General features: G+C 59.8%; 108 protein-coding genes, 2 tRNA genes and 1 pseudogene (2 of these 111 cut by a window edge). 59 read left to right on the forward strand and 52 right to left on the reverse strand.

Annotation, left to right across the window (positions count from 1 at the left end):
• Both clcA and HCK86_RS07850 read left to right on the forward strand, forming a co-directional pair.
• A protein-coding gene (clcA, locus tag HCK86_RS07845; RefSeq protein ID WP_176083920.1) for a H(+)/Cl(-) exchange transporter ClcA crosses the window boundary here: on the forward strand, window positions 1–471 show its 3' portion. The gene continues 885 nt to the left of window position 1, outside the view; only the last 471 of its 1,356 coding nucleotides appear in the window; the start codon falls outside the window, past its left edge; the stop codon is at window positions 469–471.
• A gap of 198 nt (window positions 472–669) precedes the next feature.
• Window positions 670–2,238 carry a serine hydrolase gene (locus tag HCK86_RS07850; RefSeq protein ID WP_176083921.1) on the forward strand — a complete coding sequence of 523 codons (1,569 nt, stop codon included), beginning with the start codon at window positions 670–672 and terminating at the stop codon, window positions 2,236–2,238.
• Window positions 2,239–2,331: 93 nt separating this feature from the next.
• On the opposite strand, the gene HCK86_RS07855 is transcribed toward HCK86_RS07850, so the two are convergent.
• On the reverse strand, window positions 2,332–2,724 hold the full coding sequence (locus tag HCK86_RS07855; RefSeq protein ID WP_176083922.1) for a VOC family protein: 393 nt from the start codon (window positions 2,722–2,724) through the stop codon (window positions 2,332–2,334).
• Window positions 2,725–2,836: 112 nt separating this feature from the next.
• On the opposite strand from HCK86_RS07855, the gene HCK86_RS07860 reads away from it, so the two are divergent.
• Window positions 2,837–3,265, forward strand: a complete 429-nt coding sequence (locus HCK86_RS07860) for a MarR family transcriptional regulator (protein WP_176083923.1) — start codon at window positions 2,837–2,839, stop codon at window positions 3,263–3,265.
• A 4-nt stretch (window positions 3,266–3,269) separates the two neighbouring features.
• Here the strand turns inward: HCK86_RS07860 and HCK86_RS07865 are convergent, their stop codons facing one another.
• Window positions 3,270–3,503 (reverse strand): hypothetical protein, encoded by a 234-nt coding sequence (locus HCK86_RS07865; protein WP_176083924.1) that lies wholly within the window; start codon window positions 3,501–3,503, stop codon window positions 3,270–3,272.
• A 265-nt stretch (window positions 3,504–3,768) separates the two neighbouring features.
• Between HCK86_RS07865 and HCK86_RS07870 the strand changes: the two genes are divergently transcribed.
• Window positions 3,769–4,293 carry an AAA family ATPase gene (locus HCK86_RS07870; protein WP_176083925.1) on the forward strand — a complete coding sequence of 175 codons (525 nt, stop codon included), beginning with the start codon at window positions 3,769–3,771 and terminating at the stop codon, window positions 4,291–4,293.
• Between the two features lie 120 nt (window positions 4,294–4,413).
• Here the strand turns inward: HCK86_RS07870 and HCK86_RS07875 are convergent, their stop codons facing one another.
• The 3 genes from HCK86_RS07875 to HCK86_RS07885 are packed head-to-tail and all read right to left on the reverse strand — an operon-like array spanning window position 4,414 to window position 8,038.
• On the reverse strand, window positions 4,414–5,373 hold the full coding sequence (locus HCK86_RS07875; RefSeq protein ID WP_246739507.1) for an FAD:protein FMN transferase: 960 nt from the start codon (window positions 5,371–5,373) through the stop codon (window positions 4,414–4,416).
• Entirely contained in the window at window positions 5,354–7,549 is a 2,196-nt protein-coding gene (locus tag HCK86_RS07880; RefSeq protein ID WP_176083926.1) for a PepSY domain-containing protein, read from the reverse strand. Before HCK86_RS07880 ends, HCK86_RS07875 begins: the two co-directional genes overlap by 20 nt.
• 18 nt (window positions 7,550–7,567) lie before the next feature.
• Window positions 7,568–8,038, reverse strand: a complete 471-nt coding sequence (locus HCK86_RS07885; RefSeq protein ID WP_176083927.1) for a DUF2271 domain-containing protein — start codon at window positions 8,036–8,038, stop codon at window positions 7,568–7,570.
• A 166-nt stretch (window positions 8,039–8,204) separates the two neighbouring features.
• On the opposite strand from HCK86_RS07885, the gene HCK86_RS07890 reads away from it, so the two are divergent.
• Window positions 8,205–8,864 carry a response regulator transcription factor gene (locus HCK86_RS07890; protein ID WP_176083928.1) on the forward strand — a complete coding sequence of 220 codons (660 nt, stop codon included), beginning with the start codon at window positions 8,205–8,207 and terminating at the stop codon, window positions 8,862–8,864.
• Window positions 8,861–10,213 (forward strand): ATP-binding protein, encoded by a 1,353-nt coding sequence (locus HCK86_RS07895; protein ID WP_176083929.1) that lies wholly within the window; start codon window positions 8,861–8,863, stop codon window positions 10,211–10,213. Before HCK86_RS07890 ends, HCK86_RS07895 begins: the two co-directional genes overlap by 4 nt.
• A gap of 20 nt (window positions 10,214–10,233) precedes the next feature.
• On the opposite strand, the gene HCK86_RS07900 is transcribed toward HCK86_RS07895, so the two are convergent.
• The 4 genes from HCK86_RS07900 to HCK86_RS07915 form a co-directional block, all read right to left on the reverse strand.
• Window positions 10,234–12,522, reverse strand: a complete 2,289-nt coding sequence (locus HCK86_RS07900) for an EAL domain-containing protein (RefSeq protein WP_246739508.1) — start codon at window positions 12,520–12,522, stop codon at window positions 10,234–10,236.
• Between the two features lie 251 nt (window positions 12,523–12,773).
• Complete coding sequence (locus HCK86_RS07905) at window positions 12,774–14,294, reverse strand: DHA2 family efflux MFS transporter permease subunit (protein WP_246739509.1); 1,521 nt, start codon at window positions 14,292–14,294, stop codon at window positions 12,774–12,776.
• A 28-nt stretch (window positions 14,295–14,322) separates the two neighbouring features.
• Window positions 14,323–15,465 carry an HlyD family efflux transporter periplasmic adaptor subunit gene (locus HCK86_RS07910; protein ID WP_176083931.1) on the reverse strand — a complete coding sequence of 381 codons (1,143 nt, stop codon included), beginning with the start codon at window positions 15,463–15,465 and terminating at the stop codon, window positions 14,323–14,325.
• On the reverse strand, window positions 15,462–16,904 hold the full coding sequence (locus tag HCK86_RS07915) for an efflux transporter outer membrane subunit (protein WP_176083932.1): 1,443 nt from the start codon (window positions 16,902–16,904) through the stop codon (window positions 15,462–15,464). The genes HCK86_RS07910 and HCK86_RS07915 overlap by 4 nt, the downstream gene beginning before the upstream one ends.
• A gap of 102 nt (window positions 16,905–17,006) precedes the next feature.
• Here HCK86_RS07915 and HCK86_RS07920 point away from each other — a divergent pair, with 102 nt between their 5' ends.
• The 3 genes from HCK86_RS07920 to HCK86_RS07930 all read left to right on the forward strand — a co-directional run bounded on the left by HCK86_RS07920 (window position 17,007) and on the right by HCK86_RS07930 (window position 18,412).
• A complete protein-coding gene (locus HCK86_RS07920) occupies window positions 17,007–17,600 on the forward strand; it encodes a TetR/AcrR family transcriptional regulator (RefSeq protein WP_176083933.1) in 594 nt (197 codons plus the stop codon).
• A 193-nt stretch (window positions 17,601–17,793) separates the two neighbouring features.
• A tRNA-Asn gene (locus HCK86_RS07925) sits at window positions 17,794–17,868 on the forward strand.
• Between the two features lie 118 nt (window positions 17,869–17,986).
• Complete coding sequence (locus HCK86_RS07930) at window positions 17,987–18,412, forward strand: GNAT family N-acetyltransferase (protein ID WP_176083934.1); 426 nt, start codon at window positions 17,987–17,989, stop codon at window positions 18,410–18,412.
• Window positions 18,413–18,482: 70 nt separating this feature from the next.
• On the opposite strand, the gene HCK86_RS07935 is transcribed toward HCK86_RS07930, so the two are convergent.
• From HCK86_RS07935 to murQ, 7 genes are all read right to left on the reverse strand, one after another.
• Window positions 18,483–19,610 (reverse strand): anhydro-N-acetylmuramic acid kinase, encoded by a 1,128-nt coding sequence (locus HCK86_RS07935; RefSeq protein WP_176083935.1) that lies wholly within the window; start codon window positions 19,608–19,610, stop codon window positions 18,483–18,485.
• A 1-nt stretch (window position 19,611) separates the two neighbouring features.
• The gene (locus HCK86_RS07940; protein ID WP_176083936.1) at window positions 19,612–20,619 is read right to left on the reverse strand and encodes a serine hydrolase domain-containing protein; all 1,008 of its coding nucleotides are present in this window, start codon (window positions 20,617–20,619) and stop codon (window positions 19,612–19,614) included.
• Entirely contained in the window at window positions 20,620–22,359 is a 1,740-nt protein-coding gene (locus HCK86_RS07945; protein WP_176083937.1) for an ABC transporter ATP-binding protein, read from the reverse strand.
• Entirely contained in the window at window positions 22,356–23,195 is an 840-nt protein-coding gene (locus HCK86_RS07950) for an ABC transporter permease (RefSeq protein ID WP_176083938.1), read from the reverse strand. Before HCK86_RS07950 ends, HCK86_RS07945 begins: the two co-directional genes overlap by 4 nt.
• Entirely contained in the window at window positions 23,195–24,154 is a 960-nt protein-coding gene (locus HCK86_RS07955; RefSeq protein WP_141147321.1) for an ABC transporter permease, read from the reverse strand. Before HCK86_RS07955 ends, HCK86_RS07950 begins: the two co-directional genes overlap by 1 nt.
• A gap of 103 nt (window positions 24,155–24,257) precedes the next feature.
• On the reverse strand, window positions 24,258–25,775 hold the full coding sequence (locus HCK86_RS07960; protein WP_176083939.1) for an ABC transporter substrate-binding protein: 1,518 nt from the start codon (window positions 25,773–25,775) through the stop codon (window positions 24,258–24,260).
• 85 nt (window positions 25,776–25,860) lie between these two features.
• Window positions 25,861–26,784, reverse strand: coding sequence for an N-acetylmuramic acid 6-phosphate etherase (gene murQ / locus HCK86_RS07965; RefSeq protein ID WP_176083940.1), 924 nt, complete (start codon window positions 26,782–26,784; stop codon window positions 25,861–25,863).
• A 243-nt stretch (window positions 26,785–27,027) separates the two neighbouring features.
• Between murQ and HCK86_RS07970 the strand changes: the two genes are divergently transcribed.
• Entirely contained in the window at window positions 27,028–27,879 is an 852-nt protein-coding gene (locus HCK86_RS07970) for a MurR/RpiR family transcriptional regulator (RefSeq protein WP_176083941.1), read from the forward strand.
• Window positions 27,880–28,095: 216 nt separating this feature from the next.
• Window positions 28,096–28,872 carry a hypothetical protein gene (locus HCK86_RS07975; RefSeq protein WP_176083942.1) on the forward strand — a complete coding sequence of 259 codons (777 nt, stop codon included), beginning with the start codon at window positions 28,096–28,098 and terminating at the stop codon, window positions 28,870–28,872.
• Between the two features lie 24 nt (window positions 28,873–28,896).
• On the opposite strand, the gene metH is transcribed toward HCK86_RS07975, so the two are convergent.
• Entirely contained in the window at window positions 28,897–32,667 is a 3,771-nt protein-coding gene (gene metH / locus HCK86_RS07980; protein WP_176083943.1) for a methionine synthase, read from the reverse strand.
• Window positions 32,668–33,038: 371 nt separating this feature from the next.
• Here metH and HCK86_RS07985 point away from each other — a divergent pair, with 371 nt between their 5' ends.
• From HCK86_RS07985 to HCK86_RS08010, 6 genes and pseudogenes are all read left to right on the forward strand, one after another.
• Complete coding sequence (locus HCK86_RS07985) at window positions 33,039–34,295, forward strand: AGE family epimerase/isomerase (protein WP_176083944.1); 1,257 nt, start codon at window positions 33,039–33,041, stop codon at window positions 34,293–34,295.
• Window positions 34,296–34,472: 177 nt separating this feature from the next.
• Window positions 34,473–35,048, forward strand: coding sequence for a TetR/AcrR family transcriptional regulator (locus tag HCK86_RS07990; RefSeq protein WP_176083945.1), 576 nt, complete (start codon window positions 34,473–34,475; stop codon window positions 35,046–35,048).
• Window positions 35,049–35,068: 20 nt separating this feature from the next.
• A complete protein-coding gene (locus tag HCK86_RS07995; RefSeq protein ID WP_176083946.1) occupies window positions 35,069–35,362 on the forward strand; it encodes a hypothetical protein in 294 nt (97 codons plus the stop codon).
• Window positions 35,363–35,429: 67 nt separating this feature from the next.
• Window positions 35,430–35,630, forward strand: a pseudogene (locus HCK86_RS08000) (DNA-3-methyladenine glycosylase I); the annotation flags it as partial.
• Window positions 35,631–35,740: 110 nt separating this feature from the next.
• On the forward strand, window positions 35,741–36,673 hold the full coding sequence (argC, locus tag HCK86_RS08005; protein ID WP_176083947.1) for an N-acetyl-gamma-glutamyl-phosphate reductase: 933 nt from the start codon (window positions 35,741–35,743) through the stop codon (window positions 36,671–36,673).
• Between the two features lie 98 nt (window positions 36,674–36,771).
• Window positions 36,772–37,602 (forward strand): class III extradiol ring-cleavage dioxygenase, encoded by an 831-nt coding sequence (locus tag HCK86_RS08010; protein WP_176083948.1) that lies wholly within the window; start codon window positions 36,772–36,774, stop codon window positions 37,600–37,602.
• Between the two features lie 56 nt (window positions 37,603–37,658).
• Here HCK86_RS08010 and HCK86_RS08015 read toward each other — a convergent pair whose 3' ends face one another.
• Window positions 37,659–38,750 (reverse strand): COX15/CtaA family protein, encoded by a 1,092-nt coding sequence (locus HCK86_RS08015; protein WP_176083949.1) that lies wholly within the window; start codon window positions 38,748–38,750, stop codon window positions 37,659–37,661.
• A gap of 107 nt (window positions 38,751–38,857) precedes the next feature.
• Between HCK86_RS08015 and HCK86_RS08020 the strand changes: the two genes are divergently transcribed.
• Window positions 38,858–39,094 (forward strand): DUF2842 domain-containing protein, encoded by a 237-nt coding sequence (locus tag HCK86_RS08020; protein ID WP_176083950.1) that lies wholly within the window; start codon window positions 38,858–38,860, stop codon window positions 39,092–39,094.
• A 158-nt stretch (window positions 39,095–39,252) separates the two neighbouring features.
• On the forward strand, window positions 39,253–39,537 hold the full coding sequence (locus tag HCK86_RS08025) for a DNA-binding protein (RefSeq protein WP_176083951.1): 285 nt from the start codon (window positions 39,253–39,255) through the stop codon (window positions 39,535–39,537).
• A gap of 326 nt (window positions 39,538–39,863) precedes the next feature.
• Here the strand turns inward: HCK86_RS08025 and HCK86_RS08030 are convergent, their stop codons facing one another.
• Window positions 39,864–40,313: a DNA polymerase III subunit chi gene (locus tag HCK86_RS08030; protein ID WP_176083952.1), complete on the reverse strand. Its 450-nt coding sequence runs from the start codon at window positions 40,311–40,313 to the stop codon at window positions 39,864–39,866.
• A gap of 202 nt (window positions 40,314–40,515) precedes the next feature.
• Between HCK86_RS08030 and HCK86_RS08035 the strand changes: the two genes are divergently transcribed.
• From HCK86_RS08035 to rsmA, 7 genes are all read left to right on the forward strand, one after another.
• On the forward strand, window positions 40,516–41,397 hold the full coding sequence (locus HCK86_RS08035; RefSeq protein ID WP_246739510.1) for a phosphatase PAP2 family protein: 882 nt from the start codon (window positions 40,516–40,518) through the stop codon (window positions 41,395–41,397).
• Between the two features lie 50 nt (window positions 41,398–41,447).
• Complete coding sequence (locus tag HCK86_RS08040) at window positions 41,448–42,599, forward strand: LptF/LptG family permease (RefSeq protein WP_176083953.1); 1,152 nt, start codon at window positions 41,448–41,450, stop codon at window positions 42,597–42,599.
• Window positions 42,599–43,681: an LPS export ABC transporter permease LptG gene (lptG, locus tag HCK86_RS08045; RefSeq protein ID WP_176083954.1), complete on the forward strand. Its 1,083-nt coding sequence runs from the start codon at window positions 42,599–42,601 to the stop codon at window positions 43,679–43,681. The genes HCK86_RS08040 and lptG overlap by 1 nt, the downstream gene beginning before the upstream one ends.
• Before the next feature lie 2 nt (window positions 43,682–43,683).
• Window positions 43,684–46,041, forward strand: a complete 2,358-nt coding sequence (locus HCK86_RS08050; protein WP_348641054.1) for an LPS-assembly protein LptD — start codon at window positions 43,684–43,686, stop codon at window positions 46,039–46,041.
• Window positions 46,042–46,216: 175 nt separating this feature from the next.
• Window positions 46,217–47,164 (forward strand): peptidylprolyl isomerase, encoded by a 948-nt coding sequence (locus HCK86_RS08055; protein WP_176083955.1) that lies wholly within the window; start codon window positions 46,217–46,219, stop codon window positions 47,162–47,164.
• A gap of 13 nt (window positions 47,165–47,177) precedes the next feature.
• Window positions 47,178–48,188, forward strand: coding sequence for a 4-hydroxythreonine-4-phosphate dehydrogenase PdxA (gene pdxA / locus HCK86_RS08060; RefSeq protein WP_176083956.1), 1,011 nt, complete (start codon window positions 47,178–47,180; stop codon window positions 48,186–48,188).
• Complete coding sequence (gene rsmA, locus HCK86_RS08065) at window positions 48,185–49,018, forward strand: 16S rRNA (adenine(1518)-N(6)/adenine(1519)-N(6))-dimethyltransferase RsmA (protein ID WP_176083957.1); 834 nt, start codon at window positions 48,185–48,187, stop codon at window positions 49,016–49,018. Before pdxA ends, rsmA begins: the two co-directional genes overlap by 4 nt.
• Window positions 49,019–49,164: 146 nt before the next feature.
• Here the strand turns inward: rsmA and gmk are convergent, their stop codons facing one another.
• From gmk to fabD, 7 genes are all read right to left on the reverse strand, one after another.
• Window positions 49,165–49,809, reverse strand: a complete 645-nt coding sequence (gene gmk / locus HCK86_RS08070; protein WP_176083958.1) for a guanylate kinase — start codon at window positions 49,807–49,809, stop codon at window positions 49,165–49,167.
• A 13-nt stretch (window positions 49,810–49,822) separates the two neighbouring features.
• Complete coding sequence (locus HCK86_RS08075; RefSeq protein WP_176083959.1) at window positions 49,823–50,710, reverse strand: YicC/YloC family endoribonuclease; 888 nt, start codon at window positions 50,708–50,710, stop codon at window positions 49,823–49,825.
• 145 nt (window positions 50,711–50,855) lie between these two features.
• On the reverse strand, window positions 50,856–52,052 hold the full coding sequence (gene mltG, locus HCK86_RS08080) for an endolytic transglycosylase MltG (RefSeq protein WP_176083960.1): 1,197 nt from the start codon (window positions 52,050–52,052) through the stop codon (window positions 50,856–50,858).
• A gap of 92 nt (window positions 52,053–52,144) precedes the next feature.
• On the reverse strand, window positions 52,145–53,407 hold the full coding sequence (gene fabF / locus HCK86_RS08085) for a beta-ketoacyl-ACP synthase II (protein WP_176083961.1): 1,263 nt from the start codon (window positions 53,405–53,407) through the stop codon (window positions 52,145–52,147).
• Window positions 53,408–53,613: 206 nt separating this feature from the next.
• Complete coding sequence (locus tag HCK86_RS08090; protein ID WP_141147342.1) at window positions 53,614–53,850, reverse strand: acyl carrier protein; 237 nt, start codon at window positions 53,848–53,850, stop codon at window positions 53,614–53,616.
• A gap of 278 nt (window positions 53,851–54,128) precedes the next feature.
• Window positions 54,129–54,866, reverse strand: coding sequence for a 3-oxoacyl-[acyl-carrier-protein] reductase (fabG, locus tag HCK86_RS08095; RefSeq protein ID WP_176083962.1), 738 nt, complete (start codon window positions 54,864–54,866; stop codon window positions 54,129–54,131).
• A 51-nt stretch (window positions 54,867–54,917) separates the two neighbouring features.
• Window positions 54,918–55,862, reverse strand: a complete 945-nt coding sequence (gene fabD / locus HCK86_RS08100; protein ID WP_176083963.1) for an ACP S-malonyltransferase — start codon at window positions 55,860–55,862, stop codon at window positions 54,918–54,920.
• A gap of 191 nt (window positions 55,863–56,053) precedes the next feature.
• On the opposite strand from fabD, the gene HCK86_RS08105 reads away from it, so the two are divergent.
• The 12 genes from HCK86_RS08105 to HCK86_RS08160 all read left to right on the forward strand — a co-directional run bounded on the left by HCK86_RS08105 (window position 56,054) and on the right by HCK86_RS08160 (window position 68,335).
• On the forward strand, window positions 56,054–57,097 hold the full coding sequence (locus HCK86_RS08105) for an aldo/keto reductase (protein ID WP_176083964.1): 1,044 nt from the start codon (window positions 56,054–56,056) through the stop codon (window positions 57,095–57,097).
• Between the two features lie 170 nt (window positions 57,098–57,267).
• Window positions 57,268–58,188 (forward strand): calcium/sodium antiporter, encoded by a 921-nt coding sequence (locus HCK86_RS08110; RefSeq protein ID WP_176083965.1) that lies wholly within the window; start codon window positions 57,268–57,270, stop codon window positions 58,186–58,188.
• Window positions 58,189–58,481: 293 nt separating this feature from the next.
• Window positions 58,482–58,895 carry a 30S ribosomal protein S6 gene (rpsF, locus tag HCK86_RS08115; RefSeq protein WP_176083966.1) on the forward strand — a complete coding sequence of 138 codons (414 nt, stop codon included), beginning with the start codon at window positions 58,482–58,484 and terminating at the stop codon, window positions 58,893–58,895.
• A gap of 26 nt (window positions 58,896–58,921) precedes the next feature.
• The gene (rpsR, locus tag HCK86_RS08120; protein WP_141147348.1) at window positions 58,922–59,170 is read left to right on the forward strand and encodes a 30S ribosomal protein S18; all 249 of its coding nucleotides are present in this window, start codon (window positions 58,922–58,924) and stop codon (window positions 59,168–59,170) included.
• 153 nt (window positions 59,171–59,323) lie between these two features.
• Complete coding sequence (locus tag HCK86_RS08125) at window positions 59,324–60,292, forward strand: DUF2232 domain-containing protein (RefSeq protein WP_176083967.1); 969 nt, start codon at window positions 59,324–59,326, stop codon at window positions 60,290–60,292.
• A gap of 33 nt (window positions 60,293–60,325) precedes the next feature.
• Window positions 60,326–60,940, forward strand: coding sequence for a 50S ribosomal protein L9 (rplI, locus tag HCK86_RS08130; RefSeq protein ID WP_176083968.1), 615 nt, complete (start codon window positions 60,326–60,328; stop codon window positions 60,938–60,940).
• A gap of 264 nt (window positions 60,941–61,204) precedes the next feature.
• Entirely contained in the window at window positions 61,205–62,701 is a 1,497-nt protein-coding gene (locus tag HCK86_RS08135) for a replicative DNA helicase (RefSeq protein ID WP_176083969.1), read from the forward strand.
• 60 nt (window positions 62,702–62,761) lie between these two features.
• Window positions 62,762–63,937 (forward strand): alanine racemase, encoded by a 1,176-nt coding sequence (gene alr / locus HCK86_RS08140; RefSeq protein WP_176083970.1) that lies wholly within the window; start codon window positions 62,762–62,764, stop codon window positions 63,935–63,937.
• 21 nt (window positions 63,938–63,958) lie between these two features.
• A complete protein-coding gene (gene radA / locus HCK86_RS08145; protein WP_176083971.1) occupies window positions 63,959–65,365 on the forward strand; it encodes a DNA repair protein RadA in 1,407 nt (468 codons plus the stop codon).
• 93 nt (window positions 65,366–65,458) lie between these two features.
• The gene (locus tag HCK86_RS08150; RefSeq protein ID WP_176083972.1) at window positions 65,459–66,028 is read left to right on the forward strand and encodes a CvpA family protein; all 570 of its coding nucleotides are present in this window, start codon (window positions 65,459–65,461) and stop codon (window positions 66,026–66,028) included.
• Between the two features lie 61 nt (window positions 66,029–66,089).
• A complete protein-coding gene (gene purF, locus HCK86_RS08155; RefSeq protein WP_176083973.1) occupies window positions 66,090–67,580 on the forward strand; it encodes an amidophosphoribosyltransferase in 1,491 nt (496 codons plus the stop codon).
• A complete protein-coding gene (locus HCK86_RS08160; RefSeq protein WP_176083974.1) occupies window positions 67,580–68,335 on the forward strand; it encodes an SDR family NAD(P)-dependent oxidoreductase in 756 nt (251 codons plus the stop codon). The genes purF and HCK86_RS08160 overlap by 1 nt, the downstream gene beginning before the upstream one ends.
• A 258-nt stretch (window positions 68,336–68,593) precedes the next feature.
• On the opposite strand, the gene HCK86_RS08165 is transcribed toward HCK86_RS08160, so the two are convergent.
• A complete protein-coding gene (locus HCK86_RS08165) occupies window positions 68,594–69,256 on the reverse strand; it encodes an outer membrane protein (RefSeq protein ID WP_176083975.1) in 663 nt (220 codons plus the stop codon).
• A 295-nt stretch (window positions 69,257–69,551) separates the two neighbouring features.
• On the opposite strand from HCK86_RS08165, the gene HCK86_RS08170 reads away from it, so the two are divergent.
• The gene (locus HCK86_RS08170) at window positions 69,552–70,115 is read left to right on the forward strand and encodes a DUF1349 domain-containing protein (RefSeq protein ID WP_176083976.1); all 564 of its coding nucleotides are present in this window, start codon (window positions 69,552–69,554) and stop codon (window positions 70,113–70,115) included.
• Between the two features lie 48 nt (window positions 70,116–70,163).
• Here the strand turns inward: HCK86_RS08170 and HCK86_RS08175 are convergent, their stop codons facing one another.
• A complete protein-coding gene (locus HCK86_RS08175) occupies window positions 70,164–71,339 on the reverse strand; it encodes an MFS transporter (RefSeq protein WP_176083977.1) in 1,176 nt (391 codons plus the stop codon).
• A gap of 300 nt (window positions 71,340–71,639) precedes the next feature.
• Here HCK86_RS08175 and cysS point away from each other — a divergent pair, with 300 nt between their 5' ends.
• From cysS to rarD, 5 genes are all read left to right on the forward strand, one after another.
• The gene (gene cysS, locus HCK86_RS08180; RefSeq protein ID WP_176083978.1) at window positions 71,640–73,061 is read left to right on the forward strand and encodes a cysteine--tRNA ligase; all 1,422 of its coding nucleotides are present in this window, start codon (window positions 71,640–71,642) and stop codon (window positions 73,059–73,061) included.
• A 9-nt stretch (window positions 73,062–73,070) separates the two neighbouring features.
• On the forward strand, window positions 73,071–73,565 hold the full coding sequence (locus HCK86_RS08185) for a GFA family protein (protein WP_176083979.1): 495 nt from the start codon (window positions 73,071–73,073) through the stop codon (window positions 73,563–73,565).
• Window positions 73,562–74,026 carry a GFA family protein gene (locus tag HCK86_RS08190; protein WP_176083980.1) on the forward strand — a complete coding sequence of 155 codons (465 nt, stop codon included), beginning with the start codon at window positions 73,562–73,564 and terminating at the stop codon, window positions 74,024–74,026. The genes HCK86_RS08185 and HCK86_RS08190 overlap by 4 nt, the downstream gene beginning before the upstream one ends.
• A gap of 53 nt (window positions 74,027–74,079) precedes the next feature.
• On the forward strand, window positions 74,080–75,699 hold the full coding sequence (gene cimA, locus HCK86_RS08195; protein ID WP_176083981.1) for a citramalate synthase: 1,620 nt from the start codon (window positions 74,080–74,082) through the stop codon (window positions 75,697–75,699).
• 240 nt (window positions 75,700–75,939) lie between these two features.
• On the forward strand, window positions 75,940–76,902 hold the full coding sequence (rarD, locus tag HCK86_RS08200) for an EamA family transporter RarD (RefSeq protein ID WP_176083982.1): 963 nt from the start codon (window positions 75,940–75,942) through the stop codon (window positions 76,900–76,902).
• Between the two features lie 154 nt (window positions 76,903–77,056).
• Here the strand turns inward: rarD and HCK86_RS08205 are convergent, their stop codons facing one another.
• Entirely contained in the window at window positions 77,057–77,677 is a 621-nt protein-coding gene (locus tag HCK86_RS08205; protein ID WP_176083983.1) for a TIGR00730 family Rossman fold protein, read from the reverse strand.
• A gap of 180 nt (window positions 77,678–77,857) precedes the next feature.
• Between HCK86_RS08205 and HCK86_RS08210 the strand changes: the two genes are divergently transcribed.
• From HCK86_RS08210 to pssA, 4 genes are all read left to right on the forward strand, one after another.
• Entirely contained in the window at window positions 77,858–79,138 is a 1,281-nt protein-coding gene (locus HCK86_RS08210) for a LysM peptidoglycan-binding domain-containing protein (RefSeq protein WP_176083984.1), read from the forward strand.
• A gap of 172 nt (window positions 79,139–79,310) precedes the next feature.
• A complete protein-coding gene (locus HCK86_RS08215; RefSeq protein WP_176083985.1) occupies window positions 79,311–81,194 on the forward strand; it encodes an ABC transporter ATP-binding protein/permease in 1,884 nt (627 codons plus the stop codon).
• Window positions 81,195–81,337: 143 nt separating this feature from the next.
• On the forward strand, window positions 81,338–82,069 hold the full coding sequence (locus tag HCK86_RS08220; protein WP_281409593.1) for a phosphatidylserine decarboxylase: 732 nt from the start codon (window positions 81,338–81,340) through the stop codon (window positions 82,067–82,069).
• 1 nt (window position 82,070) lies between these two features.
• A complete protein-coding gene (gene pssA, locus HCK86_RS08225) occupies window positions 82,071–82,940 on the forward strand; it encodes a CDP-diacylglycerol--serine O-phosphatidyltransferase (RefSeq protein WP_176083987.1) in 870 nt (289 codons plus the stop codon).
• Window positions 82,941–82,952: 12 nt separating this feature from the next.
• On the opposite strand, the gene HCK86_RS08230 is transcribed toward pssA, so the two are convergent.
• On the reverse strand, window positions 82,953–83,696 hold the full coding sequence (locus HCK86_RS08230) for an SOS response-associated peptidase (protein WP_176083988.1): 744 nt from the start codon (window positions 83,694–83,696) through the stop codon (window positions 82,953–82,955).
• A 102-nt stretch (window positions 83,697–83,798) separates the two neighbouring features.
• Here HCK86_RS08230 and HCK86_RS08235 point away from each other — a divergent pair, with 102 nt between their 5' ends.
• From HCK86_RS08235 to HCK86_RS08265, 7 genes are all read left to right on the forward strand, one after another.
• On the forward strand, window positions 83,799–84,239 hold the full coding sequence (locus HCK86_RS08235) for an NUDIX domain-containing protein (protein WP_176083989.1): 441 nt from the start codon (window positions 83,799–83,801) through the stop codon (window positions 84,237–84,239).
• Window positions 84,240–84,398: 159 nt separating this feature from the next.
• Window positions 84,399–84,656, forward strand: a complete 258-nt coding sequence (locus tag HCK86_RS08240; protein ID WP_176083990.1) for a hypothetical protein — start codon at window positions 84,399–84,401, stop codon at window positions 84,654–84,656.
• A 224-nt stretch (window positions 84,657–84,880) separates the two neighbouring features.
• On the forward strand, window positions 84,881–85,717 hold the full coding sequence (locus HCK86_RS08245; protein WP_176083991.1) for a folate-binding protein YgfZ: 837 nt from the start codon (window positions 84,881–84,883) through the stop codon (window positions 85,715–85,717).
• Window positions 85,718–85,757: 40 nt separating this feature from the next.
• A complete protein-coding gene (locus tag HCK86_RS08250; protein ID WP_176084198.1) occupies window positions 85,758–86,354 on the forward strand; it encodes an HD family hydrolase in 597 nt (198 codons plus the stop codon).
• A gap of 41 nt (window positions 86,355–86,395) precedes the next feature.
• Window positions 86,396–86,899 carry a protein tyrosine phosphatase gene (locus HCK86_RS08255; RefSeq protein ID WP_176084199.1) on the forward strand — a complete coding sequence of 168 codons (504 nt, stop codon included), beginning with the start codon at window positions 86,396–86,398 and terminating at the stop codon, window positions 86,897–86,899.
• Window positions 86,900–86,989: 90 nt separating this feature from the next.
• Window positions 86,990–87,877, forward strand: a complete 888-nt coding sequence (locus tag HCK86_RS08260) for a mechanosensitive ion channel domain-containing protein (protein ID WP_176083992.1) — start codon at window positions 86,990–86,992, stop codon at window positions 87,875–87,877.
• A 141-nt stretch (window positions 87,878–88,018) separates the two neighbouring features.
• On the forward strand, window positions 88,019–88,864 hold the full coding sequence (locus HCK86_RS08265) for an MOSC domain-containing protein (protein ID WP_176083993.1): 846 nt from the start codon (window positions 88,019–88,021) through the stop codon (window positions 88,862–88,864).
• Here the strand turns inward: HCK86_RS08265 and recO are convergent.
• The 9 genes from recO to rpoZ all read right to left on the reverse strand — a co-directional run bounded on the left by recO (window position 88,861) and on the right by rpoZ (window position 96,401).
• Window positions 88,861–89,619, reverse strand: a complete 759-nt coding sequence (gene recO, locus HCK86_RS08270) for a DNA repair protein RecO (protein ID WP_176083994.1) — start codon at window positions 89,617–89,619, stop codon at window positions 88,861–88,863. The genes HCK86_RS08265 and recO overlap by 4 nt on opposite strands.
• A gap of 34 nt (window positions 89,620–89,653) precedes the next feature.
• Window positions 89,654–90,589, reverse strand: a complete 936-nt coding sequence (gene era, locus HCK86_RS08275; protein WP_176083995.1) for a GTPase Era — start codon at window positions 90,587–90,589, stop codon at window positions 89,654–89,656.
• 98 nt (window positions 90,590–90,687) lie between these two features.
• Window positions 90,688–91,395, reverse strand: a complete 708-nt coding sequence (gene rnc, locus HCK86_RS08280; RefSeq protein WP_176083996.1) for a ribonuclease III — start codon at window positions 91,393–91,395, stop codon at window positions 90,688–90,690.
• Entirely contained in the window at window positions 91,395–92,141 is a 747-nt protein-coding gene (gene lepB / locus HCK86_RS08285) for a signal peptidase I (protein ID WP_176083997.1), read from the reverse strand. The genes rnc and lepB overlap by 1 nt, the downstream gene beginning before the upstream one ends.
• Window positions 92,142–92,224: 83 nt before the next feature.
• Complete coding sequence (gene acpS / locus HCK86_RS08290) at window positions 92,225–92,623, reverse strand: holo-ACP synthase (RefSeq protein WP_176083998.1); 399 nt, start codon at window positions 92,621–92,623, stop codon at window positions 92,225–92,227.
• A 48-nt stretch (window positions 92,624–92,671) separates the two neighbouring features.
• Window positions 92,672–93,259 carry a DUF2062 domain-containing protein gene (locus HCK86_RS08295; RefSeq protein ID WP_176083999.1) on the reverse strand — a complete coding sequence of 196 codons (588 nt, stop codon included), beginning with the start codon at window positions 93,257–93,259 and terminating at the stop codon, window positions 92,672–92,674.
• Between the two features lie 73 nt (window positions 93,260–93,332).
• Window positions 93,333–93,542, reverse strand: coding sequence for a hypothetical protein (locus HCK86_RS08300; protein ID WP_176084000.1), 210 nt, complete (start codon window positions 93,540–93,542; stop codon window positions 93,333–93,335).
• Between the two features lie 124 nt (window positions 93,543–93,666).
• Window positions 93,667–95,892, reverse strand: coding sequence for a bifunctional (p)ppGpp synthetase/guanosine-3',5'-bis(diphosphate) 3'-pyrophosphohydrolase (locus HCK86_RS08305; RefSeq protein WP_176084001.1), 2,226 nt, complete (start codon window positions 95,890–95,892; stop codon window positions 93,667–93,669).
• A gap of 104 nt (window positions 95,893–95,996) precedes the next feature.
• Window positions 95,997–96,401 (reverse strand): DNA-directed RNA polymerase subunit omega, encoded by a 405-nt coding sequence (gene rpoZ, locus HCK86_RS08310; protein WP_176084002.1) that lies wholly within the window; start codon window positions 96,399–96,401, stop codon window positions 95,997–95,999.
• Window positions 96,402–96,693: 292 nt separating this feature from the next.
• On the opposite strand from rpoZ, the gene HCK86_RS08315 reads away from it, so the two are divergent.
• Complete coding sequence (locus tag HCK86_RS08315; RefSeq protein ID WP_176084003.1) at window positions 96,694–97,272, forward strand: NYN domain-containing protein; 579 nt, start codon at window positions 96,694–96,696, stop codon at window positions 97,270–97,272.
• An 85-nt stretch (window positions 97,273–97,357) separates the two neighbouring features.
• Here HCK86_RS08315 and smpB read toward each other — a convergent pair whose 3' ends face one another.
• Window positions 97,358–97,837, reverse strand: a complete 480-nt coding sequence (smpB, locus tag HCK86_RS08320) for an SsrA-binding protein SmpB (RefSeq protein WP_141147386.1) — start codon at window positions 97,835–97,837, stop codon at window positions 97,358–97,360.
• A gap of 69 nt (window positions 97,838–97,906) precedes the next feature.
• Complete coding sequence (gene dapA, locus HCK86_RS08325) at window positions 97,907–98,788, reverse strand: 4-hydroxy-tetrahydrodipicolinate synthase (protein ID WP_176084004.1); 882 nt, start codon at window positions 98,786–98,788, stop codon at window positions 97,907–97,909.
• A gap of 215 nt (window positions 98,789–99,003) precedes the next feature.
• On the opposite strand from dapA, the gene HCK86_RS08330 reads away from it, so the two are divergent.
• Window positions 99,004–101,073, forward strand: a complete 2,070-nt coding sequence (locus tag HCK86_RS08330; protein WP_176084005.1) for a lytic transglycosylase domain-containing protein — start codon at window positions 99,004–99,006, stop codon at window positions 101,071–101,073.
• 343 nt (window positions 101,074–101,416) lie between these two features.
• Here HCK86_RS08330 and pflA read toward each other — a convergent pair whose 3' ends face one another.
• Both pflA and pflB read right to left on the reverse strand, forming a co-directional pair.
• On the reverse strand, window positions 101,417–102,199 hold the full coding sequence (gene pflA / locus HCK86_RS08335) for a pyruvate formate-lyase-activating protein (protein ID WP_176084006.1): 783 nt from the start codon (window positions 102,197–102,199) through the stop codon (window positions 101,417–101,419).
• A 14-nt stretch (window positions 102,200–102,213) separates the two neighbouring features.
• Window positions 102,214–104,478 (reverse strand): formate C-acetyltransferase, encoded by a 2,265-nt coding sequence (gene pflB, locus HCK86_RS08340; RefSeq protein WP_176084200.1) that lies wholly within the window; start codon window positions 104,476–104,478, stop codon window positions 102,214–102,216.
• A gap of 791 nt (window positions 104,479–105,269) precedes the next feature.
• Here pflB and HCK86_RS08345 point away from each other — a divergent pair.
• Together HCK86_RS08345 and HCK86_RS08350 are read left to right on the forward strand one after the other, a co-directional pair.
• Window positions 105,270–105,359, forward strand: a tRNA-Ser gene (locus HCK86_RS08345).
• Between the two features lie 499 nt (window positions 105,360–105,858).
• The gene (locus tag HCK86_RS08350; RefSeq protein WP_246739512.1) at window positions 105,859–106,485 is read left to right on the forward strand and encodes a metalloregulator ArsR/SmtB family transcription factor; all 627 of its coding nucleotides are present in this window, start codon (window positions 105,859–105,861) and stop codon (window positions 106,483–106,485) included.
• 84 nt (window positions 106,486–106,569) lie between these two features.
• Here HCK86_RS08350 and HCK86_RS08355 read toward each other — a convergent pair whose 3' ends face one another.
• The 9 genes from HCK86_RS08355 to HCK86_RS08395 form a co-directional block, all read right to left on the reverse strand.
• The gene (locus HCK86_RS08355) at window positions 106,570–107,145 is read right to left on the reverse strand and encodes a flavin reductase family protein (protein WP_176084007.1); all 576 of its coding nucleotides are present in this window, start codon (window positions 107,143–107,145) and stop codon (window positions 106,570–106,572) included.
• Between the two features lie 85 nt (window positions 107,146–107,230).
• Complete coding sequence (locus HCK86_RS08360; RefSeq protein WP_176084008.1) at window positions 107,231–107,833, reverse strand: superoxide dismutase; 603 nt, start codon at window positions 107,831–107,833, stop codon at window positions 107,231–107,233.
• A gap of 377 nt (window positions 107,834–108,210) precedes the next feature.
• A complete protein-coding gene (locus HCK86_RS08365; RefSeq protein WP_176084009.1) occupies window positions 108,211–110,271 on the reverse strand; it encodes a glycosyl hydrolase 115 family protein in 2,061 nt (686 codons plus the stop codon).
• The gene (locus HCK86_RS08370) at window positions 110,261–110,545 is read right to left on the reverse strand and encodes a hypothetical protein (protein ID WP_176084010.1); all 285 of its coding nucleotides are present in this window, start codon (window positions 110,543–110,545) and stop codon (window positions 110,261–110,263) included. The genes HCK86_RS08365 and HCK86_RS08370 overlap by 11 nt, the downstream gene beginning before the upstream one ends.
• 37 nt (window positions 110,546–110,582) lie before the next feature.
• Window positions 110,583–111,623: a zinc-dependent alcohol dehydrogenase family protein gene (locus tag HCK86_RS08375; protein ID WP_176084011.1), complete on the reverse strand. Its 1,041-nt coding sequence runs from the start codon at window positions 111,621–111,623 to the stop codon at window positions 110,583–110,585.
• A gap of 124 nt (window positions 111,624–111,747) precedes the next feature.
• A complete protein-coding gene (locus HCK86_RS08380; protein ID WP_176084012.1) occupies window positions 111,748–112,185 on the reverse strand; it encodes a YqaA family protein in 438 nt (145 codons plus the stop codon).
• A 306-nt stretch (window positions 112,186–112,491) separates the two neighbouring features.
• Window positions 112,492–112,878 carry a RidA family protein gene (locus HCK86_RS08385; protein ID WP_176084202.1) on the reverse strand — a complete coding sequence of 129 codons (387 nt, stop codon included), beginning with the start codon at window positions 112,876–112,878 and terminating at the stop codon, window positions 112,492–112,494.
• Window positions 112,879–112,880: 2 nt separating this feature from the next.
• Window positions 112,881–115,286 (reverse strand): acetamidase/formamidase family protein, encoded by a 2,406-nt coding sequence (locus HCK86_RS08390; protein WP_348641055.1) that lies wholly within the window; start codon window positions 115,284–115,286, stop codon window positions 112,881–112,883.
• Window positions 115,277–115,343 carry the 3' end of an acetamidase/formamidase family protein gene (locus tag HCK86_RS08395; protein ID WP_176084013.1) on the reverse strand. Its footprint extends 1,175 nt past the window's final position, so only the last 67 of its 1,242 coding nucleotides appear in the window; its start codon lies off the right edge, out of view; the stop codon is at window positions 115,277–115,279. The genes HCK86_RS08390 and HCK86_RS08395 overlap by 10 nt, the downstream gene beginning before the upstream one ends.

A 115,343-nucleotide genomic window follows, 5' to 3' on the forward strand; every position in this document is an offset into this window, starting at 1 on the left:
GAAACGCTGATCATGCAGCTTTCAATGCATCGCCCGGCACTGCTGCTGCTGCTGGTGCTGGCGGTGATGCGTTACTTCACCATGGTCGCCAGTTACTCGACCGGCACGCCCGGCGGCATCTTCGCGCCGATGCTGGCGCTCGCCATCTGCATCGGCTTGAGTTTCGGCTCAGTCCTGGAGATGGTCTTTCCGACCGTCGGCATCAGTGCGCTGGCTTTCGGCATGGCAGCCATGGGCGGACTGTTCGCCGCTTCGGTCCGTGCACCCGTGGTCGGCGTCGCCCTGACACTGGAGCTGACCGGGTCCTACACCATGACCTTGCCGCTGATTGCCACCTGCGTCACCGCCAATCTGGTGGCCCAGTGGATCGGCGGCCAGCCGATCTATGAACAGCTGCTCAAGCGAACCCTTGAACAGGCCGGGATTGATCCAGCCAGAACTGCCGAGCGCCCCTATAGCGGCCTCGGCTAGAGCGCCGTGCATCCATTCGGATGCACAAAGGACGCTCTAACCTGTGGAATCTACGCATCATCCCGCAATGAAGAATAGCTGCCGTCCTCGCGAGACGATGTCAGCTTTTGTCAATTTTCGCGGTTGATTAATCATGCAGTTACATTGAAAACATATCCACCTGTATTTCCAAGCGAACAGAGTGGAGGATTTTCAAACTTGGCCGATCAGATTTCCCGTCGAAAGTTTCTTGCGTCTTCAGCGATCACCTCCGTAGCGCTTGCGCTTTCCCCGCTCCCGCTTTCTGCCCAGGCGCTGCCGCCTTCGCGCACACCGGGCGTTCCGGTGCCTGACGGTCAGATCGATGCAGCAATCGCCAGGCTTGATGAGATCGTCTCCAAGATCAGGCAGGACAGCGGCGTTCCCGGTATCGCCGTTGCTGTCGTGCATGGCGGCGAAACGGTCTACGCCAAGGGGTTTGGCCTGCGCGCACTGGACAAGCCGGATGCGATCACACCCGATACGGTGTTCCAGCTCGCCTCGCTGTCAAAGCCGATTGGTGCCACCGTCGTTGCCCGGCAGGTCACCCGCGGTGTCGTTTCATGGGACAGCCGCATGAAGGACCTCCTGCCCTGGTTTGCCCTGTCTGATCCGGCGATCACCGAAAAGCTCACCGTTGGCGATCTCTACAGCCATCGCTCGGGCCTGCCGGATCATGCCGGTGACGATCTGGAAGATCTGGGCTTTGATCGCCAGACTATTCTGGAGCGCATCCGCCTCCAGCCACTCGCCCCCTTCCGCACCAGCTATGCCTATACCAATTTCGGCCTGACAGCGGCTGCCGTCGGCGTCGCCGAAGCCTCCGGCATGTCCTGGGAGGATCTGACCGATGAGGCGCTCCTCGAGCCGCTCGGCATGACGATGAGCAGCGCCCGTTTTGCCGACTTCATGGCGAGGGAAAACCGTGCCATTCCCCATGCGCTGGAGGGCGACGGCTTTGCCGCCCGCTATCAGCGTGATCCCGATGCCCAGTCGCCGGCGGGCGGCATGAGTGCCTCAGCCAGCGATATGGCAACCTGGATGAAGATGGTGCTGGCCGATGGCGGCGATCTGATCGCGCCCGATGCGCTGCAGCCGGCGATCAGCCCGCAGAGCTTCTCGAGCCGCCCGCACAGCCCGGACGAGCGGGCAAGCTTCTATGGTTTTGGCTTCGGGGTTGGAACCGATCCGACCGGCCGTGTGGTTCTCAGCCATTCCGGCGCCTTCATTCTGGGGGCGGGAACGCATTTCAGCCTGATCCCGTCGCTTGATCTCGGCATTGTCGTGCTGACCAATGCAGCACCCGTCGGTGCCGCCGAAGCCATCGGCTCGGCCTTTGTCGAACTGGCACTGAGCGGCGATATCACCCGAGACTGGTTCGGAGCCTATAACCAGATGTTCAGGGCCTTCTACGAGCCGATCGGCCACACGGCGGGAGAGCCCTTCCCCGCAGCCGCAGCCCCGGCGCCCGGCGCCGACTATTGTGCCGGACGCTATGCACATCCCTATTTCGGCACGATCGAGATCGCTGCCGACGGCGAAGGACTTGCGCTTCTGGCAGGGCCGAAACCGATGCATTTCCCGCTTCATGCCTGGGATGGATCGATCATGGTCTTTGCGATGGATGCGGAAAACGCGCCGATCGGCTCCCGCTCGACGATGACATTCGCGGGCAACGGCGCGCAGGCGGAAACGGTCGAAATCGAACTCTTCGTCGAAAACGGCCCGGCCGTCTTCACCCGGATATAGGCTCTTCAGGCGGATCTCCTTGTTGCCAGAAAGGTCCGCCTTCTTCTTTATGATCGACAGCCGTGAGGCAGTGGCGCGTTTCCAGGACCGCCTTTACTCGGGCCGATGGATCGCGCAGAGCTTGTTCCCGTCTGGGTCCCGCACATAGCTGAGATAAACCCTTCCCATTCCGCTGTTGCGCAGTCCTGGGGGATCCTCGATCGAGGTTCCCCCGTGAGCAACAGCAACATCGTGAAACAGCATTACCTGCTCGGCGGAGCTGCACTTGAACGCGAAGGTGCTGCCGTTGCCGGCTGTCGCCAATGCATCGTTGATCGGCTGGCCGACACAGAATGTGCTGCCACCCTGCTGGTAGAACAGTCGGATATGACCGCTTTCGGCTACATTCTCCCTTGCCGCATCGACACCCAAAACAGCAAGAACAGCGTCGTAAAATTGTTTTGAGCGATCAATATCATTAGACCCGACCATGATGTGATTGAACATTTGGCTATCCCGACCGAGACAGTGCCCGTGGCCTGACCGCAAGCGGCCGGCAGTTTACCGCGCACGAAATTAAGACTATGTTAGGATCCTAATATCGTATTAGGGTCCTAACATGTCAAGTGAGCTGGTTCATTCGGTCGGAGCGCTCTTGAAGAGAGCGCAACACGCTTATCGCCTGAGGGTCGATCGTGATTTGCGGGAACTTGGTCTGACTGCGCCACAATATGCGGTTTTGGCGGCGGTTCAAAAGGAGCACGGCTTGTCAAATGCCGAGCTCTCCCGCATCGCATTTGTAAAACCCTCTACGATGCTGGGTCTTATTTCAAACCTGGAGCGTGCCGGCCTTATCCTTCGTTCACCACATCCGCAGAACGCGCGCGTTCTCCAAACCACACTGACCGAGTCTGGAATGCGGGTCTTTGAGCAAGCACAAGAAGTTGTCGAATCCATCGAGCGCGTTTTATGCGACGCGGTGGGAGTAGCGAATGTGTCTGAATTCAAGAAGCTGCTCTCCTGGTCCGCTGATTGCCTCGAGGATTGAACTTTCACGTTTCCTCTGACGCGGCTGAAACCAATAATCGACTGGTATTCTTTCTTTCGATCTCGCCTAAGCTGCTCTTTTCCCGTTTGAGTCTTTCACAGAAATTCTGCCAGCCCGACGGATCCGGTTTCAGGATCGATCTTGGGAAGATTGTTGTCGATTGCTGAACCAATGCGACTTGTCTCGGCTCCTCGAAATCCGTTTCGGCCGCGCCGTAGCCTGAAATCCCCCCAAGCATGTGCTTGCTTCCATACAGCGTGAGAAGTGCAGAGGCGCCAGGATTGAAGAGATATGGATCGCGAAACCAGCCTGGTCCTTGCGTCGTGAGCGGTGAGTGATCGTGGTCCCCTTGCACGACCAGAGCCGGCCTGTCGTATCCTGCAAAAGCGCTGCGCTGCGACAGTCTTCGAAAAATCGGCCCGCTCGGTGAGAGCCGATCCGATTGTCAGCGCGGGCATAAGCGATCTATAGAACATTCATCGATCGCATTCCGGGAGGTTGACTTGGCTGTTCTGATCGCTTTTGCAGGCCTACCGGGAACAGGAAAGTCGACGATCTGCCGCGCACTTTCCGTTTCAGCAGGTGCCGTTTATCTGCGTGTCGACGAAATAGAGACGGCGATCTGGTCGCATGCGCCAGACCGGGACCTCGGACCGGAAGGCTATCTGATTGCCGCTGCGCTCGCCGCTTCAAATCTGGAACTTGGACACACCACGATCATAGACTGCGTCAATCCATGGCCACTGACGCGCGCGATCTTTGCCGCGGCGGCGCTGAGAGCGCGGGTACCACTTCTCGGCATCGAAACCTGTTGCACGGATCAGGACGTGCATCGCCAGCGTGTTGAAGCGCGTGACATCGACATTCCCGGCCAGAAAAAGCTGGATTGGGAGAGCGTAATGAAACGCGACTATATCGCTTGGAAAGATGCTGCTCTGCACATCGACACGGCCAAGACTGACGTGGCGCAGGCCGTATCACAGATCGTTCAGCAGCTTGAAAACTTCCGCACGCCGGAAATGCGCTAGAGCGCCGCGCGTCCTTTTGGACGCACCAGGACGAACTAACTTATTGAATCTACGCATCGTTCTTTTCCAAAATCGTTTCCGATTTTCGAGCCGCTGCGCTAGGCCGACATTCCAGCTGGCTCAGGCAAGCTCGTCCATCGTTTCGAACGAGCCGGTTGCGCCGATCCTTGTGCCCGTTCGATCGAGAAACAGCACGGAAAGCCCCATCTGCCGGGCGAGCACGCTTCCCGCCTCACAGCCAAGCACCATCATCGCCGTCGCCCAGGCATCGGCCTCCATGCAGGACCTCTCCGAAATCACCGTCACGGAGGCCGGTGACGTGACCAGCGGCATGCCCGTTGCCGGGTTCATCGTGTGGCTGAGGCGGTGCTCGCCAAGGCTGATCCAGTGCCGGTAGTCCCCGGAGGTGGCAATTGCCGCATCGGTGAGCTCGACCACGGAATGGGCCGAGCGTTTGCTGATGTCCGGCGCCTCGATCGCAACCACCCAAGGCTGACCGTCGGGCAGATGTCCCCGGGCGCGCAACTCGCCATCAATCGAAAAGAGACCGTTGAAAATGCCGTATTGCGCCGCAACCTCGGCGAGACGGTCCACCCCGAAGCCCTTGGCAATGCCATTGAGATCGAAGCGGGCATCGTCGTGGCGGCAGGCGCGTCGGTTCTGCCAGTCCAGTTCGAGACTATCCGCAACGGGCCTGCGCTGCCGCGCCCGGGCTTTTCTGATCTCCTCAGGATCAGCCTCAGCTGCCGAAAATCCCCAGGCCGAGACGGCATCGCCCATGGCAATATCGAAAGCACCGCCCGAGGCCCGGCCGATCACCAGTGCCGCGCCCAGCACCGTCATGAGACCGGTCGGCAATGGAACCCAATTGCCGGGCTCAGACAGGTTCAGCCGGTTGAGGTCACTGTCGGGCTTGTAGGTCGACATCTCGGCATCGACCTCATCGACGGCCGCCTGCAATGCTGCGGTCAGCCCCCCCGCATTGAAGCGCGCAGGCGCATGGAACAGCGCCGACCAGCGCGTGCCCATCGTCGCTCCGTTCAGCGCGTGGCGCTGCAGATCAGAATATGTCTTCGCCATAACGTCCATCCTTCTTCAGGCTCGCCAGCGTAAGGCCGTGCGGGCGCAGTATGTCGGCCAGAGCGGCAGCAACGCCGCGCGCCATATCGCGGCCGCCACAGACCAGAATCTGGCCGCCTTCCTTGATCAGCGCGGCAATCTTCGGTCCGTCTCTGAGCAGAGCGTCCTGCACATAGGCAGGCTCGGCACCGCGCGAATAGGCTTCCGTCAGCGATGCGAGCTTGCCGTCACGCTGCCAGCTGGCAAATTCCTCGGCATAGAAAGCATCGCTTTTCGGATGGCGCGCGCCGACATAGACATGCATCGGCCGCCGCCTGCGATTGGTGCGCACGAAACCGGCCAGCGGCGCAACGCCCGAACCCGCGCCGATCAACAGAACCGGCGCGCGGCCGCGGCCCGGACGGAAGGCCGGATTCGGCCGGACAAAGGCCTGAACCGTCTCTCCCGGCTCAAGTGCGGTCAGCTGCCCCGAGCAGAGACCGCCATTCTGGCGCCGGACGCAGATCTCGACAAAGCCATCGCCGCTGGATGAGGCCAGCGAATAGAAGCGCGGCAGATCTGAGCCGGCCGGCAGAATGCCGATCAGGTCGCCGGCCTCGAATTTCGCAAAGCCGGTGCCATTCAGCCGCTGCCACAATCCCCGCCGCGGCAGCGCCAGCCGGATGAGCGAGGCAGGTGCCTGCACCTCCCTGCCGAAATCCCGCCGCGAGATGACGGAAAGCCTTGAGGTTGCAGGCGGATCGGGCTGGTGGTTGAGTTCGAAATCCATGCCGAGCGACGCCGCAAGCGCCCGGCCCCAGCGGGCGAAATCCTGCTGCGACTGCCGGTCAACACTGTGCGGAGCGACGAAGACCGGCCAGTTCCTGATCTTCAGCGCCTTGTGAACGCGCGCCGCATAACCGCAGAAATGCGGGAAGCTGCGGTCACCGAAGCCAACCAGCGCCACGGGTATTTTCGCCGCATCGGTGTAACCGTCAAGCCGTTCCAGAAAGCTCTTCGCCGTATCCGGTGCGTCGCCATCGCCATAGGTGGCGGCCAGCAGAATGAGGCGCTCGGCCTTCGACCATTTTTGCGGCGCAAAGCCATTCATCGCGGCCACATGAACCTTCAGCCCCGCAGCCTGCAGCGTCGTCTGCAATGTCGTTGCAAAGCCCCAGGTCGAACCGCCCTCGCTGCCGACGAGAACGATGGTATCGGCTTCATGCGCGCCGTTCCCGCCCCTCTGCCGCCGTCTGCCGGACAGCCAGAGCCGGATGCCGGAAACGCCCATCAGCGGCACGCCAAGTGCGGAAAGACCGAGCACCAGCCCGACAATCGACGCCCCCTGACCGGTATGCAGCATCAGGATCGTCGATGAAGCCTGCTGCCATGGCCCGTTATCGGCCCAGGACAGCATGTCGCCAGTGCCCTGATCGATATAGCCCATGCCATCGTCGGTCGTCAGCGTGAAGACGTCGGTCGGATCACCGGCACGCGGAAATACCAGCGACTGAAGTTCGCTGACCTGCATGTTCTCAAGGCTTGTGATCGCTGCAGGCGCTATGCCGGTCTTTCCGCTGACACTGGCGGGAAAGGCGGGAAAGGCCTGATCATCAGGGATAAAACCAAAGGTTGAAAGCGTCATCCACAAGGCGGTCAGCGACGAGAAAGCCAGCCCGAAGACGGCCATGCGCGCGATCGAGGTATGCAGATAGCCGTCGCCCATGCCGCGCGGTCTGGCAAACAGATAGCGCCAGCCACCGGCGCGGCGCGCCATCAGCGAGAGCCCCGTCATGCACAGCGCCAGCAGAAACAGGGCTGTAACGGCAGCGATATAGCTGCCCCAGTCTCCCAAGAACAGCGAGCGGTGCAGCTCCGTCAGCCACAGAACCAGACCACTGGGTCTGGACGCTGCGATGACGGAACCATTTGCGGGATCGACAAGACTGGACACATACTGGCCGCCATCCATATAGGAGGCGGTGATCTGACCGGAGGCCGCGCGGTCGATTTCGGTAATGCCGGGATGCGCGGCCGCGATATTGCCGGCCAGCGTGGCGACACTCATCTTTCCGGCCGATGGGCTGTTCCAGGCATTGAGTGCCGGAAAAATCGACAATGCCGCTCCGCTCAGGGCAACAACGATCAGCAGACCCGTAGCAATCAGCCCCGGCCAACGGTGAAGCAGACGCATCATGACGCAATCCCCTTTCCGCTACTTCGAATAGGAGAAATCGGCGATAAATTGCCGTCCCGGCACGGACTGGCCCGATCCGGCGCTGGTCAGCGGCACGACGATTTCATTGGGGCTGCTCGGCATGTGTTCAACGGCGGCATCGACATGAAGCTGATAGCCGGCATCGAACAGTGCATCGGCGATATCGACGGTGACGCTCATGCTGCGGCCCGCGCCGACGCTCGCGCCGGTGATCCCATTGACTTCCGACAGGTCTCCGCGCGTCGCCCGCGCCCAGCCGGTCAGCGCGCCGTAATAGCGTGCCTTTCGTCCCGACAGCCACAGGCTGCCGGCATAGTTGCCGTTCTGATCCGTCAGATAATAGGCAAGATAGGCTTCCGGGCCGTAATAGCTATTCATCGTGGTCGTCATCGTCACACTGGCAGCATGGGCAAAACCGGGCGCCGTCAGGGCCGTGGAAACGGCAAGTGCGGCAAGAAGCATTTTCATCTGTGTCATCCTCATCGGTGAGATGCATGGAGAACCGCGCTGAACCGCGATCCTGATCCGCCTTTTCACCGGCCAAGCTGAAGACTGCCTGACGCGCCGGAAAAGCCAGCTTCAGCTTCCCGTAAGCTTGGCGATGGATTACATCTGACGTCGGAGGGACGTGAAAATGCGGGTATTGCTGGTAGAAGACGATACGGTGCTGGGGGCGGCAGTGCGCGACCAGATCGCTGCCGATGGTCATTCGGTCGACTGGGTGATGCGGCTCGATGCCGCCGCGGCTGCACTTGACGTCAGCGGGTTTGATCTCGTCCTGCTCGATCTGATGCTGCCAGACGGGCGTGGTCTCGTGTTCCTGAAAGGCCTGCGCGGGCGCGGCAGCGTCACGCCGGTGATTATCCTGACCGCCCTTGATCAGGTCTCGGACCGGATCGAGGGGCTGAACGCCGGTGCCGACGACTATCTCGTCAAACCTTTCGATCTCGCCGAGCTTTCCGCCCGGATAGGTTCCGTCGCGCGGCGTTACGCCGGCAATCCCAATCCGATCATCAGCCATGGGGCGCTGGACATCGATCTTGCCGCCCGCCTCATTCAGCGGGACGGACATCCCGTTTCGCTGACGGCGCGGGAATGGGCCCTGTTCGAAACCCTGCTGCAGCGGCCGGGGCAGCTTTTGTCGAAAGCCCAGCTTGAGGAGCGGCTTTATTCCTTCAACACAGAGATCGAGAGCAACACGATCGAGGTTCATGTCAGCCGGCTGCGCAAGAAGCTTGGCGCCAACATCATCGAAACCGAGCGCGGCCTCGGCTACAGGCTGGGTCGCCCATGAAACGGCCGATGTCACTGCAGCTCAGACTGGCGCTGGTGATCGGAGCCGCCGTCACGGTCTTGTGGCTGATTGCCGCGGCCTATACGGCCCACAGGCTTGGCCATGAGCTGGAAGAGGCCTTTGATGACAATCTGCAGCTGACAGCATGGCGCATGCTGCCGCTTGCCGCCCATGCGCTCAGAGAACGTGAAGGTCGCAACGGCAATCGTGATTCCGATATCAGCCGGTTCCGAGATGACGATGAAAGCGTCGCCTATATCGTGCGCAACCGCTCCGGCGATATCGTGCTGCATTCCGGTGATGTCGGGCGCAGTCTTTTTCCGCCCCTTACCACGACCGGCTTCAGCGAGGACAAGAGCTACCGCTTCTATACCGATGTCTCGCTCAACAGCGCCTATTCGATCACTGTCGCCGAGCCGCTCAGACATCGCGATACCACCAAACGCGTCATGCTGCTTGGCCTGCTCTTTCCGCTGCTGATCGTGATCCCCTTCAGCCTTGCCGCGATTGCCCTTGCGCTGCGCGGCGGCTTCAGGCCGGTGCGCGGCCTGCAACAGGCGCTTTCCCATCGCAATGCGCGCGATCTGTCGCCGCTGCCCGAAACGGATCTGCCGGCAGAACTGAGGCCGGTGACGACCGCGATGAACCAGCTCTTCGAACGGTTGAAGGCTGCCTTCGAGGCTGAGCGCGCTTTTACGGCCAATGCCGCCCACGAACTGCGAACACCTGTGGCAGGCGCGATTGCCCAGGCACAGCGCCTGCAGGCAGAATCGGCGGAAAACCGCAGCATCGAGCGCGCTCGCGAGATCGAGACGACCCTGAAGCGGCTGATGCGCATGTCTGAAAAGCTGATGCAGCTGGCCCGGGCCGAAGGCGGCCGGTTGCGGCTGGAGACACAGTCCGACCTGGCACCGGTCCTGAAAATCATTGTCAGTGATTTCGAACGCGCCGGAGATGATCGGATTGCGCTGCAACTGCCGGAAACAGGCGTCAGATCGGATCTTGATCCCGACATTTTCGCCATTTTGAGCCGCAACCTGATCGAAAATGCCGAGCGCTACGGAACCGAAGGCCGGACGATCACCGTCGCGCTCTCGGAGGACGGCACCCTCGTTGTCGCCAATGAGGGGCCGAGCCTTTCAGCCGAAGACACCGAACGCCTGACGCATCGCTTCGAGCGCGGGGTGATGGATGCCAAGGGCAGCGGACTCGGCCTTGCCATCGTCCGATCGATCACCGATCGCGCAGGCGGCGCCATCACGATCATCTCGCCGCGCCCGGACGGAAAATCCGGGGTGGAGATCAGCGTGTGCCTGCCCGTGAGCGAACCGCAGAAGCCTCCAGGCTGAACAGGTCGCCCTGCCTGCCTTCATGGCAGCCGGCTGACCGTCGCCCGGTCGCCTGCTGTTGGCTGCGGCCGGCCGTAGAGATAGCCCTGAACATCCATGCAGCCCTCGCGCCGGACGAGATCAAGCTGTTCCGGGGTCTCCACGCCTTCGGCCACCGTGCGCGCCCCGAGCCGCTTGCCAAGATCGGCGATCGCCCGGATCACGGCTGCACTCTCATGCCGCTCCACGGCATTCTTCACGAAGGATCCATCAATCTTGATCTTGTCGAAGGGGAACATCTGCAGGTTCGACAGCGAGGAATAGCCCGTGCCGAAATCATCAAGGGCGATCTTTACCCCAAGCGCTCGCAACCGGGAAAGATTGTCGATGCCGGCTGCTTCTGCGGTCAGCAGCGCCGTCTCGGTGATCTCAAGCTCAAGCCGCTCCACCGGCAAACCACTTTGCTGAAGCGCGGCGATGACGGCGGGCACAAGCCGGTCACCGCCAAGCTGAGTGGCCGAAACATTGACGGCAACCGGGGCCTCGTCCGGAAAGCTCAGCGCTTCGCGGCAGGCGGCCTGAAGCACGAAACTGCCAAGCTGCTCGATCAGTCCGCTCTGTTCCGCAATCGGTATGAATTCGCCCGGCCCTACCCAGGAGCGCGCGCCGTCATGCCAGCGCAGCAGCGCCTCACGCGCCGTTATCTGCCCGGTTTCGATATTCACGATCGGCTGGTAGAAAACGAACAGCCCGTCATATGTGTCAAGCACCGCCCTTAACCGCGCCTCGAGCGCAACCCGCTCCTGAACCAAAGCCTCCATCTCTGGCTGAAACAGCTGCACGCGCCCCTTGCCGGCCGCCTTGGCCGCGTAAAGCGCCATGTCAGCGCGGGCGAGCAGCGTATCAAGATCGCGACCATGCGCAGGCGCCAGAGCAACACCGATGGACGCGCCGATATGGACATTGATGTCGCTGGTCAGAGTGAAGGGCTCACACAGTGCCTCGATGATGGCCCTTGCAACGGAGTCAGCCTGGACTTCACATTCGCTCTGAATGACCGCCGCAAATTCATCGCCGCCAAGCCGGCCGACTTCGGTTGCCTTTCCCTCGCAGACATCGCTCAGCCTCCGGGCAACCTGCTCCAGCAGGATGTCGCCGATCCGATGCCCGCGCGTATCATTGATGAGCTTGAAGCCATCCAGATCGATGTAGAGCAGCGCCAGATGACAGTCATCCGCCAGGAGCTGTTCCTTCAAGTCCTCGCTGAAGGCGAAACGGTTGGCAAGTCCCGTCAGCATATCGGTATGGGCGAGCTGATGAATGCGCTCCTCCGTCTCGACCTCCTTGGTGACGATCGCCCATCTGAGCATCGGCCCAAGATAGCTGCCATCATCGTCGGTAACAGCCGACACCTTCAGATCGAGCACTTCCGGGCCGAGGGTGATGCGGGCGCTATGCGGCAATCTGGCCGGATCCGACAGAAGCTGCCGCTGATACTCGGGATGTCGGTGGAACACGTCAATGGACGCGCCAAGCAGCGTGTCGGCGGTGACCGGCAGCAGATGCTCGATCCGGCGGATCAGCAGCCGCGATGTCTCATTGACATAATTGATCCGGAAACCATCAAGATCGACCGTCATCACGGCAACGGGCAGGTCATCAATCATGCGCAGCAGCCGCCTTTGATCCTCCTCCCGCCGGCGCGCACGGGTCTGCGCATTCACCATGCTGACAAAATCGCGGTAATTGACCATCAGCACAACGATCATGCCGATGGAAACGAGGATAATCGTGGCCGCACTGGCGATTAGCGCCGGTTCGCCAGTGGCGAGAAAAAAGACGGCGAAGACGCTGTTGACGATCAGCGTCACCGTCATGGCAGCGGAACGCAAATGCATCAGACAGAAGATGCAGGTGATGACCGTGATGGCCATATAGAAGGCAAGATGCGATTTTTCGTAGGCGTCGCCATAGGGAAACAGCATCAGCGCCCAGGCGGTGAAAAAGATCGCGATAAATGGCGCCAGACGATTGGTTCGCTGCAGCGCGTGCAGCGCCACCGCGGCCGTCGGAACCTTGTTGCGCGATGTCCACCAGAAATACACCCTCACCGCGCAGGCCAGGGTAAACAGCACAGGCACGCCGGTCGCGAGCCAGAAGGGGGCATAGCGCATATGGGTGGCGGCCACGGCCCATGTACTGCTCATCAAGATGAGATACATCATCGGCAACTGGCGGGAGAAGGCACTGTACTGGGCTTTCAGCAGTTCAGGATTGTCACGCGGCACCGCCATGAAGGCCTGGATCCGAGACAAGCGCCACCACTTCATTGAAAAGCTCCAGTTTACATCCGGCCATATCGGCCGGACCGTCTCTGCCAGATTATGCAGCACGCATCACGGCGTCCAGCATGACTGTTCATCGCATGTCGCCCATGGACTGGCCAATCCCAGCACGCATTATGATGACCGCGCTGTCAAGACAAGCTTGACCCGCTGTGCATGCAGGATCGCGCAACACAACCAAAACCCGCCCCTGCAGCAGCAAGGGCGGTTTTTTTTGATGGTCTGCGGCAAGCGGGTCAATGTCCCGCTGTGGTATCAATCGGCCCCTTGGGCTTCGGTATCAGCCAGGGCAGCATGGCGGCCACCGCGAAAACGATCGTGATGACCCCGAACATGTTGAGCGTCGACAGCAGCACGCTCTGGTGCTCGACCATCCGCGTCAGCGAGGCCACGGCTGCATCGTAGGGCGTGCCGGAGGCAACCATGCCGGCGATCACCTCATTGGCATGCGGCATGGCGTTGACGAGCTCTGTCTGGTTCACCCGCGCCTGATTCGCCCAGCCGGTCTGCACCAGCGATGTGGCAAAGGCACCGGCAAGCGTGCGCATGAAATTCGACAGCCCGGCCGCATTGGCCTGTTCCTCCGGACCGACGCAGGAGATGGCAAGTCCCGTGACGGGCACGAAGAACATCACCATGAAAGGACCGGTGAAGAGCGTCGGCCAGGCCATCTGCATGAAGGTGACATCGGAGTTGAAGGTCATCCGCCAGGCCGTCATCGCACCAAGCCCGATAATGCCGACGCTGAGGATCAGCCGCGGATCGATCGTCTCGGTCGCCTTGCCGACAATCGGGGCGGAAATCAGTGCCAATATGCCCATGATCCCCGTGGCATAGCCCGCCCAGGTCGCCGTGTAGCCCATATTCTGCTGCAGCCAGAGCGGCAAGATCACAATCGCGGCAAAGAAGGCCCCGAACCCGCCGGCAAAGGTAACCGCGGCTGCCGAAAAGCCGCGATAGCGGAAGATCTTCAGATCGACGATCGGATTGTCATCGGTCAGCTCCCAGATCAGGAAGCTGGCAAAGCCGATAGCGGCAATAATGGCGAGAATGACGATTTCGCGCGAGGCGAACCAGTCGTGGTTGCGCCCCTCATCCAGCACGATCTGCAATGCAGCGACCCAGACGACGAGAAGGGCAAGCCCGACCTTGTCGATCCGCGCCGGTCCGCGCGGATCCGGCAGCCCCCGCGTCAGCGAGAAGACCAGGACACCGCCGAGAAAGGCAATCGGCACCTTGATGAAGAAGATCCACTGCCAGCCGAAGCTGTCGCAGATGATGCCGCCGAGAATGGGACCGGCAATCGGACCAATCAGCGTCGTCATCGCCCACAGAACCGCTGCGCCCGTGGCCTGTTTCGGCGGAAAGATCCGCATCAGCAGCATTTGCGACAGCGGCATGATCGGTCCGCCGAACAGACCGAGCATGACACGCCCCGCGATCAGCATGCCGAGCGACTGCGACATGCCACAGAAGATCGAAACCAGGCCGAAGGCGAGATAGCAGAAAATGAAAACCCGCAGCGCACCGAATTTACGCGTCAGCCAGCCGGTCAACGGCACGGTGATCGCCTCGGCAACGGCATAGGAGGTAATGACCCATGAGCCCTGCGACACCGAAACGCCAACCGAGCCCGCTATTGTCGGCACCGAGACATTGGCGATCGTGCTGTCCAGCACCACCATGAAGTTGCCGGTACCGATCGCCAGCGCCGCTGCGACCAGCGCAAAGCCGGAGAGCGGCCTTACATCCGTCATTGCTTGTTCTGACATGATCGCGCCGGGCTCAGAGGTGAATATCGACGTTCATCGACAGCCCGACAGCCAGCGGATGCTCCGCCAGTTGCGCCGGCTGAAGTGCGATACGCACGGGCAGACGCTGCACCACCTTGATCCAGTTGCCGGTGGCATTCTGCGCGGGCACGACCGAGAAGGCCGAACCGGTTCCGCCCGTGAAGCCGACCACGGTCCCGTCATAGACGACATCGGAGCCATAGAGATCGGCATGAAGCGTGACCTGCTGACCCGGCTTGACGTTCCGCAGCTGGATCTCTTTGAAATTGGCATCGACATAGACATCATTGACCGGCACCACGACCATGATGCGCTGGCCCGGCTGAACCCGTTCGCCGATCTGCACCGACCTTTCGGAAACGATACCGTCAACCGGCGCCGCAATGACGGTGCGGTCGAGATTGACCTTGGCCTGATCACGGGCGGCCCTGGCGGCCAGGACTTCCGGATTATCGTCGACGCCGGTCCCTTCGATCAGCGTTGCATTGACCTTCTCGTTGCCGACTGACGCATCAATCGAAGCTGCGGCAACGGCGAGACCGGCTTTGGCTGCCGCAAGATCGGCTTTGGCCGTCTTCATGGCTGTCTCACTCGCCGTCAGTTCATCGCCGGAAACCGAGCCGCGCTCCACCAGATCCTTGCGGCGTTCGTAATCGATCCGGGCCTTTTCGTAACCGGCCTCAGCAGCCTCCAGACTGGCCTTTGCCCGGTCCAGTCCCGCTTCCTGCGCGGCTGTTTGCGCCTGAAGCGCCTTGTCGCGCGCCTGATAGCCCTGAACCCTGCGGATGGCACTCTGGTAATTGGCCTCAGCCATGGCAAGCTGAAGCTTCGCATCGGTATCATCAAGACGGACAAGCACGTCGCCCTTTTTGACGTGTTCCGCATCACTCACCAGAACCTCGGCCACCGGCGCTGCGATCAGCGGCGTGATCTCGGCGGTTTCAGCGCCAACATAAGCGTTGTCGGTGCTGACATGTTCAGAAGCGTAGAACTTGTCATAGGCAGCGAACCCGCCGGCGCATGCGACGATAACGACCAGCAGGCCGGCAAAGGCCGGTCCCCGGCGGGAACGCTTGCCGGCAGGTGCTTCCATTGCAGGTGCTTCGGAAAGATGGGGGTCTTCGGTCTGGTTCATTTCGTCGTCTCCGTTGCGCTGTAGCCACCGCCAAGCGCGCGTATCATGTCGATGTCGAGTGCAAAGCTGCGGGTAACAAGCGCTGCTTCGGCCGCTTCGGCATCAATCAGCTGGTCCTGTGCCGTCAGCACTTCGAGATAATTGGCAAGTCCGCCCTCATAGCGGTCCTTGGTGACCTGCCAGGCTTTGCTGGCAGCCGTCACGGCGCGCGTCGTATCGGCAATGCGCAGGCGAAGCTGCCGCTTGCTGACAACGGCATCGGCCACTTCCTTCAGCGCCTCGGAAAGCGTCGCGTCATAATTGGCAACGGCCAGATCACGATTGGCGACCGCCCTGCCCTTGGCCGCCTCAAGCCGGCCGCCCTCGAAGATCGGCAGCGAGATTGCAGGCCCCGCCGAACCAAAGGTCGAATCGGGATTGCCGAACAGATCAAGCCCCAGCGCCTGGCGGCCAATCACCGCGGCAAGATTGATGTTGGGATAGAAGTCAGCCTGGGCGACCTTGACCCGCTCACCGCCGGCCTCCACGCGCATGCGGGCAGCTATGATATCCGGACGGCGGCCGACAAGCTCGAGCGGCAGATTGGCCGGCACGCCGCTCCAGCTCTTGCCCGAGACTTTCGGAGCCGTGATCGAAAGACCGCGATCCGGCCCGGCACCGACCATGGCGGCGAGCTGGTTGCGGGTCAGGGCAATCTGCTCGTCGATGGCATCGAGATGCGCCTTGGTCGAGGCTTCAGCGGCGCGAACACGCTCAAGCGCCGAATCATTTTCAAGGCTCTGCTGTGTCCGGTCGGCAATCAGCGTCACCGTTTGATGCCGCACATTCAGCGCCCGGCTGGTGGTGTTGCGTTCGGCATAGAGCGCATCAAGCTTGGCATAGACACCGGCAATGCCGGTGGAAAGCGCCAGCCTTGCCGCTGCGGCTTCGGCTTCTGATGCTGCGGCATCGCCCCTTGCTGCGGCCAGGGCGGCACGGTTACGGCCCCAGAAATCGATCTGCCAGTTGAAGCTGATGGCGGCAAGCCCGCCGTCGTTCCAGCCCTTGGGCACGAAATCCGAGCCGATCAGATAATTGTAGCTCTGGCGTTCGGTATCGACCGAAGCATTGGCATTGAGGCTCGGCAGGAGCGCGCTTTTGGCCGTGCCGATACCCGAATCGGCAATCGCCAGCCGGGCCGCGGCGGCACGCATGTCAGGTGCATCGCGAAGCCCCTCCTCAATCAGCGCGGAAAGCTGCGGATCGCCATATTGCGTCCACCAGTCCTCGGCCGGCCAGCTGGCGGTTCCAGCCTTCAGCGACTGCGCCGTCTGATAGCTCGAAACGGGTTTTACTGTAGCGGCAGGAGGCTCGCCGCTGGTGGCACATCCGCCAACAAACCCGGCGACAGCCACAAAAAAGGCGGCCCTGCCCAGAGCCGCATAATGACAATCAAGCATTGGCATTCCTATAACTAAACTGTACGGTTTAGTTATCGCACGAATCCATTTGCGTCAATCCTGATTCAGATGCTAGAGCCAGTGCGTTTCAGGGAGGCTGCCATGCGCGTGCGGACGGACGAGAAGAAGCATGAGATCCTGCATGCAGCGGGTGAGCTTTTCCGTGAGCTTGGCCTCACGGGGGTCAGCATGACCGCCATTGCCAGCCATCTCGGCATCTCCAAGGCGACGCTTTACGGCTATTTCAGCTCCAAGGAGGAACTCTTTGCCGAGGCGATGGTTTTCATTGTTCGCGATCGTGGAGAGGAAATGCTGTCGACCCTGAACAGCGACGAGGATTCGCGGCTTGTGCTTAATCGCTTTGCCCGCGCCTACCTGCCCTTCGCCACCCAGCCGGATATTATCGCCCATGCGCGGGTCGCAATCGGCGACGGACCGCGTTCGGAACTTGGACCGATGCTCTATCGGCTGGGCCAGCGCCGCTCACTTGTTGCCCTCGAGAACTATCTCGCCAGGGCAACAGCTGCCGGAATGCTCGACTGCCCCGATGTGGCGATTGCCGCGCAGCACCTGAAGGGCATGCTTGAGGCCGGGACGGTCATCCCCATGCTTTATGGGACTAGCCCGCAATACCCCTTCGACACGCTCGCCGATGCTGCCGTCGAGGCGTTCATCAAGATCTACGGAAAGAGCTGAGCGCGCCCACGCCATCGCACCGCGATATCGTCGCATCGCATCGGGCTTTGCGATGAAGAAAATCAATGAATTTAATAAATTAGCCCTGCTGCCTGTGGATGATTTCAAACTTCGTGACATTTTTTTTGAAAAGGGGCTTGGCAAATCGCCAAAGCATTTGTATTAACCCGCTCACACCGCGCAACACGGTTGTTCCCTGGTAGCTCAGCGGTAGAGCACTCGACTGTTAATCGATAGGTCGTCGGTTCGAATCCGACCCGGGGAGCCATTTCTTTCTGATTACCGCATCTCCAGAAAGAACGTTTCAGCCCTAAACCATCTGTACATCTTGATCAGATATGAATGCTTCCGACACGACGTCGCATAAGCATTGGGCAATCCAGAAAATGACGCTTTCCCTCTCCGTAACAGACAATCCCGACAGCCGCGATCAGGACTTCATCGCCGAATCGCTGACGGCCTTCAACGATGCCGATGTCGGCAATTCCGACCGGCGCGAGATCGCCGTTTTCGCCCGTGACGAAACGCAGTCCATCATCGCCGGTCTGACCGGCTACACCGCCTGGGGCTGGCTGTTTGTGCAGCGCCTGTTTGTCAGCGAGGCGGCCCGCGGCCAGGATCTCGCCGGGCGCATGCTGCGGCAGGCCGAGGAAGAAGCGCTGCGCCGCGGCTGCAAGGGGGCCTTCATCGACACATTCAGCCCGACGGCTGAAAAAGCCTATACCCGCCAGGGCTACCGCCCTTTCGGCGCCATGGAGGATTTCCCGATCGGTTCCGGCCGCCGCCGCGTCTATCTGCAGAAGCGGCTGTGACGCAAGGAGGCGCAGACCTTAGCCAGCCTGCGCCTGCCTATTGTGAAAGACCGGTTGTTCTCAGAAGGACCTAGCGTACCACCTTGCCGCCGGTCATCGCCGCCGGCACCCCGGTGGTCGTCGGATAGCTGATCGGCAGGCCGCGCAGGCTTCTGACGGCGAGGAAGGCGAAGCATTCTGCCTCGATCGCATCACCCCGCCAGCCGACCGCCTCTGCCGCGACGGCTTCGACACCGGCTCTTTCGCCCAGCATCTTCATGATCGCCGGATTGCGGCGGCCGCCGCCGCAGACGATCAGCCGTTCGGGCCGCGCCGGCAAGAGATCGAGCGCCTTGCCGACCGCACTTGCGGTGAAGGCCGTCAGCGTCGCAACGCCTTCCTCGACCCCAAGCCCATCCGCCATGGCAGCGAGGAAATCGAAACGGTCGAGTGATTTCGGATAGGGTGCCGTCAGATAGGGATGTTCGAGCAGTTCTGTCAGCCGCGCCTCGTTCACCTTCGCCGAAAGCGCAATCTTGCCGTCGCGATCCATTTCGCCCAGTCCATGGGCTTTGACGAAATCATTGATCGGCGCATTGGCCGGGCCGGTATCGAAAGCGATCAGCCCGTCTGAACCATCCCACCAGGTGACGTTGGCAACGCCGCCGAGATTGAGCACCGCCGTCCTGCCGCTCTTGTCCAGTCCCTTCAGCAGCGCACGGTGATAGACCGCCGAAAGCGGTGCGCCCTGCCCGCCGGCACGCACATCGGCAGTGCGGAAATCGTAGACGACCGGGCAGCCGAGAATGTCATGCATCAATTGCCCGTCGCCGAGCTGGCGGGTATCGCCGATCCGCAGTTTCGTCGGCGCGCGATGCAGGACCGACTGGCCGTGAAAGCCGACGGCGCCGATATCGGCCATCTGCAGCCCCTCGCCCTCCACCAGCGCCCGCACGGCTTCCGATTGCGCTCTGGTCAGCACCGCTTCGGCTTCAGCGAAGATGTCCGGTTCCGGGCCATCGAAATTCCACTTGCGTGCGAGCGCAAGCGTTTCTTCGAGCAGCGCGCGGGTCGAAGCCGGATAGGGTGCAAGCGTATAGGTGCCGAAGCGCTCGATCGTCTCGCCGTCGGTCTTCAGCAGTGCAACGTCGATATTGCCATCCAGCACGGTTCCCGTCATCAGGCCGACGGCCCAGACAGGTGCGAAATCTTCTGTCATCTTAAGCTCCGTTGATGGCGTCGCTGACGCCGCGCCGCAGGGCCATGATGCCGCTGTCGAAATGCCGTGTGGGATGCACCCGGTTGGTCAGCAGCGTCCAGCCATAGCCATTGTCGAAATCAATCCAGAGGGCCGTACCGGTAAAGCCCGTATGGCCGATTGTGCCGGGCGAACAATGCCCGCCGCCGGACCACATTTCGAAAGGCCGCTCCCAGCCATGGGTGCGGTGCCCCTCAATCGGCGTCCGCATCAGTTCGACCACCTGGTCGCCCGCTTTGTCACGCGCCAGCATATCGGCGGCGAAATCGAGCACCGCACCGACCGTGCCGAACAGGCCGGCATGACCGGAACCCTGCAGCGCATAGCAGTTCTCGTCATGGACCTCGCCGGAGAGCACACGATGGCGGAAGGCGCAGTCTTCCGTTGCAGCCGCCCTGTCCGGATCTGCGGAGAAGGCAAAGCCTGGTCCCGGATCCATCGCGCGGATCCATTTGCCCGCAAGCCGCTCCAGCGCGATGCCGAGCAGGATATAGTTGATATCGGAATAGACCGGCGGATCCTGATAGCGCCAGTCGCGCTGCAGCACGAATGTCCGCAAGAGATCGGGATCGCTGCCATAGGTGTAGATCGGCTCGACAGCGGGAAAATGCGTCTGATGGCCGAGGCACTGGCGGAAGGTCACCTTGCGCTGCCAGGCATTCGGATCATATTGATTGAAATCCGGAATGACCGAGGTCACCGGCGCATCAAGATCGATCACACCATCGACGGCGAGCTGAAGAATGCGGGTCGTGGTGAAGATCACCTTGGAGACGGATGCAAGGTCAAACCAGGTGTCCTCCCGCATCGGCCGCGGTTCAGGCTTCAAGGCCGCCTGCCCCGATGCCCGTGTGATGCGGCTGCCATCGGCCATGGTCAGCCCCAGCACGCCGCCGGGAATGCGCTTTTCATCGATCGCCAACTGCAGCAGCGCGAATGCACGATCGAACCGTGCGGAAAAATCCGTCATTCAAGCCTCCTCACGCACCAGATGATCAGCGCTGAAACGGGTAAAGCGCGCCGGTTCCGGTTCAAAGCCCAAGGGACGAACCAGCGAGGGCACATCAGTCGTATCCACCCGGTAGTCAAGCCGCCGCCGGTCGATATTCGGCACCGCCTCGATCAGCCGCTTGGTATAGGGATGCTGCGGCGCTGACAGGATCGATGCCGCATCGCCGATCTCGACGATCTGCCCGGCATAGACCACCGCGATACGGTGGGCAATCCGCTCCACCACCGCCATGTCATGGGTGACGAACAGATAGGAGAGGTTCATCTCCCGCTGCAACTCGACCAGAAGATCGAGCACCATGGCCTGAACCGAAACATCAAGTGCCGACACCGCCTCGTCCAGCACGACGATGGAGGGATGCAGCATCAGCGCCCGGGCAATGCACAGACGCTGGCGCTGGCCGCCGGAGAACTGATGCGGGTAGCGCAGCAGCGCCTCTTCCGGCAGACCGACGCGCTTCATGAGCTGCACCATCCGCTCCCGTGTCTCCGCATTGAGCCGCCCACCGGCGGCAATCACAGGCTCGGCCAGGATGGCGTCAACGCGCAGGCGCGGATTGAGCGAGGCATAAGGGTTCTGAAACACCATCTGCACCGGATCGGCGGCAGCCCCGAGACTTGCACCATCGATAAGCGAGAACGCTCCGCGCGTCGGCTTTACCAGGCCCATCACCGCGCGCGCGGTGGTGGATTTGCCCGAGCCGCTCTCGCCGACAATGCCCAGCGTTTCCCCCGGCATAAGATCGAAATCGATCCCGTCAACCGCGTGAACCGCGCCGGTGCGCCGCTTGAAGAAACCGGCCGTGACCGGAAAGCGGACCGTCAGATCCTTCACCGCAAGCGCTGGCTTTTCCGTGCCATTTCGGCGATGGTCTTCGCGAACCGCGCGCCCCGCCGAAAACAGCGGGACAGCACTCAACAGGTGTTGCGTATACGGGTGCTGCGGATGATCGAGGACGTCATCCGTCGCCCCCTGCTCCACCACTTCGCCATTCTGCATCACCATCACCTTGTCAGCGATGCCGGCAACAAGGCCGATATCATGGGTGATGAAGATCAGCCCCATGCCGGTCTCGCGTTTCAGCTCTGTCAGCAGCGCCAGGATCTGCGCCTGAACCGTGACGTCCAGCGCCGTGGTCGGCTCATCGGCGATCAGCAGGCGCGGATTACAGGACAGCGCCATGGCGATCATCACGCGCTGCAGCATGCCGCCGGAAAGCTGGTGCGGATGTGAGGCAAGCCGGCGCGCGGCATCGGGGATACGCACCCGTTCCAGCGCCGCACGCGCCGCCTCCATCGCCGCTTTGCCCTTCAGCCCGTGATGCAGGCGAAAGCTCTCGGCGATCTGCTCACCGACCGTCAGCACCGGATTGAGCGAGGTCATCGGCTCCTGAAAGATCATGCCGATTTCCCGGCCCCGGATCTTTTCAAGCCGCGTTTCCCCGGTCGCGGCCAGATCGATGGTCTCACCGGAACCAAGCGTGAATTCGATACGGCCGGAGGTCACCCTGCCACCGCCGAAATCAACGAGGCGGTTGACCGAAAGCGAGGTGACCGATTTGCCGGATCCGCTTTCGCCGACGATCGCCAGGGTTTCGCCGGGCGCAAGATCGAAGCTCACGCCATGCACAACCTCGTTTTTGACCGGATCCTTGCCGAAGCCGACATGCAGGTCAGTGACTGAAAGAAGTCCGCTCATGCTGTCACCTTCCGTGTGCGGGGGTCGAGGATATCACGCAGCGCATCGCCCAGAAGATTGAAGCCGAGAATGCCGATCATGATGGCGAAGGCCGGAAACACCAGCAGCCACGGCGCCATTTCCATCAGGTTGCGGCTGTCCGACAGCATCAGCCCGAGCGAAGCCTTGGGCGGCTGGGTGCCAAGCCCGAGGAAGGAAAGCCCCGCCTCGGTCAACAGCGCCCAGGCGAGCGCCAGCGTGATCTGCACCGTCAGCGGCGCAACGAGGTTCAGCATCAGGTGGCGCGTCAGAATATAGGAGCGACGGGAATGGAAGGTTCGCGCCGCATCGACGAAATCACGCGTCTTGATCGACAGCGCCGGGCCGCGCACCACGCGGGTGAAGATCGGCGTGTAGACGATGGCAATCGCCATGACGCTGGTCCAGGTTCCCGGACCGACAATGGCGATGATCAAAAGCGCCAGCAGGATCGCCGGAAAGGCCAGCAGCACATCCATGAAGCGCATCACCACGCCATCCCACCAGCCGCCGAACCAGGCCGCTGTGAGCCCCAGCAGGATGCCGATCACCGCAGCAATGGCGACGGAGGAAAAGGCGACGATGAAGGATTGTGCCACGCCGATCATCAGCCGGCTGGCGACATCGCGGCCGAGCAGATCGGTGCCCATCCAGTAGGTCATCGAAGGTGCATGAAGCCGGTCGACACGGAACTGCATCAGCGGATCATGCGGCGTGACCCCGACAAGACCCAGAACGGCAATGACAAGATAAACGAGGACGATCGTGCCGCCGATGCGGCCGCTCGAATGCGAGAAGATGGAGCGGATGAGCGACATCAGTTGCCTCCGAGCCGGATGCGCGGATCAAGCGCGGCATAGGCGAGATCCACCAGAAGATTGACGATCATGAAATTGAGCGCAATGAACAGGACACTGCCCTGCACCAGCGCATAATCGCGCTGCAGGATCGCATCCAGAACCGTGCGGCCAAGCCCTGGCAGGGCGAATATCTGCTCGACAATTACCGCTCCGCCGAGAAGATAGCCGAATTCGACGCCCGAGAGCGTGACCACCGGGATCAGCGCATTGGGCAGCGCATGGTGCCAGATCACCTTGCGGGCGGGCACGCCCTTGGAACGCGCCGTGCGGATATAGTCGTCGGAGAGGATATCGAGCATGGCCGAACGCGAGATCCGGGTGACGGCTGCGGCAAAGGCAAAGCCGAGCGTGATCGCCGGCAGGATCAGCTGCCCCAGATTTTCGAGCGGATTTTCCCAGATCGGCGTGAATGCGCCCATGGTCGGCAGAACGCCGAAACCAACAGACAGAACATAGATCATCAACAATGCAACGACGAAGCTTGGGGTCGACTGGCCGATCATGGCGATGATGCGGACGCCGAGGTCCTGCGGCCGCTCATTGCGGGTTGCAGCATAGATGCCGAGCGGCAGCCCGACGGCAATCGCGATGATCATCGACAGGATCGCCAGCTCCAGCGTCAACGGGAAGACCTTGAGGATCACGGCAAGCACCGGCTTGCCATATATGACGGAAACACCGAGATCGCCGTGCAGCGCATCGGTCAGCCAGCTCCAGTATTGGGCAAGCCAGCCCTTGTCGATACCGAAATAGGCTTCCAGCGATGCCCGCTGGGCCGGTGTTAGCAGCCCGGCCTCGGTCCCCAGCATCGCCGTGATGGCGTCACCGGGAATAAGGCGGATCGAGATAAAAACGAGGATGGAGACGCCGAGCATGACCAGGGGAAAGGTCAGCAGTCTCCGAGCGAGATAATTCATGGGCGTTCCATCCCCGGAATATCAGCCCCGGCCGGAAGCCGGGATGCATCGAGAGGGAAATGGCGGCATCCCGGTTCTTGACGGACCGGAATGCCGCGGGATGTTATTCCGAAACCGTAACCTTGGTCAGGCCGAACAGCGAACCGGTCGGATCGGCCACAAAGCCTTCGACACTGTTCTGCTGGGCGGTGTAGCTGTAGCCGGTATAGAGCCAGATCCACGGCGACACTTCGGTGATGTGCTTGGAGAATTCGGCAAAGATTGCCTTGCGCTTCACCGGATCGGTTTCAACGCGGCCCTCCTGCATCAGATTGTCGAGATCATCATCGATGTAATGCGCGACCTTCTGCAGATTGCCTGCCTTGGTCCAGTAGCGGTTATACATGGTGTAGGGGTCGGTGCGGCCGCCATTCAGCGCCACCGCCATGTCGAAATCACCCTTCAGCCAGCGGTCGACATAGACGTTGAGCTCCATGGATTCGATATCGAGCTTGATGCCGATCTTGGCCAGCTGCGACTGCAGCACCTGAGCCTCGGCGATTGCCGTCGGCGGCTCGCCGGTGGCAACGATCACCTTGGCGTCAAACCCATCAGGCGAAGAGGATTCGGCCATCAGCTGCTTGGCCTTGTCGAGGTCGGGCGTGTAGCAGAACAGCGTCGACGGATCGGAGGCATAGGCCGGCATGGTCAGCGGGCCCGTGACCTTGCCCTCGCCCAGAAGCGCTGCATCAAGCACGTCCTGACGGTCGACGGCGCAGGAAATTGCCTGACGGACCTTCACATCCTGCATCGCGCCGCGATCGGCATTGAGCTGCAGAACATGGTAGGACAGAACCGGTTCGCGGTTCAGCGTCAGGTTCTTTTCCTTCGGCACCAGCGTTGCCACAAGCGGGTCGTTGATCAGCGCGAAATCGACCTGATCGGTGCGCAGAGCAGCGAGGATCGCGGTTTCGTCCGGCAGAACGGAAATGTCGATTTCGTCGACACCTGTCTTGCCGCCGGCCCAGTTCGGGTTTTCAACCAGCACTTCCTTGGCATTCGGTTCCCAGTCCTTCAGCTCGAACGGACCCGAGCCAAGCGCTGTGGTGCCGATCGAGCCATCCTCGATGGCCTTGGCCGGAACGATGGCGGCATTGATCGAAGCCATGGCCGTCAGAAGCGGCACATCCGGCTGCGACAGGTTGAAGACGACGGTCTCGTCATCCGGTGTATCGATGCTCTCGATCGACAGGAAGTTCGAACGCGCCGAGGCGCCTGTGGCTTCGTCAAGAATACGGGTGAACGAGGCCTTGACGTCAGCCGGCGTCACCGGGGTTCCGTCGGAGAACTTGGCATTGGGATCAAGCTTGAAGGTCAGCGTCTTGCCGTCATCGGAGAAGGACCAGCTCTTGGCAATCGCCGGCGCCAGGTTGAGATCGCTGTCGGTGCGCAGCAAAGGCTCGTAGACGAGCTCGAGAAGGCGGATCGACGAAAAAGCCGTCTGCTTGTGCGGATCAAGGCCCGTCGCATCCTGCGACCAGGCCATACGCAGCGTGGCCGCAGAGGCCGGAAGCGTTGCCGCACCCAGCGCGATGGTAATCGCCAGAGCGGAAACAATATTATGTTTCAGGAATTTACCCATGTTCTTTCCCTCAAGAGATGAAAGCGCCTCTGATGACATTTCATCGCCGCAGCGCCGGTTTTGAATTTGCGTCTTCTGTGCGGCTTCACGCCGTCTTGTTGCTCAGTGCCAACCGCAGGAAGCCATTGGCGCGTTCAAGCGCCTGACGGGCCTCCTCCAGTTCCATGCCAGTCAGTGCGATCAGGATCGCAAGCTTTACATTATTGCCGGTTTCATTCAGCAGCGCTTCGGCTTCGCCGGCGGAAATGCCCGTCGCCTCGGTGACAATCCGCACGGCGCGGATGAAGAGCTTCTCGTTGCTCACAGAAACATCGACCATCAGATTCTGGTAGACCTTGCCGGAGCGCACCATGCTGGCGGTCGACAGCATGTTCAAAACGAGTTTCTGTGCCGTGCCGGATTTCATCCGCGTTGATCCGGTCAAAACCTCCGGGCCGACAACCGGCGAAATGGCGATATCGGCCATGGCGGCGATCGCCGAACCAGGATTGCAGGAAAGTGCCACCGTCGTCGCGCCGACGCCGAGCGCATAATCCAGTGCGCCAATCACGAAGGGTGTGCGCCCGGAAACGGCAATGCCGACCACGACATCCCTGTCGCTTAAGCCGATCTGTTCCAGCATTGCCCTGCCCTCGGCGCGATTATCCTCCACGCCTTCGACGGCATTGGTCAGCGCATGCTCGCCGCCGGCCATCAGGCCGATGACCATGCCTTCGGGCACGGAAAAGGTCGGCGGGCATTCGGATGCATCCAGCACACCGAGCCGGCCGGATGTGCCGGCGCCGATATAGACAAGGCGCCCGCCGCGGGCAAAGGCGTCGACAATGCTGTCGACGGCTCTGGCGATCGCCGGCAGCTCGGTTTCGACCGCCAGCGCGACCTTCTTGTCTTCACTGTTGATCAGGGAAAGGATGTTGGGGGTCGACAGAAGATCGAGATCGGAAGATCCCGCATTGCGGCCTTCGGAGACAAGCCCATTCAATTCAGCCATCAAAGTCTGTTCTGTCATACCCCTCACACCTTCTTCAAGACAGCCATCTGGGCTGTCTGGCGCACCGCCGGTTATCCGGTCATTTGCACGGAGCGTAAAATTGAAAATTCCAACTGTCAATTAATTTTCAGAATAAATTATTCCATATTCACTTTTCCCCACCCGTCTCACGCTGGAAAAGAAAGCGTTCGATTTTCTCGAAATTCCATTGTATTCCTTGAAACGGAATAGATTATTCCATCCCTGGAGAAAAGGAATGCCATGTCGGTCCTGAAAGTCATCGAAGCCCAGCTTGACGGCATGGCCCCTGCTGACCGGCAGATCGGCTCTTTCATCCTGGAAAATCCCGGCAGCGTCGTCCGGCTGTCCTCGGCCGAGCTTGCGACCCAGACCGGGCGCAGCCAGTCGAGTGTGGTGAAGTTCTCACAGAAGCTTGGCTTTGCCGGCTATCAGGATCTGAAAATCGCCATCAGCAAGGCCGAAGCGCGCGAATGGCACACGCCGCCGGGCATGATCCATGCGACGATCCAGCGCGGCGACGGCCCGGCAACGATTGCCCAGAAGCTGCTGGCCAGCAAGATCCAGTCGATGCAGCAGACGATTGCCGCCAATGACGAGCGCGAAATCACCCGCGCGCTGGACCTGATTGATGCGGCGGCACGGATTTCGATTGCCGGCGTCGGCGCATCATCGCTGGTGGCGCGGGACTTTTCCTACAAGCTGCAAAAGCTCGGCCGTTTCGCCCTGCATGACAGTGACAGCCATGTGCAAATGGCCAATGTTTCGGCCTCGCGCGCGGGCGACCTGCTGTTCGCCCTGTCGCAATCCGGCACCAGCATCGAGACCGTGCGCATTGCCGAACTGGCAAAGGAGCGCGGTGCCACCGTGATCGCCGTGACCGGTCCGCAACAGAGCCTTCTGTCGCGGATTGCCGATTTCTGCCTCTATACCATTGCCGACGAAGACCGGGTGCGCTCCTCCGCCATCACTGCCCGCGATGCCCAGCTGACCCTGCTCGATTTCCTGTTCATCCTGCTGCTGCAGCGCCAGAATGATGCCAATCGTTATGTCAGCAACAGTGAAGCGGCCGTCGCAGCGCTGAAATTCAGCTGACTTCTGATGAGCTTTGATCCTGCTTCGGGGCCAGCCAAGCTATTTGGTCGAAAAATCGCAATACTAGTAATACATATATTGCAATATACCTAAATTACGCCACAGATCCGCGTTTAATACCTGTATCTACAGGATGTTATCTGTGGATATCAAAACGTGGAATCTACGCGCACCAATATCGGCCCAAGGGTTGCCTTCACCCAAACGCATCAGGATATGCAGGTCGTTCCGAACATCCGTCGGACACCGGAAGGCGACTCGCCGCGAAGCTCAACAAGCGACGAAACGAACAAAGTCAGCCCCACTGCAGACGACGCCTCCCTGCGCGATATCATTCCGACCCGCCCTGCACCGCACGGTAACGATCGGTACGGCGCGCAAAATGACTGGCGGAGGAACCCGGACCATCGGCATCTGCTGCGCCTTGGCGCGACGGATAGTGATACATTTCGCGGTATAGCGCTGCGCTATCGCGATGAATATCAGGTTCCAGCGCGCAACATCCATTCCGATGGCGCTCAGGAAGTTGACTACAACAAACGGGACGACTGGCGCACGAACCCCGTGGAAAGGGCCGCCGTCGAAGGCATGATGAAGCTGATGCCGACGGCCAAAGCCGATACCTATGCGCACCTGACCAGCAAGGATCGGCTTGATATCACCGCGCACGGCAGCAAACAGGGCCCCACCAGCTACAGTGCCGACAGGCTTGCCGAAAAGCTCGCCGCGCTCGGGCTGAGGGAAATCGGCATCATCAAGCTTCAGTCCTGCCATGTCGGCGCCGCCGACTACCCGAAAAAACTCTGCGGCGCCCTTACTGCCCGCGGCATCAAGGTCGGCTATATTTCAGCGCCAAAAGCCTATCTTATGGGCGCCGCATCCAATCACCGCCTGGTCGTCAACGGCGCCTTGATCCCCAGGATCGGTGACAGCCGTTTCAAGGTGGTGAAAGGCAATCTCAATGTCCGTTTCGCTGGTACGCGCTACACGTAACCCTACAGCAGAGCAGACACAGCCTCACGCTGCGTCGCTCGTTTCCGTCTTGTTGCCCGGCACATAGTTCAGCACCGGCCCGAGCCAGCGCTCGACCTCTTCGACGCTCATTCCCTTGCGGGCCGCATAGTCTTCGACCTGGTCGCGCTCGACCTTGGCGACACCGAAATAATAGCTGTCGGGATGGCCGATATAGATACCGGAGACCGATGAACCCGGCCACATGGCATAGCTTTCCGTCAGCGTCACGCCCGTGGCATTTTCCGCATCCAGCAGCTCGAACAGCGTCTTCTTTTCGGTGTGATCGGGTTGCGCCGGATAGCCGGGTGCGGGACGGATGCCATCATAGGCCTCACCGATCAGCTCGTGATTGGCGAAACTTTCATCCGGTGCATAGGCCCAGAATTCCCGGCGCACGCGCTGATGCATGCGTTCGGCAAAGGCCTCGGCAAAGCGGTCAGCCAGAGCCTTGACCATGATCGAGGAGTAGTCGTCATTAGCCCGCTCGAAGCGTTCGGCAATGGCGATTTCCTCAAAGCCTGCCGTGACGACGAAGCCGCCGACATAATCCGGCTTGCCGCTCTCAACGGGCGCGACGAAATCCGACAGCGCCACATTGGGCCGGTCGCCACGCTTGGACAGTTGCTGGCGCAGCGTGAAGAACGTGGCAAGCTCTTCCGAGCGGCTTTCATCCGTGAACAGGCGGATATCATCCCCAACAGCATTGGCCGGCCAGAAGCCGATGACCGCGCGCGGACGGAACCACTTTTCCGCAACGATCTTCTGCAGCATCGCTTTTGCATCAGCGAAGAGCTGACGCGCGGTCTCGCCCTGTTTCTCATCCTGAAGAATATCAGGATAGCGCCCCTTCAGTTCCCAGGTCTGGAAAAAGGGTGTCCAGTCGAAATATTCGACAAGTTCGGCCAGATCATAATCGTCAAACACTTTGGTGCCGAAAAAGGTCGGCGCGACGGGCTTGAAGCCGTCCCAGTCCACCTTCACGTGATTGGCCCGTGCTGCAGCCAATGGCAGGCGCAGCTTGGCAGCCTCGGCGCGGGCATGGGCGTCAGCGACCTTGGCATATTCCTCGCGGATGCCGGTGACGTAATTGCCCTTCAGCTCCGGTGTCAGCAGATTGTTGACCACGCCGACAGCACGGCTTGCATCCGTCACATAGATCGCCTGCCCCTTGTCATAGGCGGGATGGATCTTGACGGCCGTATGCACCCGGCTGGTGGTCGCCCCACCGATCAGAAGCGGCAGGTGGAAATCCTGGCGCTCCATTTCGGCAGCGACATGCACCATCTCGTCGAGCGAGGGTGTGATCAGGCCGGAAAGACCGATGATATCGGCCTTGTGCTCCTTCGCGGCAGCAAGGATCTTTTCCGCCGGCACCATGACGCCGAGATCAATGATCTCGTAATTGTTGCAGGCAAGCACGACGCCGACGATGTTCTTGCCGATGTCATGGACGTCGCCCTTGACGGTCGCCATGATCACCTTGCCGGCCGATTGCGCACCTTCAGCCCCGCTCAGGCGCTTTTCCTCTTCCATGTAGGGCAGCAGAACGGCAACCGCCTGCTTCATCACGCGGGCGGATTTCACCACCTGCGGCAGGAACATCTTGCCGGCGCCGAACAGATCGCCGACCACATTCATGCCGGCCATCAGCGGCCCTTCGATGACATGCAGCGGCCGCTCGGCGGCCAGACGCGCCTCTTCGGTGTCGGCCTCGATGAATTCGGTAATGCCGTTGACCAGCGCATGTTCCAGCCGCTTTGCAACCGGAAATTCGCGCCAGGCCAGATCCTGCTTGCGCTCCTCGGTCTTGCCCGTGCCGCGGTAGCGCTCGGCGATGGCCAGCAGCCGCTCGGTGGAATCCGAACGCCGGTTCAGCACCACGTCCTCGCAGGCTTCGCGCAGCTCGGGCTCGATGCTTTCATAGACGATCAGCTGGCCGGCATTGACGATGCCCATATCCATTCCCGCCTGAATGGCGTGATAGAGGAACACCGCATGCATCGCCTGACGGACCGGCTCATTGCCGCGGAAGGAGAAGGACAGGTTCGACACGCCACCGGAAATATGCGCGTGCGGCAGTGTCTCGCGGATCTTCTTCGTTGCCTCGATGAAGTCGACACCGTAGTTGTCATGCTCCTCGATACCCGTTGCAACAGCAAAGATATTCGGATCAAAAACAATATCTTCCGGCGGAAACCCAACCTTCTTTGTGAGGACGTTATAGGCCCGCGTGCAGATCTCGACCTTACGTTCAAACGTATCGGCCTGACCCTGCTCGTCAAAGGCCATCACCACGGTTGCCGCACCGTAATTGCGGATCAGCCTTGCCTTTTCGATAAACTGTTCCTCGCCTTCCTTCAGCGAGATCGAGTTGACCAGCGCCTTGCCCTGAGTGCATTTGAGACCAGCCTCGATGATCTCGAACTTGGAGGAGTCGATCATCAGCGGAACGCGGGCAATGTCCGGTTCGGCAGCGATCAGGTTGAGGAATTCGACCATCGCCTTTTCGCTGTCAATCAGGCCCTCATCCATATTGATATCGATGACCTGGGCGCCGGCTTCCACCTGATCACGGGCGACATCGAGCGCGGTCGCGTAATCGGCATTGGTGATCAGCTTGCGGAATTTCGCCGAGCCGGTGACATTGGTACGCTCACCGACATTGACGAAGGGGATATCGCTGGTCAGCACGAAGGGTTCGAGGCCCGACAGCGCCAGGAAGGGCCTGTGCTCCGGCACCTGGCGCGGTTTGTACTGGCCGACGGCATCAGCAACGGCGGCAATATGTTCCGGCGTCGAGCCACAGCAGCCGCCGACGATGTTGACCAGCCCCTGGCGGGCGAAGTTGCCGACCTGACGCGCCATATCCTCCGGACCCTGATCGTAAAGACCGAATTCATTCGGCAGACCGGCATTGGGATAGGCGCAGATGAAGGTGTCAGCGACGCCGGAAAGCTCCTGAAGATGCGGCAGCATGGCGTCCGCGCCAAGCGCGCAGTTGAGCCCGATCGTGAAGGGCTCGGAATGGCGCAGCGAATACCAGAAGGCCGATGGCGTCTGACCGGACAGGGTGCGGCCGGAAAGATCGGTGATCGTGCCGGAAATCATCAGCGGCAGTTCGATGCCCTTTTCCGCAAAGGCCTCACGCGCGGCGAAAACCGCAGCCTTGGCATTCAGCGTGTCGAAGATGGTTTCGATCAGGATCAGATCGGAGCCGCCATCGATCAGACCGTTGATCTGCTGACGATAGGCAATACGCAAATCATCAAAGGAAACAGCACGAAAGCCTGGATTGTTCACGTCCGGTGAGATCGACGCCGTGCGGTTGGTCGGACCAACGGCACCGGCAACGAAACGCCGGCGGCCATCTTCCTTCTCGGCTCTCAGCGCCGCACGACGGGCAACACGGGCGCCATCGCGGTTCAGCTCATAGACGATATCTTCCATCTGGTAATCAGCCTGGGCGATCGTCGTTCCGGAGAAGGTATTGGTCTCGATGATATCCGCACCGGCGATGGCATAGCGGTAGTGAATTTCTTCCACCGCCTTCGGCTGCGACAGGATCAGAAGGTCGTTATTGCCCTTCAGCTGGCAGGAACAGCCACCGAAGCGATCACCGCGGAAATGATCTTCGTCAAATCCAAGCCCCTGGATCTGCGTTCCCATGGCGCCGTCGAGAATGAGGATGCGCTCACGCGCAGCCTTTTCCAGCGCCGCACGGATTTCGGCACCATCACGCTTCGGCGCAACGTCCCCGAACAATTCATCCAACATCAGACAGACTCCCGAATTTCTTCGCCAATGCAAATCACATAAAGATATCTTTATGTCAACATATGGCTTTGATTTGCTGCGCGATGGTAGCCAGAAATCGACAAAGGCCGAACCGGGCTCCCCACTCTGACGCCACGCGACATGCCTTGCGGCAAAATCCATTTTTTACAGTCAACTGACTTGACCAGCATCAACAAAGTCTCACTCTAGGCCGATATGATGGCAATCGGTTCGCAAGGCAAGATGTTCCGCCAACAGCGCTTGCCGAAAGGATGTTTTCGCGAGAAAAACCGTGAGCATTTCATTTCAGAATCGGCGCAGGCAATAAAAATACCGGGACGCCGTCGGATTCGCAAAATTGGAGGAGTTTCATGCAGCCGAAAGTCAACACAATGATCGCGCCGCCCCGCTGGATCCGTCGCCCCTACCATCGCGACTGGCTGATGAGCCAGGCCAATGATCTGTTCGATTTTTTCCAGTATCGCTCGATCAACCCCAAAGGCGGCTTCTTCGAGTTTGACGCCGATGGCAATCCGCTGGGCGGTGACAACCCGGTGCGCGGCATTCATACCGCAGCCCGCATGGTACACTGCATGTCCATCGGCCACATGCTCGGCCGCCCGGGCTGCGATGACCTTCTCGATCATGGGATGAAATTCCTGTGGGAGCGTCATCGCGACAGTGAACGCGGCGGCTATTTCTGGCAGGTCGACAATGACGGCCCGCTCGGAGAACCGACCAAGCAGGCCTATGGCCACGCCTTCGTGCTTCTGGCCGCCTCATCGGCGAAGTTTGCCGGCCATCCGCAGGCCGACCAGATGATCGCAGACGTGACCGAGGTGATCGAAAAGCACTTCTGGGAAGAGCGATATGGCGCTGTTGCCGAGGAATTTGAGACCGACTGGACGCCCGTTCCCGGCTATCGCGGCCAGAACTGCAACATGCATATGACCGAGGCGCTGATGGCGGCCTATGAGGTCACCGGTAAGGTTGACTATATCACCAAGGCAAAGCAGATCGCCGAGCTGATCATTAACAAGCATGCGCGGTCCTGCAATTTCCGCGTTGCCGAGCATTTCACCGAAAACTGGGAAATCGACTATAATTATTCGGGCAACGAGATGTTCCGCCCCTCCGGCACCACGCCAGGCCACTGGCTGGAATGGTCGCGCCTGCTGCTGCAGCTTTTCGCGCTGACCGGCCGCGCCCATGACTGGATGCCCAAGGCTGCCCAGGAACTCTTCATCTCGTCGTTCAAATATGGCTGGGATCACGAAAAGAAGGGCATGTATTACACGCTCGACTGGAACAACAAGCCGCTCAACCGGTCGAAACTGTGGTGGCCGCATTGCGAAGCAATTGGCGCCACCCATTGCCTGTCTGAACATTTCGGCGGCGATTTCCACATGCTGGCCTATCGCCGGCTCTGGAGCTTCATCACCAATCACCTGATCGACCACGAAAAGGGCGGCTGGCACGAGGAGCTGACCGAGGACCTCGTCCCGGCAAACAGCCTCTTCGCCGGCAAGGGCGACATCTATCACGCGCTTCAGGCCTGCCTGATCCCGCTCTACCCGACCACCGGCTCGATCGTGCAGATGATCTATAACGAGATCAAGCATTACTGATCGCCCTCCGGCGCCACTGATCCACGCGAAAAAGACGGGCGGATTTTCCGCCCGTTTTGTTTGCGCAGGACAGAAACCCGACGATCCCGGAAGGTTCGGGAAACGGAAAACCTGCGCCATTGACTCACTAGGACATTCGTCCTAGTTTTATTGTGCGACCAATGAACCGGTGAGAAAATGGCGACGCCGTCAACCCGAGACCTGATCATCGAGAAAGCCGATACGCTGTTTTACGAGCGCGGTTTCGAGGCGACCTCCTTTGCGGACATTGCTGCATCGGTCGGCATTTCACGCGGTAATTTCTATCATCATTTCAAGACGAAAGATGAGATTCTTGATGCAGTGATTGATCGCCGCATTGAAAATACCAGTGCCATGCTCGATGCGTTTGCGGCTGATGCATCAACGCCGCGCGACGGGATCATCGCCTTCATTCACATCGTCATCACCAATCGGACGAAGATCATGGCCTTTGGCTGCCCGGTCGGCACGCTCTGCGCCGAACTTGCCAAGCTCGACCACGCCCTCAAGCCGCGTGCCGCAGCCCTTTTCACGCTGTTTGGAGACTGGCTGACCCGGCAGTTTGCCGCCCTTGGCATGGCAGACCATGCCGGGCGCTATGCGCTTCATGTGCTGGCATGGTCACAAGGTGTGGCCGCGCTTGCGGCAGCCTTTCACGATGAAACCTTCATCCGCCGCGAGGTCGATGACATCACCGCATGGCTGGACAGCCTGCCGGCCGTCCTTGCCTGAACCGCGCCTCAGGAGTTCACATGTTCATCACCTTTCTCACATTCGCGGAAAACCGCTCCCGCGCCGCAGATTTCATCGCGGCGCATAATGAATGGATTGCCCGCGGCTTTGCCGACGGCGCCTTCCTGTGCGCCGGCACGCTCGATGGTGCCAGCGGCGGCGCGATCCTGGCCCATGGCGAGACCCGCGAGGATCACGACAGACGGATCGCCGCCGATCCCTTCGTCATTCACGGCATCGTCACGGCAGAAACTCACAGCATCGATCCGAAACGCACCAGCGATGCCCTTTCCTTCGTGAGGCAGACAGAATGAGCGCCACCATTGCCGGGCCGGATGGCCTGCCGCCTTCTTCTGGCGCAATGCCGAAGTTGAGCCTGATGCTGCGCCACAGAGCCGATCGGCGTCACCGCTCTCGACCGCGCTGTCAAAAGAATTGCGCCGGCGCGGCTGGAAATTTGTCGGCCCGACAACGATCTATGCCATCATGCAGGCCGTCGGGCTCATCAATGGCCATGCGCTTTCCTGCGTCACCCGGCCGCTCGTCGCCGAGGCGATCAATGCATTTGACCGGCCTGTCTGAAGAAAGCGACAAAACGGCCGATTTCGCGCCTGCATCATTATTGTGAGTGACGGCACAAAGCCTTATAAGAAAGCAAAATCCGCCCCTTGAGACGAAACGGGACAATGAAAATGGCAGCAAAGATCTTCATCGATGGCGAACACGGAACCACGGGCCTGCAGATCCGCACGCGCATGGCCGCGCGCCGTGATGTCGAGCTGCTGTCGATCCCGGCGGCGGAGCGCCGCAACCCGAAAATGCGCGAAGACCTGCTCAACAGCGCCGATATCGCCATTCTCTGCCTGCCGGACGAAGCCTCGCGCGAGGCGGTCTCGATGCTTTCCGGCAATAACAGCGTCCGGGTGATCGATACATCGACGGCCTACCGGGTCAATCCGGATTGGGTTTACGGTTTTGCCGAAATGGACAAGGCGCAGGGCGACAAGATCCGCGCCGCGCGCTATGTCGCCAATCCTGGCTGCTACCCGACCGGCGCCATCGCACTTTTGCGCCCGCTGCGGTGCGCCGGGCTGATCCCGGACAGCTACCCGGTCACGGTCAATGCGGTTTCCGGCTATACCGGCGGCGGCAAGAACCTGATCGCCCAGATGGAAGACGAAAGCCGTGACGACCATATCGACACGCCGCATTTCCTTTACGGCCTCAACCTTTCGCACAAGCATGTTCCGGAAATGACGACGCATGGAATGCTTGCCCGCGCACCGATCTTCTCACCGTCGGTCGGCCGTTTTCCGCAGGGCATGATCGTGCAGGTGCCGCTCTATCTTGATGATCTTGCCGGCAGTCAGACGCTGGAGAGCATTCACGCGCTGCTTGCCGATTATTATGCCGGCCAGGAGATTGTCAGCGTCGTGCCGCTTTCACAAAGCGCCGCACTTCCCCGCGTCAATGCAGTAGAGCTTGCCGGTCAGGACACGATGAAGCTGTTCGTTTTCGGCAAGCCCGGCGGCGCGCATGTCAATCTTGTCGCGCTGCTTGACAATCTGGGCAAGGGCGCCTCCGGCGCTGCCGTTCAGAACATGGATCTGATGCTGTCGGCCTGAGACGCATTCAGTGAACAATCCGTCGCCGATGGGCCGGTCGCTAAACGGCCGGCCCATCGCTATATTGCTGTCAACACACGATTTTATCGAGGTTTGACATGAGCAATACCCGTTTTCCCGTCTATTTCATCCCCCATGGTGGCGGTCCGTGGCCGTTCATGGAAAATCTTTCAGGCGTTCTGCGCGATGATGACCCGTGGAAGCCACTCGAGGTTTTCCTGCGCGGCATGGACAAAGAGATCGGCCGTCGCCCGAAGGCTGTCCTGGTCATTTCCGCCCATTGGCCGAATGTGCCGAAGCTCACCGTCTCGACTGCCGCCCATCCCGGCATGTATTTCGATTATGGCGGCTTTCCGGCCCATACCTATCAGCTGAAATACCCTGCCCCCGGCGCGCCCGCGATTGCCGAGCATGTGCGCGATGTGCTGAAGGCGAAGGGCATCGAGACGGAAACCAATGACAGCCGTGGCTATGACCATGGCGTTTTCATTCCCTTCATGCTGATCTATCCCAAGGCCGATGTGCCGATCATCATGATGTCGCTCGACCCGGATCTTTCCGCCGAAACCCATTTCAGGATCGGTCAGGCGCTGGAGAGCCTGCGCGATGAGGATATTCTGATCGTCGGATCGGGACTTTCTTATCACAACATGCGCATGTTCTTCCGCCGCAATGGCGAACATGAGGCGCAATCGGCCCGGTTTGACGACTGGCTTGCTGACGCAGTCTCGATAGCAGATCCCGAGGCGCGGCTGGCAAAGCTTGCGACCTGGACCGACAATCCCGACGCCATCGCCAGCCATTTCCCGGAACACGACCATCTCGTCCCGGTCTTTGCTGCAGCGGGTGCGGCAGGCAGCGATACGGGTGTGCCGGTGCTGAAGACCGACTTCCTCAACAAACGCTATTCAGCCTATCGCTTCGGCTGAACCGCCAGACCAAAAAAGGCCCGCTTCGCGCGGGCCTTTTGCCTGCTGCGCCCTGCTCAGGACAGCACGAACATCGGCTGGCGATAGCCGCGCGCATGGGCAACAACGGCCGCCAGAACGATCAGCGCCATGCCCTGATGGCAAAGCGCCAGCGGCAGCGGCACCTGAAACAGCAGCGTGAAGATGCCGAGACAAGCCTGAACCAGCACCAGAATGAAGATCAGAAGCGCACCGCGGGCATGCTGCGACAGTTCCAGATCAAGCCCGCGGGCAACAGCGCCGCGCCATTCGGCAATCATGTGCAGCAGCGCAAGAATGAATACGGTGTAACCGCCAATCCGATGAATGAACTGAACGGTCTTGGGATTCTCGAAGAAGTTCAGATAGGCCGGATGCTGAACGAGAAGCCCATCCGGAACCAGAGCGCCATCCATCAGCGGCCAGGTATTGTAGCTGAAACCGGCATCAAGCCCGGCAACAAGGGCGCCGAGATAGATCTGCACAAGAACCGCCAGGACCAGAAGGGCGGCAAAGCTGCCGGAACCGAAAGCGGGTGATGGCTGAACCTTGCGGGGCTTCAGCCCGGCGGCGATATAGACACAGGCCGTGAAAATCAGGCATGCCGTCACCAGATGAATAGCGAGCCGATACTGGCTGACATCGGTGCGTACCGACAGGCCTGAGGAAACCATCCACCAGCCGATGAAACCCTGAAAGCCACCCAGCAGGAAAACACCGAAAAGCGGCAGGCGCAGGCTCTTGGCAAGCCGGCCCGAAAGCCAGAAATAGACGAGCGGAACGAAGAAGATCAGCCCAATGGAGCGGGCGAGCAGCCGGTGCGCCCACTCCCACCAGAACAGCGCCTTGAAGCCGGCAAGGGTCATGCCCTTGTTCAGAAGCTGATATTCGGGAATCTGCTGATAAAGCGCGAACTCTTCCTGCCAGTCCTTCAGCGACAAGGGCGGAATGACCCCATGGATCGGTTTCCACTGGGTGATGGACAGGCCCGAATGGGTGAGCCGGGTCGCACCGCCGACCAGAACCAGACAGAACAGTGTCAGGACCACAAGATAGAGCCAATAGCGGACCAGTGCTGCATTGCGCCGCTCCCGTTCATCCCCCGGTTTCATCGCTGTTGCTGCGACCATGCCTGTCTTCTCCGTTTCTGGCGGCCGCAAGGCACATGGCCGCTCTTTTCAACGCTGGCGCAAAGGCCTAATCTCTTGCCATCACCTTGACAAGCAGGAGATGGAAGGTGCCGGTCAGGCTGCGCAAATTCGTCGGAACCATCCTTATCATCCTTCTGGTGATCGTCTATGCGCTCGCAGCGACGCTTATTGCCACACATATGCTTGGCGACAAAGCCTGGTGGGTGGCACTCCTCTATTTCGCACTGTCAGGCCTGTTATGGATATTGCCGGCCATGGTGATCATCAAATGGATGGCCGGCCCCGTCGCCAGACCGGCAGGGCACAGGGCAGAAAGCGAGTAGTTTCCTCACCGGCCACAAGCCAGGGAACTGACCGCAAGGCCTGCACGTTCGACCAAGGAGCGGCTTGTGTTTGTCTGAAAACAGGACGAGCATTGCAGCCGGAATGACGCGCCAGCTTATCTCATCTGGCCGCCGGGCAAAGAGCGAAGGAGAAGACCATGATCTCACCCCAGCAATTGCGCGCGGGCCGCGCCCTTCTCGGACTCGGCAAGGCGGAACTCTCCCGCCAATCGGGCCTGTCGGTGGAAGCAATCGACCAGGCGGAACTCGACGGCGCCAACTGGGACGACATCACCAGGCTCAAGAAATTCCTCGAGGGCGCGGGCATCGCCTTCATTGCCAATGGCGACGATGGCGGCGGACCCGGCGTGCGTCTGACCCGGCCTCAAGGCGGAGCTGATGGGATAAGACCCGAAAACCTCAATGCCACCAATGACGGCTAGAGCGCGATGCGTCCTTTTGGACGCACCAGGACGCTCCATCTTATTGAAGCAACGAATCATTCCTTTCGAAAATCGATTCCGATTTTCGGGCCGATGGGCAAAGCCGTCCGGCCCGAATCGGAACTGCTGTCTTGAGCGCCTTCATCTTGGTTCGCAAAATCAGCCTGGCGGCGCTCACGACAAGGCCGCCAGGCTGACGGGACGGGCGAGAAAACCGGCCGGGCAACTCATCACGGCAAGCTGTCTGAAGCTGCAAAGGATTGCCCCCTTGCCACGGCAGGTCCTTAATTAAAAGCACTGGAAGAAATATCTTCAAACATATGTTTTTATGATTTTTTTGACCATCTACCGTCCATCCCCTGCTGCCAGTAGGTCAGCGCATGCCCTTCGCCACGCAGACGCTTCCATTCACTCCGGGCAAGGGCAAGCTCATCATTGTCATGGCCATCGAACATGACAACGACGCGCTTGTAGCCCTCGACAGCATCAACGGGCGCTCCACCGACAAAGAAGCGGATATCGGCCCCATTGCGGTTTTCAGAACCGGTGGTCAACAGGATCGGCTGTTCGGCGCCGTCAGCCTCATCGTCACGCCCGTGCGGCAGAAAGCTTGTGTCGCTATAGGTCCATAGCAGGCCATCAAAATGGGCGCAGCTTTCCTCATCCTTCAGCTTGAGACCGATGCGCCAGCCGCGTTCCAGGCTCTTCTCGACAAGCGGCGGCAAGGCATCATCACAACGTGCTTCCGTCAGGTGATAAAACAGAACTTCGGTCACAAAGCACTCCAGGCATGACGATCGGGTTTGATCGCCGCATGATAGTGTGCCGGGGGAGATCAAGGCAACACCGGACAGGCCCGCCTGTAGCTGGACATGATTTTTCCAGATTTGCAGGGCAAAGCGACACCTCAAGACCTGCGAGAAACGGCTGTTCACGCGGATTTCATGGCTGCAGGAGTTGACCGAAGGGGCCACATCCATGAAAAAAGCAAATCAACCCGTCGCCTCGCCACATGAGTCCTTGCCAGCCCGGCCATGGAGATTTCATTTGCCCACGATCCCCTCGCCCAGTGCCGGTTCCAAAGGACGGGAGACCGAACTGAGTTCAGCACGCGCCCTTCAGATATTCTGGATAACCCTGGTCGCCTGGTTACTGCTGCTGCTGCTGTTCTATTTTGTTCCGCAGATCGACACGACAATCGCCCGCTCCTTTTTCCAGGAGGCGCAGTGCAGCTCCGATAGCAAGACGCTTTCCGTCTGCGGCGTTTTCCCCTATGCGCAAAATGCGTTTCTGAACGATCTTCGCGGGATCTTCTTCTATCTGCCGCCTGTCTTCGGCGTCTATCTGCTGATCCGCCTTGCGGTCATGCGCCTTGACCGCCGTGCAGGCTATGATGCTGCGCTGGGGCGCCGGATCATGGCAGGCATCGTGTCCCTGCTGCTCGGCCCGGCTTTGCTCGTCAACGGACTGCTGAAAGAGTTCTCCCATCGCCCCCGCCCACGCAATACCGATCTCTTCGGCGGAACACTGAGCTTCGTTCCCGCCGGTGATTTCTCCGGCGCCTGCGGTTCGAACTGCTCATTCATTTCTGGAGAGGCAGCCGGTGCGGGATGGGTGTTCTGCTTTGCCCTGTTTCTGCTACCACCGCGCGCCCGTGCCGTGCTCATGCCGCCGCTCGTTGCAGCCGCGTTGATAGCGCCAGCAATGCGTGTCGCCTTTGGTGGACATTATTTTTCAGATGCAGCACTTGGATGGCTTTCATCTGTCGTTATTTTTTCCGGGATCTGGTATCTTTTCACGCGGCACGAAGCAGCACGTCCGGCTTCACCGATAACGCACGAGACGCAAGGCAATATATGAGCATTCCGATATATGCGGTTGCTCACACAGGGATATTCGGTTCGGCGCATATGAAAATTCTTGAACGCTATATCATGGCCCGGACTTTTCGCATGGTGCTGGCCGTGCTGCTGCCGGTCATGGCAATCCTGTGGCTCACCCAGGTGCTCGGTCGCATCAATCTGGTCACCGACAACGGCCAGTCAGCCATGTCATTCCTGACTCTCGCCACGCTGATCTTGCCCACGGTCGTCCCCACGGTTCTGCCCTTCGCGATCGTGCTCGCCGCCGCCCAGACGCTGACGGCGATGAACAATGATTCCGAGCTGGCAGTCATGGACGCTGGCGGCGCGCGGCGCAGCATCATCTACCGGCCGATTCTGTTGCTGGCCGCGGCGATGTGCGTTTTTTCATTCTCGCTGATCAATTACATCGAGCCCGCGTCGCGCGGTGAAATCCGGAAGGTGATTGCCACCGTCTATGCCGACCTCCTGTCGTCCGTGATTGAGGAAAAGACATTTCGCGAAGTCGATGACGGCCTCTATGTGCAGATCTCCGAACGCCTGTCGGGCCGTGTGCTGCGCGGGCTTTTCGTCGCCGATTACCGTGATCCCGCCAACCCTTACATCTATTATGCGCAGGAAGGAGCGGTCGATTCGACGGGCGGCCAGCTGATCATGAAGGACGGGCAGGTCCAGAGACAGGATGCCGCCGGCAATGTTTCGATCATCCAGTTTGATTCCTACAGCTTCGATCTTTCCGAGCTGACCAAGGACCGCAGCCAGACGGGTCGGCGCCCGTCTGACCGGGACCTGAATTTCCTGCTCAACCCCGGCAACGATCCCGATTATCTCAGGCGACCCGAGGTCTACAGGGCCGAGCTGGCGCGCCGGCTGACGGACTGGACCCTGCCCTTCATCTACGCCCTCTTCACCATCGTCATTGTTGGTGACGCCCGTTCGCACCGCGAAAAGCGCGTTCCCCCCATGGCAAGCGCTTTCGGCCTGACACTGGTGCTGCGACTGATCTCGCACTTCGCCGCCAATGAGGCCGAAAACACGCCTGCACTTATCTATCTGATATACGGACTACCGGTGATCTGTCTGGTAATTGGCGTCGTGCTTCTGCTGCGGCCGCACAAGCTCCGGACCAGGCCCTCATGGACCCAACGTCTGCGTGAACGCTCCGGCAGAGGCGACAAGGCAACGGGAGCCGCATCATAATGCTGTTTTCAACCCTCGGCCGCTATTTCCTCCGGCGCTATATCATCACCATTCTCTGGTTCTTCGGTGGTATCTCCTCACTGATTCTGCTGATCAATTTCAGCGAGACCGTCGGCAGCATCGGCAGTAATGTTGATAATGGCATGCTGATCGCAGCCGCCATCACAGCGCTGCAGATGCCAGCAATGCTGCAACAGACGATCCCCTTCATCGCGCTGTTTGCCTGCATGGTCACCCTTGTCACCCTGAACCGGAAATACGAGCTCGTCGTCACGCGCGCCGCGGGCATCTCGGTCTGGCAATTCATGCTGCCATTCGTGTTTGGCTCATTCCTGCTTGGCCTCGTCAGTGTCATGGGACTGAGCCCGCTCAACGCCTGGTCCCAGCCAAAAGCCCTGCAGATGCAGACCATGGCATCGGGGAAATCCAGCCAGGACAGCAAGATCGTTCCATGGCTGCGGCAGCGCACGGGTGATCAGGATACCATTATCGGCGGGCGCCAGATCATTGATGGCGGCACGGGCCTTGCCGATGCGGTGGTGATCTATTTCGACAGCAACAACCGAATCACCCTCAGACAGGATGCCAAGATCGCCCGTCTGGGCGATGGCTGGTGGACGCTTTCGGATGTGACCGAGATTCGCCCGGGTGAAGTCTCCGTTCACCGTGATACCGCCCGTGTACAGACGAATCTGGACAAGGAATTCGTTCAGCAGAGCCTTGCGCAGCCCGAAATGGTGAGCTTTTTCGACCTGCCGCGCAAGATTGACGCGGCCAAGCAGTTCGGCATTTCGACCAAAGGCCTTGAGACTCAGTATAACTATTTGTTATCCTTACCGATACTTTTGATCGCCATGACATTGATCGCGGCGACGGTTTGTCTGAAATTCTCTCGGTTCGCACAGTCCCCTGTCGTGATTTTCGGTGGCATCCTGTCGGGCTTTCTGCTTTATGTGGTCAGCGTGCTTGTGAAGGCATTTGGTAGCAGCGGCGTTCTACCGCCGATATTGGCGGCGTGGATTCCGGTGATTGTAGCGATGGCGTTGGGTTTGACCATTTTGTTGTATCAGGAGGACGGTTAGCAGTGGCTCTGCGTATTTTGAGCAAACACCGTCTTGCAGGCCTGCTCGTCTCGTCCAGCCTCGTTGCGCTGTCGATGGCGACGGGTGGTGTATTCAATGCGGCCCTCGCCCAGAGCCTGCCCGCTCTGCCCTCGCAGTCCTCTGACAGTCAGGCCCCCTTCCTGCTGACGGCCAATGAACTGGTCTACAATCACGACAGCCAGAAGATCATGGCCATCGGAGGCGTGCAGATTGCCTATAATGGTTATCGCATGGTGGCACAGCAAATCGAATATGATCAGGCGAGCGGCCGGCTGATCGCATCAGGCAAAGTCGAGATAGTCGACAGCAGCGGCAACAAGATGCATGCCGACCGTATCGATGTGACCGACGATTTCGCCAATGGCTTTGCCGATTCGATCAGCATGCGGACGGCCGACAACGTCGCCATTGCCGGGCAAAAGGCCGAGCGCCTCGACGGCAACAAGATGATTGTCGACAAGGGTATCTACACCGCTTGCGTTCCCTGCTCGGAGACACCCGACAAGCCGCCGCTCTGGCAGATCAGGGCCGAACGCGTGATTCAGGATGGCGTGACCCACACGGTGCGGCTGGAACATCCGAGTTTCGAGATTTTCGGAAAGCCGATCGCTTTGCTGCCGTCGATCTCGGTGCCCGATGGCACGGTCAAGCGCAAGGCCGGCTTCCTGTTTCCATCGATCAATTCGAGCAGCAATCTGGGCATTTCCTATTCCCAGCCCTACTACCTGCCGCTGACCCCGAGTTCGGATGTCACCTTTACCGGGACCGGCTATACGCAGCAGGGCTTCATGCTCGAAGCGGAATACCGCCAGCGCTATGCGAACGGGACTCATACGCTTCGTCTCGCCGGCATATCCCAGGCCAACCCTGACAGCTTCGATTCCGGGACCGCCGATCAAAGCGTTGAGAATCGCGGCTTCATCGCATCGAAGGGCAGCTTCTCCATCAACCCGCGCTGGGTTTTCGGCTGGGACGTGATGGCCCAGAGCGATAATGATTTCGCCAATACCTACAGCATTTCCGGCTACGACGACGATACCTTCAACAATCAGGTCTATCTGCAGGGCCTCGGCAAGCGCAATTCCTTCTCCGTCACAGCGAACTATTTCGACGTGCAGGACGCAGACACGCATGATGCAAGCGAGAAAAAGCAGGCAACAGCGCTGCCGACGATCGACTACCAGTATTACGCCCCGGAACCGGTCTATGGCGGTGAGCTGTCGGTCACCAGCAATCTGACCAACATCAACCGGCGCGAATCCGATATTGACAATACCTCCGTCAACACCCGATTCCTCGGCCTTGAAGGCGACAATGCGCGGCTGACGACTGAAGTTCAGTGGCAGAAAACGTTGATCGGGCCGGCCGGGCTGGTCATGACTCCGCTGCTCGCCCTTCGGGCTGACGGCAATTACATGGATGTGACCAATCCGAATGACGTCAGCAATGTCACCTATCCTTATGCCGGCAATTTCAACAATTCCAACACGGCAGCGCGCGGTCTCGCCACGGCGGGTCTTGAAGTGCGCTATCCCTGGCTGCTGACAGACGGCAGCAATTCGAACATCATTGAGCCGATCGCCCAGATCTATGTGCGCAACAATGAGCAATATGCCGGCGAACTCACCAATGAGGATGCCCAGAGCCTTGTGTTCGACTACACCAACCTCTTCAGCCGCGACAAGTTCTCCGGCTATGACCGTGAGGAAGGTGGAACGCGCGCCAATGTCGGCTTCCGTTACACCGGTTCGTTTCAGGATGGCATCCTCGTCAACGGTGCATTTGGTCAGTCCTATCAGCTGGCTGGACTGAATTCCTATGCAACGGATGACCTCACTGGCGTCGGGATTGATTCGGGCCTTGAAGATGATGTCTCCGATTTTGTCGGTGGCGCTTCCGTGAGCTTCCCCCAGGGGATTTCGCTCAATGCCGGCGCGCGCCTGGACAAGGATTCGCTGGCGCTGAACCGTACCGATGCCGGCCTTGCATTTGACGGTGACTGGCTTGCCACGGCCTTTGCCTATAGCGCCGTCGACGCTCAGCCGGGCTACGCATATGAAACGAGCAGTCGCGAGATAAAATCGACGGGCAAGGTAAAGCTGGACAGCAACTGGTCGGTATCCGGTTCATTTACCTGGGATCTTGAGAACAATGTGATGACCCGGCGCTGGTTCGGCCTGACCTATGAGGACATCTGCACGAGCTTCTCGATCGTTTACCGGCAGAAATGGGACACCAGCAACGCCTCGGCCGCAACCTGGCAGATCGGTGCCCAGCTGACACTGCGCACGCTCGGTGACATCGGATATGGCAGCACCGATGGCGACAACTTTAACTAGCAGGCGACACAACTATAACTAGCATTAGATCGTCTTGCTTTTGCCGTTGTATTTGGGCATTTGGTTGTGATGCGATAAATGGATCTGCGTCACACTTGCGACGAAGACCTGAGTGAGAGAGTGTCGGCGCGCCGCAGGACTTCGCCGACAAAACGGTTCCAGGAAAGGAAACGCTATGAAAACCGCTTCATTTGGCCTTGGCGCGATCACCGCCGTGCTGATCGCAATCGGCGGTATGACGGCCGCTCCCGCCCCCACCCGCGCTGCCACGGTCGATATTGCCGTTATCGTCAACAATGTTCCGGTCACGAATGACGATATTCGCCGACGCGCAGCCTTGTTGCGCGTCATGGGCGAAAAGGGCGACCTGAACAAGAAGGCGCGCGAAGACATGATCGATCAGGCGCTGAAGCAGGCGGAAATCGCCTTTCGCGGCATGTCGGTCACCACGGCGGATGTCGACCAGTATTACCAGGGATTCGCCAAGGCGAACCATATGACGACCGCGCAGCTGACACAGGCCATGAACCAGATCGGCGTCGGCGAAGCGCATTTCAAATATTATATCGCCATCACGCTGAGCTGGCAGCGCATTGTCGCGGCCCGTTATGGACAAAGCTCGACGCTTACAGATTCGCAGTTCATTCCGCAGCTTGAGGCCTTGGAGAAGGAGGGCAAGAAGCCCGAAACCACCGAGTATCAGCTGAAACGGATCGTCTTTGTCGTTCCCGAATCGCAGCGCAACAGCCTGCTGGCGAAACGTCAGCGCGAAGCCGAACAGGCAAGGCCGAAATTCCCCGGCTGCGATGACGCGATCACCTTTGCCGCCGGCCTGCATGATGTGACCGTCGTCGATGTCGGCCGCTATCTCGAGCCGCAGCTGCCCGACCCCTGGGCCAAGTCCCTGAAGGACGCCAAGGGTGATACGGGCTCGGTCTTCACCACGCCCGCGGGCGCGGAATTTCTCGCGATCTGCTCCAAATCGGTTGCCAATGACGATTACACGGCCCGTCTTCTTCTGAGCCAGAAGGAAGATGCCAGCATGGATGACCGCAAGAAGGAAAGCGACGCCTATCTCAAGGAACTTCGCGACAAGGCGCAGATCGTCACGCCTTCGAAGTAAGTGGTAAGATCGAATGGACAGCAAGCTTCCGCTCGCGCTGACACAAGGCGATCCCGCGGGGATCGGCCCGGAACTGGCAGCACGTCTGTGGTTTGAACGCCGTGAAAACGGTGTCGCCCCCTTCATCTATCTCGGCGACCCGCGCATTCTTGTCGAGCGGGCCCGGATGATCGGGATTGATCTGCCCATAGCGGTCTCAGCGCCTGAAACCGCGCTCGCCACCTTTGATACGGCTTTGCCGGTGTTCACCATTGATGCCGGCATCCCGGTTCAGCCGGGCGAACCGGACCCGCGATCGGCGCCGGGCACGATCAGCGCCATCGAAACGGCGGTGCGCTTCACCATGCGCGGCAAGACGGCAGCCGTCGTCACCAATCCGATTGCAAAATCCGTGCTCTATCAGTCCGGTTTTTCCTATCCGGGCCACACGGAATTTCTGGCGGCGCTTTCGCAGGGCGAAACCGGTCAAGCCGTCATGCCGGTGATGATGCTGGCCTGCCCGCAGCTGCGGGTGGTGCCGATCACCATTCACATTGCGCTGTCGCGGGTGCCCGATAGCCTCACCGCTGATCTGATTGTCGAGACCGCCCGCATCACGGCGCATGACCTGCGGGTGAAATTTGGCATTGAGCGCCCGCGTCTGGCCTTTGCCGGGCTCAACCCGCATGCGGGCGAAGATGGGGCAATGGGCACGGAAGAACAGACGATCATCCGTCCAGCTCTCGCCAGCCTGCGCGATGAGGGGATTGACGTCATCGGTCCGCTTCCGGCGGATACGATGTTTCATGCCGCCGCCCGCCAGAATTATGATGTTGCGCTTTGCATGTATCACGATCAGGCGCTGATACCGGTCAAAACGCTGGGCTTTGATGATGGCGTGAATGTCACGCTTGGCCTTCCATTCATCCGCACATCACCCGATCACGGCACAGCCTTCGGCATTGCCGGCAAGGGCGTTGCACGGGTCGAGAGCCTGCTTTCGGCCGCAAAGATGGCGGCTGCCATGGCGGAGGCGTCGAAATGAGCGCCATTGATGACCTGCCGCCGCTGCGTGACGTGCTGGCCACCCATGGGCTGAACGCGAAAAAGGCACTCGGACAGAATTTTCTTCTCGATCTCAACCTGACCCAGAAAATCGCCCGCACGGCCGGTAATCTCGAAGGTGCCCATGTTATCGAGGTTGGTCCCGGGCCGGGCGGGCTGACGCGGGCAATCCTGTCGCTTGGCGTCGCAAAGCTGACGGTGATCGAACGCGATCCACGCTGCCTGCCGGCGCTTCAGCAGATTTCCGATCACTATCCGGGTAAAGTCGAGATTATCGAGGGCGACGCGCTGAAGACCGATTTTGCCGCACTGGCCAGTGGCGACAAGATCAAGATCATCGCCAACCTGCCCTATAATGTCGGCACCCAGTTGCTGGTAAACTGGCTGCTGCCGGAGGCCTGGCCACCCTACTGGACGTCGCTGACGCTGATGTTTCAGAAGGAAGTCGCCGAACGTGTCACGGCTGATGCCGGCGACAGCGCCTATGGCCGCCTTGGCGTTCTCGCAGGCTGGCGCACGGATGCGAAAATAGCCTTCGATGTCCCGCCCCAGGCCTTCACGCCGCCGCCAAAGGTAACGTCAAGCGTTGTCCATCTGACGCCACTCGAAACGCCGATCGCCGTCAAAGCGCAGACGCTGGAACGCGTGACCCATGCGGCCTTCGGCCAGCGGCGCAAAATGCTGCGACAGAGCCTCAAGAGCCTTGGCGGCGAAGCATTGCTGGCCCGCGCAGCCATTGAGCCGACGCGGCGCGCCGAGACGCTGGATGTCGCCGAATTCTGCAGGCTGGCGGCAGCGCTTGAAGACTAGAGCGCCGTGCGTCCTTTTGGACGCACCAGGACACTCTATCTTATTGAATCTACGTATCATTCTTTTCGAAGATCGATTCAGATCTTCGAGCCGATGCGCTGATCACAAGGCAAGAGTGCGTCTGCCTCCGAATGGCCGAATGCGCTCTATTCACCCTTCAGCAGCATGTCGACATGATGCGGGATGACATTCTGATAGGTCCGTTTAGCCCGTTCGGCAATCATGATCGAACGCACCTGATCATAGGCCTCTTCAAGATTGTCATTGATGACGACATATTCGTAGTCGCGCCAGCGCTCGATCTCGCCAATCGCATTTTTCAGCCGGACATCCATCGCCGCCTTGCTGTCCTCGGCCCGCGCCTGCAGACGCGCTTTCAGTTCCTTCATCGAAGGCGGCAAAACGAAGATCCCGACGACATCATCAGGCATCTGCTGCTTGAGCTGCTCGGCGCCCTGAACGTCGATATCGAAAAGCACGTCCCGGCCGGCGGCGAGTGACTTTTCAACCGCAGCTCTGGGCGTTGCGTAGTAGTTGCCGTGAACCTGGGCCCACTCAAGAAAGGCGCCCTCGTCGCGGCGCGTCTTGAATGCCTCTTCGCTCATGAAGAAGTAGTGCACGCCTTCCTGCTCGCTCTTGCGGATCGGCCGCGTGGTCGCGCTGATGGACAGGTCAATCATCGGATCCTCGGCCAGCAGTCTGCGGGCAATCGTCGATTTCCCCGCGCCTGATGGTGCAGCCAGAACCAGCATCACGCCTCGACGTTTAACGGTTACGCTTTGATCGGCCATTCAGCCCCCCATCCTATTCGACATTTTGAACCTGTTCGCGAAGCTGGTCGATGACCACTTTCAGTTCGAGACCGGCCGTTGTCACCGCAACGGCATTCGATTTCGAGCAGATCGTGTTGGTTTCACGATTAAATTCCTGCGCCAGAAAATCAAGCTTGCGCCCGCAGGGCCCGCCTTCTGCCAGAAGCGTCCGCACGGCTGCCACATGGGCATGCAGACGGTCGATCTCTTCCTGCAGATCGGCCCTGGTCGCCAGAAGCGCGGCTTCGGCATAAAGCCGGTCCGGATCAAGCGAGGGCTGGGCATCGACAAGACGCGCCACCTGCTCGCGGAGCCGCAGGGCAATTGCATCGGCACTGCGCGACGGGTCCTGCTCAACCCGCACCGTCAGCTGCTCGATCCTGTCAATCTGCCCGAGAAGCACGGCGGCAATCTTCTCACCCTCGGCCCGGCGCATGTCGACAAGGTGCGAAAGCGCTGCGTCGAAACCGGCAAGAATGGATGCATCACGCGCGGCAAGGGCCGCATCATCCTCTTCCGCTTCCTTGAAATCGGCAATTCCGCGAATGCCAAGCAAACCTTCCAGCGAAAGCGGCGCCGGATCGATCCTGTCGCCGAGCCTTTCCTTCAGTGCCAGAACCGCGTTCAGCACGGTCTCATTGACCACCAGATCGAGCCGGCTGTCGGCAAGCGAAACCGAAAGCGCAATCTGCAGATTGCCCCGCGTCAGCAGCGTTCCGGCGCGCGTTCTGAGCTCGGTTTCGAGATGTTCAAAACCGGAAGGCAGGCGAAGTCGGAGGTCAAGCCCCTTGCCATTGACCGAACGCAGCTCGAAACTCCAGCGATAACGCCCTTCCTGGCCGCTGGCGCTTGCAAAGCCGGTCATTGACTGCACAGCCATGTCTTAACCTCCCGATGCGGCGCCATGACAGCGCCGGAAAACCACATTACGCACGAATCAAAGCCGTTGCTGCCCGGATCATACGCAGTTTGAGGGCCGGCGCGAATGGTGCGGCTTTACCGCACCATGCCGCCGATCGCCCGCGTCAGTTCTGCTGTTTGCCCGCCTCGAGCTTACGCCACTTGGCAACATTGGCGTTGTGCTCCTTCAGCGTCGAGGCAAAGGCATGCCCGCCGCTTCCGTCAGCGACGAAGTAGATATCCTCGGTACGGGCGGGATTGGCAACGGCCTCCAGCGAGGCCCGCCCCGGATTGGCAATCGGCCCGGGCGGAAGCCCCTTGATCATATAGGTATTAAAGGGCGTATCCTTCTCCAGATCTGACTTGTAGATCGGTGTGTCGGACGGCTTGCCATCACCGCCATAGATCCCGTAGATCACGGTCGGATCGGATTGCAGACGCATGCCCTTTTTCAGCCTGTTGATGAAGACAGCCGCAACCCGCGGGCGCTCGTCGGCAATGCCGGTTTCCTTCTCGACAATCGAGGCCAGCGTGACAAATTCTTTCTTGTTCTTGATCGGCAGATCGGCGTCACGCTTCAGCCAGATGGAATCGACCAGTGCGGACTGCCCCTCTTCCATCTGCTGAACGATCTCTTCCCGGCTGGTTCCGCGTGAGAATTTATAGGTCTCCGGCATCAGGCTGCCTTCCGGCGGCAGCTTTGCCGGCAGATCGCCGCTCAGCTCCTCATCGGCCGAAAGCCGATCAAAGACCTGTTTGACGGTGAGCCCTTCGGGGATCGAAATGCTGTAGAGAATCGACTTGCCTGACTGCAGCAGATCGGCAACCTCCTGCATGGAGGAACCAACCTTGATCTCGTAATCACCGGCTTTCAGCGTTTCACCATCACGGAACCGCGCGGCGGTGACATAACGGAACACCCGCGAATCGGTGATGATTCCGCTTCTCTGCAATGCCGTCGAAATCTCCGCCAGCCCCGCCCCCGAACGCACGGTAAAGGTCGCATTGGCCTTCAGCGGTCCGGCCTCACGGTAGGTCGATGTTGCATAGAAATAGACGCCAACGCCGCAAATGCAGGCCAGGACGGCAATCGACATCAGGAAATTCAGGAAAATAACCAGCTGGCTCTTGGCACGGCGCGAGTGTTTGGCCGTCGGCTGGGGTACCTTCTCAGGACGAAGTGCTTCGCGTGCCGATTTCGGCACGATCGGACGCTTGTTCCGCTTCGGTTGATCACCGTTGTTGTTTCCGGGCTCGCTCACCGGATCTCCTTCATCTATGTCACCCAAAACGCACCCGGCCCTCGACGGGCCGGCATGCATCTTCGTGTTTCGATCTCACAAGGCGAAAGGGACTATGCGCGCAAAACGGCGCGAACATGTCGGCGATGCAACAAAATCCCGTAACGCACTGATCAATCGGCAAAACGCTTCAGGACCAGCGATGCGTTAGTGCCGCCGAACCCAAAAGAATTGGAGAGTGCAATGTCAATCCTGCGCTTGCGCGCAACCTTGGGAACCAGGTCAATCTTCGTTTCACGCTCGGGGTTATCGAGGTTGAGCGTCGGCGGGGCAATGTTGTCGCGAATGGCAAGCGTTGCGAAAATCGCCTCGATCGCACCAGCAGCCCCGAGAAGGTGGCCGGTCGCCGATTTCGTCGACGACATGGAGACCTTGGCAGCATCGTCGCCCATCAGACGCTCGACAGCACCAAGCTCAATCGTGTCCGCCATGGTCGATGTGCCATGCGCATTGATGTAGTCGACATCAGCGGGCTTTATGCCGGCGCGCTTCAGCGCCATGGTCATGCAGCGGAACGCACCCTCGCCATCCTCGCTCGGCGCGGTGATGTGATAGGCATCACCCGAAAGTCCGTAGCCGACGACTTCGGCATAGATCTTTGCGCCGCGGGCCTTGGCGTGTTCCAGCTCTTCGAGCACGACCACACCCGCGCCCTCACCCATGACAAAGCCGTCGCGGGCGACATCATAGGGACGAGACGCGCGCTGCGGATCATCATTGAAATCGGTGGACAGTGCCTTGCAGGCCGCGAAACCTGCCAGCGCAATGCGGCAGATCGGCGATTCGGCGCCACCGGCCACCATGACGTCAGCATCGCCGAGGCCGATCAGACGGCTGGCATCGCCAATGGCATGAGCGCCGGTCGAGCAGGCGGTCACGACAGCATGGTTCGGTCCACGCAGCTTGTGCTTGATCGAAACGTGACCCGAGGCCAGGTTGATCAGGCGGCCGGGAATAAAGAATGGTGAAATACGGCGCGGTCCGCGATCGCGCAGCGTGTAGCCGGCTTCGACGATACCCTCGAGACCACCAATACCCGAGCCGATCAGCACGCCGGTCGAAATCTGGTCTTCATCGGCCTCAGGATGCCAGTCAGCATCGGCCAGCGCCATGTCGGCTGCGGCAACGGCATAGGTAATGAAGGGATCAACCTTGCGCTGTTCCTTCGGCTCCATCCAGTCATCGGCATTATAGGTGCCATCGGAACCATCACCGACAGGAATGCGGCAGGCGATCTTGGCTGGCAGGTCCTCGACCTCAAACTCGGTTACCCGGCGAGCGCCATTTGCGCCCTCAATCAGCCGTGACCATGTGGGTTCAACACCGCAACCAAGCGGGGATACCATGCCAAGGCCGGTGATAACGACTCGTCTCATCGTCGGATCCACCCTCGTTTCAAGGAGCCCCCGTCGACGGCCCTTAGTGCCGCCCTGACCCCTTACGTCGTTTTGCTATTATGTCTGCACATAAACGGCCAGAACTGTCATGCCAACCCGCCGCCTATGAAAAAGGCCCGGCAAAGCGGGCCCGATGGGGTAGATTTCCACTGAATTGGAAATCTACCCGAAACATTCCTGAAGAATCAGGCCTGTGCCTTCTCGATGAACTTGATGGCATCGCCAACGGTCAGGATCGAGTCAGCAGCGTCATCCGGGATTTCAACGCCGAACTCTTCTTCGAAAGCCATGACCAGCTCAACAGTGTCAAGCGAGTCAGCGCCCAGATCGTCGATGAAGCTTGCGCCTTCGACAACCTTGTCGGCGTCAACGCCCAGATGATCAACTACAATTTTCTTAACGCGTTCTGCGATATCGCTCATGTCGGTTTCCTCGACCTGTCTCAATTTCTCAAGGGATGCAAACGCATCCGCCAACGTTACGCCAGCCTTTCCCTTTGGAACGGAAGACACGGCAGCCTAAAGATCCTGTCTCGATTCACCAGTCCGGAAGACATTCCGACACGGTAGAAAAAAGAAAGGTTCAATCCAGTCTCGGCCCGCTTACCATGGTTTATTCACGGCGCAAAGCCTAAAAAGCGCCCCAGGCCGCGTCGACGGGCAAATGCCCGCATTCAACACGCGGCAGGAGGCAGCTTTGGTCAGATCATCGCCATACCGCCATTGACGTGCAATGTCTGTCCTGTGACATATCCGGCCTCATTTGAGGCAAGATAGGACACGGCAGCGGCGATATCATCGCCGTTACCCATCTTGCGCATCGGGACGGCGGAGAGAATCGCGTCCTTCTGCTTGTCGTTCAGCTTATCCGTCATTGCCGTCTCGATGAAGCCCGGCGCAACACAGTTGACCGTGACATTGCGAGGCGCCACTTCCTGCGCCAGCGACTTGGAAAAGCCGATCATGCCCGCCTTTGACGCGCAATAATTCGCCTGACCGGGATTTCCGGTCACGCCAACGATCGAGGTGATGTTGATCACCCGGCCGAAACGGCGGCGCATCATCGGATGCATAATGGTCCGGGTCAGCACGAAGGCTGCCGAAAGGTTGACGGCCAGCACGCTGTCCCAGTCGGCATCGCTCATGCGGACGAACAGGCCGTCCTTGGTGATGCCGGCATTATTGACCAGAATATCGACGCCACCGAGATCAGCTTCGGCCTTTTCACCAAGCGCCTTGACGGCGTCGCGATCAGACAGATCCGCCGGAAAGGCGAAGGCACGCTCGCCGAGTTCGGCGGACAGAGCCTCAAGCTTCTCGGCACGCGTGCCGTGGAGGCCGACCGTGGCACCCTGACGATGCAGCATGCGGGCGATTGCCTCTCCGATGCCACCGCTGGCGCCGGTTACGAGAGCCTTGCGGCCGGTAAGATCCAACATGGATGTCTCTCCCGTTTAGGTGTTCCTGACGCGCTTTTCGCGCGTTTCCGTTCAGCCGAGAATGGCCGCTACTGCCGCATCAATATCGCCTGGCGCACCGATGGCAGCCGTGGCAAGCGATTTGTCGATCCGCCGGGCAAGTCCGCTCAGAACCTTGCCGGCACCGACTTCATATAATGTATCGACACCATTTTCGGCAAACCAGCTCACCGTTTCGCGCCAGCGCACCCGCCCGGTCACCTGTTCGACCAGAAGACGCGCAATCTCATCGGCATCGTCAACAGGAAGCGCGCGGACATTGGCGATCACCGGCACCACCGGCGCCGACTTGGCAACAGCGGCCAGCGCTTCTTCCATCGCCTTTGCAGCCGGCGCCATCAGCGCCGAATGGAAGGGCGCGGAGACCGGCAGCAGCAAGGCGCGCTTGGCACCGGCTTCAGATGCGAGCCTGGCGGCAAGTTCGACCGGCGCCTTGGCACCGGAAATGACGATCTGGCCGCCGCCATTGTCATTGGCGATCTGGCAGAGCCCCGTCTTGGCCGCTTCCGTGCAGACGGCTTCGACCTGATCAAACTCGAGTCCGATAATGGCGGCCATCGCGCCCTCGCCGACCGGGACCGCAGCCTGCATGGCATTGCCACGGATCCGGAGCAGCCGCGCCGTATCGGCCAGCGAAAAGGTGCCGGCAGCGCAGAGCGCCGAATATTCGCCAAGCGAATGACCCGCAACATAAGACACATGCGTCTTCAGATCGACGCCCCTCGTCTCAAGCACGCGCATGGTGGCGATCGAAACTGCCATCAGCGCCGGCTGGGCATTGGCCGTCAGCTGCAATGTCTCTTCCGGGCCGTCCCAGATGGTCGCCGACAGCGACTCACCGAGCGCGTCATCGACTTCCTCGAAAACCGCGCGGGCCTCGGCGAATTCATCGGCAAGCGCCTTGCCCATGCCGACAGTCTGGCTTCCCTGGCCCGGAAAGGTGAATGCGATGGTCATTTTCCTGATCCTTCCGCTGAATTTGCCTTCCAATTCACACATAACAGCCGCAAGTCAAGCATTAACGCTAGATGATAGCCCGCTCCTCCCAGCCGGCGCGGTGCGATTTTGCCGCGGCCGCTGCTTGCCTTGACGAAAAGTCCGGTTACAGTCGCGCCAACGCCCCTTCCGACTATTTTCAGGGATTATATATGAAAACCAGAACCTTAGGCCGAACAGGCATCGAAGTTTCCGAAATTTGTCTCGGCACGATGACCTGGGGAACGCAAAACGACGAAGCCGAAGCCCATGCCCAGATGGATTATGCGGTGGATAATGGCGTCAATTTCATCGATACGGCAGAACTCTATCCCGTAAACCCGGCAGGGCCGGAAACCTATGGTCGCACCGAAGAATATATCGGCAGCTGGCTTCAGAAGACAGGCAAACGCGCCGACATCATCCTGGCGAGCAAGGTTGCAGGCCCCGGACGCCCCTGGATCCATGGCGGCAAGCCGATCACACCGCAGGTATTGCGCGAGGCGCTGGAACAGAGCCTGACGCGGCTGAAGACCGACTATCTCGATCTCTATCAGATCCACTGGCCGAACCGCGGCCATTTCCATTTCCGTCAGCAATGGGGCTACACCCCCTTCGATCAGGATCGATACCAGGCGCTGATCGACATCACCGAGACACTCGAAACGCTCGGCGATTTTGTCCGTGAGGGCAAGGTTCGTGCGATCGGTCTCTCCAACGAGACCGTCTGGGGCACGCAGAAATATCTGAGCATTGCGGAGGAACGCGGCCTGCCGCGCGTTGCGACGATCCAGAACGAATATTCGCTGCTCTATCGCCACCACGATCTCGATATGGCGGAGATGACCCATTATGAAGATGTCGGCCTGCTCGCCTATTCACCGCTGGCGACCGGCCTTCTGACCGGCAAATATCTCGGCGGCAAAATTCCGGCCGGCTCGCGCGCGTCTCTTTCACCCGATCTTGGCGGGCGGCTGACCGGCGGACAGGAACCGGCCGTTGAAGCCTATTGCGCCGTGGCCGAAAAATATGGCCTCGATCCGGCACAGATGGCGATCGCATTCACGCTGACCCGTCCGTTCCTCACATCGGCAATCATCGGCCAGACCTCGCAGGAACAGCTGAAGACCAATATCGGCGCGGCCGACATCCACCTTTCCGATGAGGTTCTGGGGGAGATCGGCACGGTACACCGGCTCTATCCCGTCCCCTACTAGGCTGCCGGTGCAGCCAGACATTCTTTTTATCGTGAGAGCGCCCTGCCAGACATTGCGATTGCCGATCCGGCCACCATATGTCTGGCAGGGCGCAGCCTCACCCGTTCGAGGTGCCAGCCGTAAACCTGACTGACACGAAGATTGCGAACGGGAAGGCGGGACATCACTATATGGATTACATTCTGATTGGCGTCGGGCTGGCAGGTCTCTATTTCGGCGCCGAGTGGCTTGTGCGCGGCTCTGTGGCGACGGCTTACCGTCTCGGCATTTCACCGCTGATAGCCTCGCTGGTCATTGTCGGCTTCGGCACATCGCTGCCGGAACTTCTCGTTTCGCTGCGTGCCGCATTTTCGGGGGCACCGGGCCTCGCGCTCGGCAATGTCGTCGGTTCCAACATCGCCAATATCCTGCTGATTGTCGGCCTGTCAGCCGTCATCTTCCCGATCGCCGGCTGGAGCAAGAGCGTCCGCCGCGATGCCGTTGTGCTGGTCATCTCTGCGGTCGTATTACTGCTTCTGGTTCAGGCAGAAGTGATCAGCCGCATCAGCGGGCTGGCGCTTCTCGGCATGCTCGCCCTCTATCTCGGCCTCACCTACTACAAGGCGCGCGCGGAAAACCATAGTGCCGACGATCTTCCCCACGAACAGCTCTCGCCGCTGGCCATGACATTGCTGATAATCGGTGGTCTGGTGACGCTTCTGATCGGTGCGGAGGCGCTGATCCGCGGCGCGACCACGCTTGCCCGCGAGCTCGGCGTTTCCGATGCAGTGATCGGCCTGACGGTCGTCGCCATTGGCACCAGCCTGCCGGAACTGGCAACCGCCATTGTCGCGGCAATGAAGCGGCATTCCGATGTCACCATCGGCAATGTCACCGGGTCCTGCATCTTCAACACATTCTGCATTGTCGGCGCCACGGCTGCGATCAAGCCATTGCCTGTCGCGCCCGGCTTTGCCAGGATCGACGTGCCGATGATGCTGGCCGCATCGGTGTTTTTCGCCGCCATGCTGATCTTCACCCGCAAGTTCAACCGTGCGACAGGCGCCGTCATGCTCGGAATTTATGCGTTTTATATCGGTGTTCTGGTCTGATTCCCTGAGAATCCCTGCCGAACACAGCCAAACAGTGCTTCAGGGACTTGCCAACGGGACGAAAACGCGTATAAGCACGCCATTCCGAACGCCCGGTCTTCTGGCTGGTGGCTGAACGGAGGGCCGTTGCCTGCTTCTGCCGGCAACGTCTGACACGAAAAAGTGTCGCCTCCCGTGTCGCCGCTCTCGACCGTCTCGTCAAACGCTTTTCTTGCTGGGGCTTTCCCGTCAGGAGCAGTCGTTGAGGCTTAGCCGCCGAAACCGGGCAGGAAAACGCAAGAAAGGCTTATTCAATGGCACTTTATGAACACGTGTTCCTGGCGCGCCAGGACGTCACGGCGCAGCAGGTTGAAGGCATCGTCGAGCAGTACAAGGCTCTGATCGAAGGCGCCGGCGGCAAGGTTGGCCGTACCGAATTTTGGGGTCTGCGTTCGCTGACCTACCGCATCCGCAAGAACCGCAAGGCTCACTACACGCTGATGGACATCGAGGCTCCGGCCGCTACGATCCATGAAATGGAACGTCAGATGCGCATCAACGAGGACATCCTGCGCTACATGACCATCAAGGTCGAAGCGCATGAGGAAGGCCCGTCCGCGATGATGCAGAAGCGCGATCGCGACGACCGTCCGCGCCGCAATGACCGTGGTGACCGCCCTGATCGTGGCGATCGTGGTGACCGCGGCGACCGCCGCAATCGCGATTGATCCGGCTCTAGAAGGAGAACAAAAAAATGGCAGCTATCGCATCTATCCCGACGCGCCGTCCGTTCAACCGTCGTCGCAAGACGTGCCCCTTCTCCGGCGCCAACGCACCGAAGATCGACTACAAGGACATCCGTCTGCTGCAGCGTTACATTTCCGAGCGCGGCAAGATCGTTCCGTCCCGTATCACCGCCGTCAGCCAGAAGAAGCAGCGTGAGCTCGCCCGTGCCATCAAGCGCGCGCGTTTCCTCGGCCTTCTGCCTTACGTCGTTTCCTGATACGAAACGCATTCTAGGACAAGGCGGCAGAACCGCCTTGTCCTTTCAGGCTCCGGCGCGGTGGGCGCGCAGCAGCCTCAAGACACGGAAAACCCAGGTTGAGTGCGGCAGGTTTTGCCAGCCCTCTAACTGCTCAGACAGCAGGACAGCGAGATGAAGATCTTCAACGGCAAGACATTGCTGCTCGGCGCACTGGCAGGGCTTACCGCCTTCATGCTGGTGATGGGTGCGAGCGCTCAGCCGTTTTTCTCCACCTTTCTCTATGCTGCTTCCGCACTGCCGATTCTGATCGTCGGGCTCGGCTGGGGCAATATTGCCGCGATCATCGCCATCGCGGTGGCCGGAATTCTCGGCGTTTCCTTTGCCTCACCCGATTTTGCCCTGATCATGATCGTCGTCACGCTGGCACCCGCTGGCTGGCTGAGCCATCTCGGCAATCTGGCCCGCCCTGCAAGTGAGCTCGGCGGCCCGGAAGGGCTTCTGGCCTGGTATCCGCTTTCGGACATCCTGCTTCATCTTTGCGCGATCGTCACACTTGCGCTGGTGATTGTCGGCTATCGCGCCGGATACGGCCCGGGACTGACCGATCAGGTCGTTGATGCGATGATGCAGACGCTGAGCAGTCAGGACCCGTCACTGGCGGTCACCGATGCTGACGTCGACAAGATCAAGCAGTTGATCGTGCTGCTGCTGCCGCTGGTACAGGGCGCCACCTGGGTGCTGCTGCTCTTTGTCGCCTTCCATTTCGCCACGCGCATCACGGCCGCTGCCGGCATCAGCCTGCGGCCGCGCGAAGACGTTTCAGCAGCGCTGCGCATGCCGCGCCTTGGCCTCGTCTTCATCGTTGTTGCCGTGGTGGCGACATTCCTCGGCGGCACGATCGCAATGATCGGCGCTGCTGCGACCGGCGCATTTTGCGGCGGCTTCCTGCTTGCCGGGCTTGCCCGGCTGCATTTTGCCGCGCGCGGCAAGAGCTGGGCCACGCCGGCCATCATTCTTGCCTATCTGTCGCTCATGTTCGGCTTTCCGGCGCTGATCTTCATCGGCCTCGGCATCACCGACACGCGACGCGCGCTCTCCATGACGCCCGCTTCGGGCAAGACTGACAATAGTGAACATTAAGAACAACCGAGACATCAGATAAGGAACATCATCATGGAAGTCATTCTTCTTGAACGTATCGCCAAGCTCGGCCAGATGGGCCAGGTCGTGAAGGTTCGTGACGGCTACGCCCGTAACTACCTTCTGCCGGAAGGCAAGGCTCTGCGCGCCAATGCTGCCAACAAGGCCCGCTTCGAAGCAGAACGCACGGTTCTGGAAGCCCGCAACCTTGAGCGCCGCTCCGAGGCCCAGCAGGTTGCCGACGTTCTGGCCGGCAAGAGCTTCATCGCCGTTCGCGCTGCCGGCGAAACCGGCCAGCTTTACGGCTCGGTCGCCAGCCGCGACATCATCGAGATTCTGGCTGCTGCAGGCTTCACCGTTGCCCGCAACCAGGTCGTTCTGAACCAGCCGATCAAGACCATTGGTCTGCATCAGGTTGAGATCCACCTTCATGCCGAAGTCGAAATCGCGATCGAACTGAACGTCGCCCGTTCGGCTGAAGAAGCCGAGCGTCAGTCCAAGGGCGAAGACCTCACCTCTGCTGAGGCCATCTACGGCGTTGACGAAGATGCCCTGCGTCCGGAAGACTTCTTCAACCCCGACGCCGATTTCGACGCCGACGAGGAAGAAGAAGCACCGGCCGAAGACGAGGCTGAAAAGTCCGAATAATTCCGGATCCCATCCGGTTTGCAAACGCCCGGCCTTAGCGCCGGGCGTTTTTGTTTCCCGCGCGGCCAGCCATCGTCATAAAATGGATCCAGCGTTTGCGATTCGCCCGTTGCACCCTGTCTGATGAGAGCAGCGGCTGTGAACAACGGTGGAAAATACGCAAAGCTCATCACTTGTTATTGTTTCACGGTGAGCCGGCATGTCATTGCCACGCGCGATGCGTTATCCTCTGTCTCAGACCCCAAGCCTGAAGAGATCGAACCTATGAACGAAATTGCGCCGACCTTCTCTCTGGCCAGCAACCAGGCAGCCAAGCCGCGCGAAGCGCCCAACAATCTGGAGGCCGAACAGGCACTGCTGGGCGCCATACTCGTCAATAACAGCGCTTTTTACCGTGTGTCCGACTTTCTCAAGCCGGAGCATTTCTACGAACCGCTGCACCGCAAGATTTATGAGCTCGCCGGTGACACGATCCGTATGGACAAGGTCGCCAATACGATCACGCTCAAGACCCATCTGCCGAGCGAGCTGAAGGTCGGGGATCTGACCGTTGCGCAATATCTCGCCCGCCTTGCAGCTGAAGCCGTCACGATCATCAATGCCGAGGATTACGGTCGGACGATCTACGATCTGGCGCTGCGCCGCTCTCTGATCAATATCGGCGAGGAAATCGTCAACACGGCCTATGATTCGCCGATCGATCTGCCGCCGGTGCGCCAGATCGAGGATACCGAGCGCAGGCTTTTCGCGCTCGCCGAGACCGGACGCTATGAGGGCGGATTCCAGAGTTTTGGCGACGCCATGACCACCGCCATCGAGATGGCCGCCAAGGCCTTTGAAAATGACGGCCATCTTTCAGGCGTTTCGACCGGACTGATGACACTTGACGCCAAGATGGGCGGGCTGCAGCGCTCTGACCTTATCATCCTTGCCGGACGTCCCGGCATGGGCAAGACCTCGCTCGCCACCAATATTGCCTGGAATGTCGCCTCCTCCTATGAGCCGGAAGTGCTGGCGGATGGCACGATCGAGGCAAAACAGGGCGGCGTCGTCGGCTTCTACTCGCTGGAAATGTCCGGCGAGCAGCTCGCCACCCGTATCATTTCCGAGCAGACTGAAGTCTCCTCCTCGAAGATCCGCCGCGGTGACATTACCGAGGCCGATTTCGACAAGCTGACCGCCTGCGCCCAGACCATGCAGAAGACCCCGCTCTATATCGACCAGACCGGTGGCATCTCGATCGCGCAGATGTCGGCGCGCGCCAGGCGCCTGAAGCGGCAGCGCGGGCTCGACCTTCTGGTGGTCGACTACGTTCAGCTGATGACCGGTTCGAAGAAGGCCGGTGACAACCGCGTGCAGGAAGTGACCGAGATCACCACCGGCCTGAAGGCGCTGGCCAAGGAACTCAATGTTCCGATCATTGCCCTGTCACAGCTTTCCCGACAGGTGGAAAACCGCGACGACAAGCGGCCGCAGCTCTCCGACCTTCGTGAATCGGGCTCGATCGAGCAGGACGCTGACGTGGTGCTGTTCGTGTTCCGTGAGGAATATTACGTACAGAGCCAGGAACCGCGCGATCCCGACGATCCGAAATATGACGAGTGGAAGATGAAGATGGAAAAGGTGCGCGGCACTGCCGACGTCATCATTGCCAAGCAGCGCCACGGACCGACAGGAACGGTCAATCTTGCCTTCCAGGCCGCCTATACGCGCTTTGCCGATCTTGCGGATTCCTCCTTTACCGCATACGAAGAACAATAGGGTGCGATTTCGGCGGAATACGCTAAGATTGACCTGAAAGGTGCAACAAACGGCGGTTCCATGACTGATATTTCGAATATTCAAGACGATCTCGAAGAAGAAATCGACGCCTTCGAAGCCGCACCAGCGCGGCTGACCGTCGATCTCGGTGCAATTGTCGATAACTGGAAGACCATGCGCGCGCTGTCCGGCAGCGCCCGCACGGCCGCCGTATTGAAGGCGGACGCCTATGGCCTTGGTGTCGAGGATGTCGGCGCCGCGCTTTATGAGGCAGGCGCGCGCGATTTCTTCGTTGCCGTGCCGGAAGAAGGCGCGACATTGCGCAACTATGCGCCGGAGGCCCGGATCTTCGTGCTGTCGGGCATGTGGCCGGGGTCCGAGCATTTCTTCTTCGAAGCCGAGCTGGTGCCGGTGCTGATCAGCGCCGAACAGATCGCCTTTTTCATGGGCGCCATTGCCGAGTTCGGCGAACTGCCCTGCGCACTTCAGATCGATACCGGTTTCAACCGCCTCGGCCTTTCGGTCGAGGAAGCCATCGAGCTTGCCGAAGACACCTCCCGCCCCGCAAGCTTCGCCCCGGTGCTGATCCTGTCGCATCTGGCCTGCGGCGATGATGCTGACCACCCGATGAACCGCCAGCAACTGGAGGCTTTCCGCATCGTGAGAGCAGCCTTCGATGGCATTGAGGCAAGCCTGTCGGCTTCTGCCGGCATTTTTCTCGGGTCTGAATATCATTTTGAACTGACCCGGCCGGGCATTGCGCTTTATGGCGGCGATTCGGCACCCGGAACGTCAGCAAAGCTCAAGAATGTCGTCACGGCGGAGGCCCGCATCCTGCAGATCCGCGAAGCCAGGGCTGGCACGACGGTCAGCTATGGCTGCACCCTGACGCTTGACCGCGACAGCCGCCTGGCCATCGTTTCGGCCGGCTATGCCGATGGCTTCCACAGGGCGCAATCGGGCTCCGGCGTGCCGCTGCGCGACAGCGGCAGGCCCGGTGGCCATGGCTTCATCGCCGGATACAAGGTCCCCGTCGCCGGCCGCATCACCATGGATCTGACGATATTCGATGTCACCGATGTTCCCGAAAACGCGCTACGCGCCGGCGACTATATCGAACTGATCGGACCGCATGTTCCGGTGGATGTCGCGGCAGAGGCTGCCGGCACGATCGGCTATGAATTGCTGACGGCTCTTGGCTTGCGCTACCAGCGGCGCTATATCCAGCCGACCTGATTTCAAGACAAAGCGATCTTCTTGGCCAAAACGAAAACCCAGTTCATCTGTCAGAGTTGCGGCGCGGTCCACCCAAGATGGGCCGGACGCTGTGATGCCTGCGGTGCCTGGAACACGATCATCGAGGATAATCCGACCGCCGGCATTGGCGGCGGTCCGGTGCAGCGTGCACCGCGCAAGGGCAATCCGGTCGCGCTGGTTGCGCTTGATGGTGAAAGCGAGGAAGCGCCGCGCATCTCAAGCCGCATTGCCGAACTGGACCGGGTGACCGGTGGCGGCTTTGTGCGCGGTTCGGCCGTGCTTGTCGGCGGTGATCCCGGCATCGGCAAATCGACGCTTCTGATGCAGGCTGCGGCAGCGCTCGCGCGGCAGGGCAACCGGGTCATCTATGTTTCGGGCGAAGAGGCGATTGCCCAGGTCCGCCTGCGCGCCAAGCGCCTCGGCGCCGCCGATACGCAGGTGCTGCTGGCGGCTGAAACCAATGTCGAAGATATTCTGGCAACGCTTTCGCATGGCGCCCGCCCCGATCTCGTCATCATCGATTCGATCCAGACCCTGTGGAGCGACCTTGCCGACAGCGCACCGGGAACGGTGACGCAGGTACGCACCGGTGTCCAGGCGATGATCCGTTTCGCCAAGCAGACGGGTGCCGCCATGGTGCTGGTCGGCCATGTCACCAAGGAAGGCCAGATCGCCGGCCCCCGCGTGGTCGAACACATGGTCGATGCGGTGCTCTATTTCGAGGGAGAACGCGGTCATCATTATCGTATTCTGCGGACCGTGAAGAACCGCTTCGGCGCCACCGATGAGATCGGTGTGTTCGAAATGGGCGATTCGGGTCTCAGACAGGTCGCAAATCCGTCCGAGCTTTTCCTTGGTGAGCGCAACGAAAAGGCGCCGGGTGCCGCCGTGTTCGCCGGCATCGAGGGCACAAGGCCGGTTCTGGTCGAGGTGCAGGCGCTGGTCGCTCCCACCTCGCTCGGCACGCCGCGGCGCGCCGTCGTCGGCTGGGATTCAGCCCGTCTTTCCATGGTGCTTGCGGTGCTGGAAGCCCATTGCGGGGTCAGGCTCGGCAATCACGATGTCTACCTCAACATCGCAGGCGGCTACCGCATCAGCGAACCGGCCGCCGATGTCGCGGTCGCAGCCGCGCTGATTTCGTCGCTCGCCGGGCTTGCCCTGCCGGTGGATTGCGTCTATTTCGGCGAGATCAGCCTTTCGGGTGCGGTGCGTCCCGTTGCCCATGCATTGCAGCGCCTTAGAGAAGCCGAAAAGCTCGGTTTTGGCAGGGCCTTTCTTCCCGCAGGTTCAGCGGAGATTGGCAAGCGCAGCAGCGCCGGCCTGAACGAGCTGAGCGGACTGCCCGATTTGGTGGCGGCCATTGCGGGTTCCAAGCCGTCGTCGCAAGAAGGCCATGGCGCGGACTGAAATGATTTGGCGCGTCTTGACCCCGGACCGGCTCCCCCGGCAGGACAACAGCGCTTTGGCCCAAGCTATCTGGAGCAATGGAAACCGATTGCTATGTTCGACCTGATCGTTATCGGCGTTTTGCTGTTTTCCGCTCTTCTCGCCATGGTGCGCGGGTTTTCGCGGGAAATTCTCTCGATTGCCGCATGGGCCATTTCTGCGGCAGCGGGCTATTTTCTCTATCCGATGCTGCAACCCGCTGTTTCCGGCTTCCTGTCCGATTCGCGCCTTGCCATCGCCGCGTCTTTCGCCATCATCTTTCTTGTCGTTCTGATCATCGTGTCCTTCGCGACGACGCGACTGGCCGATTACATCATCGACAGCCGTGTTGGCGCGCTCGATCGCTCGCTCGGCTTTGTCTTCGGCCTGCTGCGCGGCCTTCTGATCCTGGTCGTGGCTGTCGCATTCTGGAACTGGCTCGTTGGCGACGCGCAATCGCCCGACTGGGTGCGCAATGCCAAGTCCAAGCCGGTGCTGGATGCACTGGCCTCCAAGCTGGAGGCCATGCTGCCCGGCGGCAGCAATCCTGCCACGCAGAGCCAGACATCGGCGAAAACAATTCTCTTTGCCGCCACCGACACGCATTTCTTTGCCGTTCCGCAAAATTTGATACGCGAACTATGAGGCAAAATCGCTAAAACACGCTATATAGAGCCCTGCCCTTACCCTGACGCCGGATCGAGACATGAACAGCAGACTGCAGATTGAAGACGATTTCAGTATCGATGATGACACGCTTCACGAAGAGTGCGGCGTGTTTGGCATTCTGGGGCACAGTGATGCCGCGGCACTGACTGCCCTTGGCCTGCACGCTTTGCAGCACCGTGGACAGGAAGCAGCCGGTATCGTTTCCTATGACGGCCAGCAGTTCCGCTCCGAGCGCCATATGGGGCTGGTCGGCGATCACTATACCGATCCAGCCATGCTCGCCAATCTGCCGGGCGCCATGGCCATGGGCCACGTGCGCTACTCCACCACCGGCGGCACGATCCTGCGGAACGTCCAGCCGCTGTTTGCAGAGCTGGAAGTCGGCGGCATTGCGATTGCCCATAACGGCAATTTCACCAATGGCCTGACCATGCGCCGCCGCCTGATCGCCGATGGTGCCATCTGCCAGTCGACATCGGATACCGAAGTGGTGCTGCATCTGATTGCCCGCTCGCGCGCCAAAACCTCGTCGGACCGTTTCATCGACGCCATCAGCCAGATGGAAGGCGGCTATTCGATGATCGCCATGACCCGCACCAAGCTGATCGCCGCCCGTGATCCGAACGGCATTCGCCCGCTGGTGATGGGCGAGCTCGACGGCAAGCCGATCTTCTGCTCGGAAACCTGCGCACTCGACATCATCGGCGCGAAATTTGTCCGCGACGTTGAAAATGGCGAAGTGATCATCTGCGAAATCCAGCCCGATGGCTCGATCACCACGGACGCACGCAAGCCGGAAAATCCGACGCCCGAGCGTCTCTGTCTGTTCGAATATGTCTATTTTGCCCGTCCGGATTCGATCGTTGGCGGCCGCAATGTCTATCAGACGCGCAAGAATATGGGCTTCAACCTCGCCAAGGAGGCGCCGGTTGACGCTGATGTCGTCGTTCCGGTGCCCGATGGCGGCACGCCGGCAGCCATCGGCTACGCCCAGGAAAGCGGCATTCCCTTCGAGCTCGGCATTATCCGAAACCACTATGTCGGCAGAACCTTCATCGAGCCGACCCAGCAGATCCGCGCCTTCGGCGTGAAGCTGAAACATTCGGCCAACCGGGCCGTCATCGAGGGCAAGCGTGTTGTGTTGGTTGACGATTCGATCGTGCGCGGCACCACCTCCGTCAAGATCGTGCAGATGCTGCGTGATGCCGGCGCCCGCGAGGTGCATATCCGCGTTGCAAGCCCGATGATCTTCTTCCCGGATTTCTACGGCATCGATACGCCCGACCGCGACAAGCTTTTGGCCAACAACCACGCAACGCTTGACGATATGAGCCGCTATATCGGTACCGATTCACTCGCTTTCCTGTCGATTGACGGCCTCTACCGGGCCGTCGGCGGCAAGTCGCGCGATCCGGCAGCGCCCCAGTTCACCGACCATCAGTTCACGGGTGACTATCCGACCCGCCTGCTCGACAAGGAACACGAAAGCGAGTTCCGCAAGGTTGAACTCCTGGCCGGAAACGGCTGATGGCAGGCAGTGACGAGAAGCCGCTTGCAGGGCGTCTGGCGCTGGTGACCGGTGCCTCGCGCGGCATCGGCTATTTCACCGCTCTGGCGCTTGCCCGGGCGGGTGCCCATGTGATTGCCACGGCGCGCACGGTCGGCGGCCTGGAAGAGCTTGATGACGCGATCAAGGCAGAGGGACTGGGATCGGCAACGCTGGTTCCCTTCGACCTCGCTGACATGGAAGCCATAGACCGCCTCGGCGGCTCTATCTTCGAGCGCTGGGGCAAGCTGGACATTCTGATTGCCAATGCCGGCATCCTCGGGACCGTCTCGCCGCTGGCCCACACCGAAGCAAAGGTCTTCGAACAGGTGATGGCGATCAATGTCACGGCGACCTGGCGGCTGATCCGCTCCACGGAACCGCTGCTGATCAGATCCGATGCGCCGCGTGCCGTTCTGCTCTCCTCCGGCGCTGCCCATAGCTGCAACCCGTTCTGGGGGCCCTATGCCGCATCGAAAGCCGCCGTGGAAGCCATGGCCCGGTGCTGGGCCGGAGAAACCGCACATCACGGACTGAAGGTGACCAGCTTCAATCCCGGCCGCACGCGCACTGCCATGCGGGCGCTGGCCGCCCCCGGCGAAGACCCGATGACACTGCCGCACCCTTCCGAGGTTGCAGCCAGCATCGTCCCCCTCGTCCTGCCAGGCTTCACCGAGACAGGAAAGCTCTATGCCTTCCGGGAAGCGCGGCTGCTGGATTACCGCATGCCGCAATAGGCGGTTCGCGCGCGCTTCGATCTGACAACTGCAGATCATTACCCTATCCGTCTGTTTTAAAACAATAATCCTATCGACCGTCGCCTTACTCCGGTCGCATGATGGGCTGCGATTTCGGCAGGCGGCCCCCCCGGTTCGCCCCATCAACCGGAGCAATATCGCCGCCACGCCAATTGATAACTCGTGAGAAAAGCCGACAAAAAAACCGCGCTGGCCGCAAGCGGCGAGCGCGGATCAAGTCAGCCCCCATTGAGCCTCTTAAAATTTGTAACCCAGGCCGACCATTGCGGCGCTCTGTTTCATGTTCAGCTTCAAGCCATCAATCTTGAAGGTATCGTTCGGCGATTCCGGGTAATCGGTATAGCGATATTCGACCCGGCCAAACAGGTTTTGCGTGAAGGCAAAGTCGACGCCTGCACCGAAGGTGTAGCCATTGAAATTCTCACTCTGGCTGTCATCGCCGACCTTCAGTTCGGCATTAGTGATCGCCCATCCGCCCGTTCCGTAGAAAAGAACGCGGTCCATCGCATAGCCGAGACGCCCGCGAATGCCGCCGCCCCAGTCCATTTCCAGCTTCACAGGCGTGCCGGAAATGGTCTTTGTATCGTCTGCCCAGTTATAGTTGAGTTCACCTTCAACACCCAGAACGAGATTATTCGAGAACTGATAGTCATAACCGGCAAAAATGCCGCCAGCAAAACCATCGGGATTGTATTTCGTGAATTTATCGCCTCCCGATTTCGGCGTTACTTCTGTCCAAGTCATGCTTCCCTGACCACCCAGGTAGAAACCCGTCCAGTCAAAGGAGGCGGGCAAAGCCGGAGCGGGCGTTATAACCACAGGTGTCACCACAACATCTGCAGCAAACGCACCGACCGGGCCCAGACACAAAAACACAAAGCCAACCAGAACTTTATTCATAATATCAACCCTTGCGAAGGCATATACATCAACTGTCCATTACCTACCAATATTTAACGAATATAACTATACCAAATTTGCAACACTCTCAATAATTGTATTCATGCCACAAATTTACGTTATATATTACTGACATAGTTTAATATACAGGTAAATTTATCAAATACAGTTGCCTTAATCCATTTTATACATGTTTGATGTCCCGATTGGCCAAACGCTCCGCGATGAGGTGACCCGGACTGCGTCCTGTGCCACAGTTCCCCGGACACAACATTCAGCTGATCTGGAGATATGCATGCTGACCTGGTTGAATGAGCCAGCCGAATGGGCTGGTGATGCGGCCGATCTGACCCTTGTGACAGCCAAGGGATCCGACTTCTGGCGAACGACATTTTACGGCTTTACCAGAGATAACGGGCACTGCCTGCTGTCACCCGTATCCGGCGATTTCTCGGCGAGCCTTACCGTCACGGCCGACTATGCCGAACTCTACGACCAGGCCGGCATGATGTTGCGGATCGGTGCGCAATACTGGATCAAGGCCGGCATCGAATATACCGACGGGCTGATGCATTTTTCGACCGTCGTCACCAATGGCATTTCGGACTGGTCAGTCATTCCCCTGCCCGAGGCCACACCGCAGACACCCGTTTCCATCCGCATTACACGTCATGACGACGCCGTGCGCATCCAGTTTCATCTCGGCGATGGTCACTGGCAGATGGCCCGGCTCTCGCCGTTCCCGGCAGATGCAGCGACCATCGGCCCGATGGCATGTACGCCTGAACGCGCCGGACTGAAGGTTCATTTCCGCGATTTCACGATCGGCCCCGCTATTTCACGCGCATTGCATGACTGACGGCAGAAGCCGCAAGCCGGTCCGCGCTGACCGCGCGGCACCCGACGCTCAGATTTTGCGGGTCTGGAAGGCCAGCACAGCGGCGGCAGACAAAAGCACAAAGGCCAGCGCCCCGACCGCGCCAAATCCAAGCCCGCCATAGAGCACTCCCATCAGCAGCGGTCCGAAGAAAACAGCAACATAGGTCGCGGTGATATTGAGGCCAAGCAGCGTGCCGCGCGCGGCCGGATTGAGACCGGCAAGCCGCAGCACGACGAGATTGAGACCAAAGTGATTGCCGATCCCGAGCAGGAATGTCGCCAGGATCGCCGTCAGCATGCCCTGCGTCGCGACCGGCAGCGCGGCGTAGAGCAGCGCCGAGAAGCACAGCGCCACCGGCAGCACCCGCGCCGGCCCGATCCGGTCCACCAGACGGACAAGTATCCCGCCAAGTCCGAAGCCGGCCCCATAGGAAATGACAACGGTGCTGGCGAGCGTGGCATTGACACCAAGTGCAGTCCGCACCTGATCCCCAAGCAGGGCATAGCTGCCGTAAAATGAGGTCATGAAGCAAAGGCAGATCCCGAGCAGCTTCTTGGCGCCGCGCAAATGCAGGGCCTGACGGCGCGGCACGGCCGGCCGGCGCTCTGAAGGCTTGCGATCCTTGAAACCGGAATAGGCAAAGGCTGCGGCCAGCGCCAGAACAGCCAGAAAACCATAGGCGACGCGCCAGCTGAGAAAATCAGCCAGAAGCGCCGAAATCGGCACGCCCGCGATCATGGCGACAGACCAGCCAGACAGCACCACGCCCATGATCCGCGATCCCTGCCCGTCTGGCGCGATTTCCACGGCCTCACTGTAGATGGCCGGCAGCAGCATGCCGGTCGACAGCCCCGCCAGCGCCTGGAAGGCTGAGAGCATCTGCCAGCTGCTGCTCATGCCCGAGCCGATAAAGGCGATCCCCATGGCGATCGCCGCCCCCATCAGCACCAGTCGCGTGCCGATCCGGTCGATCATCGCTGACAGCAGCAGGGCCGAGATCGCCGTCGCGCCGCCAAAGGCGGAAATGGCGCGCGCGGCGGCCACCGGCGTGGTGTCAAGCGCGGCAGCGACATCGGAGAGGATTGGCGAGAGAACGAAGGAATTGGCACCAATCAGGAAAACGCCAGTAATGAGCGCAGCGAGACGCAGGCGAAAGAGAGTTTGGGAGGTCAGCACGGCAAGGTCCAGGGAGGATTGTTTCAATCCTTACTAATCCTGACGGCCGCTCTTGATCAATGCAAGTTTTGCAAGGCACATGCCCGCCAATGCATGGCCCCATGCCCGGGGCAAGGCAGCGCCGACGCCTTTTGTCTTGACCGATGCAACCCCGCAAGGCATAAGAACAACCATGAACACGGCCCTTTGCATTTGCTGCATCATTATTCGCTAGCTTTTCAGCTGGCCGGCCGTTCTTGTCCTCAAAATCCGAGATAACGACAGACGACCCGGCCGGGGCCGCTGCCATTGGAATATGCATACCAACCGGATTTCGGGAGACAGACCATGGGCAATGCCCTGAAGCTCTACAATACGCTGACGCGCGAAAAACAGGCCTTTGAGCCGATCGATGCCAAGAATGTGCGCATGTATGTCTGCGGCCCGACCGTTTACGATTTCGCCCATATCGGCAATGCCCGGCCCGTCATCGTCTTTGATGTGCTTTACCGGCTGCTGCGTCACCTTTATGGCGAAAACCACGTCACCTATGTCCGCAACATCACCGACGTCGACGACAAGATCAATGCGCGCGCGAAGCGCGATTTTCCCGATCTGGCGCTGAACGAGGCCATCCGCCGCGTGACGGAAAAGACCGCCAACCAGTTCCACAAGGATATCGCTGCTCTCGGCACCCTGCCGCCGGATGTGGAGCCGCGCGCGACCGAGCATATCGACGGCATGATTGCGATGATCCAGACGCTGATCGACGAAGGCCATGCCTATGTCGCGCAAGGGACGGAAGGCCGCGAGGTCCTGTTTTCGGTTCCCTCCATGCCGAACTACGGCCGGCTGTCGAAGCGCAATCTCGATGATCAGCAGGCCGGCGCCCGCATTGCCGTTGAAGCGCACAAGAAGAACCCGGCCGACTTCGTGCTGTGGAAGGAAAGTGCTGCCGATGAGCCCGGCTGGCTGGCGGCCTTCAGCGACAATGGAGCACCTGCCGATATCTTCGGCCGTCCGGGCTGGCATATCGAATGCTCGGTCATGTCGGAAAAGCATCTCGGCAAGACCTTCGACATTCATGGTGGCGGACTGGATCTGATCTTCCCGCATCACGAGAACGAAATCGCCCAGTCCTGCTGCGCCCACAAGAACGATGTGATGGCCAATGTCTGGATGCATAACGGCTTCGTTCAGGTCGAGGGGCGGAAAATGTCCAAATCCGAGGGCAATTTCTTCACCATCCACGAACTGCTCGAAACGGACAATTTCGGCGGCCGCAAATGGCAGGGCGAAGTGCTGCGTCTCGCCATGCTGATGACCCATTACCGCGAGCCGATCGATTTTTCCGTCAAACGGCTGGAAGAGGCGGAACGGCTTCTGGCGAAATGGCCGTCAACCGCGGAGCGCTCGGCACAGCCGGATCAGGCCGTGCTTGATTCCCTTTCGGACGATCTCAACACGGTTGCCGCCATCCAGCGTCTGCACGCCCTTGCCCAGGAGGCCAATGCCGATCCGGCAAAGCTCGGTGTTTTCGCGACCAGCGCAGCCCTTCTCGGCGTGCTTCCGCCCGAAAGGACGCTTGATGCTGCCGCTACCGGTGATCTCGAAGCCAAGATCGCCGAGCGCCTCACCCTCATCAAGGACAAGATGTGGGCCGAGGCCGACCGTATTCGCGATGAACTCGCCGGTCAGGGTATCCTTCTCAAGGATGGCAAGGACAAGGAGACCGGCGAGCGTGTCACCACCTGGGAGGTGAAACGGTGAGGAAAGATCATGACTGAATCGCTTACCTTCTCCGGCGGATGCCAGTGCGGCGCGGTGCGATACCGCATCACGGGAAAGCCTAAGGCGCCGCATATCTGTCACTGCCGCATGTGCCAGAAGGCGGCGGGCAATTATTTCATGCCACTGGCCTTTGCGCGCGAAGAGGACTTTGTCTTCACCCGCGGCGAGCCGCGCTGGTATCATTCCTCCGACGTCGTCTTGCGCGGCTTCTGCGGCGCGTGCGGCACCCCGCTGATCTACCGGCAGCTTGATCCGGCAGAGATCTGCATCACGCTCGGAAGCCTCGACGATCCGTCGGCCGTCACGCCGGAGACGCAGGAAGGGGTGGAATCGCGCCTTCCCTTCTTCCACCTGCTCGCCTCCCGGCCCGAAAACCTGACGACCGAAGGGATGGATCCGGGCCTTCTCGAAGCGATCGCCCGCAGCAACCACCAGCATCCCGATCACGACACTGAAGAATGGCCGGAGGAACCCCGATCATGACCGAGACATTTTCCGGCGGATGCCAGTGCGGCGCGATCCGGTTTCGCGCATCCCATCTCGGCCGGCCTTCGATCTGTCACTGTCGCATGTGCCAGAAGGCCTTCGGCAGCTTTTTCGGCCCTCTCGTTTCCGCCGATATCGCGCATCTGACATGGACGCGCGGCAAGCCAAGGCTGTTTCGCTCGTCGGCAAAGATCCTGCGCGGCTTTTGCGAAAAATGCGGCACGCCTCTGACCTATCAGCACCCCGGCGGGGTGGAACTCGCCATTGGCGCCTTTGACGAACCGGAGCATTTCGCGCCGCAGGTGCAGGTCAATTACGACCATCGCCTGCCCTGGATCGAAACGCTGTTCGACGCGCCGAAAGCAGAGCAAAGCATGGATGAAACGGAAATCGTCTCATACCAGCACCCCGATCACGACACAGACAGCTGGCCGCCCACAGACGAAACGGGCGCCTGAAACGATACCGGGCGAAAAGCCCGGACGGCACATTAGGGACGGAGACCGAGACCATGTCGACACGCGAACGCATCTATCTGTTCGATACCACATTGCGCGATGGCCAGCAGACGCCGGGGATAGACTTTTCCGTCGAAGACAAGATCGCCATTGCCAACATGCTCGACCGGTTCGGGATCGATTACATCGAAGGCGGCTATCCCGGCGCCAACCCGACGGATACCGCTTTCTTTGCCAGGAAGCGCACAGGCTCGGCCAAACTCACCGCCTTCGGCATGACCAAGCGCGCCGGACTTTCCGCCTCCAATGATCCGGGCCTTGCCGGCATTCTGGGCTCGGCAAGCGACGCGGCCTGTTTCGTCGCCAAAAGCTGGGATTACCATGTGAAGGTGGCGCTCGGCATCACCAATGAGGAAAACCTCACCGGCATCTCAGAGACGGTCAAAGCAGCGCTTGAGGCGGGCAAGGAGCCGCTGATCGACTGCGAACATTTCTTCGATGGCTACAAGGCCAATCGCGATTTCGCTCTCGCCTGCGCCCGCACCGCCTACAAGGCCGGCGCCCGCTGGGTGGTGCTGTGCGACACCAATGGCGGCACCCAGCCCGACGAGGTGAGCGAGATCATCGCCGATGTGATTGCCCATGCCGTTCCGGGCGAAAATCTCGGCATCCATGCCCACAACGACACCGGCCAGGCCGTCGCCAACTCACTGGCCGCGGTCCGCGCCGGCGTTCGCCAGGTGCAGGGAACGCTGAACGGGATCGGCGAACGCTGCGGCAATGCCAATATTCTCACCGTGGCCGCGACACTGGCACTGAAGGAGCGCTACACTGACCGCTTCACGCTTGGCGTCGATGCCGAAGCCCTGACCGAACTGACGACCTTGTCGCGCAGCTTTGACGAGCTTTTGAACCGCGCGCCCGATCCGCAATTGCCCTATGTCGGTTCTTCCGCCTTTGCCACGAAGGCCGGTATTCACGCCTCCGCCCTGCTCAAGGACCCGAAGACCTATGAGCATGTGGACCCGGACATGGTCGGCAACAGCCGCCGCGTCATGGTTTCCGATCAGGGCGGAAAATCTAATTTTATCAATGAATTGAAGAAAAGAGGTATCGCGGTTTCTAAAGCCGATCCGCGCCTCGACCAGCTGATTTCCATCGTCAAGGAACGTGAGGCAGCCGGCTATGCCTATGAAGGCGCTGACGCCAGTTTCGAACTTCTGGCACGCCGCACGCTCGGCAGCGTGCCGGACTTCTTCCACGTTGAGAGCTTCCGCGTCATGGTCGAGCGCCGCTACGACAGCCACGGGCGGATCAAGACCGTTTCCGAGGCGGTGGTGAAGCTTGAGATCGATGACCGCACCGTGATGTCGGTGTCGGAGGGCGACGGCCCGGTCAACGCGCTCGACAAGGCCCTGCGCAAGGATCTTGGCAAGTACCAGTCCGAGATCGCCGATCTGAAGCTCGCGGACTATAAGGTGCGTATCCTCAATGGCGGCACGGACGCCATCACACGAGTACTGATCGAGAGCATCGATGATGACGATGTGCGCTGGTGGACTGTCGGTGTCTCGGAAAACATCATCGATGCCTCCTTCCAGGCGCTGATGGATTCCGTCGTGTTCAAGCTGATGAAAAACCGCAGGCTGGCAGGCCTGCTCGCGGCGGAATGATCGATCAATAATCGTGATTGATCAGCAACGATTATGAAATAGCGCAAGGCAGGCTGTGGCGTTAAATGCGATACAGCGATACTGGCAGCGTTCATCCGCCAGCCACGGCCTGCCGCGGACAACTCGAATTCATTTGAGAAATCCGCGCCAACAATTTGTTTTCACGACACAATGCCGAAAAATAAGCTTCCGGCATTTCTTCTGGCCGCGGCGATGCGTCAGCGGCGATTGGATGTATCCATGACCGACGCCACTGATATTTCTGCCGAGATTTCCGCCGCAGCCAAGTCTGCCGGACCGCAGGCCGGCAATGGCGATTCACCGCGCGGCTTTGCCTTTGCGCTCGCCGCCTATCTGATGTGGGGCATTCTGCCGCTCTATCTGAAGCTGGTGGAACACCTTCCGGCGCTCGAAGTCATCGCCGAACGGATCATCTGGTCGGTTCCCTTCGCCGGTATCATTCTCATGATCATCGGCAAGACCGACGAGCTGAAGGCCGCCTTCCGCTCACCGCGCACACTTGGGATGATTGCCCTTTCCTCGGTGTTCATTTCGCTGAACTGGGGCGTTTACGTCTGGGCGATCATCAATGATCACGCCATCGATGCCGCACTTGGCTATTTCATCAATCCGCTGTTTTCGATCGCGCTGGCCGCGATCGTGCTGAAGGAGAAACTCGCCCGCGGCCAGATCATCGCGATCGGTCTTGCCGTGCTCGCCGTCGTGATCCTCACCGTCCAGGCCGGTCGCCTGCCGATCGTCGCACTCGCGCTGCCTTTCGCATGGGGCATTTATGCACTGCTGCGGAAAACCGTTCCGATGGAGCCGAATCAGGGCTTCACGCTCGAGGTCATCCTTCTGTCGATCCCCTGCGGCCTCTATATCCTGTTTCTGGAAGTGACGGGCCGCGGCCATTTCTTCGATGGCACATGGCGCGATCCACTGCTGTTCATCGGCTGCGGCGCGGTGACGGCGATCCCGCTAATCATCTATGCCAATGGCGCAAAACTGCTCAGGCTTTCTACCATCGGAATCATGCAATACATTGTTCCAACGGGAGTTTTCCTAATTGCCGTGTTCATTTTTCATGAACCCTTTGGCATGACCAAGCTGTTCGCTTTCATGCTGATCTGGGCAGCACTTGTGATCTATTCGATCTCGACGCTGCGTGCCGTTCACCACCGCAGGACGCCCCGACAGTGACCCAAAAGGCGGCACCCGCGGCGCCGCCTTTGCGCATCGCTCGCCATGCAGCCTAGAGCGCCCTGCGTCCTTTTGGACGCAGCAGGACACCCTATCTTGTTGAATCGACGCATCGTTCTTTTTGAAAATCGATTCCGATTTTCGAGCCGATGCGCTAGAGGCGCTCAATGATTCCCTGCTCGCCCTTGTGGTTCTCGCGTTCGGCCCAGTGTGCCGTGATGGCAGGCAGAATTTCCGCAATCGTATCGATCAGCATCGGCTTGACCTGGTTTTCGGTGTGAACGAAGCCCTGGCCGCGCATGTGATCAATAAGCTGCATCATCGGGTCCCAGAACCCATCGATATTGGCGTAGACCATCGGCTTGTCGTGACGGCCGAGCTGCGCCCAGGTCATGATCTCGACGATCTCCTCCAGCGTGCCAATTCCGCCCGGCAGCGCAACAAAGGCATCTGCCCGTTCAAACATCTTGTGTTTTCGCACATGCATATTCGGCGTGATGATCAGTTCATCGAGCTTTTCGAGCTGGTGGCGGGTGGCCTCCATATCAACGAGGAATTCGGGAATGATGCCGACCACATGGCCGTCATTCTCCAGCACCCCTTCGGCAACAGCGCCCATGATCCCCTTGGTTCCGCCGCCATAAACAAGGCCGAATCCGGCCTTTGCGATCGCTGTGCCGAAAGCCTTGCCAGCAGCCATATAGTCCGGATTTGAGCCCGGGCGGGACCCGCAATAGACGCAGATGCGCCGAATCGTATCACTGCTCTTATTCATCGCTTCGAAATAAACTCTCTTGTTGTTATCCAATCACGACAATTGCAAAACCGCAGGAGAATGGCAATTCGCATTGGCCAAAAGGCCTGCATTGCACAAACAGGTCTTGTACTCGTCGTTGCGTCTCGCTAGCGTTTCAGACTTATTACCGGGCTGGTTGTGTCGCTTCTGGAGTTCGCCATGGAAAACAAAAGGCCACTCGTGGTCGTCGCTGTGATAGCGCTTCTGCTCATCATCGCCGCAGTCATCTTCTTCACGATAAGGTCGCAGAAGGATGATGCAGCGGCAACGATTCCAGCTCCGGCACCCCAGACTGAAACGGCTGAAAAGCCGGCGCCTGCCGCAACACAAGACAAGACCACCAGTATCCGCATCCCGACCTTTGACGTGTTGCGTGTCGAACCTGACGGTACGGCCGTGATCGCCGGTTCTGCCGAGCCCGACGGCAAGCTGGAAGTGAAGGAAGGTGAAAAGGTCATCACCGCCTCGGATGTCGACAAGAGTGGTGATTTTGTCGCCATCATCGACAAGCCGCTGCCGCCCGGCAACCACGAGATCTATCTCAATGTCTCGATGCCGGATGGCCGCAGCGCCCGTTCGCAGCAGACGGCGACCATCGCAATCCCCGAAGGTGACGACAAAAAGGACCTTCTGGCGGTGATCACCGAACCGGACAAGCCGACACAGGTTGTGGAAGCGCCCGAACCGACGAAACTTGCGGAAAATGCCACGCCGGACGCGCCGGCAACGACCGGGGACGCGGACACCAAACTCAATTCGGTCAATGTTGAAACCAAGGCCGCCGAGGCTCCGGCGGAGACCAGCGCGGCAAAGCCCGCCATTGATGCCAGCGTCAGGATCAGCGCTGTCGAAATCGAAGGCAGCACACTCTATATTGCCGGCGATGGCACCGCCAATGCAGCTGTACGCGGCTATGTCGACAATGCTTTCGCTGCGCAAGACACGGTCAACGCCAAGGGCAGCTTCGTCATCCAGGCAACGATCGATATTCCCGTCGGCCGCCACCAGATCCGCGTCGATATGCTCGACAAGGACGGCAATGTCATTGCCCGCGCTTCCGTTCCCTTCGACCGCCCGGAAGGCAATCAGGTTTCAGCAGTCGCGAAAGCACCGGCAAATGACGCGACCACCGATGCTTCGGGCACCCAGACCTTCGTGCAGCCGGAACTGCAGGCCAGCGACAATTCGGTGATCATCCGCAAGGGCGACAATCTGTGGACCATCTCGCGGCGGGTCTATGGCCGCGGTGTGCGCTACACCACCATCTACCTTGCCAATGAGCCTCAGATCGCAGACCCCAACCTGATCCTGCCCGGTCAGGTCTTCTCCGTGCCGGATCAGCCGCTGCCGATCGGCGAGGCCGAGGAACTGCATCGCCGTCTTGAAAAAGGCCTGCCGGTCGGACCGGAATATAAGCTGCCGGAAAAAACCGGAAACTGAAGCCTCCGGCCTGAGCAAAGCCGGCGACAATCCGGCGGCTTTGTGGCGGCAGCCATTGCAATCAGTTCAACAGCGCCCTATCTCACGGGCTGACCGAGGCGTGCCGGAAGGCGCGCCTTGCCTTTCTTAGCATCAAATTCAGGTCGCCTTTGCGACCGGGGACCAATCTTAAATGGCTGACCGCAAAACCGTTTCGGCGGATTCCGCCAATCCGATCCAGACGCTTGCCAATCTCTGGCCCTATATCTGGCCGTCGAGCAGGAAAGATCTGAAGCGGCGCGTTCTTTATGCGTCGTTCTTTCTCGTACTGGCGAAGATCGTGCTTCTGCTCGTGCCCTATTTCTTCAAATGGGCAACCAATGCGCTGACGGGTGAACTGCACCCGAGTGCCATGATTCCGCTGGTCTTTACCGGAGCGACCGCTCTGGTGGTCGGCTACAATGTCGCGCGGATCGGCCAGCTTGGCTTCAACCAGCTGCGCGACGCGCTCTTTGCCAGCGTCGGCCAGTATGCCGTTCGCCAGCTTGCCCACCGCGTCTTCGTGCATATGCACAAGCTGTCGCTGCGCTTTCATCTGAGCCGCAAGACCGGCGGTCTGTCGCGCATCATCGAACGCGGCACCAAGGGCATCGAAACCATCGTTCGCTTCACCATTTTGATGACGCTGCCGACCGTGCTGGAATTCGTGCTGGTGGCACTGATTTTCTGGATCACCTACGGCTTCATCTATCTGGCCGTCACCGCTGTCACCGTGTTCGCCTATGTCTGGTTCACCATTGTCGCCAGCGACTGGCGCATCGCCATCCGCCGCGAGATGAACCAGAGCGACAATGACGCCAACACCAAATCGGTCGATTCGCTGCTCAATTACGAGACGGTGAAATATTTCGGCAATGAAGAGATGGAAGCGGAGCGCTTCGACAGCTCCATGGCCCGCTATGAAAAGGCTGCGACCCGGATCTGGACCTCGCTTGGCTGGCTGAACTTCGGCCAGGGCCTGATTTTCGGGATCGGCATGACAGTGATGCTGGTACTCTCGGCCCGCTCGGTCATGAGTGGCCAGCACACGATCGGCGATTTCGTCTTCATCAACACCATGCTGATGCAGCTCGCCGTGCCGCTCAACTTCATCGGCTCGGTCTACCGTGAAATCCGCCAGGGTCTGACCGATATCGAGCAGATGTTCGATATTCTCGAAGTCGACCCGGAAGTGGCCGATGCCGACAATGCTGCGCCACTGGACGTCAGCGCCGGCGGCATCTCCTTCAAGGACGTCCATTTTGCCTATGACCCGGCCCGGCCAATCCTGAAGGGCGTTTCCTTTGATGTGCCGGCCGGCAAGACGGTTGCCATCGTCGGACCGACAGGAGCCGGAAAATCGACGATCTCGCGCCTGCTTTTCCGGTTCTATGACGTCACAGATGGCTCGATCAGCATTGACGGGCAGGACCTGCGCGCCGTGACCCAGGAAAGCCTGCGCAACACAATCGGCATGGTGCCGCAGGATACCGTGCTGTTCAACGACACGATCGGCTACAATATCCGCTATGGCCGCACCTCTGCCTCTGATCAGGAAGTGCAGGCAGCTGCGGAACTGGCGCAGATCGGCGCCTTTCTGAAGCAGCTGCCCGAGGGGCTGGAAACCCAGGTCGGCGAGCGCGGCCTGAAGCTTTCCGGCGGCGAGAAGCAGCGCGTTGCCATTGCCCGAACCATCCTCAAGGCACCGCCGATCCTGGTGCTGGACGAAGCGACCTCGGCGCTTGATACCCATACGGAGCGGGAAATTCAGGCCGCCCTTGATGTCGTGTCACAAAACCGCACCACTCTGGTCATCGCCCACCGCCTTTCCACCGTGATCGGCGCCGACGAGATCATCGTGCTGAAGAGCGGTGAGATCGCCGAACGTGGCAACCATGCTGCGCTTCTGGAGCAGAACGGACTCTATGCCCAGATGTGGGAGCGCCAGCGCGAGGCGAGCCTTGCCGAGGAACATCTGCGTCAGGTTCGCGAAAGCGACGACATGGGCATCATCATGCGCATGGATCCGGCGCGCTGACCGCGCGCCTGACAACTGGCAACGCCCGCTAGCTGTGGCCGGCGTTGCCCGCCCCGCTGCCAGCGGCGGAGCGGCGATATTTGGTGGAATTGGCGGCACGCCCATTTCAATCCGGCGGCTGAACCGCTAAACTTCGGCGATTATTGCAAAGGCAGAATGCCCGGAGTTTTACGCGTATGAGCGTCTACGATTCGATCCGCAAGTCTATCGTTCCCATTCACAAGGAAGGCTACCCCTTCATCGCGATCTTTCTGGTCGCGACACTTGTTCTGGGCTGGCTGTTTGAACCGCTGTTCTGGATCGGTCTCATCCTGACGCTCTGGTGCGCCTATTTCTTCCGCGATCCCGAACGCGTCACTCCGCAGGACGCCGATTTCGTTATCAGCCCCGCTGATGGCCGGATTTCGTCGGTCGGGCAGGCCGTTCCACCGGCTGAACTTGGCCTCGGCGATGAACCGATGCTGCGCATCTGCGTATTCATGAACGTCTTCAACTGCCATGTGAACCGGGCACCGATGAGCGGCAACATCCGCTCGATCCACTACCGCCCCGGCAAATTCATCAATGCCGAACTCGACAAGGCGAGCGAAGATAACGAGCGCAACGGCGTGGTGATCGAAACGGCCCATGGCGCCATTGGCGTGGTTCAGATTGCCGGTCTCATCGCACGCCGGATCGTCTGCTTCGTTTCGCCGAATGAGCCGCTGGATGCGGGCGAGCGCTTCGGCCTTATCCGTTTTGGCTCACGCCTGGACGTTTACCTGCCTGAAGGTGCGACGCCGCATGTTTCCATGGGACAGACCGCTGTCGCCGGCGAAACGGTTCTCGCAGCCTTCAACGACACCAAACCGGCCGTATTCGGACGCCGTAGCTGAAATGAGCACAGAGCCAGAGCATAGCGGCGAAATCGCCGAAGATGACGGATCGCGCGGACCGCGCCTGCGCGAAATTCCGGTCCGCCTGATCCTGCCCAATCTGATTACCGTGATGGCGCTTTGCGCAGGGCTCTCCGGCATTCGCCAGGCCTTTGAAGGCCGGTTTGAACAGGCGGTGCTGATGCTGCTGATCGCCGCCGTGCTGGACGGTATTGACGGGCGAGCGGCACGATTGCTGAAAGCGACCTCAAAATTCGGCGAACAGATGGATTCGCTTGCCGATATCGTCAATTTCGGCGTCGCGCCTGCCTTGGTCAGCTACATGTACATCCTGCATGACGCCAGCACGCCGGGCTGGATTGCTGCCCTGCTCTATGCCATCGCCGCAGCGCTTCGCCTCGCGCGTTTCAATGTCATGGCCGAGCGCAAGCACAAGGCCAGCTGGCAGGGGTCCTACTTTGTCGGCGTACCGGCGCCTGCCGGCGCGATCGTTGTGCTGCTGCCGGTCTATCTCGGCTTCCTCGGACTTGTGGAAGGCCGGACCATGGCGCTGGTCGCGTCGGTCTTCACCGTGATCATCGGCATTCTGCTGGTCAGCCGCCTGCCCGTCTGGTCCGGCAAGAGCTTCGGCATCAAGATACGCCGCGAACTGGCACTGCCGATGATGCTGGTGGCGGTTCTGGTTCTGGCGCTTCTGGCGGGTTACCCGTGGCACATGCTGATTGCCGGTTCACTGCTCTATCTGGCCAGCCTGCCGCTTGGCGCGCGTGCCTGGCACAGCAAATATGGCACGCTGGTCATGGAAAGCGATGCCCATCACGAAGAGCAGAGCAGCCGCGACGAGAAGAACCGGCTCGATCTCGATTTCTGAGCCTGAACGGCTTCAGAACAGATCAAGCTGGCCGTTCTTCTTTGCGCGCGGCCGCGCGATCTCGGCAGGCCCTGCCGGCTCAATCAGGTTTTCGCCCATATTGCGGACATTGTTGACCGCCGCAGAAACAGGGATCGCCTCGAAGAAATCCTCGGCCACCGGTTTCATCAGGTCGGCAACGTGACGCGGCTCCTGCGTGCGGCAATCAAGCCAGCGCTCGAAATTCTCCGGCTGAATGATCACCGGTGCACGCTCGTGAATGCTCCGGACAATCCCGGAGGATTTGGTCGTCAGGATCGTACCGGTGTCGACCTCCGTGCCATCGGCGCCCATCCACGGTGACATCAGTCCGGCAAAGGCCATCAGACCGCCGTCACGCGGCCTGATCCAGAAGGGTTGAGAGGGGCCATCCTCCTGTCGGCGCCATTCGAAAAAGCCGGACGCGGGCACGAGTGAACGGAAATGGCGCAATGCACCGCGAAACGAGGCCTTTGTCGCCGCTGTCTCCGCCCTGGCGTTGAACATCAATGGAAAATCACCGGCATCTTTCACCCAGGCTGGGATCAGCCCCCAGCGCACCAGAAAGGCCGCCCGCCCCTCGCCGCGCAGCCCCAGCGCGTCGCTGGCATTGGCAATCATCAGCACCGGCTGCGACGGCGCGATATTATAGCGCGGCGGAAAAGGTTCGATCGCTGTCAGATCGAAATAGGCTGCGACAGAGGCAGGATCAGAGATGAGACCAAAACGACCACACATGGCCCGACAATTCCACAATTGGTGCATCAAGGGCAAGACCGGATGGGTTGAGCACGGCGCCAAGCAGGGCTAATACTGCAAAGCATCCCGCAGGAGTTTTTCATGACAGCCGCTTCCATCGCCGCCGCTTCGGTCATCGTCCGCCGCGGCGACACGTTTCTTCTGGTTCTGAGAGCCAATCCGCCCGCAAAGGCCATGTATGCCTTTCCCGGCGGCAAGGCAGAAGCCGGTGAAAGCCCGCTGGACAATGCTGTGCGCGAACTCAGGGAAGAAACCGGACTGAAGGCTGACACGATCGCGCCGTTCACTGTCTATGACCTGATCGATCGCGATCGCGATGGCACGATCACCAGCCGGTTTCGCCTGAGCGTTTTTGTCGCAACGACAGGCGCAGATGACGAACCGGTGGCAGCCGATGACGCTGCTGCACTTGGCTGGTTCTCGGCCGCTGAGGTGCGCGGCCTGCCCGTACCGGCAAGCGTGCTTGAATGTGTCGAGAAGCTCGACCGGGAAAGGCCCGCAACAGGCAGGCCAACAGCGTAACCCAGTTGCAACACGCTGCGAAAGACAGGTGCAACAAAGCATCACGCTAACCTCTTTTTAACTTTTTCAGCAGTCAGGAGTGCAGTTTTATAGAAAAACTGTCTAGAATGGTGTTCGTAACCTAAAAAAGACTGCCAACTGCCCCACAAGGACATGAGCATGAAGCCCAACGCCAATGAAATCGACGATATGATCGTACGCGAGAAGATGCAGGCGGCGCTGGAATACCAGAACGAAGCATGGGCCGACGGCATGGCAGACGGCATCGAGCCGGAGATCATTGCCGATGCAGCGCTGGCGCTCGCCATGCGTGAAACTGTGCGCATGATCGGTGAAGAAGGCGCAGAAGCCATGCTGGAGTCGCTGCGTGAGCGCATGCTTGCCGGTGAATTCTCTCCGAGCCGCGTCATTCAGTGACGCTTTACCTGTAACTATATCTGACCGTATCACCATCGCTCCGCGTTCCCCAAGGCGCGGAGAGATCGGTTGATCGATTCGAATAGCATGACCGGCGCACCCCGCTCTTGACCTTGCGGCCGCAAGGCGCTTTTTCTTGACCTTGCGAATGCCACCCGCTCAGGCGATTCTGTACTGGCATGTCCCGGTTTTCACGAGTGAACAGTTTTCAGCGAGGATGCAGCATGGCGATTTTCCATCTTGCCGAACGAAGCCGCATTGCCATTGGTGGCCCGGAAGCGGAGCACTTCCTGCAAAATCTTGTCACCACCGATGTCGGCTCGATGCAGCCGGGTGAAGCCTGGCCAGGGGCGCTTCTGACGCCGCAGGGTAAGATCTGGTTTGATTTTCTCATCGCCCGTGACGGCGACGGTTTCGTTGTCGAAACTGATACTGCCGACGTCGACGCCCTCGTGAAGCGGCTGATGATCTATCGCCTGCGCGCCAAGGTGACGATTGCGCCTGAGCCCGGCAACGGCATCGTCGTGACGAGCACGGCCTCCGCGGAGGCCTGCCGTGACATGCGATTTGCCAGAGCCGGCATCGAACTCTTTCGCGCTGCCGCGCCAGACAGAATCACCGGCGACGCCGTGTCCGGCTATGAGCAGCTGCGCATTCAGGCCGGTGTGGCCGAGATGAACCGGGATTATCCCCCGCAGGACGCCTTTCCCCACGATGTCCTGATGGACAGGAACGGTGCGCTCTCCTTCACCAAGGGCTGCTATGTCGGCCAGGAGGTGGTGTCGCGCATGCAGCATCGCGGCACGGCTCGCCGCCGCGTGGCGCATGTGGGTGCCCCCACGGCGCTGGCCGCAAGCGGCACGGCGCTGATGGCTGCGGGAAAGCCGGTCGGCACGCTCGGTACCATTTCCGGAACTGAGGGCCTTGCCATCGTGCGCATCGACCGTGTCGGCGATGCCGAGGCAGCAGGCCAGCCGATCACCGCGGACGATGTTGCCGTCACCGTCACGCCCTTTGCCTGGAGCGGCATTGCTTTCGCGCCAACAAAAAGCGGGGAATGAAGCCGTGGTGCGACAGGACAATATCCGCGCCTGGCAGCGCATGCTGTCGGGACGCCGGCTCGATCTGCTCGACCCCTCTCCGCTGGATGTCGAGATCGAGGATATCGCCCATGGCCTTGCCCGCGTTGCCCGCTGGAACGGCCAGACACTGGGTGACTACGCTTATTCGGTTGCCCAGCACAGCCTGATCGTCGAGAAGATCTTCTGCCATTGCAACAAGGCGGCCAAGCCGGCGCAGCAGCAGATGGCTCTGCTGCATGACGCGCCGGAATATGTGATCGGCGATATGATTTCGCCCTTCAAATCGGTTGTCGGTGGCGGCTACAAGACGGTCGAGAAGCGTCTGGAAGGTGCCATTCATATCCGCTTCGGCCTGCCGCCCCATCCGACGACCGCCCTGAAGGCCAGGATCAAGACGGCTGACCGCATCGCCGCCTTTTTCGAGGCGACCGTGCTAGCCGGCTTCTCCGAGGCCGAGGCACTCAAATATTTCGGCCGTCCGAACGGCATCACCCGCGACATGCTGGAAATCGAGCCAATGACGACCGCCAGCGCCCAGGCTGCCTTTCTCATGCGGTTTTCCGAGATCGAACAATTGCGCCGCGAGGCCCCGGAGAAAGCGAAGGCTTCGCAGTGAACGCAACCATTGCCGTCGCTCCTTTGTCGCGCATCGGCGAAATGGCGGCGAAGCATCATTGCACGCGAATGATCAGCCTGATGGCTGGCGGTCATGACTTTCACCGCCCCGGACTGATCGCCGCTGAAGATCACCTTGTCCTTCACATGAATGACATAGCCTTCAAGGGAACCGGCGACCTGATTGCCCCGGATGCGCGCCATGTGGACCAGATCATCGCCTTTGCGCGCGCCTGGGATCGCAAGACGCCGCTTCTGATCCATTGCTGGATGGGCGTTTCGCGCTCGCCTGCCGCCGCGCTGATTGCAGCGCTCGCCGTCAATCCGGACCTTGATGAAAGCGCCCTCGTCACCGCGCTTCGCTCCGCATCGCCCTCGGCGACGCCGAATCGCCGGCTGGTCGGTCTCGCCGATCAACGGCTAGAACGTGGCAATCGCCTTACAGAAGCAGTGCGCATGATCGGCCGGGGCGCCGATTGCGGCGAAAATCTGCCCTTTCTGCTGAACTTTGACGCCGGCGAGGCGTTAAACTCTGACACAAAATAGTGCAAAAATAGAACGGCATTGTTTCAGGCGTTCTGCGAGCACGCCCTTTCTCATTCAGTTGCGTCAAGTCTCAGAAGATAAGGAATTTCAATGGAAGAACAGGCCAAAGAGTTCATAAAAGCCTCGGGCGATGCTGCGAATTTCGTCTATGCCCTGATCGCGCAATATACGTTTTCGGTGATCGGCGCGATCATCCTTCTGATTGTCGGCTGGATTGTTGCCGGCATTCTGCAGCGCTCTGTCAAGGTCTCCATGGCACGGCTGAAGAATGTTGATCAGACCTTGGCCGGCTTTTTCGGCGCCGTGACGCGCTATGCCGTGCTTGTCATCGTCATCGTCATGGTGCTCGGACAGTTCGGCGTTCAGACCGCCTCGATCGTCGCCGCTCTCGGCGGCATGGCACTGGCGATTGGCCTGGCCTTGCAGGGCACGCTGCAGAATATCGCGGCCGGCATCATGCTGCTTGTCCTGCGCCCCTTCCGCGTCGGCGAATATATCGATACCGGTTCGATCAACGGCATCGTCATGGAGATCGGTCTGTTTGCCACCGAGCTCAAGACACCGGACGGCATGTATCGACTGGCACCGAATTCGACGCTTTGGAATGTCCCGATCACCAATTTCTCGCGCATGCCGACGCGCCGTTTCGATCTCGTCGTCGGCATTGCCTATGAAGACAATATCGACACCGCGATCACGATCCTGATGGATCTTGCGGAAAAGCACGAGAATGTCATGACCGATCCTGCCCCGGACTGCTTCGTGTCCAATCTGGGTGACAGTGCTGTCGAGATCACGCTGCGCTACTGGGCGTCCTCAGCCGTCTGGTGGCCGACCAGCCGCGAGATGACCAAGAATGCCAAGAACGCTTTCGACGCCGCCGGCATCTCGATCCCGTTCCCGCAGATGACGCTGTCGACGCTCAAGGCGGAAGACAAGCCTGCAGAGCTGATGTCGCCCGACGGCCTTCAGAACTGATCGCGACAAAACCTCAGCAGATAGCAATGATCAAGCCGGGCCGCGTGGCCCGGCTTTTTCCTTATTCCGGGCGACCGTCTCACTTGACAGCCAGAGGTTGGAACGCGAAACCGGACGCCTGTAAACATTTGGGGAATGACCATGAAGATCGCAGCGCTGAACATCTATCCGATGAAGAGTGCAAGAGGCATCGGTGTCAGCCGCGCCGCCTGCGGGCCGATGGGGCTTGACGGTGACCGGCGCGCGCTGCTGATCGAGCCCGATGGCCGTTTCATCACCCAGCGCGAGCTCCCCGCCCTCGCCCGGCTGTCCGTCGCACCGCTTGCCGGAGGTCTCGCCCTGTCGATGGCGGAAAAGGGGTCTGTTGTCGCCCTGCCCGGACAGGAACGTCTCGATGTCACGGTCTGGAAAGATAGGCTCTCCGCCGCGCTCAGCGACAATGCGACCGATGCCATTCTATCCGAATGGTTCGAGCGTCCGGTCCGGCTTGCCTTCTTCGATTCGCATTCGGCCCGTATCGCCAGCCGTGACTGGGTCGATAGCGACACGCCCGTTTCCTTCGCCGATGGCTACCAGATCCTCGTCACCTCCACCGGTTCGCTCGCCGCGCTCAATGACGACCTGGCCGCCCATGGCGAAGCCACCGTCGGCATGGAGCGCTTCCGCCCCAATATCGTTGTCGATTGCGATGACGCCTTTGCGGAAGACGGCTGGACCGGCCTGACGATCGGCGATGTGGTGCTCGATTTCGTCAAACCCTGCGCCCGCTGCATCATGACCACGCAGGACCAGACAACCGGTTCGCGCGAGATTGCCTCACCGATGCCGGCCATGGGACGTCTGCGCATGTCGGCCGACCGCCGGGTTCCCGGGCCGCTGTTCGGCTGGAATGCGGTTCCGCGCAAAAGCGGTCTGCTGTCAGTCGGCGACGAGGCCGTGATCACCGGAATGCGCGATGCGGTCTGGCAGTTCAAGAAACGCGGCTAAGCTTCTCTTCCGGAAGAGATTTCATCTGCAGCAAGCGCTTTCAGCGCCGCATTGATAAAGCTGTCGCGAGCGGTATCGGCCTTGATCCCGCGCGGCTCGAAAACATGCCGGTTGAGGAAGAAAGACGTGAGACGAAAGCCTTCGGCAAGACCGTCGCGGTCAGCGGCGACGCTGACGGCCGGCTGCAGGAAGGATGGCAGCGGCAGCATGCGATCCGCATAAGGCGCACCCGCACTGCGACAGACCGCCCTGCCGGTTTTCGGCGAGACATAAGCGAGATCCTCGCGTGTACCGCTGGCGGCACATTTTTCAAGATCCATGCCGAAGCCAAGCTCGTTCAGAACGGAGATCTCGAAGCGGATATAGAGTTCGCCAGCCGCCTCGGCCGAGGCCAGATTGTCGATGATGATGTCCATCGCTTCGCACAGATGTCGGTGCGGATCCCGCTCCGGCAAGAGCCGCAGCAGCGCCGCCATGGCCTGGACACCGTAGACACCCGTCGCATGTTCCATCAAAAACGCGGCGCGCTGAACCAGAGGCTCAACACGGAACTCACCAAGATGCTCGTCAAGCCGCGCCCGCCAGTTCACCGAAACACGGTTTCCCGGCTGCAGCACCGGCCTCAGGGTACGCGAACGCCCGCCGCGCACCATGCCGAGATGGCGGCCATGGGCAAGCGTCATCAATTCGGCGATGACGCTGGTCTCACCATGTTTGCGGACACCGAGAACGATGCCTTCGTCATGCCACTCCATGGGCCGTCAACCGGCTTTCAAGCACCGGCCTCACCTATTCCGAATAATCAAGCCCGATTTCACGGAACCGCGCCGGATCATCGCCCCAGTTCTCGCGAACCTTGACGAACAGGAACAGATGCACCGGTTGCTCCAGGATCTCGCTCAGCTCCTTGCGTGCCGCCGTGGAGATCGCCTTGATCGCCTCGCCGCCCTTGCCAAGAGTGATCTTCTTCTGGCTGTCGCGCTCGACATAGATCACCTGCTCGATGCGCACGGAGCCATCCTTGCGCTCTTCCCACTTCTCTGTCTCGACATGGGAAGCATAGGGCAGTTCCTGATGCAGACGCAGAAACAGCTTTTCGCGGGTGATCTCAGCTGCCAGCTGACGCATCGGCAGATCGGAAATCTGGTCTTCGGGATAATACCACGGCCCGTTGGGCAGCGTGGTGGCAAGATAATCCATCAGATCATCACAGCCCGAGCCATTGGCAGCAGAAACCATGAATGTATGATCGAAAGCCACGAATTCATTGGCTTCGGCAGCGAGCTTCAGGAGCTGTTCCGGCCGTACCCGGTCGATCTTGTTGAGGATCAGGATTTTCGGCTGACGGTTTTCCTTCAGCCCTTCGAGAATGGCCTCGGCATCGCCGCGAATACCGCGCTCACTGTCAATCAGCAATGCGATCAGGTCTGCGTCACGTGCGCCACCCCAGGCCGCCGTCACCATCGCACGGTCAAGCCGCCGCCGCGGCTTGAAGATGCCAGGCGTATCCATGAAGACAATCTGCGCATCGCCATGAATGGCAATGCCGCGCAGCATGGCCCGGGTCGTCTGCACCTTATGGCTGACGATCGAAACCTTGGCGCCGACAAGCCGGTTCACCAGCGTCGATTTGCCGGCATTGGTCGGCCCGATCAGCGCGACAAAACCGGAACGGCGCGCATCTTCGGGAACGACCCGGTTCTCATTCTCAATTTCTTCAGACATTTCAAACGCCCTTGGCGGGGTCCGTGTTCTTGACAACGGACCGCTTGTTCTTGTGGTTTCTGCGCTCTTCCCTGCGGAACACGCACAGAGCTGATGCCTTATGCCTTGTCGTCCGACCAGACGCCTTCGCGTTCGAGCAGGCGCGTCGCTGCGGCCTGCTCTGCAGCCCGCTTGGAGCGGTCAATACCCGTTTCCGGAGCCAGTCCCTTTACCGTCACCTTCACGGTAAAACGCGGCTCGTGATCAGGGCCCGAGCGATCCTCGACCGTATAGACCGGCGTCTCGCCGCCATGGGCATGGGCCCATTCCTGCAGCTCGGTCTTGGCGTCCCGCCTGAGGTTAACACCTTCCTCAAGCAATGGCTTCCAGTTTGTCAGCACGAATTGACGCGCCGGCTCCAGCCCGCCTTCCAGATAGATCGCAGCGATGATGCTTTCAACGACGTCGGCGCGAATGCCAAGCACCCGCTTGCCGGTCAGCGTTTTCACATCCTGCCCCGTCTGGATGAAGCGGTGCAGGCCAAGCCGGTCGGCAATCCTGGCGCAGGATTCAGCACTGACGAGCTGGTTCAGGCGAACGGATAGCTCGCCCTCGCTCGCATCCGGATAGCGCTGGAACAGGTGCTCGGCGATGGTCAGCCCCAGCACGCGGTCACCAAGGAATTCCAGCCGCTCATAATTGCCCTGGGTCCCGCCGCCGACACTGGAATGGGTCAGCGCCCGCGCCAGCCGGTTCTTGTCGGAGAATGCGAAACCGACAAGCTGACTGACTGCAGCAGTGTCGACAGAGCCATGAGAGTGTCGCATCAGCCGCCGATCACCTTGAAAATACGGTTCCAGCGCATGTTGGCTGGCCATTTCCACAATTCCAGGAAGGATGTGTCGTTGCCGAGCGAGAAGAAGATGACGCTGGCGCGGCCAACGAGATTTTCAGCCGGCACGAAACCGACGTCGAAACGGCTGTCCAGCGAGTTGTCGCGATTGTCGCCCATCATGAAATAATGATCAGCCGGCACGATGAACTCACGCGTGTTGTCACCGCGCGAACCATTGATCTCATCGAGCGTGTCATAGGTCACGCCATCATCGAGTGTCTCGCGATAGACCGGAATATCGATGCCGGGATCATTGCGATAATCGGAGGTGAAGGTGCCATCAGGCGAACGCGGAACCGGCTTGCCGTTGATATAGACAATCCCCTGCTTGACCTGGACATGATCGCCGGGAAGGCCGATCACGCGCTTGATATAGTCAATGCTCGGATTCGGCGGATAACGGAAGACCACGACGTCGCCGCGCCGCGGTTCACTGCCGAAAATCCGGCCAGAAAACAGGTTGGGCGCGAAGGGCAACGAGTATTTCGAAAACCCGTAGGAGAACTTGTTGACGAAGATGTAATCGCCGACGAGCAGCGTGGGCATCATCGAACCGGACGGAATGGTAAAGGGCTGGAAGAGAAACGTACGGATGACCAGAGCCAGAAGCAGGGCCTGGATGATAACCTTGACATTGCTCCACAGGGAGCTCTCGTTCTTTTCGGCTTCTTCAGACACGCAGTGCTTTCCTTCTCGCCTCGGGTCTCGGATTCGAAACGCAGCATTATCCCCTAAATCGCCGTGGGGCAACGCCTTAAGGTCTATATCGGCAGAGCTTCGATGATCACGAAAGCCTGTGCCAGTGGATAATCATCGGTAATGCTTACATGGACCGCTGGCCGATGCCCCGGGGGCATCAGCTCGGCAAGCCGCCGTTCCGCCCTGCCGCTCAGAACCATGACCGGCTGCCCGCCAGCCAGGTTGACGACGCCCATTTCCCGCCAGAAAACGCCGCGGGCGATGCCGGTGCCAAGCGCTTTCGCGCAGGCCTCCTTGGCCGCGAAGCGTTTGGCATAGGAGGCGGCACGATTCTTCTGGCCATCGGCTCTTTGCTGCTCGGCCTCGGTGAAGATACGCGTCGTGAAGCGCTCACCGTGACGGGCAATCGACTTTTCGATCCGCCTGATATCGATCAGGTCACTCCCAAGTCCGACGATCATGCATCATCCTGCGAAGCATTGCGCACACAAAACATACCGGCAGCAGATTCAGCCATTGCCATTTTCCACCTTGCCCATTTCCATGGCCAGCCGCTTGCGACGTCCGGCAAGCTTCTCGCTGCGCCGCTGCTGAAAGGCCGAGACCGCCTGAAACGTCAGGAAATAGAGCACAAGCCCGGTGACCAGTGCCGGAATGATGGCGCCAACGGCCATGGGTTCGAGAAGCGGGCGCCAGAGATCGGACAGCTCGAAACGCTTGACCAGCTTGACGAGATTGATCTCCACCCGGTCTCCCGTGCTGCGGTTCATCACGAAAGAGCCGATCCGCCAGGTCGTCAGCCAGATAAACGGAAAAGTCAGCGGGTTGCCGAAGGCGGTTCCGAGTGCGGCGGCAACCAGATTGCCACCCAGCACAAAGGCGATGGCGAAAGCGAGAATAAAGTGGAAGCCAATAAAGGGCGTCCAGGAAACGGCAGCGCCGGCAGCAATGCCGATGGCGATCGCATGCGGTGTGGCCTTAAGACGCAGGGTGCGATGATAAAGATAGATCAGCGAACGCGAAAAACCCTTCTCTGGCCAGACGGCGGAACGGAGTTTTTGCCACAGACTGGCCGGTGATCGTCTTCGAAACAACATGGCCTATCATGGCCTTCGCGCATAGCTTTTTGCAAGAGCGGAAGTCATCCTAAACGAACTAAACCGCAATCAGTCAGCGGTTTGGCGGGACAGCCTCGTCGCAGCCATCGCCGTCCGGTCCGCCGCCCTGCCGAACCGGCGCCTTATCATCGACCGGATGCTCGATGTCATGGCGATAGGCGTCATCAATCCTGTCGATGACATGCCTGGCTGGCTCGATCTGATCCTTGCTCAGATCCGGATGCAGCATATCCTTCAATGCTTTGCTGAGGCGTTGAAACATGGAGCGTCCCTCTCGTCATGACCGCAGCCCACGTTACGGGCCGAATACGGCAGAGGCAGGGTATTTCAGGGCGGAAGCAATTATAATCCGGTTATCGCGATCCGGAATGTTCCGCCCTTCACCACTATTCGAACACGCGATTGACCGTGGCGACACAACCGAGCGCGCTCAACTGGTTGATGGTCTGGGTCAGCTGGCGCAGGTCCCAGACTTCCAGATCCAGCGTCGCCTGGGCAAAATCATCGGCCACGACCGCCATCTGGACGGCACGGATATTCACGTCGAGCATGGCAATGGCACCGGTAATTTCCGACAGCGTACCCGGCTCATTGAGAATGTTGACGCTGAGCCGCGCGCGAAAGCGCTTCTCATTGGCCGAATCAATATCCCAGCGCACATCGACCCAGCGATTGGGCTCGTCATCGAAATGCTGCAGCACCGGTGACTGGATCGGATAGATGGTAATGCTTTCATCTTCGCCGACAATACCGACGATCCGGTCACCCGGAACGGCGCCGAAGGGTGCGAAGCGCACGGCAGCCCCGCGCGAAAGCCCGCGCAGCGGCAACAGCGCCGGTCCCTTGCCGGCATTTTCCCCGTCCTGCTCGGGGGCTGAACTTTCCGGCACGCGGAAGGCGAGTTCCTGCGCACTCGGCAGGCTGACCCAGCCCTCCTCGGTGTTGGGTTTCACCGTCACCCGCTCATCCTTGTGATCGGGATAGACCGCTTTCAAAACGTCACTGGAAGACAGCTCATTGCGGCCAACGGCGGCAATCACATCCTCGACATCATGCTGACCGAGACGGTGCAGGGCAGACTTCAGCACATCGCGAGAGAAGGTCTTGCCGGCCCGCGTGAAGGTCCGTTCGAGAATGCGGTAGCCAAGTCCGCTATATTGCTTGCGGATCGCAAGCCGCGTCGCGCGGCGAATGGCCGCACGCGCCTTGCCGGTAACAACAATCTCTTCCCAGGCCGGCGGCGGCACCTGCACGCCGGACCGGATGATCTCGACCTCATCGCCATTATTCAATCGCGTGACGAGCGGCATCATGCGGCCGTTGATCTTGGCGCCGACGCAGGTATCGCCGATATTGGTATGAACGGCATAGGCAAAATCGATCGGTGTCGCATCCTTGGGCAGCGCGATCAGCTTGCCTTTCGGCGTGAAGCAGAAAACCTGATCCTGAAACAGCTCCAGCTTGGTGTGCTCGAGGAATTCCTCAGGACTGTCGCCTTCGGCAAGGGCGGAAATGGTCTTGCGGAACCAGCCGAAGACGGTCGTCTCGTCATCGCTGACCTCGCCGGACTTGACCCGGCCATCCTTGTAGAGCGTATGCGCAGCGATACCGTTCTCGGCGACTTCATGCATGCGCTGGGTGCGGATCTGCAGCTCGATACGCTGGCGCGACGGCCCGATGATGGTGGTGTGCAGCGACTGGTAGCCATTCTGCTTCGGATTCGAGATATAGTCCTTGAACCGGTCTGGCACCGTACGCCAATTGGTATGGACAAGCCCGAGAACCCGGTAACAGGTTGCCAGTTCGTCAACGATGATGCGGAAGCCGTAAAGATCGGAAAGCTGCTCGAAGGACAGCGATTTCGACTGCATCTTGTTGAAGATCGAATAGGGTTTCTTCTGCCGCCCCTTGACGCGGGCATCGCTGACGCCATTGGCGACAAGCAGATCGCGCAACTCGTTTTCAATGCTTTCAACCAGCGGCTCGTTATGGCCGGAAAGATCGCTCAGCTTGCCACGAATGGTCTGATAGGCTTCAGGATTGATATACTGGAAGGCCAGTTCTTCCAGCTCCTCACGCATGTCCTGCATACCCATGCGGCCGGCCAGCGGCGCATAGATTTCCATCGTCTCTTCCGAGATCCGACGGCGCTTGTCAGGGCGCATGTAATAAAGCGTGCGCATGTTGTGCAGGCGGTCGGCAAGCTTGACCAGCAGCACCCGCATGTCATCGGCAACCGCGATCAGAAGCTTTCGCAGGTTTTCAGCCTGCTGGGCCTTGCGGGTGACCAGATCGAGTTTCTTGATCTTTGTCAGCCCCTCGACAAGGCGCCCGATCTCCTCGCCGAAATAGGCGTCGATCTCGGCCCGCGTCGCCGTCGTATCCTCGATCGTGTCATGCAGAAGCGCTACTGCAATGGTCGATTCGTCCATATGCAGATCGGTAAGGATCGCTGCAACCTCAAGCGGATGCGAGATATAGGGATCCCCGCTCGCCCGCTTCTGACGTCCATGCTTCTGCATGGCGTAGACATAGGCTTTGTTGAGGAGTGCGACGTCAGCGTCGGGCTTGTATTTTTGTACTCGTTCAACGAGCTCGTATTGCCGCATCATTGCTCAGAAACCAAGCTCGCGGCGTCGCCATCGGCCGGCGCGCCCATTCATTTCAGACAAGGAAAAATCCACCCGGCCGGAAGAGCCGGATGGATCGATCATGTTCAGTAGTCGTCGCCTTTTTCCGGCGGTACCAGGCTTTCGATACCGGCGCGCAGCTCTTCTTCCGACATCTGGTCGAAAGGAATGGCCTCCGGCATATCATCGGCATCCTGCTCATCGGCAGAAAGCTCTTCTGCCTGACCGGAAGCGTTTGAACCTTCGGATTCTGGCTCATCAACTTCAACGTGACGCTGAAGCGAATGAATGAGATCTTCCTTCAGATCGTCCGGCGAGAGCGTTTCATCGGCAATCTCGCGCAGGGCTACGACGGGATTCTTGTCGTTGTCGCGATCAATGGTGATAGCGGCTCCCTGAGAAATGAGACGTGCACGATGTCCAGCAAGCAGAACGAGGTCGAAACGGTTGTCAACTTTGTCGATGCAGTCTTCAACTGTCACACGTGCCATTGCGTGTCCTTCTTAGACGTGTTTTATTTGGGTTGATTTTCATAGAGACTTCGACGTGATAATTCAAGGGCTCTTTCCAAATAGCATTTGACAACAGGGCGAACGCTCTACAAAAAATCGACCACGAGTTGAAATTTTCATAAATTGTGCCTAAATCGCTCAGCAATCAACGTAGCTATATAGATATGTATATCAATAGACCTATATGTGTGTTGAAGGGCGTTTTATTCGTGGCCGCTGACAGAATCGGCGCCGTCAGCGACACTGATTTAGAAATTTGAAAGGGCTTTTGATGTTTGATCCGCGCGAAAAACTAGCGCTTTTCATAGACGGTGCCAACCTTTACGCGGCCTCTAAAAGCTTGGGCTTCGATATCGACTATCGCAAATTGCTGTCGGCCTTCCAGAAAAAGGCATACCTGCTGAGAGCCTATTATTACACCGCCCTGATCGAGGATCAGGAATACTCGTCGATTCGTCCGCTGATCGATTGGCTGGACTATAACGGGTACAAGGTGGTCACCAAGCCGGCCAAGGAATTCACTGACTCGATGGGGCGCCGCAAAATCAAGGGCAATATGGACATCGAGCTGGCCATCGACGCCATGGAACAGTCCGCAACCGTTGATCATCTGGTGATCTTCTCCGGTGACGGTGACTTCACCACCCTGGTCGAAGCATTGCAGCGCAAGGGACGCAAGGTCTCGGTTGTCTCGACCATGGCAACGCAGCCGCCGATGATCGCCGATGACCTGCGTCGTCAGGCAGACCATTTCATTGACCTGATGTCACTGCGCAGCGAAGTTGGCCGTGATCCGTCAGAACGCCCCAACCGCCCACCGGAAGTCGTTTCATCTGATTTTGACGACTGAGGTCGCGATCATTCCTCAGAAATGCAGAAAGGCCGGTCATTGTACCGGCCTTTGTTTTGGCGTCTGCGCATCCGTTGCGACGAAATCAGCCAAACTGCTTGAGGAGACGCCCCTTCTGCCTGTTCCAGTCGCGCGCCTTTTCGGTCTCGCGCTTGTCATGCAGCTTCTTGCCCCTGCCGAGTGCCAGTTCGAGCTTGGCCCTGCCGCGATCGTTGAAATAGACCTTGAGCGGAACAATCGTCATGCCTTCACGATTGATCGCGGCGCGCAGCCGGTTGATCTCGCGTTTCGACAAGAGCAGCTTGCGCCGCCGTCGCGGCTCGTGATTGAAGCGGTTGGCCTGGAGATATTCCGGCAGATAGGAATTGATCAGCCACATCTCACCATCTTCATCCGAGGCGTAGGACTCGGCAATATTGGCTTTGCCGCCGCGCAGCGACTTAACCTCGGTGCCCGTCAGCACCAGGCCGGCCTCGAACGTGTCGATGATCTCGTAATTGAAGCGCGCCTTGCGGTTTTCGGCGACAACTTTACGCGCTTCGCCCTGCTTTCCCTTGGGAGCCATTTCGGTCGTCCATTGTTCTTGTTATCCGACCCGGGCAGCGCCCCCTCTTAAGACAGGAGCGGCCAGGGATCAGTTCAACAGCCCGGCATGCACCAGCGCCGCGTCAATTGCCTTCTCGGTTTCCGCGCTGACCGGGGTAAGCGGCAGGCGTACGGCATCAGACATCAGGCCAAGCTTCTTCAGCGCATATTTGGTGCCGCAAACGCCAGGTTCAAGGAAGATCGCCTTGTGCAGCGGCATCAGCCTGTCCTGATAGTCAAGCGCCTTGACGAAATCACCGGCTGCCATCGCCGCCTGAAATTCGGAACAAAGCTTCGGCGCGACATTGGCGGTCACCGAAATGCAGCCGACGCCACCATGGGCGTTGAAGCCGAGCGCTGACGCATCTTCACCGGAAATCTGGATGAAATCCTTGCCACAGGCCATACGCTGCTCGGAAACCCGCTCAATCTTGCCCGTCGCATCCTTCACGCCGACAATATTGCCATGCGCCTTGACCAGAGCGCCCATCGTATCCGGCGTCATATCGATCACCGAGCGGCCCGGAATATTGTAGATCAGGATCGGCAGCTTGACGGCATCCGCAATCGCGGAAAAATGTGCAAACAGTCCCTTCTGGGTCGGCTTATTATAATAGGGCGTCACCACCAGCAATGCGTCGGCACCAGCCTTCTCGGCGTGCTGGGCAAGCTCGATCGCCTCACGCGTATTGTTCGATCCGGCGCCGGCAATCACCGGAACGCGCTTATTCGCTGCCTCGATGCAGAGATCGACAACCCGGCGATGCTCGTCATGGCTGAGCGTCGGGCTTTCACCCGTGGTACCGACAGGCACCAGGCCCAGGCTGCCAGCCGCAATCACCCGCTCGACATGGGCTGTAAAAGCCGCTTCGTCTACGGCGCCATCTTCGGTGAAAGGCGTCACCAGCGCGGGAATCGATCCCTTGATCATGTCAAACTCCTGCACGGCATCCACCGAGACGCCGCAATCATCCCTTAAAGTTGGCGCAACATAATGCCCTGCAGGAAAGGCCGCAAGCACGCAGTTGGCCAATCGACAATGCGTTGGAAGAGAAAAGGGAAACTGCTGCAAAGGTTAAGGCGATATTAACTCCGCCATCCGAAAATGGTACAATCTGACGTGCATTTCGACCTCGGGAAGATCGAATGACCAAAATTCTGAGAGTGCTTTCGGTTACTGCGACGATCGCAAGCATGACCACACCAGTGTTCGCCGTGCAGGATTTTCCTGCTGTAGCTCCGATTCCATACCAGAAACCCGGGCGACAAGCCTCGGCGGCTGCGCTGTCCTATGAGGTCACCGGCGCAATTTCGCCCGGCCTCACCACGCCGGCGTCAACCTCGCTGCTCAAGCAGGGCATGGACGCGCTGAGCGATGGTGACGGCGCCAAAGCCATCCAGATTCGCAACCGCATCTCGCCGGCCTCGCTCGATCACCAGATCCTGAGCTGGGCGATTGCCACCTCCGGCGATAATGACATCCCGTCTTCCGAGATTGCCGCCGCCCAGCAGGAACTCAAGGGCTGGCCCGGCCTGTCGTCGCTGCGCGCCTATTCCGAGCATGCGCTCTATCGCGAAAACCCCGATCCGCGCGCCGTGATCGCCGCTTTCGGCAATTCGGTGCCTGAGACCTCTGACGGGACGATCCTGCTGACCAGGGCCTACCTGGCAACCGGAGACACGAAGAGAGCCCATGCAACGCTCGCCCGTATCTGGACAAGCTGGGCGCTCGACACCAGCACGGAAAACCGGATCCTTGGTGAGTTCGGCTCGCTTCTGACGCGCGAGGACAACAAGGAGCGCATGGTCTATCTGCTCTACCGCGACCGTGCGACCCAGGCAGAGCGCTTTTCCGACCTCGGAAACGCACAGTCGTTCTACAAGGCCTGGGCTGCGGTGATCCGCGGCAGCAGCAATGCCGGAGCGCTGATCAAGGCGGTCGACCGCTCCTGGTATACCGATCCTGGCTTTCTCTACATTCAGATCCGCTATGCGCGCAGCCAGAACCAGATGGACACCGCAGCAGCGCTGCTGAAGAAGATGCCGAAAAATCAGGCTGCGCTCGTCAATCCCGACCAGTGGTGGGATGAGCAACGCATTGTCAGCCGCGATTTTTATGAAGACGGCAAACCGAAGCAGGCCTATGCAATCGTCGCGGAAGCCATGCCGGAAGACCGGCTTGATCGCCTCGATGCCGACTTTCATGCCGGCTGGTATGCGCTGCGCGGCCTGAATAACGGCAAGCTTGCCATGCCTTATTTCCAGCAGATCGCCGCTGAATCCGATTCACCGATTTCCCAGGCCCGCGCCTATTACTGGATGGGACGCGCGGCGGAAGCCGGCGGCCCGGGGAGCGCGAAGTCCTACTACCAGAAGTCGGCATCCTATGCGACGACCTTCTACGGCCAGCTGTCGCTGCAAAAGCTCGGCCAGAAGCAGCTTGAGGTTGTCTACCCCTCACCCACCCAGACTGACCGGGCCAATTTCGAGAAGATCCCGGCCGTGCAGGCCATCAAGCGGCTGGAGAGCATCGGCTACAGCGCCAAGGCAGACGGCCTCTATCTTTCGCTTGCCTACCAGCTGAAGACGCCTGGCGAGGTTGCCATTCTCAGTTACCGTGCAGAGACCGACCGCAGCTACCAGCTGTCGCTGCAGATCGGCAAGATTGCCTATGCCCGCGGCCTGGACGTCGCGGCACTGGCCTTCCCGACCGGGGTCATTCCCGATACGGCCAATATCTCCGGCTCAGGCAAGGCACTCGCCTATGCCATCGCCCGCCAGGAAAGCGCCTTTAACCCGCAGGCGGTATCAGCCGCCGATGCACGCGGCCTGCTGCAGCTTCTGCCCTCGACAGCCCAAAAGGTCGCAGCCGCCAATGGGCTGGCCTATTCCAAGGCGAAGCTCACCAGCGATGCCGGCTATAATGCAACGCTCGGCGCCCATTACCTTGGCGAGCAGATTGACCGTTTCGGCGGTTCCTATGTGCTGACCTTCGTCGCCTACAATGCCGGACCGGCGCGCGTTCCCCAGTGGATCGACCGTTTCGGCGATCCGCGCGGACAGTCGCTGGATGATGTCGTCGACTGGATTGAGAGCATCCCCTACCCGGAAACGCGCAACTATGTTCAGCGCGTCATGGAAAATTACGAGGTCTACAAGGCCCGCCTCGGCGAACCCTCCAATATCGCCTACGATCTCGTCAACGGCCGGCAGTAACGGCTGAAGCCACACTGAAACAAAAAGGCCCGGCCACCATGTGGTGACCGCGCCTCCGATTGCTGACAAAATCGTTCAGATTGCCTGTTTGGGCTGGAATAGCCGTCCCCTCCGTCGTCATCCCCGTGCTTGTCACGGGGATCCAGTTTCATAAGATGTTGAATAGACGGGTCCTTTCGCGCGCGGACGCGCGTCGGCTGGATGCCTGTGGACCAAGCACAGGCATGACCTCAGAAAAAGGGCAAGGTTTGTCAAAAGCCGGAGGCCCGGCCACCATGTGGTGACCGGGCCTTTTTGATTGACCGACAGACCGGAAGCATTTCCGGGAAAAAATGGCGACAGCTCAGGCAGCAACCAGGCCGCGGGCGCGGAACACATCGCGGGCCGCTTCGGCTTCTTCATTGGTTGGCGTGCGGGTATCGCGCAGCGTATATTCCATGCCGAGCGCATCCCATTTTGACACACCCATCTGGTGGAACGGCAGAACCTCGACGCGCTGGACAATCTCACCGAGGGAAGCGACGTAATCAGCCATCTTGGCGACGTCTTCGGGATCATCGGTCAGGTCCGGAACGAAGACATAGCGGATCCACGCCTTTTTGCCGAGGCGCTTCAGCCTCTGGGCAAAATCGAGCGTCGGCTGCAGCGGCTGCGCCGTCAGCGCATGATATTTCTCGGGATCGATATGCTTGATGTCGAGCATGACGAGATCGACATTGTCGAACCATTCATCCTCAACCGCTTCGTGGAGATAGCCTTGCGTATCGAGCGCGATATGCAGCCCCATCTCCTTCTTGATGTGGCTCATGACATTGCCGACAAAGGGTGCCTGCATCATGGGCTCACCGCCGGAAAAGGTCACGCCTCCGGCGAATTTCAGGAAGCCCGCATAGGGGCGGACTTCCTTGAGCATGTCTTCAACATCGACCCTGCGGCCGTTGTGAAGCTTCCAGGTATCCGGATTGTGACAGTAAAGACAGCGGAACTGGCAACCGGCCATGAAAAACACGAAACGCATCCCCGGTCCGTCAACCGCCCCACCTGTCTCGACGGAATGGAGGAAACCATGGTCGAGGTCCATATGGACGCCAGCGGGCTTTTTCGAAACGGGAACGCGTTCATGCATTTTTCAGGTCTTCCTTACATCGAGGTGTGGAAGGTACGGTTGATCACGTCGAGCTGCTGTTCCTTCGTGAGCTTGATGAAGTTCACAGCGTAACCCGAAACGCGGATGGTCAGCTGAGGATATTTCTCAGGATGGTCCATGGCGTCAAGCAGGGTTTCGCGGTTCAGCAGGTTAACGTTGACGTGGAAGCCACCGGCAGCCGTGTAACCGTCAAGGCAATTCGACAGGTTGGCAACACGTTCCTCTTCGGTGTGGCCAAGGCTGCCCGGCGTTGCCGAAGCAGTCCAGCTGATACCGTCAAGGGCTGCGTCATAGGGCAGCTTGGCAAGCGAAGCGCCTGCGGCCACAAAGCCCTTCTTGTCGCGACCGTTCATCGGGTTTGCACCCGGTGCGAAAGGTTCGCCACCACGACGGCCATCCGGTGTGTTGCCGGTCTTCTTGCCATAGACCACGTTCGAGGTGATCGTCAGGATCGACTGGGTCGGCATGGCATCGCGATAGAAATACGGCTGAGCCTTGACCTTGTTCATGAAGGTTTCAACCAGCCATGCTGCGATCGAGTCGACACGGTCATCATTGTTACCGAAGGCCGGGAAATCGCCGGTGATCTTGTAGTCAACGGCAAGACCGGTTTCGTCACGAATGACTTCAACCTTGGCATATTTGATGGCCGACAGCGAGTCAGCTGCAATCGACAGGCCAGCGATACCGCAAGCCATCGTGCGCAGGATGTCACGGTCATGCAGCGCCATTTCGATGCGTTCATACGAATACTTGTCGTGCATGTAGTGGATGGCATTCAGAGCCTTGACATAGGTCTTTGCCAGCCAGTCCATGGCCTTGTCGAACTTTTCGACAACTTCGTCATATTCCAGAACGTCGCCGGTGATGGGTTCAAGGCCTTCTGCGACCTTCTTGCCCTTCATCTTCTTTTCGTCAACACCACCGTTGATCGCATAAAGCAGAGCCTTTGCGAGGTTGGCGCGGGCGCCGAAGAACTGCATCTGCTTGCCGATCCGCATCGACGATACGCAGCAGGCGATACCGTAGTCATCACCCCACTTCGGACGCATCAGTTCGTCATTCTCATACTGAATGGCGCAAGTGTCGGCCGAAACCTTGGCGCAGAAGTGCTTGAAGCCCTGCGGCAGAGCCGGGCTCCACAGAACCGTCAGGTTCGGTTCCGGTGCGGGGCCGAGGTTATAAAGGGTGTTGAGGAAACGGAAGCTGCTCTTCGATACCAGCGTACGGCCGTCTTCGCCCATGCCGCCGATCGATTCGGTGACCCATACGGGATCGCCCGAGAACAGTTCGTCATATTCCGGCGTGCGCAGGAAGCGGACGATGCGGAGCTTGATGATCATGTCATCAACCATCTCCTGAGCGTCTTCTTCCGTGATGAAGCCGGCATCAATGTCGCGCTGGAGATAGATGTCGAGGAAGGTCGAGATACGGCCGATCGACATAGCAGCGCCGTTCTGTTCCTTCACAGCGGCGAGATAGCCGAAATAAACGCCCTGAATGGCTTCGCGGGCATTGCGGGCCGGCTTCGAAATGTCGACGCCATACTTGGCAGCCATTTCGCGCAGTTCGTCGAGAGCACGCCACTGTTCGGTGACTTCCTCGCGCAGCTGCATGGTCTTGTCGGTAAAGACGGCATCGTCGAGTTCATGGAATTCTGCCTGCTTCTGGGCGCGCAGGAAATCCGTGCCGTAAAGAGCAACACGGCGATAGTCGCCGATGATGCGGCCGCGGCCATAGGCATCCGGCAGGCCGGTGATCACGCCCGACTTGCGGCAGGCCAGAATGTCAGGGCTGTAGACATCGAAGACGCCCTGGTTGTGGCTCTTGCGATACTTGGTCCAGGTTTCATGCACGGCTTCAGGAACCTTGAAGCCATAGGTCTCAAGGCTGCCCTCGACCATGCGCAGACCGCCATTCGGCATGATGGCGCGCTTCAGCGGAGCGTCCGTCTGCAGGCCAACGATGATTTCGAGGTCCTTGTTGATGTAGCCGGCGTCATGAGCCGTGATCGACGACGGGATCGTCGAAGCAACGTCCAGAACACCGCCCTTTTCACGTTCTTTCTTGAGGAGGACGCTCAACTCGTCCCACAATGCCTTGGTACGCTCGGTCGCAGGTGCCAGGAAAGAAGAATCGCCTTCATAAGGCGTGTAGTTTTCCTGGATGAAGTTGCGCACGTCGATTTTCTTGCGCCATGCCCCATCGCTGAAGCCTTCCCAGGCATCGGCGTGGACATTCGTGTGTTTGGCATACATATCCATGATTAAGGCCCTCACAGGTAAAAGAGGTACGGGTGTGAAACTGGCGTCTGTGCTGCACTCAGAGGAGGATGACTGGGGCGCAGCACTTCAACCGGGAAAGGGGAGCACTCGCGCGAGACGCACCGAACCGCAATGGTTCAAGAAGGGGCGACTTTGGAGCGGGCATTCCCGGAACTTTGAACATTTCACCAACACCGGCGATGGCATTCCATCGCAATTGCGAGCTAACTTTTGGCGCCTGGCGCAAGCCCTGGGGCAAAGCCCTTGAAGATCGCGTCGATGGTTGACGCCGTGGTCAACGCTCTTCGATTTAACGGTTCGTATATGGTACCAAAGACGTATAAAGTCCAGCGAAATTTGACATTTTTACTATTTTTCTGAAGCAACAACGCCCTAGAATTGATGAAAATCAAATAAACATACAGAATAAAAAATATATACTTTTGACACAAATCAAGGCCGGGCAAAAATTAACCGGACGCCAGTCAATCCAAACCCGCTAACAACCGAAATGACGTCAACTACGTTAGATCAGGCTGACATTGAGCAATCAGCGCTGATTCCGGCCGGCCCCGAATCCCGCCAACCGCGTCCCAGGCATTCCAGTGATCAACCGGCCGGACCGAAAACGTATCCGGCCCCGGTATCGAACCTTCAAAAAGGTTGTAATCAGCCATGAAATGCCACAACACCGATAACATGCAAGAGCGGTGTGTCAGATTTTTGGCGAAAAGCTTCAAGCATGGCTTGATCAGCGGAACAAAACCGCTTATCAGGGCCGGACCGGAGAGGTGGCCGAGTGGTCGAAGGCGCTCCCCTGCTAAGGGAGTATACCAGAGATGGTATCGAGGGTTCGAATCCCTTCCTCTCCGCCATTTGCCAATTGCCTGGCCAGAAAAATTTCCCGCAGAAAAACAGATAGATAGATCAAGATCGCCAGACAGGGCGGTGCGTAGATTCGACAAGATAGAGCGTTCTGGCGCGTCCAGAAGGACACACAGCGCTCTGGCCGCAGTCATGTGCGCCCGGCGGATTTTCCCGGTCGAGACGCGCCATCTGAATCAGCGAGCGCACTGATTCCGAAACAGGGCCCGCACTGAAGTCCTGCCGGCGCGCGCCGAACACCGCTTTCGCATTGTTGCCGCCGACAGTCGCCACAGAGTTGAAAGAACGGCGGAAGCCCGACGCAACAGCCGTGCCAGGCATCACTGACCAGCCAACGCCCCGTCATTGCCGACTGCACAGCCCGTTTTTCAAAGACATTGCTTTGAAAAACGGGCTGTGCTTATATGTTTCTTCAGGATTTTCCGCAGACAACGGTTGAACACATTGCAGAAATCTACCGCACCGGCGAGGGACAGATCCGAACAGCAGATGCATAATGCTGGCGAACGCGTGCTCATGCAGCTGAAGATGCTTGGCCCGATGACGGCGGCCGACATCGGCAGGCATCTGCACACCACGGGCGAAGCGGCACGCCAGCAGCTGAAGCGCCTGAGCGAACAGGGTCTCGTGGAAGCCATCAGCCTCAGATCCGGTGTCGGCCGCCCGCAACAGCAATGGCACCTGACCCTGGCAGGCCAGCAGCGCTTTCCCGACACCCATGCCGCGCTGACGGTCGAACTTCTTGAAACCATTCGCGCAAAGCTGGGGGAAGCTGCGGTCGACACGGTTATCGCCGAGCGGGAAAGCAAGATCGGCACGGTCTATTCCGCCGCCCTGGCCCGTTGCGCCGATCTGGAAACCAAGGTTCAGACCCTTGCAGCATTGCGAAGCGCCGAGGGCTACATGGCCGACTGGGAGCCGCTTGTCGACGGCACCATCATGCTGACTGAAAACCATTGCCCGATCTGTGCCGCCGCCGCCGCATGCCAGAGCTTCTGCCGCTCCGAAATCGAGATTTTCCGCAAGGTGCTCGGCCCCTCTGTCGAGGTGCAGCGTGGCGAACATATTGTCAGCGGCGGGCGGCGATGCACTTACCTGTTACGCGAAACCGCATAGCGCGGCCTTTCGCGGGCTGAGGCTGGTCATCGCAGACGATGATTGCCCGTTCCCCGCCCTGCCCTTTGGAATGAGCAGCGCAGGTCAATCAGCCGAATGGTAGCCGCGATCATGCCAGATCAGCGGCGATAGTCTGGCGCTGCGCTCGATCCCGACAATCGCGCCGGCAAACAATATGTGGGTTTCGGTCACGATCTGACCGATCACCGCGCAATCCATCGCAGTGACGGCATGGGCAAGTTTCGGATTGCCGGATGGCCAGCTGTCCCAGCGACCGCACTTGAAACGGTGCGCGGCGGCGATGCGCCCGGCAAAGGCATCGGCAATCGTCCATTGCGATCGTGCAAGCACGGCAAGGGAAAAGGTTGCCGAATGGCGGATCATGCCGGCCAGCAGGCTTTCCCGATCGATGGAAACCAGAACGGAAGGCGGTGTCCCCGTGAGCGACATGACCGCTGTCACGGTGCGCCCGGCACGCGCGTCCTCATCCCGCGCGCTGACGATGCAGACGCTGGCCGCCAGCGAGGCCATGGCATCGCGGAAATCCTGCCGCTCAACCGGCGCATTTGCAGGTGTCGCGAACGACAGTTCAAGGCTTTGACCGGACGGATCAGACGAGCGATGATCGCCCGCCGGCTTTTCCTGGACAGTGTCACGCATATTCATGATCCTTCACCCGGCTTTTCGGAGAACCGGCCCGGCGCATGGGTTGTGCCGGACCGGCTGAGACAGCTGCCGCGCCAGGTCAGCCGAGATTGGCTTCGGCAAATTCGTAATTGGCAAGCCGGTCGAGGAAATTGCTGACATAGTCAGGGCGACGGTTACGGAAATCGAGATAATAGCTGTGTTCCCAGACATCGAGGCCGAGCAGCACCTTGCCCTCGCCCGTCGCCAGCGGGTTGGAGCCATTCGGCGTTTTCGTCGTCTTCAGCCTGCCGTCATTGCCGAGGATGAGCCAGGCCCAGCCGGAGCCGAACTGCCCGACAGACGCGGCCTTGAAGGCGTCCTTGAAGGCATCGACCGATCCGAAATCCTCGACAATCTTGGCCTCAAGCCGGCCTGGGATCTGTCCGCCCGACGGCGACAGCGCATTCCAGAAATGGATGTGGTTCCAATGCTGGCCGGCATTGTTGAAAACGGGCGCAAGATCGGCCTGATCCTTGGCAAGGGCGATGATCTCCTCAAGCGACTTGCCCTGAAGCACGTCATTCTTTTCAACAAATCCATTCAGCGCCGTGACATAGGCCTGATGGTGCTTACCATGATGCAGTTCGAGGGTCTCCTGCCCCATGCCGCGTTCAGCCAGAGCCGTGTGGGAATAGGACAGCGCAGGTAATTCAAAAGCCATGATCGATCTCCCTTTTGCGAACGGCGCATCATCGTGTGCGCCCGAATTAAACAAGACATACCTTTGAAAACCACGGGCCAGGATAAGTCAAGACAGAACTTGGAAAATAGCGCCGTCGGCATGACGCCCGCCTGCCCGGCCAATCGCGCGCGAAAAATCCGATGTTCGATGAAGCCCTGCTCTTCGGACGGAAACCAGCCGAACAGGAAGCCGCGCCGTGGTGTGACTCCGGCCATCATCGTCTGGTGGAAAACCATCGTGACCGGCCATTATCGCGGCTCGCAATAGTCGCGGCGGACGGATGGCCTGTTTCAGCAAACCATGGCCATTGCCGGAGCCGGAGCCGGCCGGCGGCGTTGCCGAGACAGGCGTTGGATCTACATGCCGAAATGGACCTTCAGGCGCTGCGCCAGCGCATCGTCTGATGGCGGGTTGCGATGGGTGTTTTCGAGGTAGATCTTCTTTTCGCGCTCCGGCATGAGATAGGCCTTGTGCCAGAGAAAGAAATCGGGACCGTCGCCAAACATGCGATAGAAGGAACGCAGGGATTCGACCGTGTAGAGGGTGATCTTCACATTGGTCAGCCAGTCGGCGCGGAAAAAATGCTGCCATTTGCCGTGTTCGCTGTTTTCCATCGCGGACAGCGTTTCACGATAGGCCCAGACCGACTGGGCCGCATGGACAAAGGCCTGCGGATAGGCACCGTCGAGAAAGGCAAGAATACTGTTCGCGAGGAAGCTCAGGCCCTGGGCGCTGCTGCGATGAAAGCGCGTCTGGAACAGCAGGAAGTCGCGAAAGAAGACCGCCTGGTCTTCAGCCAGAGACTGGGCCAGCTGATCACAATCCTGCTCGAGCCTCCGGTAGCGTTCGGCGGCAGCGGCGGCATGTTCCTCAAACCAGCGGGCCTGGTCGCGCAGCGAAACCCTGCCCGTTGCCCAGATCAGATCTTCAGCCGTTCTGTCGGTCTCTCCACGCATCACATGGCCTGCAAGCGAGCGGGCAGGATGATGATAGAATTCGTCTCCGGCGCGGTCGTCATCATGCGGACCATAGGCAATCGCGCAGGCAATATGCCGGCGGATCAGCTCCGAGACTGCCTCGCTCTGCTGCGGAAAGTAGCGCCCGGCAAATTCTGACGGCGCCAAAGCGGCATCGGCATATCCGTGGTTCCAGAGCTGCGCGATCAGATCGAGCGTATAGAGATGCGGGCGGACATTACCGCAATTGACCAGCAACAGCGCGTCGGCCCCGGCGGCAAAGGCCGCCTGGAGTTCGCCGATGATCAGGGAAGATGCCACCGGCAGCATGGTCAGATGGCTCGAGGCCTGAAGATCGTGGAAGGTTGCATGATAATAGATGCCGTGCGGCCCCTGATCCTGCGGTTCCGGCAGCGATGGCACCCGCAGACTGTGATTATGCTGGCGGCGCGACACCATGCGCCCATAGCCATTATCCGACCAGATGCGCATGACACCCGGTGGAAATTCGATGTGGCCAGCGCGATAGAGTTCGGCAATCTCGCCATAGACATAGGTCAGGCAGGGCGCGCCGGGCAGGATCGCCTGCAGCAGATCATATTGCCGCTGCACGGCGCGGCTGATCAGCGCGCCCTGGCGCTCGGGCGTATCATAGGCGGGATCCTGCTCCCAGAAAGGACAATCGCCCTGACCGCGAAAGCCGAGCGCCCAGACGACCCTTTGATCTTTCTGCCGCTCGATGGCCTCGCGCCACAGCGCCTCGAACAGCGCTCCGTTCCGGTCAAAGCTCGCCTCCTGATCGGGATGGGCGCGAAAGAACATTTCCGCACCGAGCGGTTCGGCATGATGATGGCTCACATGGAGCCCCATCTCGGCCGCCACCGCAGTCTGCACGCCATCGCGCGGCAGATCCGTTCCCGGTATGACGAGATTGCCGCCCAGCCGCAGCAATGTTTCGAAGACCGGCTTCCAGATCTCCGCCGGCGGCGGGTAAATCTCAGTCCAGCCGATCAGACAGACCTCATCATTGACGAACCAGCCGCGATAGCGCACCCGGCGCTTCGGCGAGCGGAAGGCCCGGGCAGGCACGGCAATCGTCTCAAGGCGCTGCGGCTCCCGATCTGCCCAGAACCAGAACGGATCGACGCCGAGCCAGTGTTCGGACAGATGGAGCAGCGCATAAATCAGCCCGAGTTCATCGTTGGCGGTAACATGCGAGACGGCAGAGCCGGCACCGTCCGAAAAGTCGATCGAAAAGCTTTCCGGACCGCGCGCGTCGGCATCCGGGTCGATGGTCAACACGATATCGGCTGAACCGCGCCCGACACCCAGCGGCGCGGCCCCGAAAACCTTGGCAAAATCCCGTGCGAAAATGCCAAGCGCGTTCCTGACCGGCACCGTCGGCGTTTCAGGAAACGCGATCGTGGTGTTTCGGGACAATATCAGATGATCAGACTTCATCGTCGATGCCCTTGCGCTCATGGTGACCGGCCTGAACAGGCTGGCGCTCTATCTTGTTGAATCGACGCATCGTTCTTTTCGAAAATCGATTCCGGTTTCCGAGCCGATGCGCTAGCCCTTCAAGACTGACGCCCTTGACGAGCTGGCAAGTCCAAACAAACGCACCATCAGCAGAAAAGCAATATTTTTCCCATCGCGCTTGCACCAGCGCGGATATTGCATCGGACCGTGCCTGCCAGCTGGCGACGCGGTTTTGCCAGAGCTGCCAGTGCACCCGATGCCTATCGAGGGATGCTGAGCCCGGACCGGGGCTAAAAGCGATCGATGACGCTGATGCCGATATCCGTCGACTTATCCATCGTGGTGAGCAGCGTTGCGGCCTCATCGAGGGATACGCGCCGGCCGATAAGTTTTTGCGGCTGCACCTTATCTGCGGCAATCATCGCCAGCATCTCATCATAGCGCCATGCCTGCATGCCATGGCTGCCATAGATCTCCAGCTCGTGCGCGATGACCTGAGCCATGGGAATTTTCGGCGTGGACTGCTCGCCAAGCATCAGCCCCACCTGCACATGCCTGCCCCGGCGTCTCAGATTCTGGATGGAATTGAAGCAGGTCCCAGGGCTTCCCAGCGCATCGATGGAGACGTGGGCACCGCCCCGGGTGATATCCCGGATGGCTTCGACCGTGTCGGGGACATGCAACGCGTTGACGCTCGCGACCGCACCGCATTCCTCTGCGAAAGCAAGCTTTTCGTCAGAGATATCAACCGCAACGACGTTTGCGCCCAGCGCCTTTGCAATCATGATCGCCGACAGGCCAACCCCGCCGCAGCCGTGAACCACAACCCACTCGCCGGCCCTGACCCGCGCCTGATCGACAACCGCGCGGAACGACGTCGCGAACCGGCATCCAAGGCTTGCGCCGGTCACATCGTCGATCGCATCCGGCAGTTTCACCAGATTCGTCTCGGCAAAGTCTATCGCCACATATTCGGCGAACGACCCCCAATGGGTGAATCCCGGCTGAAACTGGTTGGGGCAAACCTGCTGATTGCCGGAGTGGCATTCGGCACAATGACCGCAGCCGGAAACAAAGGGTACGGTGACGCGATCACCGGCTCTGAAGCTCTTGATCCGGTTTCCGGTGGCAACCACTTCGCCGACGAATTCATGACCGGGAACATGGGGGAGACGAATATCCGGATCATGTCCCATCCACCCATGCCAGTCGCTGCGACACAATCCCGTTGCGCTTACCTTGATGACGACGCCGTCATCGCCGGGTGCAGGATCGGGCACATCGACGATCTCCGGCGGTTCCTCGAAAAGCTCAAACAGCATCGCTTTCATGTCAACTCTCCAGCAAACAGCCCCGGTTCCAGCAACGACCGAGCGTCCCTGAATGGCCGAAGGATTCTCGAAACATCCCTGTCTGGCCTATAGCCGGTTCCAGGCGGTCACGTAAGCTTCAATGTCATGTCGCACTCGCGATCGCCATGGCGATGATGAGATAGCGGCCGACCTTGGCAAGCGCGACAAGGACAAGAAAGGTCGCCAGCGGCTCACGCAGGACACCCGCCACCACCGTTATCGGATCGCCGATGACAGGCGCCCAGCTCAGCAGCAGCGACCATTTGCCGTAGCGCTGATACCAGCTCTGCGCGCGCGCCAGCGCCTTCGGGCTAACGGGAAACCAGCGCCGGTCGCGAAATCGCTCGATCCCGCGGCCAAGGCACCAGTTTATCAGAGACCCCAGTATGTTGCCGATGCTCGCCGTCAGAACGAGCGCCCAGATCGGAAATTTGCCCGCAAGAATGAGGCCGGCCAGCGCCGCCTCCGATTGCATCGGCAGGATGGTGGCTGCGATCAGCGCGGTCAGAAACAGGCCGGCATAGGCTGCAATTGCACTCATTTTCTGGTAAGCCATTCCGCATGCTGGCCGGGGCTGCAGACTGCACCGGCGCCGTCTGAACAGCGCCGGACGTGCGGAGAAGGTTCAGATGTGTTCTCGATCATTGCCGGATCATCCTCTGTCGGGCTGAAGATGGCAAGCTGCGTTACCGGCAGGCCCGGAAAGCCAGAGACATTTTTGGAGCGGGAATTGGCCTCAGAGCGCCGTGCATCCATTCGGATGCACCAAGGACGCTCTAACTGATTGAAGCTACGCATCGTTCTTTTCGAAAATCGATTCCGATTTTAGAGCCGATGCGCTAGAGCCTCAGGCTGGCCGCCGAGCAACAAGATCGATTTCGATCCGCGCATCATAGGCAAGCCCCGTCACCCCGACGCAGGTTCTGGCCGGAAGCCGGTCCTGCGGGAAGAAACGCCGGTAGGCCGCATTCATGGCGGCGTAATCCTCTTTGAAATGCGTGAGATAGACCCGCGCCATCACCACATGTTCCAGCCCGAGCCCGAGCCCGTTCAGCACGGTCTGAAGGTTGGCCATGACATTATTGGTCTGGGCTTCGATCCCGGCCGGCAAAACGCCCGGCGCTGCGGGCGTATCCGGCATCTGTCCGGTAATGAAGACAAATCCGTCGCTCTCGACGGCATGGCTGAAGGGAGCGACCGGCTGCGGGCCACCCGCAATCATGTGAAACTGCATCATTAATCCTTCTCGCTTTCGAATATCGCCTTGCGAATGATCGCGTGAATGCCCCAATTGCCATCGACAACCTGCGTGACCCCGAAATCAACGGCGGACGACATCACTGCGATCGCCTCGTCTTCGCTCAGTCCGTGGCGCCCCATGAGAAAACGCCGTGCCTTGCGAAAGGCATCCTTCATGGCAAGGTCAAGCGAGGACTTGGCGTAGACCTCGCCCTGCCCCTTGGCGCCGAACTCGGCCAGATAATCCGGATGGCTGAAGCCGGTAAGCACCCATTCATCGGGCGTCTCGATCAGGGGGTAGGTCAGATCGGCGAAACGCGCATCGTTCTTGTGCAGGGTAATGCGCACCCTGCCCGTCATCGAGCATTCGATTGCGGTCCCGGAGAGCTCGCCGTCGCCCTGTGCGGCATGCGGATCGCCGATCGACACCAGCCCGCCGACGACAGAGACCGGCAGAAACACGCTTGCTCCTGTGCCAAGCCGCCAATTGTCGAGATTGCCGCCGAAATAGGCTGGCGGCACGGAATCGATGAACTCGCTCTCGCGCGGGGCCAGCGCGATCACGCCGAAATGCGGCCGCAGCGGAATGCGCGTGCGCCTTAAGGCCAGGTCACAGACCTCCACCGAAGAGCGATCAACCGGCACGCCGGGATAATCATAGGTGCGGTGGACAACGCCGAACGGATCGGTCTGCGGCGTCCAGCGATAGGAAAACAGCGCCTCGGCAAATCCTTCATCAGGAAAGACCTCGAATATGGTGACGTTTTCGCGCTGCTTGGGCTCCTTGACCAGTTCCGAATAATGATATCCCCACCAGGCGGAAACATTGCTGCCGAAACAGCGCCCGAGCCCGGCCGGACTACGGCTCGGGCGCGGCACCATGTCCTCGATGTGCACTTCGATCACGTCGCCCGGCTTTGCCTCACGCACATAGATCGGCCCGGTGCAGATATGCACCCCGAACCCCTCACCGGCACCGCGTCCGAAGACCGAGGCGTCGATCGGTCCGGCGCCGCGGCGATCGACCGCCTTCCGCTCCGGGGTCCAGTGAAACACATCTTCTGCGGCACTGTCGCCGGCAATCATCAGGTCCGGTGCATCGGAAGCGTGCTGCGAGAGCGTTTCGATCTCGACCGTATCGCCCGAGCTGATCTCCAGCACCGGCGTCAGCGACCGGCTGAAATAGCCCCAGTGAACCCGCGACGCATTGACGGCCAGATGGTGATGCCGGCCGCAATCCACAGTCTCATTGGCAGCGCCCTCGTCGACGATTGCAACGTGGGTTGCGGGTTTTGACGCGGACTTCTTGCCCGCCAGCGCCTTGACCGGCCAGCCGCGCTGCTCCGTGCCGGCACTGTCCGCAAATCGATCAAGATATTGCGAGCGAAAGGCGCCGGGCGGCAGCCCGAAACGCTCCTTGAACATGCGACTGAAATTGGCAGCATCGCCAAAGCCGCAATTATAGGCGACATCGGCGACCGGCAGACGCGTATCGCCCGGCGTCACCAGCGCCGCGCGGGCACGCTGCAGCCGTCGCTCCCGCAGATAATGGGCAAAGCTTTCGCCATTCTGCTCAAACAGCTTCTGCAAATAGCGCTCGGAAATGCCCTCCACCCGTGCCACCTTGGCCGCGGTCAGTTCCGCATCATGAAGACGTTTCTCGATAGCCAGCGTGATCCGGTTGAACAGCGCGGCAAGGCTTGGCGTTGCTGGCTTGTCCGCCGCCTCCGCCTCCACGACCATGGTCACGAAAAGATCGGCGATAAACTGCTCAAGCGATTGCCATTCCGCATTGGAAAGGCGTTCCATTTCGGCAACGGCACTTTCCATCGCGCGGATGAAGACCGCCGCCAGGCCGGCACTGTCGAAACAGCGCGGATCCGAGAACGGCACCCAGGCTGCACCGCGCCGCTGCAGCACCGCATCCGAAATCGCAAAGACGGCCGTGCGCACATTGGTGGCAAACCGCGCTTCCCAGGGACGATCCATCTGCAGCACGACGAGCTGGCCGGCACTGACCTCCCGTGTCAGACCGTCGCTCATCACCTCGAGGCTCTCATCAAGCGGGATGATGCCCATCAGCATGCGGCTGCGCTTGGGAATGCATGACAGGATCTGTGAGCCCGCCACCAGACGGCCGACAATAACGCCATCACCATCGCCACGCAGGACCGCATTGGAATAGCTGTCCCGGGCGCCATCAAGACGGACCGAATGCAGATTGAATTCAGCCAGCAACGCACGCCACGCTTCGCTGCGAACATCCTGCGGATATGACTCGGCTATGAATTGCCTGACATTCATCCTTTCATCCGTGCTGCTGGTGATCGACGCCTCATGAGCGTCGATCGGATCATACTGCACGCGCGAAGAGTGAAAAGCCAGTCCCGGTCTCAAGAGCATGAAAAAAGGCTCTTCCGGATTGAGCCGGTCACACCCCAATTGGCATCGACCACCTGG

The organism is Martelella sp. HB161492, assembly GCF_013184775.1.
Classification (GTDB): domain Bacteria; phylum Pseudomonadota; class Alphaproteobacteria; order Rhizobiales; family Rhizobiaceae; genus Martelella.

Coding starts and splice junctions, on each gene's coding strand:
- rpoZ (WP_176084002.1), bottom strand. CDS start 96,401: ATGGCACGTGTGACAGTTGAAGACTGCATCGACAAAGTTGACAACCGT.
- HCK86_RS08385 (WP_176084202.1), bottom strand. CDS start 112,878: ATGCAGTTTCACATGATTGCGGGTGGCCCGCAGCCGGTCGCTCCCTTC.
- smpB (WP_141147386.1), bottom strand. CDS start 97,837: ATGGCTCCCAAGGGAAAGCAGGGCGAAGCGCGTAAAGTTGTCGCCGAA.
- pflB (WP_176084200.1), bottom strand. CDS start 104,478: ATGTATGCCAAACACACGAATGTCCACGCCGATGCCTGGGAAGGCTTC.
- HCK86_RS08245 (WP_176083991.1), top strand. CDS start 84,881: ATGGCGATTTTCCATCTTGCCGAACGAAGCCGCATTGCCATTGGTGGC.
- argC (WP_176083947.1), top strand. CDS start 35,741: ATGGCAGCAAAGATCTTCATCGATGGCGAACACGGAACCACGGGCCTG.
- HCK86_RS08105 (WP_176083964.1), top strand. CDS start 56,054: ATGAAAACCAGAACCTTAGGCCGAACAGGCATCGAAGTTTCCGAAATT.
- HCK86_RS08260 (WP_176083992.1), top strand. CDS start 86,990: ATGGAAGAACAGGCCAAAGAGTTCATAAAAGCCTCGGGCGATGCTGCG.
- HCK86_RS08160 (WP_176083974.1), top strand. CDS start 67,580: ATGGCAGGCAGTGACGAGAAGCCGCTTGCAGGGCGTCTGGCGCTGGTG.
- HCK86_RS07945 (WP_176083937.1), bottom strand. CDS start 22,359: ATGAGCGGACTTCTTTCAGTCACTGACCTGCATGTCGGCTTCGGCAAG.
- HCK86_RS07975 (WP_176083942.1), top strand. CDS start 28,096: ATGCAGGTCGTTCCGAACATCCGTCGGACACCGGAAGGCGACTCGCCG.
- rpsF (WP_176083966.1), top strand. CDS start 58,482: ATGGCACTTTATGAACACGTGTTCCTGGCGCGCCAGGACGTCACGGCG.
- HCK86_RS08150 (WP_176083972.1), top strand. CDS start 65,459: ATGTTCGACCTGATCGTTATCGGCGTTTTGCTGTTTTCCGCTCTTCTC.
- HCK86_RS08330 (WP_176084005.1), top strand. CDS start 99,004: ATGACCAAAATTCTGAGAGTGCTTTCGGTTACTGCGACGATCGCAAGC.
- HCK86_RS08250 (WP_176084198.1), top strand. CDS start 85,758: ATGCTGTCGGGACGCCGGCTCGATCTGCTCGACCCCTCTCCGCTGGAT.
- cysS (WP_176083978.1), top strand. CDS start 71,640: ATGGGCAATGCCCTGAAGCTCTACAATACGCTGACGCGCGAAAAACAG.
- HCK86_RS07895 (WP_176083929.1), top strand. CDS start 8,861: ATGAAACGGCCGATGTCACTGCAGCTCAGACTGGCGCTGGTGATCGGA.
- pssA (WP_176083987.1), top strand. CDS start 82,071: ATGAGCACAGAGCCAGAGCATAGCGGCGAAATCGCCGAAGATGACGGA.
- HCK86_RS08010 (WP_176083948.1), top strand. CDS start 36,772: ATGAGCAATACCCGTTTTCCCGTCTATTTCATCCCCCATGGTGGCGGT.
- murQ (WP_176083940.1), bottom strand. CDS start 26,784: ATGACAGAACAGACTTTGATGGCTGAATTGAATGGGCTTGTCTCCGAA.
- HCK86_RS08165 (WP_176083975.1), bottom strand. CDS start 69,256: ATGAATAAAGTTCTGGTTGGCTTTGTGTTTTTGTGTCTGGGCCCGGTC.
- HCK86_RS08215 (WP_176083985.1), top strand. CDS start 79,311: ATGGCTGACCGCAAAACCGTTTCGGCGGATTCCGCCAATCCGATCCAG.
- alr (WP_176083970.1), top strand. CDS start 62,762: ATGACTGATATTTCGAATATTCAAGACGATCTCGAAGAAGAAATCGAC.
- HCK86_RS07955 (WP_141147321.1), bottom strand. CDS start 24,154: ATGAATTATCTCGCTCGGAGACTGCTGACCTTTCCCCTGGTCATGCTC.
- HCK86_RS07935 (WP_176083935.1), bottom strand. CDS start 19,610: ATGACAGAAGATTTCGCACCTGTCTGGGCCGTCGGCCTGATGACGGGA.
- HCK86_RS08265 (WP_176083993.1), top strand. CDS start 88,019: ATGAAGATCGCAGCGCTGAACATCTATCCGATGAAGAGTGCAAGAGGC.
- HCK86_RS08380 (WP_176084012.1), bottom strand. CDS start 112,185: ATGAGTGCAATTGCAGCCTATGCCGGCCTGTTTCTGACCGCGCTGATC.
- acpS (WP_176083998.1), bottom strand. CDS start 92,623: ATGATCGTCGGACTTGGGAGTGACCTGATCGATATCAGGCGGATCGAA.
- cimA (WP_176083981.1), top strand. CDS start 74,080: ATGTCGACACGCGAACGCATCTATCTGTTCGATACCACATTGCGCGAT.
- HCK86_RS08315 (WP_176084003.1), top strand. CDS start 96,694: ATGTTTGATCCGCGCGAAAAACTAGCGCTTTTCATAGACGGTGCCAAC.
- HCK86_RS07875 (WP_246739507.1), bottom strand. CDS start 5,373: ATGGCGAAGACATATTCTGATCTGCAGCGCCACGCGCTGAACGGAGCG.
- fabF (WP_176083961.1), bottom strand. CDS start 53,407: ATGAGACGAGTCGTTATCACCGGCCTTGGCATGGTATCCCCGCTTGGT.
- dapA (WP_176084004.1), bottom strand. CDS start 98,788: ATGATCAAGGGATCGATTCCCGCGCTGGTGACGCCTTTCACCGAAGAT.
- HCK86_RS07920 (WP_176083933.1), top strand. CDS start 17,007: ATGCGCGTGCGGACGGACGAGAAGAAGCATGAGATCCTGCATGCAGCG.
- HCK86_RS08190 (WP_176083980.1), top strand. CDS start 73,562: ATGACCGAGACATTTTCCGGCGGATGCCAGTGCGGCGCGATCCGGTTT.
- HCK86_RS07905 (WP_246739509.1), bottom strand. CDS start 14,294: ATGACGGATGTAAGGCCGCTCTCCGGCTTTGCGCTGGTCGCAGCGGCG.
- fabG (WP_176083962.1), bottom strand. CDS start 54,866: ATGTTGGATCTTACCGGCCGCAAGGCTCTCGTAACCGGCGCCAGCGGT.
- HCK86_RS08205 (WP_176083983.1), bottom strand. CDS start 77,677: ATGAATAAGAGCAGTGATACGATTCGGCGCATCTGCGTCTATTGCGGG.
- HCK86_RS08255 (WP_176084199.1), top strand. CDS start 86,396: ATGGCGGCGAAGCATCATTGCACGCGAATGATCAGCCTGATGGCTGGC.
- rplI (WP_176083968.1), top strand. CDS start 60,326: ATGGAAGTCATTCTTCTTGAACGTATCGCCAAGCTCGGCCAGATGGGC.
- HCK86_RS08295 (WP_176083999.1), bottom strand. CDS start 93,259: ATGTTGTTTCGAAGACGATCACCGGCCAGTCTGTGGCAAAAACTCCGT.
- HCK86_RS07930 (WP_176083934.1), top strand. CDS start 17,987: ATGACGCTTTCCCTCTCCGTAACAGACAATCCCGACAGCCGCGATCAG.
- HCK86_RS08170 (WP_176083976.1), top strand. CDS start 69,552: ATGCTGACCTGGTTGAATGAGCCAGCCGAATGGGCTGGTGATGCGGCC.
- HCK86_RS07985 (WP_176083944.1), top strand. CDS start 33,039: ATGCAGCCGAAAGTCAACACAATGATCGCGCCGCCCCGCTGGATCCGT.
- recO (WP_176083994.1), bottom strand. CDS start 89,619: ATGGAGTGGCATGACGAAGGCATCGTTCTCGGTGTCCGCAAACATGGT.
- HCK86_RS08305 (WP_176084001.1), bottom strand. CDS start 95,892: ATGATGCGGCAATACGAGCTCGTTGAACGAGTACAAAAATACAAGCCC.
- HCK86_RS07990 (WP_176083945.1), top strand. CDS start 34,473: ATGGCGACGCCGTCAACCCGAGACCTGATCATCGAGAAAGCCGATACG.
- era (WP_176083995.1), bottom strand. CDS start 90,589: ATGTCTGAAGAAATTGAGAATGAGAACCGGGTCGTTCCCGAAGATGCG.
- HCK86_RS07960 (WP_176083939.1), bottom strand. CDS start 25,775: ATGGGTAAATTCCTGAAACATAATATTGTTTCCGCTCTGGCGATTACC.
- HCK86_RS07970 (WP_176083941.1), top strand. CDS start 27,028: ATGTCGGTCCTGAAAGTCATCGAAGCCCAGCTTGACGGCATGGCCCCT.
- pdxA (WP_176083956.1), top strand. CDS start 47,178: ATGGACAGCAAGCTTCCGCTCGCGCTGACACAAGGCGATCCCGCGGGG.
- HCK86_RS08035 (WP_246739510.1), top strand. CDS start 40,516: ATGAAAAAAGCAAATCAACCCGTCGCCTCGCCACATGAGTCCTTGCCA.
- HCK86_RS08210 (WP_176083984.1), top strand. CDS start 77,858: ATGGAAAACAAAAGGCCACTCGTGGTCGTCGCTGTGATAGCGCTTCTG.
- HCK86_RS08360 (WP_176084008.1), bottom strand. CDS start 107,833: ATGGCTTTTGAATTACCTGCGCTGTCCTATTCCCACACGGCTCTGGCT.
- lptG (WP_176083954.1), top strand. CDS start 42,599: ATGCTGTTTTCAACCCTCGGCCGCTATTTCCTCCGGCGCTATATCATC.
- HCK86_RS08025 (WP_176083951.1), top strand. CDS start 39,253: ATGATCTCACCCCAGCAATTGCGCGCGGGCCGCGCCCTTCTCGGACTC.
- rsmA (WP_176083957.1), top strand. CDS start 48,185: ATGAGCGCCATTGATGACCTGCCGCCGCTGCGTGACGTGCTGGCCACC.
- HCK86_RS07950 (WP_176083938.1), bottom strand. CDS start 23,195: ATGTCGCTCATCCGCTCCATCTTCTCGCATTCGAGCGGCCGCATCGGC.
- HCK86_RS08075 (WP_176083959.1), bottom strand. CDS start 50,710: ATGGCTGTGCAGTCAATGACCGGCTTTGCAAGCGCCAGCGGCCAGGAA.
- HCK86_RS08355 (WP_176084007.1), bottom strand. CDS start 107,145: ATGCGTGACACTGTCCAGGAAAAGCCGGCGGGCGATCATCGCTCGTCT.
- pflA (WP_176084006.1), bottom strand. CDS start 102,199: ATGCATGAACGCGTTCCCGTTTCGAAAAAGCCCGCTGGCGTCCATATG.
- rpsR (WP_141147348.1), top strand. CDS start 58,922: ATGGCAGCTATCGCATCTATCCCGACGCGCCGTCCGTTCAACCGTCGT.
- HCK86_RS08375 (WP_176084011.1), bottom strand. CDS start 111,623: ATGAAAGCGATGCTGTTTGAGCTTTTCGAGGAACCGCCGGAGATCGTC.
- HCK86_RS08350 (WP_246739512.1), top strand. CDS start 105,859: ATGCATAATGCTGGCGAACGCGTGCTCATGCAGCTGAAGATGCTTGGC.
- HCK86_RS08230 (WP_176083988.1), bottom strand. CDS start 83,696: ATGTGTGGTCGTTTTGGTCTCATCTCTGATCCTGCCTCTGTCGCAGCC.
- HCK86_RS07910 (WP_176083931.1), bottom strand. CDS start 15,465: ATGAACCAGACCGAAGACCCCCATCTTTCCGAAGCACCTGCAATGGAA.
- HCK86_RS07890 (WP_176083928.1), top strand. CDS start 8,205: ATGCGGGTATTGCTGGTAGAAGACGATACGGTGCTGGGGGCGGCAGTG.
- HCK86_RS08090 (WP_141147342.1), bottom strand. CDS start 53,850: ATGAGCGATATCGCAGAACGCGTTAAGAAAATTGTAGTTGATCATCTG.
- rnc (WP_176083996.1), bottom strand. CDS start 91,395: ATGCGACACTCTCATGGCTCTGTCGACACTGCTGCAGTCAGTCAGCTT.
- HCK86_RS07900 (WP_246739508.1), bottom strand. CDS start 12,522: ATGAAGTGGTGGCGCTTGTCTCGGATCCAGGCCTTCATGGCGGTGCCG.
- HCK86_RS08235 (WP_176083989.1), top strand. CDS start 83,799: ATGACAGCCGCTTCCATCGCCGCCGCTTCGGTCATCGTCCGCCGCGGC.
- HCK86_RS08365 (WP_176084009.1), bottom strand. CDS start 110,271: ATGAAGTCTGATCATCTGATATTGTCCCGAAACACCACGATCGCGTTT.
- HCK86_RS08125 (WP_176083967.1), top strand. CDS start 59,324: ATGAAGATCTTCAACGGCAAGACATTGCTGCTCGGCGCACTGGCAGGG.
- HCK86_RS07915 (WP_176083932.1), bottom strand. CDS start 16,904: ATGCTTGATTGTCATTATGCGGCTCTGGGCAGGGCCGCCTTTTTTGTG.
- HCK86_RS07880 (WP_176083926.1), bottom strand. CDS start 7,549: ATGATGCGTCTGCTTCACCGTTGGCCGGGGCTGATTGCTACGGGTCTG.
- fabD (WP_176083963.1), bottom strand. CDS start 55,862: ATGACCATCGCATTCACCTTTCCGGGCCAGGGAAGCCAGACTGTCGGC.
- HCK86_RS08110 (WP_176083965.1), top strand. CDS start 57,268: ATGGATTACATTCTGATTGGCGTCGGGCTGGCAGGTCTCTATTTCGGC.
- mltG (WP_176083960.1), bottom strand. CDS start 52,052: ATGCATGCCGGCCCGTCGAGGGCCGGGTGCGTTTTGGGTGACATAGAT.
- HCK86_RS08135 (WP_176083969.1), top strand. CDS start 61,205: ATGAACGAAATTGCGCCGACCTTCTCTCTGGCCAGCAACCAGGCAGCC.
- metH (WP_176083943.1), bottom strand. CDS start 32,667: ATGTTGGATGAATTGTTCGGGGACGTTGCGCCGAAGCGTGATGGTGCC.
- rarD (WP_176083982.1), top strand. CDS start 75,940: ATGACCGACGCCACTGATATTTCTGCCGAGATTTCCGCCGCAGCCAAG.
- HCK86_RS08040 (WP_176083953.1), top strand. CDS start 41,448: ATGAAAATTCTTGAACGCTATATCATGGCCCGGACTTTTCGCATGGTG.
- HCK86_RS07885 (WP_176083927.1), bottom strand. CDS start 8,038: ATGAAAATGCTTCTTGCCGCACTTGCCGTTTCCACGGCCCTGACGGCG.
- HCK86_RS08300 (WP_176084000.1), bottom strand. CDS start 93,542: ATGTTTCAACGCCTCAGCAAAGCATTGAAGGATATGCTGCATCCGGAT.
- HCK86_RS08390 (WP_348641055.1), bottom strand. CDS start 115,286: ATGCTCTTGAGACCGGGACTGGCTTTTCACTCTTCGCGCGTGCAGTAT.
- HCK86_RS07865 (WP_176083924.1), bottom strand. CDS start 3,503: ATGCTTGGGGGGATTTCAGGCTACGGCGCGGCCGAAACGGATTTCGAG.
- HCK86_RS07995 (WP_176083946.1), top strand. CDS start 35,069: ATGTTCATCACCTTTCTCACATTCGCGGAAAACCGCTCCCGCGCCGCA.
- HCK86_RS07860 (WP_176083923.1), top strand. CDS start 2,837: ATGTCAAGTGAGCTGGTTCATTCGGTCGGAGCGCTCTTGAAGAGAGCG.
- purF (WP_176083973.1), top strand. CDS start 66,090: ATGAACAGCAGACTGCAGATTGAAGACGATTTCAGTATCGATGATGAC.
- HCK86_RS08015 (WP_176083949.1), bottom strand. CDS start 38,750: ATGGTCGCAGCAACAGCGATGAAACCGGGGGATGAACGGGAGCGGCGC.
- HCK86_RS08055 (WP_176083955.1), top strand. CDS start 46,217: ATGAAAACCGCTTCATTTGGCCTTGGCGCGATCACCGCCGTGCTGATC.
- HCK86_RS08240 (WP_176083990.1), top strand. CDS start 84,399: ATGAAGCCCAACGCCAATGAAATCGACGATATGATCGTACGCGAGAAG.
- HCK86_RS08185 (WP_176083979.1), top strand. CDS start 73,071: ATGACTGAATCGCTTACCTTCTCCGGCGGATGCCAGTGCGGCGCGGTG.
- HCK86_RS07940 (WP_176083936.1), bottom strand. CDS start 20,619: ATGACGGATTTTTCCGCACGGTTCGATCGTGCATTCGCGCTGCTGCAG.
- gmk (WP_176083958.1), bottom strand. CDS start 49,809: ATGGCCGATCAAAGCGTAACCGTTAAACGTCGAGGCGTGATGCTGGTT.
- HCK86_RS07855 (WP_176083922.1), bottom strand. CDS start 2,724: ATGTTCAATCACATCATGGTCGGGTCTAATGATATTGATCGCTCAAAA.